Here is a 115,343-nt window from a genome sequence, read left to right on the forward strand (position 1 = left end):
TATATTCATATGTCCCTTTCAGCTTGGATTCGTGACGATACGTGTCCAGCTGGAGGGGGATTCGATTCCCTTTAGTATTGCCCTAGAATTCGCGGATCGTTTCCGTGCGCTAGAGAAAACCTTCATACAGGATGACTACACTTATATTCATTGCGGGGAACAGACCTATGAGATGGTAGAGGATTTTGTCTTCCGAAATTTGGTGGATGGACTGGAGCCATATCTGGATCAATCGGATATCAATGGGGCTTATTTTGAGACCCTTCCTTTTTTCGTAGATGAAAGAATGCAGGTGCAAGCTTTTTACGGCTTTCAGAATGAAGAAGGTTCTGATGAGATTAGTGTAAATCTACGCTATCGCGCCTCACAGCTTGATGGAATTGATCTGAACGGAAAGCCCTATGCCAGTGCAAGCGATCCAGCGTATATTGCAAACTATTGTCATGAGCATTCCTATAATCGCTGGGGCCCAGACACGTATTATATGATGAATGAGCAGACCTTTTGCTGCATGACCCGGGCTGAACAGGAGATTGCTGTTAGTCTAGCCAACCAGATGTACGGGCAATATTATTACGGATTTTTACTCAATATTTTCCACAAAATCGTTCTGCTGAAGCTCGCCAATATGCACTCCCGACTTCGGATTAATCATGATTATGAGGAAATAGACAATCTAATCTACTCCATCAATAAGTTCTCGGCAAAGTTCTACTTCTTGGAGTTGATTTCCCAGTCGCAGGGCCGGGAGATATTTCTTCAGCTGCGTAAAGTATACGGAAACGACGCTTTATTCGAGGAAGTGAAAGAAACCTTAAATGACCTGTTTCAGTATCAGGATAAGTTTCAGTCCAAGCGACGGGATAATCTGCTGATGATTCTCACTGTATTTACGGTAGTAAGCGGGATTTACGGCATGAATCAGGTCATTGACGATCTGGATGGAAAGATTCAATGGAGTAAAATGATTGGATATTCCCCCTTTGAATTTCTTGCCCTCTTCGTGATCATGAGCGGGATTCTGATCAGCGTTGTCCTCACGCTAGGGGCGCTGGTTAGTGAGCTTAAACGGCGTCACCGCAAGAAATATAAAGATCTAGACTAGCAAAAAAGAAACTACTGGATTGGAAAAATTCAGGAGTGCACTACTAGACATTCCGAGTACAGCCGTCTATAATACACCGTATGCGAGAAATATAAGATATAAAGTATGGGTACAAAACTTATACTTACTTATATTGCACATAGAAATACCCGTTAACTTCATAGAACCAGGGGTGCTGGAATTGGCCGGCTGAGATTGTATCCCACAAGATACTGACCCTTATACCTGATCTGGATAATGCCAGCGTAGGAATCGCCAATTGGTTCTGGTCCCTGTGACCTTGACTAACCTTGCGCCAAGCCAGCGTCCCGATCACTCGGGGCGCTTTTTTTGTAAGATCACTAAAAGATGTAGAAAAACGTACATACTACACTTTACGGTTCATGTTGTGAAGACGGATTTCTTGTAACCTTAAAGGAGAGAAGAAGACATGCACCTCAAAAAAGCACTTACGTTGTGCCTCACCTGTGTACTCATTCTTGCCATTGCCGGATGCGGCAGCAACAATGGGAATACAGCCGGAAACAAAGCAAATGCTACTGATCCAACTGCAGCGGCTGGGACGGATGCTCCAAAAGAGCTCACCAAAGTTAAAGTCGCGCTCGACTGGACACCGAACACGAATCATACCGGTCTATACGTAGCAAAGGATCTTGGTTACTACGCTGAAGAAGGTCTGGACGTCGAAATCGTTCAGCCAGGCGCAGCGGGTTCTGATACTATGGTTACTTCTGGCGAAGCCGCATTTGGCATCAGCGCCCAAGAAGGATTAACGCTAGCCCGTCTACAAGGCGTACCCCTTGTCTCGATAGCAGCTATTATTCAGCATAATACGTCGGGATTCGCCGCTCCAGTAGATCGCAATATTAAATCACCAAAGGATTTCGAAGGTAAAACCTACGGAGGCTGGGGCTCACCAGCCGAAGAAGCAGCCATGAAAGCTATCATGGATCCTGAAGGTGGCGATGTGAAAAAGGTGAAGCTGATCAGTATCGGTGAAGCTGATTATTTTACCGCCGTCAAACGTGACATTGATTTCGCCTGGATTTTCTACGCTTGGACTGGCGTTGAGGCTGAGTTGCGTGGCGAGCCATTGGATATGCTGTACTTAAAGGATTATGCGCCACAGCTCGATTATTACACGCCTGTGCTGACGACGAGTGAGAAGCAAATTGCAGATCATCCTGAGCTGGTGAAGGCCTTCATGAAAGCCACATCAAAAGGTTATCAATATGCTATTGATCATCCGGAAGAGGCTGCCGGTATGTTATCGAAGGCCGTTCCTGACCTGGACGCCGACCTTGTCCTAGCTAGCCAAAAATGGCTTAGCCCAAAATACAAGGACGATGCTGCCCGCTGGGGCGAGCAAAAAACCGAGGTCTGGCAAAATTACGGCGACTGGATGTATGATCTGAAGTTGCTGGATAAACCGCTGGATGCTGCTAGTGCATTCAGTAATGATTTTTTACCGGCGGAGTAGAGAGCGGACTTCAGAACCAAGAAGGTTGGACGTTACTTGAGGAAGGAGGAACGGAGCGTAGTGATGTGCTACGTGAGTACCGGACTTCCCAAGTTCGTTCAAGATTCGATGTCGAGTTTGCTTCCTGAGTTACTTCGTTATCAAAGTTGGCTTTTTGAACTTACCTTATAATTTAAGAGCTCAAAAAGTCGGCTTTCAGAACCAAGAAGGTTGGACGTTACTTGAGGAAGGAGGAACGGAGCGTAGTGATGTGCTACGTGAGTACCGGACTTCCCAAGTTCGTTCAAGATTCGATGTCGAGTTTGCTTCCTGAATTACTTCGTTATCAAAGTTGGCTTTTTGAACTTACCTTATAATTTAAGAGTTCAAAAAGACGGCTTTCAGAACCAAGAAGGTTGGACGTTACTTGAGGAAGGAGGAACGGAGCGTAGTGATGTGGTACGTGAGTACCGGACTTCCCAAGTTCGTTCAAGATTCGATGTCGAGTTTGCTTCCTGAATTACTTCGTTATCAAAGTTGGCTTTTTGAACTTACCATATAAAATGAGAGGATTGATTATTGTGGCTAACACCCTACTAAGCATTCAAGTAATTCCAAAAACTCCGAACAATGAGGATTCCATCCCATACGTAGATAAAGCGATTGAGGTCATTCAAAAATCCGGTGTTAAACATCAGGTGAATCCGCTGGAAACCACAATGGAAGGTGAGCTTAGCGAGCTGCTGGAGGTTGTGCGTCAGATGCAAGAGGCGTTGATCGAAGCAGGCAGTCCAAGCGTAATTTCGCAGATCAAAATCGCTCATAATCCTAACGGAATCAGCATGGATAAATTGACGGAGAAATATCGGCCGTGAGATCGACCTGGAAGCTAATATGGCCGCCCCTTGTGGCGGTCGTCTTCTTTTTAACCGTATGGCAGCTATCTGTATCTGTATTTCATATTGAATCCTGGATTCTGCCGAGTCCTGCTGATATTGCCCGTGAATCCACCAGTAACGCTTCTGGTCTTTGGGCTCATACGATGGCTACGCTGCGGCTCACTTTAATTGGTTTTCCCATCGGTACGGGGGTAGGTCTGATCGTCGCTTTGCTTTTGCATCTTTTGCCTTGGGCTAGACGGGCTTTTTATCCACTCATTATTCTGAGTCAAAATGTTCCCTCCATCGCGCTCGGCCCCCTGCTCATTATCTGGTTCGGCTTTGGTCTTTTGCCCAAAATCGTGCTGATTACACTAGTATGTTTCTTCCCTGTAGCTGTCGCTGCGATGGGCGGCCTGGCCCAAAGTGATCAGGTCATGATGAATTATATGAAAATGGCTGGCGCAAGCAAGTGGCAAATCTTCACCAAGCTGGAGCTGCCCTCTTCTATCCCGGCACTATTTTCCGGTGTAAAAATATCTGCTACTTATGCGGTTATGGGCGCCGTGGTCGCTGAATGGATTGGCGCGGATAAGGGTATTGGCTATTATATGCTTCTGCAGAAATCCGCTTATCGTACGGATCGGATGTTTGTCGCTATTGTTATTATTGTACTTTTAAGTCTTGTACTCTTTGCTATTATTGCATTGCTGGAAAAATGGCTGGTTCGCTGGAAGCCGCACCGTAACTCATAGAAAGGAAGATGCCTGTATGTCTCAAGCGATGCAAATGCAACACAGAACAACAGAAGTCATCAGCTCTCCTGAAGCTCATACCGCGGCACCCGCCCTTGAAGTGAGCGGCATCTCCAAATCTTTTTTCCATCGTCGCCGTGAGACAAAAGTTCTGAATAATGTCTCTCTCAAGGTAGAGCAACAAGAATTCGTTTCGATCGTTGGTCCTTCCGGCTGCGGAAAAAGCACCTTATTCCATATGATTGGCGGCCTTGTGAAACCCGATGCAGGCACGATCCGCATGAACGGTAAGGTCGTTACAGGTCAACGCGGTGAAATTAGTTATATGCCGCAGCAGCCTGCTCTTTTTCCTTGGCGTACGATTGAGGATAATGTGCTGCTTGCTGGGGAGATCAAGGGCGCACTGCGGGATGGAGCCCGCGAGGAAGCACGCCAGTGGCTTGCCAAGGTTGGGTTAAGCGGGTTCGAACATGCTTATCCGCATATGCTGTCTGGCGGGATGCAGCAGCGTGCAGCTTTTCTCAGAGCATTGCTCGCTCCGCAGGAGCTAATGTTGCTGGATGAACCTTTCAGCGCACTCGATGCACTAACTCGCAGTGAAATGCAGCGCTGGCTGCTTGAGCTGTGGGAAGAGAATCGCCGCTCTGTGCTGTTCATTACTCACAACATCGAAGAAGCGTTGCTGCTCTCTAATCGTATCTATGTATTTTCCGGCCGCCCCGGCTCCATCCTGCATACAGTCGATGTGCCGTTTCCGCGGCCACGCCGTGATGAGATTACGGACTCTCCCGAGTTCCTTAAGCTCAAACGCCAGTTGTCACAGTGGATGCGAGAGGAACAAGCTAAAAATAGGCAGCCGCTAGCTTAATCGCTAAGCACTGTAAACTGATATCGCTGGTATAGCGGTGTCAGTTTTTTATTTTGCAGCGATAAACTCCCTAACATATTTACAATTGGTGCGGATGTATCTGCTCATTTAACAAATTTCACTCATCATAGTAGGGATCACATTAAATGTGTGGCGAAAACGGCCTCCGTGTTGGTAATGGATAGTAACCGGGTTGGGCTGGGGGACATTTACGGGATTTATACCGTTGATTTGTTTCGTTGGGCCGGATTCGGCTCATTCTACGGGATTTATACCGTTGATTTGCTTCGTCGGACCGGATTCGGCTCATTCTGCGGGATTTATACCGTTGATTTGTTTCTTCGGACCGGATACGGCTCATTCTACGGGATTTATACCGTTGATTTGCTTCGTCGGACCGGACTCGGCTCATTCTACGGGATTTATACCGTTGATTTGTTTCGTCGGGCCGGATTCGGCTCATTCTGCGGGATTTATACCGTTGATTTGCTGCTTCGGGCTGGACTCGGCTCATTCTGCGGGATTTATACCGTTGATTTGCTGCTTCGGGCCGGATTCGGCTCATTCTGCGGGATTTATACCGTTAATTTGCTGCTTCGGGCCGGATTCGGCTCATTCTGCGGGATTTATACCGTTGATTTGCTGCTTCGGGCCGGATTCGGCTCATTCTACGGGATTTATACCGTTGATTTGCTGCTTCGGGCCGGACTCGGCTCATTCTACGGGATTTTTGCCTTTCTTTTGCCTCTTCGGGCGGAATTCCAGTGACTCAAGGGAATTTATCCCCTTATTGTACCCCTTTAGCTTTTAGCTTGAATTAAATACGAGGCTATGGCATCAACCAGAATCGGTGTTGTTTATTATTATTAATTTGTTTAAAGGTCACAACTATAGTCGCACTTACATTCTACTCGCTACTCTTACACTTACTCCCACTACTCACTTTTACTCCTACTCCTTACCTCAATCCCACTACTTGCTCTTGTTCATACTCCTCATCTTACTCCCACTAATCTCTCCTACTCTTCCCCCTACTCCTCACCTCACTCCCACTAACCACTATTACTCTTCCCCTTACTCCTTACTTCCTACTCTCACACCTGCCTCCTCTTCCTCTCACACCAACCGAACCAAAAAAGGCCCCCATAAACGAGGCCTTTTCTTCATTTCTTAATCATAGCTCGGAACACGAATTTGGGCAGCACTGCCTGTCTGCGCCATCGCGACTTTTGTCCCTTCGCAACTGGAGCGAACAAAAGTCGATGCAACCACTCCAGATTGAGTTTTTTCCATAGCGCTGGTGCAGGAGTAACTTTTCCCGCTATTACATCCAAGCTGCCCCCCACGCCAAAAACAACTTTTACCTGCGTAAGCTCCTGTTTGTGCTTATATACCCATTTGTCAGAGTATGGCGCCCCCATCGCAACGATCAGAAAATCCGGCTGTGCACGCTGAATCTCTGCTACAATGGCAGGCTCCTCTTCCTTGGTAAGAAAACCATTATGTCTTCCTGCAATCTTCACATTCGAATATAACTCCGTGATCTTTTCGACCGCTTTACAACTGGTAAGCTCATCTGTTCCCAAGAAATAAAAACTCCATCCCAAGCTATTTCCTTGCTCCAAAAGCTCAAGAAGCAGCTCATATCCAGTTACCCTCTCAGCAATAGGATCGCCTTTTCTTTTTGAAGCCATCACAATGCCAATCCCGTCAGGAGTGATTAAATCCGCTTCTTGAAGTATGGTTCGTAGCAGCTCGTCCGATTGACTTGTTATCGTAATTTCCGGGTTAGCCGTGATCAAATGGAAAAGTTTCGGTTCTCCGGATTGAATATGTTTTGTTAGATGAAGTGTTGTCTCATGTAGTGTTAGTTTTGAAAAGGGAACTCCTAATATTGAAACTGTCCCGTCCATATAATCACCTCTCACTAAAATTTCACTTCAATATACCTTACCATAATCAAGAGGAGGAAGGGGGGGCATTTAAGTTACTTAATCACTACAGCCACTTACCCAAACACTATAGCCACTTCAACCACCCGACCATTCCACCACCGTAGCCACCACAGCTACTACGCTACTACAGCCACTACAGTCCACCATAGCTTCACCTCATAATAACCATTTCACTCCCTCCGCCACCTCTCCAGCCACCACAGCTACTACGCTACTACAGCCACTACAGTCCACCGTAGCTTCACCTCACAATAACCACTTCACTCCCTCCGCCACCTCTCCAACCACCCCAACCACTCAACACTCACCCTACACTCAATCCTCCATAAACTTCCACCACTCTACTAACCAAGGTTCATTGATCCCCCGCATGCGGAATTCGTCTACAAGTATCTTCCGGAAACGTTTTTCCATTTTGACAAAGTTATTATCCTCCTGGTACATAGGGGCAAAGGATTCATCATCTCTAATAAAACTCCAAAAATCGCCCGCACACTCCGTAATCTTTCGTCCGACAGTCGTTTGTTTGGCTACAGGTACCAGCCATTTGTCGTAGGGGTAGGGATAACCTTCAATAGTAATGGCACAGCGTAATGCTTCTTTATAAAGAGAAACCGCTAAAAATAAAATAGGAAAGGCGTCGCCACGCACTACAGGATTATCTAAGCTTTTGGCATAACTTCTTAACTGTATGTATGAATTCTTACGAAATCTCATTAGGACTTCAGGTTGGAGGGGGACATAGGCATCAAAAAGTGACTTTACATCCAATCGGTCATAGTAGATATAAGAAATAGAAGCATTCCACAGCCATTCCATATTTCCGCTCATTAACGCCGCTTTAATTTCTGATATTTTATGCAGTGTGTAATGTCCGGACTTGCCGCTGGGAAGTCGTAAATCCATAAAAAAACTACTTTGCTCCGGGATCAACCCCGCTTGCTCGAACCGATGATTAATGCTGCTATAATACTCGTCCTGACAAATAATGATTACATCCACATCCGACTGCTCATCCACCACACCAAGTGCGGTCGATCCATCAAGGAGAATACTTACCCGCTGACTCTCCTCTTTCATTAACGGATGATTTAGAATTTCTTGCGTGATATACTGCCCAATTTCCTCTAACAATTCACTATGAAGCTGCGTCTTATCAGGTGTTAATAAAATATCCGACAACACTGATTTCACCATCTCAACCCCAACCTCCAATCAATCTCAATTTTTCAAAAAATAAAACGCTTACACCTAACCTAATATTTGGATAATGGAGTACCATTCTACACTCCTAATATATATCTTGCAAGGATAAATGAAGTACCCTTTTGCCTAAGCCTAAATATAATGAAGTATCTATTCACTTGGAAAGGGGTAAAAGCATGGCGCAGCCAAAAGTGATTGCTACAGTCCGCTCTGCCGGACCGATCGGAGATATAAAAGTAAATGTCGTTACGAATCGAGTATACTTTGTAAACCCAGACACCGAGGCTGGAACTATCGGGGTATTGGAGGGCAGAACTAATCGCATTATCGCTCGGATCCCTGTAGGAAGACTGCCGTCTCAGCTCGGAATCAACCCCCGAACCAACCGGATTTATGTACCTAACTTCCGTGACGAAAATGTCTCTGTCATAAACGGGCGGACAAACCAGGTAATCAAAACTGTCAAAGTAGGCCGATTCCCAGACAATATCGGAGTGAATGTTCGAACCAATCTGATTTATGTAACTAGCGCATTCGGAACCCTATTCGTCATAGACGGGAAAACAAATCAGGTCCGCAAAAAGATTGAAATCGGTGGACGCCCATCCAGAATCGTTATCAATGAGCTTACAAACCGTGTCTATGTGACCAATACAGCAAATGATAGCGTCACCGTCATTAACGGAACTACACAGGCTATCATTGCGACAATAAAAGTCGGAAGTAACCCCGTGATAGCGCCAGCACTTAATAAAATTACCAATCGTATTTATGTCGCTAATAACTTAAGCCGGTTTCTTTCTGTGATCAATGGCCGAACCAACAAATTGTTGCGTAATGTACAGCTGGGACGTCTGCAAAGCGAGGTCGTTATAAATCCCCTGACGAACCGTATTTTTGTTTCAAGTGCACAAGTTGAAGGTAAAGGAAAGCTATTCGTCATCAATGGAAATAACAACAAAATCATTACAACAAAGGTTCTTCCTACTTCCTCCAACATAACCATTAATCCGAATACAAATCATTTATTTGTTGGTAATTTCGATAAAAATCATATGTCCGTTTATAACGCCACCACGTTTAAACGGCTCGCAAGATTCCCCTCTGTATCAGGCAGTACTGTGCTAAACCCGCTCATAAATAGAATTTATGTAGGTGGAAACGACTCCATAACGGTCATTCAGGATGGACCAAGACTCACTCAGAGCTCTATTTTTAATTAAGACAAAAAAGACGCCCACCACAGGTGAGCGTCTTTCTGCATAGCAAATTACATCGATCTAGCGGATGAAACTTGTTTAACAGCCACTTTTTTTTCGACTGTTTCCGTATCCTTAGGCTGTATCCCTCTTTTTATGAAGAAAGCTAGGATAAAGGCAATGATGGCTACGCCTACTGACACTAAGAACGCATCGTTAATTCCTTCGATCGTTGCTTTTGCGATGACTTGGTTTTGAATACCAAGCAATTGCTCTGCAGAAGGTTTAGCCGTTAATTTACTCACAGCTTCTGCTACCATATCTTTGACATGTGAAGTGGTACTGTTAGACATAATCGTTACAAGCAGCGCCCCGCCAATCGCTCCGGAGACTTGCTGAATCGTACTGTTCATGGCTGTACCATGCGGTGTATATTTAGCCGGGATGGAGTTCAGACCATTGGTCATCACAGGCATCATAACCATTGAAATCCCGAACATTCTCACAGAATACAAAATCATAAGTGTCGAATATTTCGTTGTTTCAGTTAGATCACTAAAGAAATACGTACTGATCACTACGATAGCCAGACCCATTAACGCCAAGACTTTGCCGCCGAATTTATCGAACAATTTACCTGTGATTGGAGACATAACCCCCATAATCAACGCACCAGGCAACATTAGGAGTCCCGAATCCAGAGGTGAAATGCCTCTAATATTTTGCAGGTAAATCGGCATTAACATCATCGCTGAGAACATCGCCATATTCAGTGTAATCGAAATCGCTGAGGATAAAGCGAACATCGGATATTTGTACACTCTGAAGTTAAGCATAGGCTCCTTCATTCTCATCTGGCGCATTATGAATATCACTAAACCAATAACCCCGATAATAAGGGTGGAGTAGACCATTGGATCATCCCATCCTTTATTCCCAGCGGAACTGAAGCCGTATAGAAGACCCCCGAACCCAATCGCTGATAGAACTACAGATAGAATATCGATTTTAATAGCCACATCTTTTTTAGGATCATGCAGTTTGAAGAAGGCAAGAATGAACACCAATACGGCGATAGGTGCAATCATAAAGAACAGCACAGGCCATTCATAATGCTGAATAATCCATCCTGACAGTGTAGGACCAATGGCTGGTGCAAAAATCATAACCAAACCAAACATCCCCATGGCCGAGCCGCGTTTTTCAGGTGGAAATGTGGTAAACAATACATTCATTAATAATGGCATCATAATTGCGGCCCCTGAGGCTTGGACCATTCTCGCAATCAATAATACAGGGAAACTTGGAGCAAAGCCTCCAATAAAGGTCCCTATTGCAAATAATCCAATGGCGATTAAGAATAATCGTCTCGCTGTATACTTTTGAATTAAAAAGGCCGTTGAAGGAATCATGATCCCGTTCACTAGCATATAACCCGTCGATAGCCACTGTACCGTTGAGGCACTGACATCAAAATCCTTCATAATCGATGGTAAAGCTATATTGAGTAGTGTATTACTTAGTAAAGCAACAAATGCACCAATCATAAGGATTGCCAAAATCCCATAGGACGCTTTACTTTCTTTCGTTTTCATTTTGGAATCCTCCATTCTATAATCATACCGTCGGTTCAAATTTGAACTTATGTTACAATGTAGAATATATTACTCTTATATTTACTGCTTGGCAAGTCAGAATTCATTTAAAAACTAAATTGTATTAAGTGGAAATATAAGCTAGTCTATTCTACGTGAAGTGTTTTTTTCGCACAAAAGAGTCCAGCTTAAAGGGGCACCTAAGATGATAAATAAACGGAAAGAGCAAGTGATTCAAAAAGCACATGAATTATTTATTGAAAAAGGCTACCACGCCACATCCATACAGGACATTCTGAATCACAGCCGGATCTCCAAAGGATCTTTTTATAATTATTTCCCTTCCAAAGGGGATCTCTTTAAAGCTGTATTCACCTCTATTCATGACCAGCTGGAAGAAGGCAGAAATGGCCTGCTCATTGGCCAGGACCCCTCTGACATTGATATATTCGCTAAACAAGTTCAACTGGTTATGAAAATCAATAAGAAAAATAAATTGTTGCAGCTGGTTGAAGATGCCCTGGTCTCCAATGATCCGGACTTAATTACGTTCATCAAAAAAACTAAATTCACCTTATTAACCTGGGTGCATGAACGTTTCCTGCATATATTTTCTGAAGATAAGAAGCCCTATCTACTGGATGGAGCCATCATTTTCACAGGCATCTTGCAACATATGCTGCAAATTAACAGTGCCATGAATGAAGTCATTACCTCTCAACAAATCATTAATTATTGCACTACTCTTATCCAGACGATTGTTGAGGATGTAAGCGAAAAGGGAATCCAACTTATCTCCCCCGATCATGTAGGGAAACTATTGCCTGTTGCTGAATACACTGATTTTTTTAATAATGATTTATCGTTTGCGACCGTAAGCTTAAAAAAAATCATTGATAAATCATTCGCCGCCGATGATCCTAGCCTGTCCAATGCACTGAAGCTGTTATATTTTATCCAAGAAGAGATCATGAACAACAAGGAACCAAGAGAGTTCTTAATCGAAAGCGCCCTGCTCTCCTTGAAAATGTGCCCTCAGTTTAATGAAACGAAGGAATTTGCGCATTATCAGACAGTGTTATCTGCAATGCTCTAAGCACAATCAAAGTATGGCTTCAATCATTTAAGCGTATTCTAAATGCAAGGCACGAAACTAAAAGTGTGGTGACCGATTTGTTCAAGCTTTTATTAATCGAAGATGATACAACGCTGTTTAATGAGATCAAAGAACGGCTTACGCAGTGGTCTTATGATGTATATGGCATTCAAGATTTCAACAATGTTACGCAGGAATTCACGGAAATCAAACCTGATTTAGTGATAATTGATATCCAATTACCCAAATTCGATGGATTTCATTGGTGTAGAATGATTCGCTCTCACTCTAATCTGCCGATTATCTTCTTATCCTCCCGGGATCATCCGACAGATATGGTGATGTCCATGCAGCTGGGAGCCGATGATTATATCCAAAAGCCCTTCCATTTCGATGTACTCATTGCCAAGGTGCAAGCCATTCTCCGGCGGGTGTACAATTACAATACGGATAACATTGAACTCAAAACGTGGTGCGGAGCCACCGTCGATTATGAACGGAATTCAGTGACCAACGACACGGGAACGATTGAGCTTACCAAAAATGAGATTTTCATATTGAAATTGCTCATTGAGAAAAAGAATAAAATCGTCACCCGCGAGGAATTAATTAATAGCTTATGGGACGATAAGCGCTTTATTAGTGATAACACTCTTACCGTCAACGTAAATCGGCTGCGCAAAAAGCTCGACGAGCTTGAATTAGGGGCGTTTATTGAGACGAAGGTTGGACAAGGGTACGTAGCCATTGAAGAGGATTCTCTATGATTAAAAAGTACCTGCTCGAAAGACTCGGTTGGATTTTGCTTTTTCTCTTTGTACATCTATTTATGCTCTTTATCACCTTTATGGACCCGACCATCCCCCTGTCTTCAGTGCTCTATCTGGTCTCTTTATCGATGATTTTTTTCGTAATTTTTCTAGTCATTCGCTATCCTAAGGAAACCAGATTTTATAAAAGCTTAAATGAGCGGGACGATGATCTCGATCTGACAAGCATCGCTCTTGCCGAAAGTCCTTTTGAGAAAATCATCGAAGAGAGCATCACCAACCAAGTGAAATTGTTAAAGCGGACTGCTTCAGACAATTTAATGAATTTGGAGCAAGAGAAGGATGAGTTGTTATCCTGGATTCATGAAGTAAAGACTCCACTGACCGCAATGCATCTAATGATTGAGCGTATAGAAGATGATGTTATGAAGGGGCACTTGACCTATGAGTGGCTGCGTATTCACCTGCTGCTGGATCAGCAGCTCCATCAAAGACGGATACCCTTTATTGAAAACGACCTGTACATGGAGCAAATCGATATAGAAACGCTTATTTTTAGTGAGATTAAGACATTACAATCTTGGTGTATTCAGAAGGGAATCGGCTTTGAGTTGAACTTAGAAGCTGCTGAAGTGCTTAGTGATGCTAAATGGCTGGCTTTTATCCTCAGACAACTCCTAACCAACGCCGTAAAATATAGTGAAGCTTCTGATATTACAGTGAATAGCTACCAGCAAGCTGAACATATCGTTCTTGAGGTGAAGGATTGCGGGCGCGGGATAGATCCGAAGGACCTGCCGCGCATCTTCGACAGAGGGTTTACTTCCACTACTGTACATCGCGACAATGCCGCCACAGGCATGGGCTTATATTTAGCTCAGAAAGCAGCTCAATCATTACTCATCATCATCGGAGTTCAATCCAAGCTCGGAGCGGGATCAACATTTACGCTAACCTTCCCACTCAAAAATGAATTCGTTAAAATCTCAAGCATGTGACAACAATGTCACATGCTTTTATATTTTGTTCGGGCAATCGCAGGATAAGAACAATAAACTTTTTTATAATAAGGCTATACAAGAAGAAACGAAGGAGTGAATCATTATGGCAATTCTAGAAGCTACTAAAATTCATAAAAGCTATGGCAATAAATTAAACAAACAATCCGTGTTAAGCGGACTCGATATTCGTATAGAAGAAGGCGAATTCGTTGGCATCATGGGGCCTTCCGGTTCAGGTAAAACAACCCTACTCAACGTACTCTCGTCGATCGACAAAATCAGCAACGGATCTATTACCATTGAGGGCAATGAAATCTCCAATATGAAAGAGAAGCAGCTCGCGGAATTTCGCAAAAATCATTTAGGTTTTATTTTTCAAGAATATAATCTCTTGGACACACTGACGGTAAAGGAGAATATCCTGCTGCCACTATCCATTACCAATACACCCAAGAAAGCCGCCAATCAGAAATTCGAAAGTCTCGCAAAGGAATTGGGGATTTTGGAATTAAAAAATAAGTACCCCAATGAAATCTCTGGCGGTCAAAAACAACGTACCTCAGCAGCTCGTGCCTTCATTCATGATCCAAGTATTATTTTTGCTGATGAGCCTACCGGGGCGCTGGATTCTAAATCCGCTTCTGATTTATTAAATAAGCTAAGTGAACTCAATCAAAAACGAAAAGCAACCATCGTTATGGTTACACATGATCCAGTGGCTGCCAGTTATTGCAGTAGAGTTATTTTTATAAAAGATGGAAAAATCTATACGCAACTAAATAAAGGAGAACAATCAAGACAAGTTTTCTTCAACGACATTATAAAAACACAGGGTGTATTAGGCGGTGTGCAGAATGAGCATTAATGTATTAATGATTCGAAATCTGCGAAAAAACATTCGAAATTACTACCTATACGTGTTTGCGCTAGTTTTTAGTGTGGCCTTATATTTCGCCTTTGTCACCTTGCAATATGATCCCTCGATGGATGAGCTGGAAAGCTCTATCAAAGGGGGCGCAGCAATCATGGCTGCCTCGATTTTACTAGTCGTAATTGTCTCTATTTTCCTGTTATATGCTAATACGATCTTCATCAAACGACGCGGTAAAGAAATTGGCTTATTTCAGTTAATTGGAATGACCAAAAATAAAATCTTCCGCATTCTTTCGGCAGAGAACTTTATTCTGTATTTCGGTTCCTTGGTCCTGGGGATATTGGTTGGCTTTTCTATCTCAAAATTAATCCTCATGATCTTATTTAAGATAATGGGGGTCGATGCTATAGCCTCCCTTCATTTCTCTATCGAAGCTTTGATTCAGACGTTGATCGTATTCTGTGTGATTTATCTTTTGATCATGCTGATGAATTATGGATTTATTAAAAGACAAAGTATTTTATCCTTGTTCCGGGTGACCTCAACAACAGAAGGTACAGTGAAAAAGTTATCCTTCTTTGAAATGATCATAGGGATTGTCGGAATTGGCCTAATCCTACTGGGCTATGTGCTCTCCTCTAAATTACTTACCGAAGACGTAACCTCAATGAATCAATTGGCTATATCCATGATTACTATTTTGGGATCCGTCATTATTGGGACCTATCTATTTTATAAAGGCTCGGTAAGTTTTATTTTTCATATCATTCGTAAGCGGAAAAACGGCTATCTGAACATTAGAGAGGTTCTATCTCTTTCCTCCATTATGTTTCGCATGAAATCCAATGCCGTATTATTAACCATCATTACAACGGTATCGGCACTAGCGCTGGGTTTATTATCCCTTAGCTACATTTCCTTTTACTCTGCTGAGAAAACTTCCAAGCAATATGTCCCAACGGATTTTGTATTCACGAATGCCCAAGAGGCTGAACAATTTACAAAGATCCTAACGGCAAATGATTTAGTATTTACAGAAAGAAGGACCCAAGTCCTTCAGGTCGATGTAGATGTTGAAGAGATTCTTGTTAAAAAACCGGACGGAGACAATATGTTTTCAAATATTATGACCCTGGCGGTCATAAGTGAAAATGCACTTGAAGACGTTGATCTAACTCCAGATAAAGCTTATTTCACGAAATCAAGCAGTACATTGGATAATTTTGTTACTATGAAAGATAAAGGTGCGATTGAACTCAAAGGGTTACATGAGGTTTTTCCGCAGGATTATAAAAGATTAGATATCGAAAGTCCCATTTCAGGGTATTACACAGGTGGTGGCTTACCGGTTGCGGTTGTAGACGAATCGATCTTTAAGCGCTTAAAGAAGGATTTAGATCCTGCCCTTCAAAGAGGATCCTCCCTTAATATCGGGATTGATATGAAAGTCCGGGCCAGCGTTGAACAGGCAAATGAACTTTTCAAGACCTTAAAATTTGATGAGAATAACAAACAAGACTCTCAATTAGAGTCGATAAAAGGTCAAAAACAAAATATGGGACTCATTATGTTTATCGTTGCTTTTCTGGGGTTAACCTTCTTGATTACCTCCGGATGTATTCTATACTTTAAACAAATGGATGAAAGTGAAAATGAAAAACCTAACTACACCATTCTGAGAAAGCTTGGATTCACGCAAGGTGATCTGCTCAGAGGTATACAGATGAAACAATTGTTCAACTTCGGTATTCCATTAGTCATAGGTCTGCTTCACAGCTACTTCGCCGTTAAATCCGGCTGGTTCTTATTCGGCACAGAGCTTTGGACACCGATGATTCTGGTGATGCTGTTATACACTGCTTTGTATTCGATCTTTGCAATATTGTCCGTCTTCTATTACAAAAAGGTGATTAAAGAGGCGCTTTAAAATAACGAAGGTGTTCCTAAAGCCATCATGGCTTAGGGACACCTTTGTTTGATTTGATATCATTTACAGGTAGGAGGCACCGGCATCTATCGGACACAGATGAACCTCTTTCTAAGCAATAGCGTCACTGGGGTCCGTAACGCTCAGAGGACCTGTGAAATCCCTCAGCTATTCACAATCCCCAATACAAATCCATCATAACCTTTGCTTCCCACCGTCTGAATGGCAGTAGCTGAAATTCTAGGCTCTTCAGCCAAGAGATCATAAAATTCCCGTACGCCTACTACACGAGGGTCTTCGCTATTCTCATTAATGACCTCACCTTCACGAATCACATTATCTCCAATGATCACCGTTCCGGGCTGGGAGAATTGCAGAGCCCACTTTAAATAGTTAGGATTATTCGGTTTATCGGCATCTATAAAAATAAAGTCGAAGGGTTCAACGCCCTCTTGTTTCATCTGAGACAGTTGCTCTAATGCATCCCCTACACGAAGCTCTACCAGATGATCCACCTCGGCAAGCGAAAGATTAGCTTTAGCTACCTGCGCATGAATGGGATCCAGCTCCAAAGTAACTATCTGTCCGTCAGACGGCAGGGCTCTTGCCATCCAAATCGTACTGTACCCGCCCAAGGTGCCAATCTCCAAAATCCGGCGTGCACCTTTCATTTGCACCAGTAGATTCAGGAATTTCCCCTGACTAGGCGAAACATCAAAGGGCGGCAGCCCTGCCTGTTGATTGGTGACCAACACTTCTTCCAACACAGAGTCCTGTGGAATCAGGCGCTCTGTAATATACTGATCGACTTTATCCCAAGTAGTCGTTTGATTCATATTTATCACTTCTCCTTTAGTATTTGTTCATGGTTGAAATCCGGAGACAAAGGCGATCGCTACGCTCCTACAGTTCCAAACCTCCTCTCCATTACTCCTTTCCCTAATCTCATCTTTCCAAGTTCATCTTTATATCTGTATTGTAAATCAGTTATAATCATAAATATAATATATCTTTAAGTCTAATTTATATATTTAATATATAAATCGAAGAATGGGAGTTTAACCATGAACCTACATGCCTTACGCTTATTCCATGTAATCGCATCGACAGGCAGTGTGACACGCGCTTCAGAAATTTTAAATATAAGTCAGCCTGCCATCACTGCGCAGATTAAGAAGTTCGAAAAAGAACTGTCCTTTACCCTATTTAAACCTCAAGGCAGAGGAATCGCTTTAACGGATGCTGGGGAAGAGCTTACTCTACTCGCCAAGCGACTGTTCGCCGTAGAACAACAAATTGAACAATTCGCTCAAGATTATGTTAACGGCACTAACGGAAGTATCCGTCTAGCCGCAACGTATTTGCCTGCTCACTTTCTCATTCCTACCTGGATTGCAAAGTTTAAGCAACAATATGAACAAGTGGAGATGATGATCACCACTACCAACTCAAGTGATGCCCTCAAGCAGCTGTTAAATGTAGACGTGGATATAGCTATTTATGGAGGAATCGCCGAGGCTTATCCAGATACAATCCAGACAGAAGAGTTATTTCAGGACGAGTTATGGTTTGTAGTCGCACCCGATCATCGTTATGCCAATCAGCAAGTTTCTCTATCCGAAATGATGAAGGAACCCTTTGTTATGCGTGAAGAAGGAAGTTCAACGCGGGAGCGATTATTATCTTTATGCCGCACATACAACACACCCGCTCCTATCATCTCTTTGCAATTTAATGGACTACATGAAGCCATCAAAGCCGTTATCGCCGGATATGGCGCAAACTTCGTTTCTTCATTAGTCGTACGCAAATATGTAGAGCGTGGAGAATTGTGCCGAGTATATGTAGAAGGAATCCATCTGAAGAATACCATTGCGATCTGTACACGTAAAAATGAGCCCTTATCAGCAGCCGCAGTGAATTTAATTGAGATGATTCGTCACAATCCTTATACGATATAGCGGAATGATCGCTCATTCCCAACAAAAGAGGCCTTCCCTTTCGGGAAAGCCTCAAAGTTTCTTTTTTACACCGTCCGATCCAATTTAACTTCAAACGCACCTCCAGTTACATAATCCATGTACCTAGTATTTCCATCGAAATCCAAATAAGCTTGATAGCGGGTACGAATAGCCGCTGCAGAAATCAGATCCAGCACCTTCTCCTTGGCTACCCACATCACTTCAGATGTTTCCTCCGAAGTACTTAATTCTCCTCCCACGGGCTTGCAGATAAAGTCTAACATGACCTTGGTAGGAACATCCGTCTCACCGTCATACCATTTATGCATACCTGTATTCGAATACACGCCAATCAATTGAGAAACAACGACATCTATTCCACTTTCCTCTTTAATCTCGCGAATTAGTGCATCCATTAGGTTTTCTCCAACTTCCACTTGTCCTCCAGGAAATACCCACTCACCATGATGTGTTTTTACTAAAAGAATATCTCCCTCTTCATTTATTGCAATTCCACCCACCGCTACAATATGTGTTGGCCAAGCCATCGATAGCACCTCTTTTTTTTAGAAGAGTCTAGCAATTTATCGATAATCTGTAAACGATATTTTTCTATTCCATAACGCTTTAAAAGCTTCGCACTGTTCTATTAAATCATCAAACTTCCCTTCCCCAACAATTGACCCTTGATCCACTACCAGTATCTTATCAACGTCTTTTATAAAATTAAGCCTGTGGGCCACAATGATGATAGTTTTGTCCTTAAATTCATTCAAAATCGTCTCCATAAGACTCTGCTCAGTGATATTATCAAGCGCTGACACAGGCTCATCCAGAATTAGAATATTTCTTTTTTGGGCAATGATTCTGGCAAACGCTAATCGCTGTCTTTCGCCTCCTGATAATTTTAGACCTTTTTCGCCCACCAAAGTATCTAAGCGATCCGGCAAATGGCTTACTTTTTCCTGCAAATGAACTTTTTCCAAAATCTCATATAGCTCTTCATCGGACAGAGTATCCTCATCGAATACAATATTATCTCTTATCGTAGCATCGAAAATCGGCGTGTCTTGGGATAGATAGGAAATATGATCATAGTAGCTATTCAAACGAATCTCATCGATATCCTTACCGTCCAGTAAGAGTTCACCTTCGCCCTTTTTTAATAACCCCACAATCAATTTAATCAGCGTAGATTTCCCGCCTCCACTTAATCCGACAATAGCAACAGAAGTTCCTCGCGTAAGCGAAAATGACAGGTTATTCAGTATCTGCACATTCCCATAAGTAAAGGACACCTCCCTAAACTCAATATTGCCTTGGAGCTCAGTGATGGCTTCTCCGGATTCCAAGTTCTTATCTTCTGGGGCAGCAATAAATTCCTCGAATCTTCTGTAAGTCACTTTATTCAGTCTGTAATCTACAAATAAAACATTGAAGATGGCAATTGGGGTATAAATTTTATCGATGAACATAAACAATGCGACCACAATACCAAGTGAGGTCTCGCCTGCGACAATGCTTTTCACACCATAAATCAGGACAATAACTTTAATGATCGTGACAAATAACTCGAATATAGCGAAAAAAGCTTCATGAATCATTTTTAGCTGAGCATTTTTATGAATGATAGTGCGCGCGGTCTGGCTTAATTTATCGATCTCTTTCTCATATCTCTTGTTGGTTCTAAAGACGACCAATTCCATAAACCCGCGGATAGAGAATCTGGACATCTTTTCTTGCTCTTGGAGAATGGTTGCCTTCATGGCATACAGAAATTTCAACAGCAGATTTGTTATCAGAAAGACGACCACATAGCCAGCTGCAATCACTAACATGATCCTTAGGTCATAGAAGCTGATAAAGACTAGACTGAATAGAAGAGTAGGTAACAACTCATGTAGTGTTTTGAGAAAAAAAGAAAAAATAATGCTGTTTCCAGCCGCTGCCCCGTTCTCGATTACCTTAATCATTTGCCCTGTTCCCATATCCTGATACGCTTGATAATCCATTTTTGATATTTTGGACAGTGCAATAATCTTTAACCTCTCCGTGATGCTGTTCGATAAAAACACACTCGGGTATTCGTCTATATAATTCAGGATCGCCACCCCAGCTAGCAGAACCCCATACACTATAATTAATGTGGATATTTCACCAAAACTGTTGATTACCGTGGCCTTATCTAATATTTTTTGAAAGACAACAACACCTAAACTACTTAACAGCTGAATGGCAAAACCCAATAAAATATAACCACCTACCCAACACTTTAGGTGAGCTAGACTCTTTTTTAACATATCGTTTATCCCCTCTTTTAATTGAATGCAAAAAAGCCAGGCACCCCTATCTCACTGTAAAAAACCATCCACAAATAAACGGTTCTCTAAGTTAAATAGGTTAAGTGCCTGGCTCTACAAAAACAGCTGCCTATGGCACCGTACAAAGCTCTAGTTAGTTGTAATCAAAAGGGTAGACTCCCCCCTTGATAGCTGGTACGCGTTTCACCCAGCCCGATAACTAGTTCCTTGTAACGGTACGGAAAGACATCCATTTCACCTCAATTAAAAGAATTGACCCTATTATAATTCTGTAAGCCTTTTAATTCAAGAATTACGTTTAACGATACGAAGTCCGGCCACTTGGCCAACCTTATGTCCTTCATGAGAAGCAAACTTGATCGTAACCGCTGATTTGCCGCTCGTGATCGGTTGCGGGAGTTCATAGCGAATCGTCTCCAGCTTATTCATCTCCTCAGACTCAAGAGTGCCTACACCAAGTTGCTCCCCATCCGCCAAAATATCGAATGCCAGCGAAGTATCGTTCGACTTCAGATACGTGACCACCAGATCCACTTGCTCATCCGGCAAAACTTCCATCGTGAAGGAGAACCAGCCATTGATCCAGCTGTCCCGATACTTGCGATTGTGGATTTTGCCTAAGCCTACAAATTCACCTGTGAAATTATGATCGCGTTCAGGCTGCATTTCAGCAGGTTGTACGGAATCGACAGTTAACAGCTCAAGCAGCAAGTTATTCTCCACGGCTTCGCGATATTCAGCCTCTGCCAGTTTCCACTCTTCCGGTGTGAACAAATCCCAATACACGGAATAACGATGATCATGCATAGGGTAGAACGGACGAAGCTCATGATCCCCTGTATACCCTAAACCTTTCATCCGGAACACATTTTTGCTCACAGTAGATTGGATGAGGTTGTCCGTCAGTGTGTCCCGATCTCCGATTAATACGGAGGCAAGGGCGCGATCGCTATTGGCCTCTGCATTTATAGACCCAAAATCACCTGCGAGCACAAGTGGCCCGTAAAGGAAGGCAACTCGGTTGGGATTATCCGGCATCGTCTCGATTCTCACCGACATCGGAATATCGTATTCGACAACGTCTCCATCCTGCCACTCTCTATCCAAAGTAAAGTAGTTAGATTTGCCTACATTTACTTGAACATCTTCACCATTTACGCTAACACTCATCCCTTGCTCAGCCCAGTAAGGATGTCTTAGCTTTAATGTGAATTTCGTTGGCTGTGCTGCACTGATCCGCAGTACACCTTGTCCCTCTGCCGGGAACTTGGTCTCTTGCTGCAAGCTAATGCCTTGCTCTTTCCAAGCCACTGTAGAAGGTACGTACTGATTGACATAAAGCTCATCTGCACTATGGAAGTATATCGCCGAGCCATACATAGAATGGCTTTCCATTCCCGAGCCTACACAACACGTAAAGCTTTCGAACTGCGAATTAAATGATTTATGTCCACCCATCTCGAGAGATACAAAGTAACATACCCGGCCATCTACCGGCTCCTGAGAGGCTAAGATGTGGTTATACATCGCACGTTCGTAGTAATCCGCATACGCTGCATACGCATCCCATTGGAACATATGCTTGGTCAGCTTCAGCATGTTGTACGTGTTGCATGTCTCACAGGAGCCTTCGCCCAATCGGTCATTTAACTTATCCGGTTCACCAAAATGCTCATTATAGCTGTTGCCGCCGATCACATAAGAATGATGATTCACGACCCGATCCCAGAAGAAGCGGGAAATACCTGCATAATGCTCCTGCCCTGTTACCTCATATTGTCTAGCAGCTCCGATGATTTTTGGAATCTGTGTATTAGCATGTCTTCCAGCTAGGGTATCTTTTTCTATAGCAAGATCATTAAGCACTTCCCCATGATAAAAGCTTTCCGCTAACGCGAGGAAACGCTCTTCCCCGGAATCCTCTGCCAAATCCGTCAGCGCTTCATTCATGCCGCCAAACTCACAACGCAGCACCTCTTGGATCTGATCTTTACTCAGCCCTGCAAAAATATCCTCAAGCCACAGGCCCAGCTTCGTTTCAATAACGAGCGCCTTCTGATTGCCGGCCAGTCGATAAGCATCGCGAAGACCTGCAAACAGCTTATGCATCGTGTAAAGTGGCACCCAACCTCCGTTGAGGTCAAAGCCCTGTGAGCGAATGTCGCCTGCCTTCACTTCCTCAAATAACTCCTTGCCACGAGGAATGCCGGAAATAAAGCCATTGCCATGCGCATCCTGACATTGCTCTAATTCATCTACTACATAATTCACGCGTTGTAGCAGCTCTTCATTTCCCGTAGAGGCATACATTAACGCACATCCAGAAATATAATGGCCTAACGTATGGCCGCTAATGCCCTGAGATTCCCAGCCCTCGTAGTGAGCAGCCTTAGGCTCTAAGCCAGCATATTCGCGAAAACGCGACAGAAGCCGATCTGCCTCAAGCTTGAGTAAATAATCAGTATTTAACTCCATCGCATGGAGAAGTGGACCTGAATCAATTCGTACGTTCTGTAGATCAAAAGCTTGCGTCTTCAATGAAATCGCTCCCTCGCAATCTTGTCAGGGTTAGATGACAAGTGTATATTTGTATCCATAAGATAACACCGGAACGTTGATTTGTCGGTAGATCAGTCGTACAAATAGTGGACAAACCCGACTTATTGATTGCTAGGAGGACCGCATGAGCTATTTAAAAATAAATGCAGATGTACCTGTTCATTTTACAGCGGCAGGTGAATTTATCTCAGAAACACCATGGAAGCATGTGGAGCGTGTTATGGGGAACTACGAACTAATCATTGGCGTGAACGAAACAGTATATTTGAGTGAGGAAAACAAACAATTTGAAGTAGGCCCTGACGAAGCTCTTCTGCTCATGCCTAATCGCACACATGTCGGCTATAGAGAGTCACGACCCGGGGTTAAGTTTTATTGGTTTCATTTCGAACTGACAAACGAGGGGCTATTGCTGAGTGAGGAGGAAATGAAGCCTGAGGCAGAAGAAATCTTTTCGCGCACACAGCGCTTATGGTCCGTACATGATCTATATCTGCCCCAAATCATAAAAATCGAACATAGTGACCGGATTCATATTCTGGCGAATCAAATCCTTCATGTGGCCAATTCGGGGTATTTAACCTATTCCAGCGTTAATTATTTGCTGACCTCGCTTTTAATTGAGCTATCTGAGCATGCACTTCAGCCGTTCGCCAGTAAGCTGATCCGCGCACAGCAAGATGTCACCTTCGTCAAAATAGCTGAGTGGACAAGGATACATGCAAGCGAACCGCTTACCGTGGCCATCATCGCGGATAAATTCAATTACAACAAGGACTATTTAGCTCGGCTATTTAAACAGCATACCTCCATGGGGCCATTGGAATATATCCATTCAGCACGTGTGACTAAAGCGAAGGAGCTACTAACCAGAACCGCATTAAGCGTGAGGGAAATCGCGACAGAGACGGGGTTCACCGACGATAAATATTTCATGCGCCTCTTCCGAAAATACGAAAACATGACGCCCACCCAATATCGTAACGCTTATCATAAGACGTTTATGAATAATGACTGAAGTAAAGCCACCCCTAAATATGGAGTGGCTTCTTGTTTGGGTATTGTCTATTGGATAGAATGAACTTCACACCAATTACGTAGGAATTGCAGATTAGTATTGAAGTAATGATCGTTTTGCCACCCACAACTCCAAACCTGTGCGTTCCCTGTGTGCAGACCCATCAACCATATCTCCCGGATAGCAACAAATATAGGGATTGCCTTTAGATCGTTCTCAGATAATACTTTATGCTTTTGGTATGACTCCAGGAAAACAGTCCATTGTTCATTGTCAAAATGCTCTCGTTCTTTCCCTCTAACCCTTGACCACAAAAACACGGAAACATCATAGGCCCTCCAGCCAAAACCTCCGCAATCAAAGTCGAAATGAGTCAGGGTATCCTCGTAGAAATGTACGTTCGCTCCATGAAGATCACCATGACATGCCCCCCAATCCAGCTCTGATGAGATTTCTGCTATGCTATTTGCCAATACTTCCGACAAAGATTCTAGATAATCGATATCCTCTTGCCTGTGGGATAAAGGCTTGCGAATCGATTGAAGCGGTTCTTTAAGCAGATGATCCAGATTAAGCGTAAATCTTTGCTGCCCACATTCGAAATCATTCATAGCCAGATGCATCTTAGCCACTTGTTCACCGTATAATTCACAGCTAGTTTTTTCATCGGAATAATTGCCTTTTGCAAAAGTAAACAGTACTGCGTAACGTGTTCCTTCAGGAGCCTCCAGCTCAATTAGGTAACCACCATCCCTGCTGATTACCGGAGCCGATACAGGGATATTGTTCTTATTTAAGTGATTCAATAACTCCACTTCAAAATCAATCTCATGTTTATTTCGCCAATGAGCTTTATAGATCCTAAGAATGTATTTATCAATAGAGGTCTTTAGTAAATAGGTATCATTAAGTCCGTTCTCATAAAAACTACACTCCAAAACATCCCCGATTTCATAAAGATCATTAATTACGGGTACTAAGGCATTGGAAGAAATAACGGAATGATACACCGGTAGTTTCAGCATATAAATCACCCTTCAACGTTAATTGCTACTCACTATTTATTTTCACGTTTGGCCCGTATAAAGGCGAGGGATTTATTAAATATAGCTAAACTTTCCGCATCGTTAATTTAATTGCTCTATAATGCTCTGCTTCGATATTGTTCGTCTAACAAACTGAACCATACCAGTCTGGACAAGTAAAATAACCAAGAAATACAGGAAAATAGCACTCCAAGGGAATTGGTATTGAATGTAGGAAAGCCCCCCCATATTCCCCGCACTCTTACTTATCATGTATCCCATTAGATTGCCCGTAACAAGAGCCATCGTAAAGCTTCCGACAACTAAAAATCCTGTTTCATAGGTTAACATAGCCATTAATTGTTTTCGGCCCATTCCTATGGCTTGCATAAGGCCTAGCTCCCCTTTTCTTGCAGAAATAGTGGTGATTATGGTGTTCAAGAGATTGATCATACTGAATACTGCTATAAAAACCATAAAACTATACACTGAAATAGTGATAGTTCTAAAAGCAATTCTATTGGATTCCACAACTTCGGAAAAAGACAATAATTTGAGTGTATCCTCATTGAGAATCATACCCTCTAACTCACTCTTTATTAACTCTTCATTCGCTTTATCCATAGTAATAACTTCGTAGCTCTTATTGCTATTAAAAGGGGCTGTAGTTTGCATTACTTTGGGTGGAAGATAAAATGAAGTTCCTGAATTCTTATCCGGAATATCTCCAATGATCTCAAAATCATGTTTGGCCTTCTCCTGATCATTAGCAATTATGAATGAAATATGATCACCGACAGCGTAATGAGCCCCGTAATAATCTAAGTCACTACTGGCGCTGTTCAAAAGAATGTAGGATGCATCCGATGAATCAACATCCGGGATCTTCCCCTCAGCCAAATGACTACTCCCTCTTTCGTTGTTTAACGTAGGGATATTCTCAATACTGACTATCGCGGCCCCGTCATCCGTTTTTATTCCTTCGATAGCAGCTTCAATATACTGATGTTCGATTACGTCCTCAACTTCATTTATAGCTAGGATTTTATTTTTTAAAGAAGTAGATAGTTGCCCTTCCGTCTGAAGATCACTTAATGAGGTTGTTTCAGAATACAAATCATTATTAATTTGAATATCAAACTGACCATGATTTGGAAAATATTTCTCTGCTTTTGAGATTGGGTCGACCGAGTTTAACAATGTCCCCAAGGAAACAAATAGCGTTCCGCTTAAAAAAAGAGACAGCAAAGTTAACACCGTCTTTTTCCTGCTTCTTGATAAGTTCAATGCAGCTAAAGAAAATGGTGTTAGTCTTTTAGAGTTTCTTTTCTCCTTTTTTGTATTAACATCGGCATCTACATGTCTAATCGCTGTTATAGGGGAGATTCTTGATGCGAATTTAGATGGTGCGTTTAATGAAGCTCTAACTGTTACTTTGGTGAGCAAACCTGCTAAAAAAGCAAGTGAAAAACTTGGAGCTGCATTCCAGTGAAAGCCACTTAAAATCCAGCTCATTAAACATCCAAAGATAACTCCAATAGGGATATATTTTCTTGAAAGATTTTTCCCTTCATATAGAACAAGCTGTTTTATCTGCTTTTTTGTTGCACCGATTGCTCTAAGTTGTCCGTATTGTTTAATTCGCTTAGTAATTGAAATATAAAAGATATTGTAGATGACAAGCCAACAAGCCAGTACGATAATCAGCATGATAGACAGGATGGTTATCACAGTGCTTCCTGACAGATTATTACTATCCACATTCACATTATTGATCTGAATATTTCTCTCAGGGATACCCATTCGCTGCCCTATTTCTTTGATTTTTGACTTCAGTTCCTCGTTAGAATAACTGCTGCTATTGTTGATGCTAATTGCCGCGGAGTAATCCTCTTTGGAAAGAAACGGATCCGCCTCAACGAACGCGCTTGATACCAGAGCATTGTAACCGATTCGATTCTCGTTACCTGATGCGGTTGTTTGCAGAATTCCAGTAATCACAAATTGGCTGGTTTGAAATTCTTTGCTGGCGTTGTTTCTAAATTGCAAAGAAATAGAATCGCCAAGCCCCAGGCTTCGATCATCGGATAACTGAAAGTCTTTTTCTATTGCAATTTCATTTTCTTTTGTAGGAAATTTCCCCAGAACGATATTGGCATTTGATAAATCCATCATGGCTGGATCCGTGTAGAGAATGGACAATAAACGTTCTTCTTTTTTCTCTCTGCCTATTTCCTTATAGAGTCCGATTTTATTAATTTCCTCTATTTCTTTCAATCGTGAGATTTCATTGTTATTGAGGTTATAGAATAAAGCTTGGAAATTCGACTCATTTTGTAGGTTAGTAAAAGAATTATAACCAAAGGTCATTACAACAGTTAATAAAAATGCAGCTAAAGCTATTACACTGCCTATAAAGTAATTTTTGGTTTTTTCCGCTTTTAAATTCGCTTTTGCAATTCTTATCATTACTGTTTTATTCTGTATGGACATTGATACATCATCCTCCTATCGTGTAACAAATATTCCTCCCTTTACATCAACAAGTGAATACTTTCACTATTTATTCTATAGATAATATTCTCCAACAAAGATCAATCACCCTTTAAATAGATGATATATACTATATTTACTATTCATATAATATATGGATACAACACAAAAAGACTTCCCCCTCTGGAGCGTTTGAGTATCTCCAAGTTAGTGGAAGTCTTTTCATGCTCAATATGCCTTGTGTAGCAAACATTTAGATTAATAAATTACGCCTCGGCACTTCTATCCTGAAGCGCACCGACCAACGGATTCCACCGCCAGCGCGGAGTCAATCCTTGCAGATGTACACCTCCAAACCACTCATCGCTGCCATTCTTCTGTACCCAGTCTTCGTTTCCAGTTATTACACTCTTACCTAGCTCTGTTAATACAAGCTCACAGTCTTTAAATTGCATTACTGAATCGTTATAAACAGGGAACTCATTGCATCCATGGGTTTGTAGCAAAGGGTACGTGCCTTGTACCAGCTTTCTTAGGATATGCCAATATTGCAAGTCGCCCATTCCCAAGATATGAAGCTTATCACCCACATTTTTGAACAGCTCATAGGGTGATTTTATTCCCTCATAGATCATCTCCAGCGTGAGTTGTTCTACGATACCAAGTCCGTTTGTAGTAGAGGGAAAGCGCGATAAATGCGCCTGAAAAGCGTCATGTGCAAAGGGCAAAGCCGATGTATCGGTAGTTAATCGTTGTTGCAGCAATTCTGGATTCGGTGATACATAGGCTTCCCAGAGTGCTTGACCTGCTTCTAGTTCTTTGGCTCCGATTAGCTTCCATGTGCCTGATAATGTTTCCATCTGCTCTATAGAAAGTTGTCCAAGTCCTCGAAATAACTTTATTCCCGGATACTCTCCAATGCATAGTAAGCTTAGCTTGGTGGTTAACATTTTCTGCTTCGAGAACCAATGGAGTAAATAACTGAGCATCGTCTGATCGAAAAGATCATGCTCGAACCATAACACCACTTCTTCATATTTATGAAAATCAGCTAAAATCTTCTCTTGCCTCTCACTATTTTCAATAAATTCCCTCTGCGGAATTCCCATCGTTTGTTCCAAATATTGCGCTCGAACTGCACGGTTATCTCCATCGGCAGGATCCAAAAATACGGGCCCATGCGAATATACCTCTCTCCACACCAGTACATCACCTTTAACGATTCCTTGCCGCAGCTTCTCTCCCACTACATCTCCATTTACAATGTGAAGCACATCTTTTCCCCCTTCGTACAAATGGTTGAATACGGAAAGAACATCTGCCACAGGCAATGCACCTTTCAGTTTGCGGCGGGCATCAAAAAGTCGCTTCTTCAATATCGAAACCGAAGTCCCCAGAAAGTCAGCAATCTCTTGTAGTGAGTAGCCTTGAAAATAATATAATTGAACGGCAATCCGCATATTGGACGTTAATGCAGCTATAGACTCGTGAACCAGCCGCTGGGTTTCCTTTTTTTCAATAATATCTGCTATAGAAAATGAAGATTCTGTCGCTTGCGCAGCTTCATCGTAGGGTAATGCAGGACGCTGCTTTCTTCGCAAGATGCGATAACATTGCCGCACCACAATAGCTTTAAACCAGCCCGGGAATGCCTCTACTGCTCGTAATTTATTCAAATGCAAAAAGGCTTCTGTGAAAGCTTCCTGCACAGCATCTTCCGCTAACTGATAGTCACGCAGCTTTTCGGACGCAACTGCAATTGCCATCGGTGTAAAGTGCCTAACAATCTGTTCAAAGGCTTGTCGGTCTCCTTGTTTAGCCTCTTCGATATACTGAAGCATTTTCTCCCCCACCCCCTTCTTCCGTATTATATACAAGTGCCAATGAAGTTCCTAAAGGTTACGGATGGGATTAAAAAGTCAGACGTTATTTATTTTTTCCTATTACATCCTTTGCAACCTCTAGAGCTGAAGAGGCTCGCGGCCAACCTACATAAAAAGAAAGGTGGGTGATGGCCTCCACGATTTCTTCAAGTTGTAAGCCGTTCTCTAAAGCCAAGTGCAGATGATAGGGGAGTTGTTCCGTCATGCCCCCCATCACCAAGGCAGAAATCGTAATCATGCTACGATCCCGAAGTGATAATTGCTCACGTCTCCATAAGTCCCCAAATAACACATTTTCCGAGTAGTCGACGAATGCCGGAGCGAACTCCCCTAACGATTCCCGTACATTTGTGACGATTTTCTGATGCGCCATATTACACCTCCCTAACCGGAGGTTGTAGCATTTGAGCAACACCGTTACCAAACGACCAATCTTCGAATTCCGTATCGACGAGCACAATGAATATATCTTCTTTTCTGATGTTTAGCGTCATCGATAATTCCTCGGCTAGCCTCGCGTAAAAGCTTTTCTTCTGTTCCGTTGATCTTCCGGATTTTAGCGTAACTTGGATATATATCAGTCCGTCGCTTCGTTCAATATTTAAATAATCTTTACTATAAAAAAATTCCCCCGCTTTATGCGCATGAAAAACCTGAAACATATCATCCTCCGGTACATGGAAATGCTGAATTAACGCGCTCATAATCGCTCTGCATATTCCTTCTAGCTGATGAATGTCGTATTGTTGCTCCAGATAACTGACTCTAATGAATGGCATTTTAATTCACTCCTTCTTTGGAATTCTTTTATTGTACTCTCAGTATTTTGATTTATATAATTGAATAAGATAATAATCTTAATCAATTATACCGATAGAGGTGACAATCGATGGATCTAAAAGAACTGATGGCTTTTAAGACCATTCTTCAAGAAGGCACTTTCTCACGCGCTGCAGAGAAGTTGAATTATGCACAGTCTACTATTACCAACCAAATTCAACGACTTGAAAAAGAACTGGGCATACAACTCTTTCACAGAGGCTGGGAAGTAGAACTGACAAGTGCTGGACAAGTTTTTGCAGCGGAAATCGATAACCTTATTCAACATTGGAACTATGTATCAGAACTCACCAAAGCTTTACAGCATGACGAAATTGGCACACTTCATATCGGAGGCATTGAATCCATGATGGAATCCGTCCTACCGAACGCCTTGCGAAAGTTTCAGGAGCAAAAACCAAAGATGGCATGTAACTTCATTCAGGGTAACACTGATTCCCTCTCACAACTTGTTCTACAAAGTGAACTGGATTTTGCCATCTGCGGTGAGCCGTCCGACCTGTTTTTCTTTTATTTCGAACCGCTCTATCACGAAAAGATCGCTTTTATAGTAGATGAAAATCATCCTTTAAGCGGACGAGACGAGATTTCATTTCGAGAAATTCTTGAATATCCAATTATAGCTGGAGGACGCACTTGCTTATATCACCTTCGGTTAGCTAAGCAATTTTCGAGATTCGAATCAAAGCCCACTTTATCCACCATAAGCCAAATTTCTGCTATTCCTCATTTTGTAAGAAAGAACCCTGGGGTAGGGGTAGTGCTTGATTCGACAGCTTTAATGACAGATATCGTAAAAATAGATGTTGAACTAAGCGAGCCGTTCATTCAAGTGGGTATATTGCAGCGGCGCAACCGAGAATATCTAGCAACATCATCTAAAAAACTAATCCTAAAAATCATAAAAGAAGAAATTGAGAGGATTAGTAACGCTAATCCTACGCTCCACATTTGAACCTCAAGCTAGTTCCATATATGATAGCTTTATCATCGTTATCAGGGGAGGATTCATAGAAGTGGCAGTATTAATCAATGAACAAATCAGAGCATCCGAAGTAGTCCTTACAGGACTTAGGGGTGAGAAGCTGGGTATCGTCTCCCGGGAAGAGGCGCTGGCCATGGCCAGATCAGCAGGTGCTGATCTGGTATGCACCTCGCTAATGAGCAGCCCACCGCCCTGCAGCCTAACTGCAAAAGGCAAAGCAAAAGCGGCCGCGCAGAAAGAAGCAGCCTCAGCACGCAAGGCCAGTGGGGGTTCAGCTGCAAAGGGCGGCAGCAAGGAGAAGGTCAAAGAACTCCGCTTTACTGCTCATATTGAAGAGCACGACTACGATACTAAGCTCCGTCAGGCTGATAAGCATCTCCGCTCCGGCAAGCCGGTGCAATTAGTCGTGAAGGCATCCGGCGCCAAAGAAGCGGCTGCCTCCAAGGCCGTATTGGAGCGACTAGTGACTGACTTGAAGGAAGTTGGAACGAAGGAAACGGGCATACAGACAGGCGGCAAAGGTTCACAGGTGAAATTAAATCCACGGTGAAGAGTGGAATTTCAGATAGAGTAGGCTCAAAACTAAAATGAGTCGACCATTTCATGAAAAGCTGCTGCTATCTGCCAATGTAGCTTTATTGCGAGCAGAATTCAGAATTGCGTTCGGACACCACAGCCCTTATTCGTAACTATTTCGCTGTTCCGGGATGCTAACGGACTTCAGAGACTTTATATCACTAAAATAGCACGATATTCCCTCCATTTATGGAAAATAAGATCTCTCGAGTCCACAACTTCCTCCAAAAGGCTTAAAATGTACAAATAGCTGCATCTAAGTCCGTTAGTACAATAGCAAGTGGAAATCAGGAACTGGGCAAGGGGCACGATTCTTATATGCAAACAAAAATGCCTTCGATGTCCCTAAAGAACGGTAAGCGCTTATGCGAGAAATAGAAGGATAATGTATCGTGCTGAACTTATACGTTCTTGTTGTATTTAAAAAAAAGGCCATCCTCTGCGGGATGGCCTTTCACTTCATAGACAATATCCTAGCTCGCTCTTAATCAGTCACCTTAAACATGATTACCCATTAATCCCCTTGGGCGATAGTTCATACCCCAATGGTGAAGCATATAATTCATCCAGACCGCTAGATGCCATGCGTTTTCCCAATGCCGCTGCTTCCTGATGCCCGAATTCCGTTAGATTATCTATGGAATAGTCCGGATCACCATGACGAATCAGAAATATTTGCATAACAATACCCTTCTCCCCTCAAATCCAGCCTTTTTCTTCCGCCAGCCGTACCGCCTCAATCCGGCTTTTCACTTCCAGCTTGTTGAGTATTTCAGAGATGTAATTGCGGACAGTGCCGTAAGACAGATGCAGCGAAAAGGCTATCTCGCTCGCGGTTTGCCCTTCTCCAGCCAGTTTTAAAATCTCTCGCTCCCGTGCTGTTAATGGATTCTCCTCCCGCAGACTGCCAAAGACTAACTCCGGAGATACCTCCCGATGTCCAGCCATGACACGACGAATAGATTCAGCTAGCTTATCTACAGGCTCGTCCTTCAACAAATACCCTTGAATACCAGCCTTTACTCCACGCTCAAAATATCCCGGACGGGCAAAGGTAGTCAAAATAATAATACGGGTCGGACAACCCTTACTCCGCAATATTTCTGCAACCTCCAGCCCGCTCTTGAACGGCATTTCAATGTCCATGAGACAGACATCCGGCTGAAGCTTGTCGATTAAAGCTAACGCCTCCGCCCCATCACAAGCTTCTCCGACTACTTCGATATCGTCTTCAAGATCCAGCAAAGAAGCCATCGCTCCCCGAAGCAGACGTTGATCCTCCGCTATAACAATGCTTATCATGCAGTCTCACCCCCTTGTGCATCTTTTACGATTAGCGGGATGGCAACGATCAGCTTAGCTCCCTGACCCTCAGCTGAGCTTAGCGACAGGGAGCCATCAATCAGGGATAGGCGCTCCGCCATCCCCTTCATGCCATTTCCATCGCTAAGCCCGCCGTTCCCTTTCTCCCCGTGCTGTAGGCCAATGCCGTTATCTTTAACGGTAATTCGCACTTCTCCAGCCAGCTTTGCCACTCCTATGAAGCATTTATCCGCTCTGCTATGCTTCACGATATTAGTCACCGCTTCTTTGATACAGAGGCTGAGGATATTTTGCGTCAGGTCGGATACCCCCTCCAGAGAGATATCCCCTTCCACTTCTAAGGCGATCTCTGCCGTCCGCAGCATCTCTCCAGCTTCAGCCAGTTCCTCTGCTACTGAGACCGCACGCATTTCCGACACTAGCTCACGCACTTGACGGAGCGCAGCCCGTGAAGTGCGCTGGATTTCCCGCGCTTCCTCTTGGGCTCGCTCCGTATTTTTCGTCACCAGCTTCTCTACGAGTTGGCTCTTTAACGTAATCAAGGACAAGGTATGGCCAAGGGTATCATGCAGGTCACGGGCGATTCGCATTCGTTCCTCACGCTTCACCAGCTCTTTAATTACCTCATTCGCTTGATCCAGCTCTTTCTCCAGCTTCTGATTCCGATTCATGGACCTCACTCCGAACGGACTAATCAACATAATAACAATAAACGGAGCTAAAAATATCACACTTCCCCACTCCATCCCACGACCCACTAAGACCAGCACCGAAAGGATCATGATCACAAAAGAAGTAAATGCAATTTTGAAACCTTTATTCTCCGTATAATATGCGATAAAATTTGCGGTGAAAAAGCCCATGTACAGATTATAGGGGGTATAGAACACACTAAGCACCACGATGATCAACATTTGAATAATTAACCAAACATTAAACACTCCACCCCGCACCCAATACAGCTGGCGATAGCTGAGGGCAAATACCGCTATCATAATCCCGCCCAGAATGAGCTTCATTCCAGTCTCCCCGCGCAAATTCAGGATGGGCAAAACCAGATAAACAGCCCATACAAAAGGGAAAAACCCCTGTTTTTGTGGAAATAACCGGAACTTCGCACGCTCAGCCATTCATTCACACCGCTTCCTGTTTTTTTCGAATATAGACCGATAGTAACATAAAAACTACCAAATATCCGAGCAAAATCAAGACATTACTCCACGTCGGAGCTGATCCACGAACGATCTCCCAGGCTCCATTCCCATAGTTATAGGAAGGCAACCAATGACCAATCCGCTGCATTAATCGTGGCAGAATCTCAATCGGCATCCACATGCCCCCTGCTACAGCAAGAGCCATATAAATCACGTTGCTGACTCCACTGGCTGTATCCACCCGTTTCATAGCACCTACAAGCGTACCAATCGCTAAAAATGGTAGAGAACCGATCAGGATCCACAGCCCGCTAAGCACCCATTGACCCGCGGATAAAGAGACGCCATTGATTAAATAGCCTGCGATAAAAATACAAATGACCGAAAACAGATGCATCATCGTCTGTCCGAACATTTTTCCGAAAAAATAGATCGAACCCGGCAGCGGTGTAATCCGAATAAAGGTGGTCCAGCCCTGTGTTCGCTCTTGCACCAACCGGATGCCAAGCGTCATAATGGCTGAGCCCATTACACTGAAGGTCGCCATAGACATTAAATAATGAGCACGCCACGTTAGGTCATCGCTACCTGTATTGACCACCCGGGTGAAGATGAAATAGAACATGATGGGCATGAGCAAAGACCAGAACACATAATAGGGATTACGGATGATCCGCAGCATTTCTGCTTTACACTGTACAGTAATTAGTCTCATGGTTAGACAGCCTCCTCTTGGTTCATGGTCAATTGTTCAAAAGCCTCATCCAAACGTCCCTGATCAATTCGAACATCCTTCACGGGAAGTCCAGCCACAAAAATCGCTTTAAGCGCCTCATCTGTATCCTCTGTGGTCACATGAATGCGGCCATCTTTTTCATAACAATCCTCTATAGCAGCTAGGTCTAGCAGGTTGCTGCGCAATTGCGAGCGATCACCCACAGGCAGGAAGGACACGGAACGCTTCACAATCCGCGATTTAATCTCATCTGGACTTCCGTCCGCAACTAAGTGGCCTTTACTGAATAACAGAATACGATCCGCGATATCTTCTGCTTCCTGCAAATAATGGGTCGTGAACACAATCGTTTTTCCTTGCTCCGCAAGTCCACGAACCGTTTCCCAGAACCGCCGCCGGGAAGTAATATCAAGTCCGACTGTAGGTTCATCGAAAAAGATCAGCTCCGGATTACCCGCGAGGGCTAGCGCAAAACCCAAACTACGCTTTTGACCGCCCGAGAGCTTCTCGGCGTATCTATTCAAATCGGCTGGCGCAAGTCCAGTAGCCTTAATTAGAAACTCCATATCCATAGACTTTGGATAATAGCTGCGGATCAGATCAATGATCTCCCGCACCTTTAGCCGATCCATTACACTTACTTCCTGCAGCATCGCTCCTGTCTTTTCTCGTACTGCTTTATCCTTCGGATGACGCCCGAACAACTCCACTGTACCCTCGGTAGGCTCTATTAGCCCCAGCAGCATGCCTAATGCCGTTGTTTTACCCGCTCCGTTCGGTCCCAGAATAGCTGTAATCGAACCTTTAGCAATGTTAAAGGTGATATTATCTACGGCCTTTTTATCCTTATATATTTTGCTGACTCCGTGCATTTCTATAATATTATCCATAACGTAATCCCTCCGCTTCCGAATGCGTTTGATCTATTTCAATCATATGGAAAAAGGAGACATGACATTAGTATGGACTGTCATTTCTTTAAGATGACAACTGTCACCTTCCTGGCTCCGAATAAAAAAGAGAGGCTGCCCTATCAGTAGAATGAACTACTAATAAGGCAGCCTCTTTAGGTGAAGAAAGTTTAGTTATCTTCGAAGGAATCCTTTTTCCAGCAGGAACTCCTTCATATGCAGCCGTGCTGGCTGTGCCAATCGCTCCGCCATAATGGCCGACCAAGGGGTGTCTTTGGCACCGTGGGTCCGCTCACGCATATAGTCTGAAGAGACTTTATCGTAAGTTTTGACCTGCTCCACAGTGGTTTCCGCATTGTAGCGATTACGATGCAGAACAGCCTCTAGTGGAAGCCGCGGACGCAGGCCCGAAGCTCCGTCAGGATAACCCACACACATCCCAAATATCGGGTAGACCAATTCAGGCAGTCCCAGCAATTCCGATACCTCAGCGATCCGGTTACGGATTCCACCGATATATACAATTCCAAGTCCTAGTGATTCCGCAGCCACTGCAGCATTCTGTGCAGCAAGCGCAACATCAACGGTAGCTACAATCAGGTTCTCAGCAGAATCTTCATAAGAAGTCTCTCCCTGCAAATGAGGTTTCGTCACCTCGCGCAGCCGATACAGATCAGCGCACCAGACCAAAAACACTGGGCATTGTTCTATATAAGCCTGATTGCCCGCTAATCCCGCAAGCTCCGTCTTTAGTGCCGGGTCAGTAACTGCAATAACACTATAGGCCTGAACATTGCTTGAGGTTGAAGCCATCTGAGCTGCTCCAATAATAGCGCTAAGCTGATCTTCACTTACTGGCTTATCCTGAAACTTGCGGACAGAGGCATGTTTCATTAACAGAGAAATTGTATCGTTATTTACTTGCACTGTGGCCACTCCCTAAATAGTGATGGTGATATTACAGCTTTACCCGCTGTAGCCGAAGTGCATTCAAGACAACAGACACGGAGCTAAATGCCATCGCAGCTCCTGCCAGCCATGGGGCTAGAAACCCAAGTGCAGCAATCGGTATTCCTATTGTATTGTAAGCAAGCGCCCAGAACAAATTTTGTTTAATATTTCTCATCGTTTTGCGGCTCATCATAATCGCATCAGGAATACTCTTCAAATCCCCGCGCATCAGCGTAATATCTGCTGCTTCCATAGCTACATCCGTTCCTGTCCCAATCGCCATACCCGTATCGGCAGTAGCCAGTGCCGGAGCATCGTTGATCCCATCCCCAACCATGGCAACCTTAGTCCCATTTTGCTGGAGCTTGCGAACCTCTTCAGCTTTGCCCTCTGGCAGAACCTCTGCTAACACTTTTTCGATCCCTGCCTGCTTCGCAATAGCCTCAGCTGTAATTTTATTGTCACCAGTGATCATAACGACTTCAATACCCATATCATGAAGCGCGGCTACAGCCGCTTTTGAGGTCGGTTTAATCGTATCAGCAACGGCCACAATTCCAGCGATTTCTCCCTCTACCGCTACTAGCATAGCTGTCTTTCCCGACTCCTCCAGCTTCTTCATAATTGGAGTCCATTCTGTGATATCGAGCTGATGATCTTCCATCATCCGCCGTGTGCCTACCATAACCTGCTGATCAGAGATAACCGCCATAATTCCACGTCCGGGCACATTATCAAACTGCTCAGCAGTAGGCAAAGCCAAACCTCTATCAGCGGCGCCAGCAACAATAGCCTCCGCAAGTGGATGCTCTGATAGCTTTTCGGCGGCTGCAGTTAAAGCTAACAAACGGTTTTCCGCGTTTTCTTTTCCATAAGCTGCAATTCCAGTTGTTGTCACAACATCAGTAAGCACGGGTTTACCATTCGTCACTGTACCTGTTTTATCTAGCACAACGGTCTGGATCCCTTGCGCTCCCTCTAAATGCTCCCCACCCTTGAAGAGGATTCCAAGCTCTGCTGCCCGGCCCGATCCTGCCATAATGGAGGTTGGCGTTGCCAGACCTAGCGCACATGGACAAGCGATTACGAGCACTGCAATGGCTTTTTCGAGGGCATCAGCGAACTGGCCAGGGGCTGCCCAGAAATACCAGATCAGAAACGTTATCACAGCAATACCCACAACAATCGGCACAAAAATCCCTGAGATTACATCGGCAATCCGTTGAATCGGAGCTTTGGAGCCTTGAGCTTCCTCCACTACTCGGATAATTTGAGCCAGCGCAGTGTCGCGACCCACTTTATTTGCTTTGATTCTCAAGATACCATTCTTATTCATAGTGGCACCGATCACGGTATCCCCTGGTTTTTTCTCCACAGGAATACTTTCTCCGGTCAACATCGACTCATCCACAGAAGAAGATCCCTCGACAACTTCGCCATCCACAGGCACCTTAGTACCGGGCTTCACCAATACAATATCGCCAGGAATGACTTCATCTGTCGGGATATTCATTTCTTGCCCATCCCGAATTACGAGGGCGGTTTTTGCCTGAAGCCCCATTAAGCTTTTGATTGCGTCAGAGGAACGGCCTTTCGCCAGCGCCTCAAACCATTTACCGACGAGGATAAGGGTAATGAGTACAGCACTCGTCTCATAATACATTTCTACAGTATGATTCATTCCCTTCATGCTTAAGGAATCAATGGTCAGATAAAGACTGTAGAAATAAGCTGCCGACGTCCCTAATACGACCAACACATCCATATTGGCACTCCGGTTACGAAGGGCTTTATAGGCACCGACGTAGAACTGCCAACCGATGATAAATTGCACAGGGGTAGCCAGAACAAGCTGGAACCAAGGATTCATAAATATATCCGGTGTTGGAATCCAGCCGGTGAAGGAGAAATGACCCGCCATCGCCCATAACAATGGGAACGAAAGAATTGCAGAAATGATCCATTTCCACTTTTTATGCTGAATTTCTTTTCCACGACGATCCACATGATCTTTGCGGTCTTCTTTAAGAGAAGCTTTATAGCCGATACTGCTTACCTTCTCCATGATCTCCCTTGGACTGATATTACCGGGTGTATATTCTACATGTGCTGTTTCCAGCGCCAAATTCACATTAACTGCTGCTATGCCCGGTGTACGGCTCAACACTTTTTCAATCCGTGAGGAACAAGCAGCACAGGTCATCCCCGATATATCAAAATCCGCAGATTCTTTAATAGTGTCATAACCAAGAGAACGGATTTTATCTTCAATTTGTGGCAACCCTGATACTGTCGGATCAAATCCAACAGTAGCCTGTTCCAAGGCTAGATTCACATTCGCACGAGATACGCCGTCCATCCGGGACAAACCTTTCTCAATCCGGGTTGCACAAGCGGAACAAGTCATCCCTGTAATCTGTACAGTTGCCTGCTGTTCGTTTGGTGAAGCTGTTGTTTTGGTTTTATCCATGATTTCCACGCCTCCACATACCCCTATAGGGTATGATAATTTCTAAAAGAAAAGGCATTGGAGCTTCGGGTTGCTTCCCCATATCACTCCAAGCCTTATTACTGTGCTTCAAACTAAACTACGTCATACCCTTGATCTTCAATCGCTTCTTTAATCGCGCCAAGGCTTACTTTGTTCTCATCATACTCGACGGAAACTTTCTTAGCAGCAAGATCAACTTTAGCTGTTGCTCCAAGATTGCCTACGGCTTTCTCTACGGAGTTAACACAGTGACCACAAGACATTCCTTCAACGTTTAATGTAGCGTTTGACATTAATATAACCTCCAATAAATGTTGTGAAGCTATGCTCTAGAAGCATTAGCTTATTATTTCATTAATTTGTTAACCGTAATTAGGAGCTCGTCGATAACCTCATGTTCGCCAGCTTCGATTCGCTCAACAATGCAACTTTTCATATGCCCTTCTAGCAGCAACTTACCGACACCATTTAACGCCGCCTGTACCGCTGCGAGCTGGTTGAGCACATCATCACAATAGGTATCCCGCTCAATCATACCCTTTACCCCGCGGATCTGGCCTTCAATCCGGTTGAGGCGCGTATTCAAGTTATTCTTGAATTCTGCCGAATGATGACTTTTTCGTTCTCCTGATGATGAAGAATGACAATTTATGTCGCAGGATTCTGCAGCTTGCTCCTTCTTGGCAGTAGACATAAGAATCAGCCTCCTTGGTTATAATATAATATACCCCCGTAGGGTATGTCAAGAGGCATTCCTAATTCATCCACAGATGATCTCCACCGGTAGTTTGTCCCTTTATTACCGCCGTATTCTTCTATGGTTGGCTATACATCTCTATTTTTCAAAAAAACTATTGCCTCCCTATTCAAATTTGAATATAATAAATTTTGCTTCCAATTATGAACATTTTTCGAACAGAACTATCACTATTTAGAAGAAGGAGCTGCGAAGCATGCATACTAAAGAAAGTAATCTTAAACTCGTAGTAGTTGGCCTGCTGCTTGGTATTCTTATGTCCGCAATGGACAATACCATTGTAGCTTCAGCTATGGGAACGATAGTCTCAGATCTCGGCGGTCTGGATAAAATCGTATGGGTCACCTCGGCTTACATGGTAATGGTAATGGCCGGGACCCCTATCTTCGGCAAGCTCTCTGATATGTACGGACGTAAACGTTTTTTCATTTTCGGATTGATTGTATTCCTGATTGGCTCGGCTCTGTGCGGTACTGCCACCAGTATCACACAGCTCAGCATTTACCGTGCCATTCAAGGGATCGGCGGCGGTGCACTAATGCCAATCGCCTTCACCATCGTTTTCGACATTTACCCGCCTGAAAAAAGAGGGAAATTGACCGGTCTCTTTGGAGCCGTCTTCGGAATTTCCAGTGTACTTGGACCTTTACTCGGTGCCTATATTACCGACTATGTTGGTTGGCAGTGGGTATTCTACATTAACCTGCCGCTAGGAATTATTGCACTGTTCCTGATTGCAACTTCTTATAAGGAGTCGATCTCCCACGCTAAACAGCGCATTGACTGGGGCGGAGCCTTCACTCTGGTTGGCGCGATTATCTGCCTAATGTTCGCTCTGGAACTTGGTGGTAATCAATATGCTTGGGATTCCAGTGCCATCCTTGGCTTATTCGTAGGTTTTGCTGTTCTCTTGCTGGCGTTTATCCTTATTGAGAGAGTAGCTGCTGAACCTGTGATCTCGTTCGCTATGTTCCGCAAACGGTTGTTTGCAACAAGCAGCGTGACCAGCTTATTTTATGGTTCTGCTTTTATCGTAGCTACTATTTATATCCCTATCTTTGTGCAGGGTGTATTTGGCGGCTCAGCTACGAACTCAGGGCTGATCCTTATGCCGATGATGATCGGTACGGTCGTTGGCAGTCAGACCGGGGGGCTGCTTACAACAAAAACCAGCTTCCGCAACATTATGATCCTATCCGCAGTCTGCTTTGTCGCAGGGGTCTACAGCCTAAGCACTTTATCACCAGATACCTCCCGCCTCATGCTTAATGTATTTATGGCTCTGACTGGGTTCGGCGTAGGCTTTTCCTTCTCCGTGCTGAGCATGGCAGCTATCCATAATTTCGATATGCGTCAACGGGGGTCGGCAACATCAACCAGTACCTTCATGCGCTCCCTTGGAATGACGCTGGGAATTACGATCTTCGGGATTATTCAGCGGAATAGCTTTACTAACAGTCTAAGCGATGCTTTTGGCGGTAGTGAACAGTCAGCAGCTTTCGGAGATCCACGCGCTGCGTTAACACCTGAAGCAAGAGCGAAGATCCCTGCTGAAATATTAGAAAAAATATCAAGTGCGTTATCCACCTCTATTGCTCAAACCTTTATGTGGGCTTTGATTCCTGCAGTGCTCGGTCTAGTCTTTGTACTGCTCATGCCAAAAGACCGTCTTACCATTCCTGCTAAAGCTGTTCAGGCGTCAGAGGGCAAAAGGTAACCATTATGTCCATGAAATTAGCCATTCTAGGTTTACTGCTGGAGCGGAACATGCATCCCTATGAAATCACATTAGTGATGAAGGAACGTTCCATGGACCGGATCACGAAGCTGCAGATGGGATCACTCTATTATGCTGTGGATAAGCTTGCACAAGATGGTTATATAGAAGCTTTAGAGGTCATCCGCAGCAGTGATCGGCCGGACAAAACAATCTATGCCATAACGGAGCAAGGTAAAGCTTTATTCGAACAGCTTATCCTGCAACAAATTAAGAAAAACGAACCCTTCTATCATCCGATGTATATGGCCCTGGCTATGTCCCGTCATATCGATCAGAGCAAGGTTGAGAAGCTGCTCGAGGAACGCCTACGGGAAACAGAACATCAGGTTAATCTGGCTTATCAGGTATACGAGGAGCATATCTCCATCGTGCCTCGTTCTGCCCTGCATCTAATGTACGGTACATATGAGCACACCCTGACTGAGCTGATATGGCTGCAGCGCCTATACGATGATGTTGTAGCACGCAAGCTAAAAGACATAGGGACACCGTTGAATTTAGAGGCCTAATGGCCTCTTTTTCTGTTTAAGGGAGTCAAAATACGTTTATTAACGAGCGCAATATCCATTAAATCTCAAAGGAAGACGAGGCGGTAAAAATGACCCAAGAAAAACATCAGCTGAATAGTGATAAACGGGATCACCCGGAACAATATCCAACAGAGAAAGAAAGTCTATTCGATCTTCATGAAAGTGAGCAGAATGTAGACCCGATTCCGATGGAAGATTTGACACTGGAAAAGCAAGAGGAAAAGAATAAAGAGGAGACCAAACACCGCTCTTCCAGCGACAAAAAATACCATACGGGCTTCTGAGAGTGTACAATAACTACAAGTACGCAATCATATTTTCCAAGGAGGAATCACATTGTTGAAAGCGTTACCTTTAAACAAGCGCGGGATTCCCGCAAGCCGCATTGCTTTAGGCTGCATGGGACTAGGCGGTGACTGGGACCATGAGCCGATTACTGCGGAGAATGTTAAACAAGGGCATGAAGCGGTCGATGCCGCACTTTCCATCGGCATCAACATGTTTGATCATGCAGATATTTACACTCGTGGCAAGGCGGAGAAGGTATTCGGTCAGATTTTTAAGGATCGTCCAGGACTACGTGAAGAAATTATAATTCAATCTAAATGTGGAATTAAGCTAATGGAGCCTGGGGACAGCACTAATACGTTTGATTTCTCTGGCCAACATATTCTGAACAGTGTAGATGGAATATTGTCACGACTTGGGACCGAATACATTGATATTCTTCTATTGCATAGACCCGATCCCTTAATGGATCCTGAGGAAGTAGCCTCCGCATTACATCAACTGAAGGCCGCTGGTAAGGTTCGCCATTTCGGGGTTTCCAATATTAGCGCCGCTCAGATCAAGCTGCTGCAGACTTATTGCGATGAACCTTTTATCGTAAACCAGCTGCATATGAGCTTGGCTAAGATCAGCTGGGTGGATGCTGGAATCAGTGTAAATCGTGAACCCTGGAAGGATATTATCTTTCCTGAGGGAACCCTTGAACATTGTCGAATGGAGAACATTCAGCTTCAAGCCTGGGGGCCACTCGCCCAAGGTCTATTTAGCGGGCGTTCATTAGAGGATCAACCGGAGAATATCGTCCAAACAGCAGCTATGGTCCAACAGCTTGCAGATGAAAAAGGAACAACACCCGAAGCTATTGTATTGGCTTGGCTAATGACACATCCAGCTGCCATTCAGCCTGTTATTGGAACTGTGAATCCGAAGCGTATTACTGCCTGTGCCGATGCGGACAAGCTGGAGCTTAGCCGTAAGGAATGGTACGACCTGTATGTTAGTTCACGTGGTTCAAAACTTCCGTAACATATACATTTATATTCTCAACTTCATTACTCCACTTATACCCGGCTCGCGTTTTTACTGCGAGCCGGGTATTTTTATGCGAATCACCCTAATAGTTCGTTCTTTATTGCGAATATATTTAGTAATCGAGCGATAAATGGAGTTATTTAGAGATAAATTATCATTTTTGTTCTTTATAGAGTACAAATGCGCGTTATTGGCAGTTTTCTTTTTGTTTTATTCCATGTATGATTCATTACAGAAGTTGTTCTTAATAAAGAACGATAATAACGAACCAAAGAAACAGACATTGAGGGGAGGTATTCCTCTGAGACCCAGATCAGCAAGGAGAAGACCTAGAAGAAACAGGAAAATTGGTTTACGTATACTGCAATCAGGAATGGCTGTCTCCGTCTTATTTCTATATACCTCGCAGCAAGTTGGTGGTACCTATGGAGGCTTTGGAGCTGCTGCGCAAACCACTAGCACGATTAGCTTTTGCGAAGTATTTCCGAATTCGATCAAGGCACTGCTTACAGAGTTCAAAGAACATGTTAATCGAGCGCTCACTTTAAAAGAATCACTACAACCCTTTTCCTCATCAGCTAACTACTCGGACGTTTCGGGAATAGAAGGGATGTCGCTGGAAGAGCTTGATGTCGCTGCACAAGAGATTTCTTCGCAAATAGCGGCGCTTCAATCCCAAATAGATAGCGTTAACGAGCAACTAGCGGCTAACAGCCAAATTTGGAATCAAATCCACAATGAGCTAAGTGCAGCAGCAGCCTTACTCTTCCAGATAGGAGGATATATGACTTCTCTAGATTCAAACTGTCTAGAAATCAAGGATGAGCAATTTTTCAGAGATTTACAAAGCAGCCTGAATCAAAGCGGTGTGATCTCGGAATCCTTGAATGCTTCCTTAAATGGAGTTATTAGTTACCTAACCTCCATACACGATGTCGGTCTTCCATTCGCTTCGGTAGTTACCAGTGATGTTTATGGACAACTTGAATTACGCGAAGGAGAGTTCCCACAGCCACTGCCATTCCTGATTACCTTCACTCAACCAGATGGCGTGATCTCTAGCGACCTCACCTCCACTTATGAAGCTCTAAATACCGAATTGACTAACCTTAAAGAATCGGCAACCTCAGGTATCACTACCCTTCAAGATAAACTCCAAATGATCAGTCAGACTCGCGAGCAAAAACTAGAAGAGCTTGAAAAAGCTCGGCTAGAAGAAGAGCAAGCAAAGAAAGAAGAAGAAGCGAAGAAGGAAGAAGAACGTTTGGCTGAGGAGAAAAAGCAACAAGAAGCCGAGGATAAAGCGAAAGCTGAGGCAACCCCTCCAACGTCAGGTGAAGCTGCTCCGGAAGCCCCAAATAAAGAACAACCTGAAGCCCCAGCCACTGACCCGGTTAAGCCGGAAATTGGTGAAGAGCTCACAATTCCAAAAGATGTTCCTCAGCAAGAGGCTCCACAAGAGACGCCAAAGGCGGAAGACAGTACGACTACCCCGCCGGTAGCAACCCAAGCTCCTTCGGACCCTCAACCTGAGAAAGGTGGAGAATAAGATGCGAATTAAAAAAATTATCAATAATACCTTATCGAGCTTAATGCTTGTGATCTTTATTCTGCTGGTGGCAGCCGTAGTGTTATCCAAGGCCTCCGGTGGTGAACCTGCTTTCTTCGGATATGAGATCAAAACCGTACTCTCAGGATCGATGGAACCAGGAATTCAGACAGGCTCAATTGTCGCATTAAAACCCGGAGGGGATATGAATCGTTTCAAACCAGGCGATGTCATCACCTTTAGGAACGAAGATAATCTGCTCATTACTCACCGGATTGTAGAAGCGACCGTCAATAACGCTACTGGTGAAGCTGTTTATCGCACTAAAGGCGATAACAACGACGCACCCGACATGAACCCTACCAGTTCTGCGAATGTTGTAGCTCAGTATACCGGGGTCACTGTACCCTATGTCGGTTACGCTATGAATTTCGCGGTTTCCAAAGCTGGAAGTGTAGTCCTCATGATCGTGCCTGGCTTGATGCTTCTGCTCTATGCTCTGTATACCTCTTGGAAGGCTGTAGCTGCATTAGAAAAGAAAAATACTGCCCTACTGCCAGCCTCACCGTCCCCAACAGAAACACAGCCCTAAGTTGATTGTCCACTTCCGCTTACGAACCGGAAGATACAATATATAAATTTTATAAAAAATTCAAACACAAATTTGAGGAGGAATTTTATTATGGGTATCAAGAAAACATTGGGTCTTGGCGTAGCATCTGCAGCACTGGGTTTATCATTAATCGGCGGAGGAACCTTCGCATACTTTAGCGACACTGCGCAAAGCACAGCTACATTCGCAGCGGGTACACTCGATCTGAACTCCGACCCTTCTGTCATCGTTAATATTCCTAACCTGAAACCAGGTGATACTGTAACTAAATCCTTCAAATTGAAAAACGATGGTTCGCTCGATATCGGATCTATCATTCTGAATACATCGACTCAAATCACGGATGCTAAAGGAGATAACTACCTGGATTTAGCCGAGTTCATTAAAGTTAAATTCCTTAGAAATAATGATAAAGGGGTACCTATCGTCTCTCCTGAAAATGTAGTTTATGAGACTACACTTGCTGCTTTAAAAAGTCAGCATCCGGATCTCGTAAAAAATACAGGTTGGGATCAACTCTTTACCGAAGCATCCGGTATTAAAGCCGGTACCAATGACAGCTTCTCCGTCCAATTCGAATTTGTGGAAAATAACCAAGATCAAAATATTTTCCAAGGCGATAGCTTAACACTGACTTGGGATTTCGTAGCTAAACAAGGTGCGAAAAAAGACTACTAAGATCAATAAAGTAATTTAATAAAATACTCTAAGAGCAGCAGATCCTGAATCCGGCCACGGATAAGCAGATTGCTGCTCTTCTCTTTACAATAAACTTTGTCCGATTTATTGATATTTGCTATACTAATAACAAAAATTACGGAGGGGCGTCAGCATAGTGCCACAGAATATGGGCCAACGTATCCAGCAGCTCCGCCTAGACAAGGGTTTCTCCCTATCTGAGCTTGCGGACAGAGCAGATGTGGCTAAGTCGTATCTTAGCAACGTGGAGAGAAACATCCAATCCAATCCATCCATCCAGTTTATCGAAAAGATCGCTGACGCGCTTCAGGTATCCATTCATGCCCTACTCTATGGAGAACCAAATGATGCAGAGGAATCACATTTAGATTCGGAATGGTTCCGATTGGTGCAGGAAGCTATGGACTCAGGCATTAGCAAACGCGAATTCAAAGAATTTCTGGACTATCAGAAATGGAAGCTCGATCAAAAGGATTAATACTTCCTACTAATCTGGTACGATCCTCTCTTCTACTAAATCATATCGAAAAAGGACACAGCGAAGAACCGCTGTGCCCTTTTTCGATATGTAACCCCTCTAATGTATTACTGCACGATCTGCACAGTTTTCTCATGAAAGAACTGGCGGATTTCATCTGCCTTAATGCCAGCCTTCTTAGCTGCTAATAATAAATGTACCCACTCTTGATCCAGATCAATAAACTGCTGTTCTCTGTTGCTACCCTGGTTGGACTTTTCCAAAAAATCTCCCCCTAAGATTTTACGTCCCCAGGCAATCCGGCTGTCATAGTATCTCTACCTTAGACCCGCGACTTTGTGCCCCTGCCTTTCGGCAAGTTTACCTTTTACTGGACCCTTTTCACGAAAGGATCTGCTTAAAAAACTATAATATTACTATCTGCAATAACATTATACAAAAAGAAAGCGGAAAAGTGTGTCGATTCCTGGTTACTTTCTATTTTAAAAACGAAAAATAAAAGATTTTTTTTCAAAGATCTTGTCCGATTATCACGATACTCGTCCGTTACATAAAATAAATTGTACTAGCAAAATAAATATTTACTGACCTAATAGTTAAAAATAAGGATAATAGAATCATTTTAATAGGCCTTTAGAATGGGTAATGAGAAGAAACACCCTTCTTTTCGTTAGAACAAGCTAACCTATACCATTTTGCGAACGTATTGGACGAAAGAATGAATTGATTACAGTGGCTGAAAGTAGCACAATAAGATGAGAAATGAAACCGCAATCATCACAGCTCCAGTAAGCGTTGACACAAAATGTCACTTATGGAGTTCATCCGTTAAGGAGGATGTATTCATGGCAGCCAAAGAGCCCTATAACGAATCCATTTGGAGTAAGTATTACGGACCCAATTTAGGCTACATTCAAGAAAGATATGAACAGTTTGTGAAAGATCCCTCCACCGTAGAAAATAATTATCGCGAGCTTTTTACAAATTCGGGACCCCCTCCCCTAACTCCGGATAGCGAACCGGCTCCTCAGCCGCGCATCTCGGGAGACACCGAATGGCTTAGAAAAGCAGTAAGAGCTTCCAAGCTAATCGCCAATATTCGTATATATGGCCATATGGCCGCTGAAATTGATCCGCTGGTACGCGATCAGAATCCCATGGCAAAATATCTTGAGCCTGAAACCTATGGGCTGACCCGCGAAGACCTGATTGCACTGCCTGCCACGCTTATATGGGAAAATGCGCCGAATGATGTGCATACCGGGTGGGATGCCGTGCAACGTATGCGTCAGGCATACACCAAGACTATCGCCTATGAATTCGGGCATGTGCATGAAGAAAAAGAACTGCAATGGCTAAATAGACAGGCAGAATCCACCAGCTCACCAGCACCCCTGAATAATACAGAACGCAAAGAGCTCCTGAACCGCCTGATTCAGGTAGAGCAATTTGAAACCTTCCTCCACAAGACTTTTGTAGGTCAGAAGCGTTTCAGTCTTGAAGGCAATGATGCTCTTGTGCCGATGTTAGACGAAATCGTACGCGCTGCTGCACATGACGGTGCAGAGCATATTTTGATGGGCATGGCGCATCGCGGTCGCCTCAACGTTCTTGCACATATTTTGGGCAAACCATATGATATCATATTTTCAGAGTTTCATCATTCTCCGAACAAGGAGCTTTTCCCTTCCGAAGGCTCTACAGGCATTAACTATGGCTGGACAGGTGATGTGAAATACCATCTCGGTGCAGACCGTGCTGTCCGTGAAGGAGAAACCGTACGCACAAGAATAACACTAGCGAATAACCCAAGTCACTTGGAATTCGTCAATCCTGTCGTGGAAGGTTTCACTCGTGCCGCACAAGAAGACCGGAGCACTGCAGGACTGCCGAAGATTGATACCAGTAAAGCTATGGCGGTGCTGATGCATGGCGATGCTGCTTTTCCAGGTGAAGGAATTGTTGCAGAAACGCTTAATATCGGCAAACTTCAAGGTTATCAAAATGGTGGGACGATCCATATCATTGTTAATAACCGAATTGGTTTTACGACTGAAAGTGAAGATTCCCGTTCTACGCATTATGCGAGTGACATCGCCAAAGGGTATGAAATCCCGATAGTCCATGTCAACGCTGATGACCCAGAGGCCTGCGTAGCAGCCGTACGTTTAGCTAGCGCATACCGCCATCAATTCAAAAAAGATTTCGTAATTGATCTCATCGGCTACCGCCGTCATGGTCACAACGAAATGGATGATCCTGAAACCACACAACCTATTGTCTACGGCAAGGTTCGCAATCATCCAACCGTCTACAAGGTTTATGCAGAGAGACTGAAAAACGAAAAGGTTCTTACCGCCGAAGACGTACAAAAGATGAATGCTGAAGCAGAAAGCGTATTGCAGCGTGCGTACGATAATATGAAGGAAGGCAATCATAAGAAAAAAGAACCCAAAGCCTTCATTCCTCTACAAACGGACCGCGCAGCGGCAAACACTACAGCGGTATCCATCTCCAGCCTGCAGGAGATCAATCGTGAACTGTTGACGGTTCCAGCTGGATTCCAGGTTTATCCGAAGCTGGAGCGCATTTTACAACGTCGTAAAGATGCACTGAATGAGGGTGAAAAGGTCGACTGGGCACTGGCTGAAACGTTAGCCTTCGCTACCATTTTGAAAAATGGGACGCCCATCCGACTGAGCGGTCAAGATGCCCAACGCGGAACCTTCGCACATCGCCATCTGGTGCTGCACGACAGTAAAACAGGAGATTTATTCTCTCCGCTACATCAGCTAAGCGATTCCCGTGCCTCCTTTGGCGTATACAACAGTCCATTGTCAGAGGCATCAGTATTAGGCTTTGAATATGGTTATAATGTGTTCGCACCGGAAACCTTCGTAATCTGGGAAGCACAGTATGGTGATTTCGCCAATGCGGGTCAGGTTATTTTTGACCAGTTCATTGCGGCTGGACGCGCCAAATGGACACAGCGCAGCAATCTCGTCATCATGCTGCCGCATGGCTACGAAGGACAGGGACCTGAGCACTCCAGCGGTAGGCTGGAACGGTTCTTGCAGCTATCCGCTGAGGAGAACTGGACAGTCGCTAATCTGACTACCGCTTCGCAATATTTCCATCTGCTGCGGCGCCAAGCAGCGTTATGCGGGCAGGAAGATGCTAGACCGCTAGTCATTATGACGCCGAAAAGTCTCATTCGGAATACGCGCAGCACTTCTGCCGGAACCGAGCTGGCTTCAGGACAATTCAAGCCTGTATTAGCTGAATCTTTGCTTGGCCAGAAACCAAGTGAAGTTAAACGGCTCGTAGTCTGCAGCGGTAAAGTCGCTATCGACATCCAAACAGAACTGGAAGCAGCACCGGATAAGGATTGGTCATGGCTGCATGTTCTTCGCCTAGAGCAGCTTTATCCGTTCCCGGAACAAGAGTTAAGCGAACATTTAAACTCCTTCAGCTCCCTTCAGGAAATTGTCTGGGTGCAAGAAGAGCCGAAAAATATGGGCGGCTGGAGCTATAGTGAGCCTCGGTTACGCGCCATCGCACCAAAGAATGCCGGCGTAAGATATATCGGCCGTCCGGAACGTTCCAGCCCGGCCAGTGGTTATGCAGATGTGCATAGCTTCGAACAACGTAGAATTGTAACAGAAGCCCTAAAATCAAATTCGAACGTACAAGCGGCTGTACCGTCCTCTTAAGAGGACGGTATCACAATAGCGTAAACCATTATGTTTGGGGAGGAAACGGCCTGTGTCAGAAATCTTAGTACCCGATCTGGGAGAATCCATATCCGAAGGAACCATCTACAAATGGCTGGTTAAAGAAGGCGACACGGTAGGTCAAGGCGATGTGCTCGCTGAGCTGGAAACGGATAAAGTCAATCTGGAAATTAGTGCAGAGGTGGAGGGTGTCATCTCCACCATCCTGCGTCAAGCGGGCGAGAACGTAGCCGTTGGCGAAGCCATCGGCATCATTGGAGCCGCAAGCGGCAATACGCCGCAGGCCGCTGAAAGCGAAGCCGAAGCGCCTAAAGCGGCTCCGGCGGGCGGCAGCGCAGTAGCAGCCGCCGCGCCTGTAGCTGCGCCCGAAGTGCCTGCAGCAGGTGGCGACAGCCATGCTGCCTTGGCATCGCCGGGCGCACGCAAGCTGGCACGGGAGCGCGGCATCGACCTCGGCGAGGTTAGCGCCCGTGATCCTATCGGCCGGATTGGTCAGGCCGATGTGTCCGGTCATGGTGCGGCAGCGCCGCAGTCCGCTGCACCGGTAGCTCCGGCGCCGCAAGGCAAGCCGGAGCCAGCGAAGCCGGCAGCGAGCAAAGCCACGCCGGACGAGGGCAAAAACGTGGAGCGCAAGCGCATGTCGCGCAGACGGCTCACGATTGCCAGCCGCTTGGTCGAAGCGCAGCAGACCGCGGCCATGCTTACCACCTTCAACGAGGTGGATATGACAGCGATCCTCGACATCCGCAAGCGCCGCAAGGATGCTTTTAAAGAGAAACATGAAGTTGGACTGGGCTTCATGTCCTTCTTCACTAAAGCCGTGATCGGTGCGCTTAAAACCTATCCACTGCTGAACGCCGAAATCGACGGTGAAGATCTGGTCGTTAAGAAATTCTACGACATCGGTATTGCTGTTGCAGCGAAAGAAGGACTTGTAGTTCCAGTAGTCCGTGATGCGGATCGGCTCAGCTTCCCGGAAATCGAGCGCCAGATTGGCGAGCTCGCTTCCAAAGCACGCGCCAATACGCTCAGCCTCTCCGAGCTGCAAGGCGGAACATTCACCATCACCAACGGTGGCGTATTCGGCTCCTTGTTATCCACACCGATTCTGAATACACCACAGGTGGGTATTCTAGGGATGCATAAGATTCAACTGCGTCCGATCGCGCTGGACGAAGAAAGAACCGTAAACCGTCCAATGATGTACATTGCCCTTTCCTATGATCACCGGATCGTAGACGGCTCTGAAGCGGTAAGCTTCCTCGTCAAAGTGAAGGAATTGCTGGAAGATCCAGAAGCACTGTTGTTAGAAGGCTAACGCTCTTCGACTTTTCGACGACATAAGAATATAAAGAAGGTATCCCTGCAGCTCTCGCTTGGGGGATACCTTCTTTTATATCTGGATCGACTTGCTGCCTTCCCTGCATACGATTTAACTGTATTTTATACACTTATTTATTTCTAATCTGCTCATATCCTCTTCTCTAATTGCATTCTCTACAACTAAAATCCGTAAAAACGTCTATTTCCACTAATCTAACCAGTAATAACTGTATCAAATACAACTAAAGGACCTATATACAGAATATTAGTGAACTTTAATTGCACATAATACAACTAACTTAGCGCATGCATCTACTAACTACTAACTACTAACTACTAACTTCAAACCTCAAACCTCAAACTTCAAACTTCAAACTTCAAACTTCAAACTTCAAACTTCAAACTTCAAACTTCAAACTTCAAACTTCAAAACTCTACTTCAATAGCTCCTCAGCCAGCTGTAAAAATTGCTCCTTGGTCAAAATCTTATCTCCATAGCTGGTGAATGTATAATACGCATCCTGCTTCTCGTTATACCAATTCAGATAATCATAGCTGACTTCTAAAGAGTTCTTTATCAGCTCCTATTATTTATCACACCAATTTAAGTTAATTACCGGCTCCACGCTGACAGAATATATTCAGATGACCCGGGTCCGTAATGCCCAGCAATTGCTGATTTACACCCGCCTGAAGATTTCCGAGATCGCCGGGCAATGCGGATTCAACAGTTTCTCCCAGTTCAACCGCATATTCAATAAACTTAGCGGGGTCTCCCCATCCGAGTTCCGCAAGAACCAGGTCACATCCAACACTGCTTCGACCACACTGTCCTATTGATGTACTTGCTTACCTAGTTACAAAAAATCCGCTGTGCGTCCGACAAATCTATCCACCCTCTAAATAAACATATTGAGCAGTAACGGAGGCAATGTTTAGACGCAAAAGAGAGACGAAGGGAAAGGAATGGCAAAAGTGATGGTGCAGGAACAGACGTTGGTAGAGATGCTGGTACTGGTACTGGTGCTGGTACTGGTGCTGGTACTGGTGTAGGTACTGGTACTGGTGTAGGTACTGGTACTAGTGCTAGTGCTGGTACTGGTGCTGGTGCTGGTACTAGTGCTGGTGCAGGTGCTGGTGCTGGTGCTGGTACTAGTGCTGGTGCAGGTGCTGGTACTGGTGCTGGTGCTGGTGCTGGTGCTGGTGCTGGTGCTGGTGCTGGTGCTGGTGCTGGTGCTGGTGCTGGTGCTGGTGCTGGTGCTGGTGCTGGTGCTGGTGCTGGTGCTGGTGCTGGTGCTGGTGCTGGTGCTGGTGCTGGTGCTGGTACTGGTGCTGGTACTGGTGTAGGTACTGGTACTGGTGTAGGTACTGGTACTAGTGCTAGTGCTGGTACTGGTGCTGGTGCTGGTACTAGTGCTGGTGCAGGTGCTGGTGCTGGTGCTGGTACTAGTGCTGGTGCAGGTGCTGGTACTGGTGCTGGTGCTGGTGCTGGTGCTGGTGCTGGTGCTGGTGCTGGTGCTGGTGCTGGTGCTGGTGCTGGTGCTGGTGCTGGTGCTGGTGCTGGTGCTGGTGCTGGTGCTGGTGCTGGTGCTGGTGCTGGTGCTGGTGCTGGTGCTGGTGCTGGTGCTGGTGCTGGTGCTGGTGCTGGTGCTGGTGCTGGTGCTGGTGCTGGTGCTGGTGCTGGTGCTGGTGCTGGTGCTGGTGCTGGTGCTGGTGCTGGTGCTGGTGCTGGTGCTGGTGCTGGTGCTGGTGCTGGTGCTGGTGCTGGTGCTGGTGCTGGTGCTGGTGCTGGTGCTGGTGCTGGTGCTGGTGCTGGTGCTGGTGCTGGTGCTGGTGCTGGTGCTGGTGCTGGTGCTGGTGCTGGTGCTGGTGCTGGTGCTGGTGCTGGTGCTGGTGCTGGTGCTGGTGCTGGTGCTGGTGCTGGTGCTGGTGCTGGTGCTGGTGCTGGTGCTGGTGCTGGTGCTGGTGCTGGTGCTGGTGCTGGTGCTGGTGCTGGTGCTGGTGCTGGTGCTGGTGTAAGGGTAGTCACGTTTAGCTGTATTTCGTACACCTATTTTTTCATGCATCACGCCACCATTAGATATAGCTGTATTTGGTGCAACTATTTCCTTGGTTTTTTCGCCTATAAGCAAAATTTCGAGTTTTTAGTTGTACAGAATACAGCTAAAATCCGAAGATTCACTATTTCATACGGAATAGTTGTACAGAATGCAGTTACTTCTCAGATCCCAGCAAAACTCCTTCTCCCAATTGAAGATAATCCGCCCAAAAAAGTCTCAGCTCAGCAAGCCACCGCAAATCAAAAAAACAGGCAGCAATTCTCCACTAACCGGAGAATCGCTGCCTGGCTCTAACTTCAATTACATCTTAAGCTGTACGTTCCGTTGCTTTGAGACGCAGCGCTTTTTTCTCTTTCGACTTCGCCACTGGCGGTTTCAGAGAAATCGCGATGATGCAGGCCAGCAGGCACAAGAGGCCAAAGATAACAAAGGTTGGTTTGAACCCGCCTAGGAAGACGGCGATAAACGAACCGGAAAGGGCACCAATACCAAAACCTTGGTAGACGATTCCGTAGTTCTTACTGTGATTTTTCAGTCCGAAGAAGTCGCTGACAATGGCCGGGAACACCGTGATATTCCCGCCAAAGCAGAACGCAATGGCTGCTACACAAGTGAAGAAAAGTCCGAAATTCAGGGTCGCGTAGCTGAGGGTCAGCATAGCCGCCGCAGTTACAGCAAGTGATGCGCCTACCAGCTTCAAGCGACTCATTTTGTCAGATAAAGCACCCAGAATTAAACGTCCCGCTGTATTAAAGATCGCAATCATAGCCACCGCACTAGCTGCAGTCTGTACATCAAGTCCAGCCAGCTGCACGCCGATATCTTTTACAATACCGATCAAATACAGACCACACATACAGGCGGTGAAAAAGATGATAAATAGCAGATACGCTTCTTTTGTCCGCAGCATTTCTTTGACCGTATAGTCTTTCGGTGAGCTCATTACTGCAGCTGTCGTTGAACCCGCTGGTGCTGGGGCCGCTTGAACCGGAGCTTCTCTTACGAGCAAGGAACCGATTACAATCATGCCCATAACAATCAAACCCCAATACATAAATGTATTAGACACACCCACTGAGTCAATCAACCCGCCGTTAATATATTTAAAGATCAAACTCCCTGTTCCATAAGCACCAACGGATACGCCGGAGATTAAACCTTTATTATTCGGAAACCATTTAATTAAATTAGATAATGAAGTGATATAAGCTGTCCCATCCGCAAAACCAACGATCACCCCAACCAATAAATAGAACATGAAGAGTGAATTGGCCTGCGAGCTAAGGATCAATCCTAGTCCGAGCACAATCCCAGCAGTAGCAGTCAAACGGCGAAGCCCGAAACGATCCTGCAGCTTCCCTGCGAACAAGGTCGCGAAAGCGAGTGCAAAGCTCGTTATAGAAAAAGTAATCGAAACGGAGTTAAGCTCCCAGCCAAATTTTGTTACCAGATGCGCATTAAATAAACTCCATGTATAGATGGTACCTAGACCCATTTGCATAATTACTGTACCTAATACGATTAGCCACCGTTTGGTGCTTTTGCTGTCCATTGTCGTAGTCATGGTCTTTTCCTTCTTTCTCTCTCGTTGTCTGCTACAAGAGCTTCTATCGCCTCTTTATTGTAGCTAAACCAGCCGATGTTGAGAGAAATCCGGCATGAGATGACGGAAATGAAGAATGAATTGCATTTATAAGCGCATAATCTGCCTGAATTCTTTTACCTTACTACGACTTACCGGCACTTCAAAATCTAAATCATGCAGGCGCAGCAAATACGTATTGTTGAACCACGGGATGATTTCCTTGATCTTGGACAGGTTAACAATATAGGAACGATGGCAGCGAAAAAAACGATCCTGCGGCAGCCGCTGAAAGAAATCGCTAATACTAAGTGCCATGCTGTATTCCTCACCTTTAGTCATCACACTTGTACTTTTTTCCTGCGCGGAGGCGTAATAAATATCGTCGGCATTCACTACGATAATCTTTTCATTTTTCCACAGATTGACCTTGTCACTGACCGGATTACGCTCCTCTTCCCCCTGTCGTCCACGGTTGGCAAACGCATTTTCCAGCTTGTGCAGCATGGCTTTAATGCGAACCTCGCTATACGGCTTAAGAATATAGTCAAAAGCTTCAATCTCAAACGCCTCAGCGGCATGCTCCTTATACGCAGTGATGAACACTATGTAGGGTTTTACCGAGAATCTACTGATATTCTGTGCCAACAGCACCCCATCGATAGAGGGAATATTAATATCCAGAAAAATCACATCTACCGTATCACTCTGCAAAAATTTAAGTGCGTCCAGCCCATCTTCAAACTGTGCCGTTATATCGATCCCGCTGTGCGTCTCTATTAAATAAGCCAGCTCCTGTCTTGCCAGCTCTTCATCCTCTACGATGATCGCTCTCATTGGTCCTCCTTTTTAACATCAAAAAAGATGTTCGTCCCTTTATCCAATCTCTGAATGGTAAGTCCAGTCCCATAGATCAGCTTTACCCGTTGGTGTACATTAAACAGCCCGATTTTATTCTCCGGCATATCGCCAGTATAGACTTTCTCTATCGTTTCCTCGCTGATGCCAGCTCCGGTATCGCGAATGCCCACCCGTACGGTATCCCCGTGGTCTTTTACAGAAATCGTTACTGTTCCTGTCCCTCTTACCTTCAGTATGCCATGTATAATCGCATTTTCTACAAGCGGCTGAATGATCAGACTCGGAATCCGAACCTGAACCTCATCAATATCATAAAGCACGTTAAGCCGGCTTCCAAAACGCGCCTTTTCGATCTCTACGTATTGCTGGACCTGCTGTAGCTCTCGTTTGATATCAATGAATTCATCGGTAAGCTCCAGATTGTATCTCATATAACCGGACAGATTCACAATCAGCTCACGCGCCTTATCCGGATTAATTCGAATCGAGGACGCAATCGCATTCAGTGCATTGAATAAAAAATGCGGGTTAATGCTGGTCTGCAGTGCCTTCAGCTCCGCTTTGTTCGCCATTTCCTTAATGCCTTCCACCCGCGACACTTCCATCAAGGTAGAGATCATTTGCGACAGACCCACGGCCATAGCTTGAAGTGAGTAGGTAATCTTGTGGGCTTTGGTGTAATAGATTTTGAGCGCTCCCGTCACCTCACCCTTTTCCTTTAAAGGAATAATGATCAGCGACTTGATCTGCGGATTCACGTAATCACTATCATCATTACGGATGGTAATTTCACCACTGGACAACGTTACTTTAGTTTCCTCACTGATAATATCGTTAGTTGTCTCATAATCCTCCTCACCCACACCAACATAGGCACGAATAAACCGAGTATCAGTAATCGCTACAGCGTCTGCACCGATATCCTCTTTGATGATCTGGCAGATGGTGTGCAGCGACTCCTGGTTAATATTGCGAAAATACGGCAAGGTCTTATTGGCAATATCAAGCGCCAGCTTGGACTGCTTAGCCGCAATCCGTTCCTTCTCACCTTCCACGCTCTGCACTAACACGACAATCAGGCCGACACTAATCTGGCTCATAATCATCGGAAAAGCGATCTTGGACACGATATCCACACCCAGCGACATCGGCTGAGCCATCGCTAGAATGAGCAGCATCGTCAGTGCCTCACAGGCCATTCCCGCCAAAATGCCTGCTATCCAGCGACGCTCACCAGAGGTGCGGCGATAGATTATCCCAGACACTATGCCCGCGGTGATACTCGTAATCAGACAAGGAAGAGAGGTTACCCCTCCGATATCAATCAGAAAACGGTGAACCCCTGAGATGATGCCTGTTATAAGTCCAACCCATGGCCCGAACAAAATCCCGCCAGATACGATGGCGATAATTCGTACATTCACAAGCGAACCTTCCACATTAATTCCGCTATAAGTGCCAAAAATGGCAAATAAGCTGAAGATCATCGTTGCAATAGCAAGCTCTTGCGGAGCGTAACTCCCTTTTTGAAAAACCTCTTTAAACCGCGGCAGACGAGTCAATACAAATAGACACATCAGCAATAACGCAGCTCTTTCCAACAATTGCAGTAATATAGTAAACGTATATTGCACGGTCACCGCCTCCAAAGGTCTCGATGTCGATTCATTATAAAGATAGTTCATGCCTCTGTCCATTCAGCCTGTCCCTTTATACCTCTATTGAAACTCTTGTTGTATGATATTAACAGATTGGAAGCATGAATATTAGGAGGTGGCAGTTTGCGCAAGATAGAACACGAGGCAGATATCATTCAGCTTGTACATAATGATCCCTGGATGATGGATATTTTAGAAAATGCCAGATCGCTACAGTTACCTGACTGGTGGGTTTGTGCGGGGTTTGTACGTTCAAAAATCTGGGATACCTTACATGGATTTGAAGAACGGACCCCTTTGCCAGATATTGATGTTATTTATTATGACGGCAGCAATCTTCATGAGGAAGTGGTAAAGCAATGGGAGGCAAAACTAAGAGATTTAAATCCCCATGTGCCATGGTCCGTTAAGAATGAAGCAAGAATGCATACCATTAACAACCTTGCACCCTATACGTCATCTGTAGATGCCATCTCCAAGTTTCCGGAAACAGCTACAGCGCTTGGGCTTTCCTTAGATGAATACGGTAAGGTTATCCTAACCGCTCCGCATGGGATTGCGGATGTTATTAATGTAGTGTTGCGGGCTACCCCTCATTTCAACAATAATCCAAGCTTACTCCCTATTTATGAAAAACGAATTGCACAAAAAAACTGGCAGGCAACGTGGAAGCAATTGCAGGTCAGCGCTACCTAAAGCTAAGTTGTGTTAGCATCGGAATAAAAAAAACAGCAAGCCTCTGCTACAGAAGGGCTTGCTGCTGTTGCTTTATTACACCGCTAAATCAATACCCACCACGCCTACTACATCTCCCTGACGATTCCGGATTGCTCTAGATAATGTAATACAAGAACGTTTCGTAATCGCAGATACGTAAGGTTTAGAGACATATTCACCTTCATTCATGGCCCCATTCCACCAATCACGCCGCTTAGCATTCAACAAGCCAGCCGCTGGCTCGGAGTAGATAAAGGTTCCATCCGTCCGATTAGACCAAATGGCTTGTACATCTGGAATTTTCTTAATGTAAGCGTTCAAAACACCTTGATGAACTTCAGTATCTGGAGCGTAAAGTTCTTCCTTGGCGGAAATCGTCTCCAAGAGACTCTGCATTTCCTGAAGCCGGGCTGCATATTGGCTCATCTCAATTTCCGCTCTGCCCGCAATGCTAGTAACCGATTGCTGCAAGGATTGCGACTCCGCTAACAGATTGGCGCTGACTTCGTTCAGCTGCCCAATTTGATCCCGCTGCCGTGTCACCTGCTCCAGCGTAAGGTCTACATTGGCAATCGTCTCATTCACGATCGCCACCGCACCGCTCAGCTCCGTTGTCACTTCTACAATCAGCTTGCCCTGCTTCGCGGCAGCATCGATTGTTTCCGTCACGGCGCTGCCTACTTCATCTACTCTCGACGCGATATCATCGAGTCGAAGCTTCACCGTGCCGACCTCGTTCACCCCACGCTCCACTGAGACTTGCTCTTTCGTAACGGATTCCAGCACCTGCTGTACTCCATTATTAATGTCAAGCAAGATGCCTGAGGAGCGGTCTACCGAGCTCTTGCTTTGATCAGCCAGCTGCCGAATCCGGCTGGCCACTACTGCAAATCCGCGGCCCTGTTCACCGGCCCGGGCCGCTTCAATAGAAGCATTCAGCGCGAGCAATGAGGTCTCATTCACAATGGAGTTAATCAATGTATTGATCTCCTCTACCATCGCAATATGATTACTCAGGGTAGTAAACTTAGCTAACATGTCCCCACTCTGTGTTTGCAGATCCTTCATCACCCCATCTGCAATGCTCAGGGAATCTACCATTGCTGTCATTCCTTGCCGGGCATATTGCATATTCGAGCCTAGTTTTTCCGTCAATTCTTCGATATGTGCTGTAACTGAAGCTACACCGCCCATCGTCTGATAGGCCCCTTCAATATTGGCTTTAGCTTCGTTGCTGCGAATCCTTAAATCCGTTTCATACGCGTGTGAATAATCCGCTGTCTGCTGCAGCTGCTCTGTATGGCGGCTGATTTCTTCAAGTGCACCATGCAGCCGATCCGAGGTAACTACAATCTCATTGCCAAGAAGCTCCACTTTGTTCTGTGACTCCTTCAGCAGCGCTTCTTTGCGATAACCGTAGCGGGATGTATTCAGCGAGAACCATCCTAGAGAACCCATAAACAGAATAATCACCAGCTTATGAATCCAGAGCATGTCAATCAATAAGCTGTACACACTGACAAGAAGCAACAGGACGACTACAAAAATCTGGTTTGGACGGATCTGCATCTTCAATTCCACTCCACTCGATTGATGTTATGTATTCTAACATTATATCAGCAGAGTTAATTAAAGGAAATACTTTCTATAGTATTCCTTTTCGTTCAATCATTCCCCGGGCCAGGCAATCTCCCCTTATAAAGATGCTTGTTGAACTCCCGCTTCCAAGAAAGCCATCAAGAGGAAACCTGAGCTTATTGTCGAATATATAAGCATATTGCCACTGGAAAAGAGGATCACATTATGCGCGCCACACCTCAAACTCCTCGTCAGACCTATTGGAATCGTGTGCTTCTCAATTCATTCTGGATCATCCTGATTGTGTATTTAAGTATTCAGTTCATTGTTTCTCTATCCTTATGGAGCCAGCGTCCGGAAACCCCAACCAGGAACGATTATATTGAGCACTCGTTGATTTCTGATTCCATCATAGTGAGTTTGATCATTATTCTAGAAGTAATCTATAGATGGAGGCCTCTGTGGGCCCAACTCGCCATTACGGTTGCAAGCCATCTATTTGCGGTTTTGATTATCGTCAATCTCAGCGATGAGTTGCATGTTAAATCATTAATTATGCTGTTCCCGCTACTAGTCTCGATGATCTATCTGAAGAGCAGTTATATGATAGCCACTTCTGCTATTTCTCTACTGTACACGATCATTTTATTCATCAGGACACCCATTCACGAGTACTTACCGATCACCCAAACTATCATTATCGCTCTTATTTTTGCAGGCACTGCTTTGGCAGGTTTTGCAGTAATCGTTCGTGGACGTGATTTGATGCAATCCCTGCAGAACTCCGTTAAGTCAGAACAGGAATTACGCATTCAGAATATAATTATGGATCGTCTATCTAAGATAGACCCCCTGACTGATCTGTATAATCACAAGACTTTTCACGAATATTTAGGTTGGCTAATTGAGCATCAGCAGAGTAATCCATTCTCCATGCAGCTTGCCGTTATGGATATCGATAATTTCAAAAAAGTAAATGATTGCTATGGACACTCCGTTGGAGATATCGTATTACAAAAAGTCGCAGCGATTCTGCTCGAGTATATCGGTCCTGATGATTTCGCCGCGCGGTACGGTGGCGAGGAATTCATTGTCATTTTGACTACCAAAACCTTTGAGCGATCCTATGAAATCATGCAACAAATTCTAGCCAAAGTAGCCGATACCCCTTTTGCCGAAATGGAAGGTAAAAGCATAACCGTCAGTATCGGGATGCATGATTACACAGGCGCAGACTCCAAAAATTCCACTTTTCAGCAGGCTGATGATGCACTTTACGAAGCTAAAAACACCGGGAAGAATAAAATTGTCATCAGCTAGTGACAAGCTCCACAGACACTGTTTATCTGTCGGAGCTTGTTTTTTTGCAAAGACTTAATCTCAGAAGCATTACACACCAAAAACCCCCACCTTGTAGATGAGGGCTGTGTATCAACTGCTATATTCCGTAACGCTTCTGAGGTTCCAAAAGCTCCACCACTTCCTGCTTCGGAACAGGTCTGCTAACCAGATACCCCTGTACCTTATCGCAGCCCGATTTTCTGAGGAAATCCAGCTGGCTGATCTCTTCCACTCCCTCCGCAACGACCTCCAGCCCCATATTGTGTCCCAGCTGTATAATGGTCTGCACAAAAGACTGGCTGTAAGCTTTTTCCGAAAGCGAATCGATAAAGGTTTTATCCATTTTAAGCGTAGAAATCGGCAATTGCTGCAAATAACTAAGAGATGAGTACCCCGTTCCGAAATCATCCAGCGCAATACGAATGCCTTGGGATTTGAGGAATTGAAGCTTATTCACGATACTCTCAAACGATTCCATAAAGATAGACTCGGTGATTTCCAGTTCAAGACAACTAGGCTTTAGCCCGCTTTCAGCCAGACTTTCCTGCACCATCTCGACGAAATCATCCTGCAATAGTTGAATAATGGAAATGTTAACTGATATCTTGTAAGGAATGCCCATACGATCTTGAATGCCCTTCATAAAGATGCACGATTCCCTAAGCACCCATTCTCCAATATAAATAATCAGCCTGGAATCCTCGGCGATTTTGATAAAAGAAAGTGGAGATACAAAGCCCAGCGTTGGACTATTCCAGCGAATTAAAGCCTCAAAACCAGAGATTAATCCAGACTGGATATCCACCTGCGGTTGATAATATAGCTCAAACTCATTATTATTCATGGCACTGCGCAAATGCTTCTCTATATTCATCCGTTCATTAAACGCAGTATGCATGGATTTGTCATAGACCACATAAGTCCCCTTGCCATCCTCTTTTGCCCGGTACATAGCGACATCCGCATTTTTTAAGATTTGCTCGGTGGTCTCCCCATCTTCCGGATAAAAGGAAATTCCGATGCTTACGGAAACGTACAAATAACTCTCTCCGATTAAAAAGGACTGCCTGAATGCTCTCATGATACGCTCCGCCAGGTCTAACACATCCTCGTGGTTTTCTATATCCTTAATAAAAATCACGAATTCATCCCCACCGAGCCGAGAGAGCATATCCCCTTCACGCACCAACGACTGCAGCCTTTTGCTAGCCTTCTGAATGAGAACATCACCGGATTTATGCCCTAAGGTATCATTGATGTATTTAAAATTATCGGTATCTACGAACAACAGCGCCGCCTTGCCTCCTGAACATTGCAGATATTTCTCCATAGATTCCAGTAGACATACACGGTTGGGTAAATTACTAAGCTCATCCACATAAGCTAGACGATGCATGTGTTTTTGATTCTCCACCAGCATATCGTATTGCTCTACAAGCTCCTGCTGTGTGGCTGTTAGCTGTTCATAGGTTGCCTCAAGCTCCTGATAACTGTTGCTCAGCTTTAGCTCTACCTGCTTCCGCTTACTAATATCAATCAGCGAACCGATAAATAACACAACTTCATCCTTTGGATCAACGATAGCTTTACCACTTACCTCAAACCAGACGAATTGATTATCTTTGGTCCGCATGCGGTATTCCGTCTCGTAGATAGGTGTTAAACCTGCCAGATGATCATGTCTTGCCTTTTGGGATGATGGCTGGTCATCGGGATGAATAATACTAAGCACCCCATTTTCGAATGAATTAATTTCATCCTCCGTATAGCCCATGAGCTTGTACCAGCGATCCGATAGATTATACAGTCCTGTCTCCCAATCAAGCTCCCACATGTAAGCACCAGAACCCTCTGTCGCGAGACTGAACCGTCGTTCACCTACCTGCAGCTTAGCAAATTGCTCCTGTAGCTCGACCTCTGTCGCTGACAGCTCTTCGTAAGTAGCTTCCAGTTCCTCATAACTTTGCTGAAGCCTTAGCTCATTTTGTTTGCGCTCATCGATATCCACTCCTACAAGCACAAAAATATCAGCTGCCTGCTTATCCAATCCTTTTAACAAGGTGGTCCGAAATGAAAAATACCGCGCTGCTGGCGAATTGTCCGGAAGTTTATGCTCAATATTATCAACATAGTCAAGCTGAACTGCCCTTTCCAGCAGATTCCGAATAGCCGCCGTACTGCCTGCCAGACCCTCGATATCCTCAATGTTTTTGCCCACTACTTCATTCTCGCATAGGCCCGTCATTCGCTCAGCGTAATTGTTAAACCGAACTACCTTTTTATCCGCCTGCACAGCCCAAACCACCATACCGCTATGCTCTATTACATCCTCAAAAAATTGCTGTTCCGAATAAACCGCACGCCGTAAGTGATTAATATACATTTTTAGCAAAACCGCACTAATGATTAGAAGACCAAGCAGAATAATGGCTCCCACAATAAATCTATTGCGCATCATAACTTTATAATAATCTGAATGAACGAAGAAATAGTGCTGATACAGCTCTTCAAAAGCACCGGAACGATGCAGGCGATCCAATCTCTCGTTAACATAAGTTACTAGCTCCGGAGCGGATTTACTTATTGCAAAAGCAACATCCCTAGGGTAGAGATTGCTCATTTTTTTGATAATACTCCCCTTCAATTTCTGTTCAGCAATCAGATAATCGATCACTTCCTGATTCTCAAATAGAAGGTCGATTTCCCCTTTTTCAAGAGCCTTTAAAGCTTCAGGAGTCGTTGCATACTCTATGTAATTTGTAATCCCCACCTTGCTATTCAGCACGGTTGCAGAATACTGTCCATTCCCTAACCCAATCTTATAACTTCCCAACGTCTTTAAATCGATCTCATCCTCAAGCTCTCGCCTTGCATAGATGGAAATATAGTTTTTAATAACCGGATCTGAAAATAACACCTCTTGGTTACGCGACTCCGTAATTGCCATAAGACCTGCTATCTCAATATCTCCTTGAATCAGCCGACTGTAAACTTCATCCCATTGCCCAGTACTGTAGTGAATAAGATAATCCTGCTTCTCAAAAATCATCGTGCTCAAATTAATATCAAACCCGGTCAAATACCCATTTTCTACATATTTATAAGGTGGATATTCCAGTTCTACTTGGTACCTTATATCCTCTCTTTCGGCGTGAGCGGCTGTAGGAGGTACGAGCAAAAGCAGAAAAATAATCAGAAGCAACATTGTGCACCGCTTCATTGCCCAATTCCCCTTTTTGCTAAAATTTAGAATTTAAAGCATTATTCTAAAAAGTATTCGACAAAATATGGTAAGATTCCTGCTAATTCTTTCCTAAAACCACACATTATACGCAAATCCCCATCTTTCGATGGACTCTTTTATTTGTAAATGATAAAAGTTACGAAGTCTTGATTTTTATATTGCTTTTTACATAGAAAATGTGGATAATAGCAATAACGATAAACGTTGATAATGATTATCATTATTATAAGCGTTAATAATTTCAATTTACTATATTTAAGTTAAAAGGAGACTGATCACCCATGAACGTTACCTCTACCCGAACAACATTACAGGTTGACGATTATCTGGATCTGCTCAATCTTGCCGTTAAAGTTGGAGATTTGAAATGGCAAAAAGAAATTAAATCCAGATTGCAATACATTCTCTGTCTGCCGACAAGATAATGCTTCCGAGTATACGCCGTGTTCCCTTATTTGGGGGCATGGCTTTTTTTGTTGGTATGCAGACATAACTATATAATAATTGGAGTATCTCCAGGTCACCTGATGGTTAATGATATAGTATAATTATCAGCATAATATATTGAATAAAAAGTCCTTCAGATCGGAGCGTGTCAGCTTGAAAAAGTATATAGCTTTATTCTTAATGCTCAGCCTGTTATGGGTACCTGGTGCATACGCCGCTGGAATTCCTGCACAGCAGGGATTTGTTACCGATAACGCTGAAATGTTCAGTTCCGCAGAAGCCGCGTCTATTTCTGCTACCGCTACTGGAGAACTCATGACCATCCATGTACTCACTGTAGATTCCACAGACGGTACTCCAGCTGATAAGTATGCAGACAAGGTTTACGACTCGTGGAAACTGTCCACGCGGGATCTTCTACTGCTGATCTCCGCTGGTGACCAGTCCATTGAGCTAAATTTCTTAAATCCAGGCTTTCAAAGCTCGTTAAATACTTGGTCTAAGAATCAGGGAGGGTCCTCGGGAAGTTCAGCCATCCAAAAACTGCTCGACACCTATTTCATTCCTTATGCCAAAAAAGGGGACTTCGCTGGCGGGACAAAGGCTTTGATTAATGCCATCCATTCCATCGGAGATCGTGCCGGCAATACTGGAGGAACCGCAGGAAGCGGGAGCGCAGCCGGGGTCGGGAATGATGTAAACCGCTCCAGCAGCTCCATGTTTATAATTGCAGCGATTCTTATCGGAGCCCTTCTAATCCTCCTTCTACTCTTTGTAATGGTTACAGGTCTGCGTCGACGCAAGCAGCTTAGCGAGCAACAGAAACAGTTATCTAATTTAATGGTCCAGGCAAATCGGGCACTGGAATCGCTAAACCCTTTTCAAGGGATCGTTCAAGGGAAGACGGGAGAGCTAGTCGAAGGTATTTCCAAGCGGCTGTCCGCCAAGCTCGTTGAAATCTCCGCACTACAAAGCGAAGGTCAAGGCGTTCAGCCAGCATTTTATCGTTTGGCTGCCCTCAAGACAGCCGTGAAACAATTGCAGCAGACCGAAGCTGCCTTCCGCACAGCGCTTGAAGAGGAAGAGAAACACATTGCTGTCATTAGCGAAGCTGACCGCAATGTCAAACAGCGTATTACAGAGCTGAAAGAGGATACGCCAGAGCTTGAAGAACAGCTGCAAGGTGCAGTTAAAGAAACCGGATATGAGCTTCAAGAAATTGTAGAGGAACTTAAGGAGCTTGCGGAGGAAACTGCTAAGGCAGACCAATTGGAGCTTTTTGATCCCATTGCTGCACAAGAGGTTACCGAGGATGCACAGGAACGTCAGGAAAAAATCGAACAGGATCTGAAGGATGTTGATCTCTATGATGATAAGCTAAACAAATTTCCTACGGTATTAGCTGCGGCACGTGCCAAAATCACCGGGATCATTGAACAGAATTCACTGCACAATATGAAGGTTAAGCCATATGACCACCTGGAGCAGGCCCGCGTAGAATCGTTGACTCTTGAAGCACCGCTGCGTATAGGAGATATGGATGAGGTGCGCAGAATCGGCGCCAGTCTAGATCTGCTTCTGGATGAAGCTGTTGCTATGACAGAGCAGCAAGCACTGCTGCGGCAGAATAACCGCAGAGATCTAGAGACATTCCGCACCACATGGAGCCACTTGAAGCAGCGGCGAGACGAGCTGCAGGCCCGAATTACAGAAGCACGTGTACATTTCGAAGAACAGCATATAGTTAGCGTAGAGAACATTCTGACGGAGTGGAGCACACATCTTCGGGAAGGTGCAGGTGAAGTGGCGCAAATTGAGAACTGGACCAGTGATGAACGGGGCGAATATGACAAGGCCCACGATGCGCTGGAGCGCTTGCTGTCCTTGCAGGATGAAGCTGGCCGGCAATATGACGGCGTCTCTGAAAGTCTAAATGCATTAAATGAAAGACTGGATAAAGTACAACGTCTCTTCTCCGAAGGACAAAGCCGGGTAGAGACGACCCAGCGAATGCTGCACAGCAGAGGCTTATCTTCCAGAATCCGCTTTGAGTTATCCTTACTGCCGGAATATAGCCAGTTGGAGCAACGGTTGTCATCCCGGCCTTACAACCTGGAGGAACTGGAATCGATTGGCCGCGCTTATGACGCTCAGATCACTTCCTTTGTGAATGAAGCGAACCGAATCGTTCGCCAAAAAGAAGAGGAAGAACGGCTTGCCCAGCTAGCCATGATGAGAGAGCAACAGCGGCGTGCGCAAGCCCGTAAACGGATGTCCTCTGGTCCTCCTTCTTCAGGCGGATTCGGTGGGGGACGTTCCTCCGGCGGCTCTTCCTGGGGTGGTGGCGGCAGTGGCGGCAAATCCTCCGGCGGCTCTTCTTGGGGCGGTGGCGGCGGCAAATCCGGTGGAAATTCATCGGGTGGCTCTAAGTGGTAATTCCTCACCATTAGATGCAAATGGATATACAAAAAGACTCTTTCGCTTATATGAACTGTGACCCGTAAGATGGAAACTTTGAAAAAAGTGACCCTCTTACGGGTCATTTTGTGTTTTAATCGAAATATCGAAATAACGGAGGAAGCCTTCATGAATAACAAAACAAGAGGAAGCTCAAGGATATTCAACGAAAATGAGATCAAACAACTAGAGAACAATCCAAATGTAGAGAACGTGACGGAAAAGAGTATTACCTATTCACCAACGTTTAAGTTGGCTGCGGTTAAGGCCTATAAGGAAGGCCAAGCCCCAATGGAGATCTTCCTTAGCGCAGGATTTAACCTAGATATTATCGGTCGCAAGAAGCCTAAGCATTGCCTAACCCGTTGGCGTAATACATATAATGCTCTGGGAGAGGCTGGACTACTAGAGGAACAACGAGGAAAAGGATCCCCGGGCAGACGACCGACAGGGGAACTTTCTACCGAGGAAAAGTTAAAACGTGCAGAAGCACGAATCAAGCTTCTGGAGATGGAGAACGACTTCTTAAAAAAGCTGGAGGCGCTCGAAAAGCAGAAGATGCAGAGGAAACGTTGACCCCCTCCGAGCGCTACGAAATTATTAACCAAACGATACGTAAGCACGGTCTGCAGCGAATGACGCGTTATTTGTGTAAGCTAGCTTGTGTGAGCTTAAGCGGATATTACCGTTGGCAAGTCGCTGAGGAAGCAAGACAGTTGCGAGAGAAGGCAGACGAACGAGACGCTTTCCTTATCAAGAAACACTATGACGCTTTGAATGGTAAAGCTGGAGCATTGGTCGTGAAGATGTGGCTGGAACGGGAGAATGGTATCATCATGAATCATAAAAAGATTCGAAGATTAATGCGAAAATATAAGCTTGTTGCTACGATCCGGCAAGCAAATCCCTATCGCAAGATGGCAAAAGCCACACAAGAGCACCAAACATGTCCCAACCTACTCAAGCGCCAGTTTGACCAAGGAGAGCCTGAGAAAGTGCTGCTGACGGATATTACCTATATGCATTATGGTAATGGACAATGTGCTTATTTATCCGTGGTGAAAGACGGGGCTACGAGACAAATTTTAGCTCACTACCTCTCTTCTTCATTGGCTATGCCAATTGTAGAACGAACACTGGAGAAACTACTTGAACGACTGGATGGCAATATTCATCCAGAAGCCCTTTTGCATTCGGATCAAGGAATGCACTATACTCACCCTAGATTCCGCCTTCTCGTACGCGAAGCTGGGTTTACACAGTCCATGTCACGGAAAGGGAACTGCTGGGATAACGCCGCCATGGAGAGCTTTTTTGGCCATCTGAAGGATGATTTGGAGTACAAGACATGTATGACTCTCTTGGAATTACGAACAAAGGTTGATGACTATATCGCCTACTATAACTCCGAGCGATATCAATGGACATTAAAAAAGATGACTCCCGATGAATTCAGGAGTCACCTATTAATTGCTTCTTAAAGGTCTTCTTTTTTCAACTTTCCACAAATACGGTCACAGTTCAATATGGGCGGAAGAGTCTTTTTAATTATGAATTATTGCTGTTTCATTTGTGGTATGAATGTGCCATCGGAAGATAAATTGTAACGGCCGTGCCTACTCCCTCTTCACTAGCTATTGCCACATATCCTCTGTGGGCAGTCACGATTTTTTTGACAATCATGAAGCCAAGTCCATTTCCATCGCCTCTGGTCGTGTGAAAAGGCTCTCCTAATTTCTCCAGAACTTCCTTATTCATACCCTCTCCATTATCGGTGAAGGTAATCACCTGGAATTCATCCTTCACATCAAGAGTCACTGTAATGCTCCCGCCAAAAGGCAAAGCTTCCATTGAATTTCTTAGGATATTGAGGAAAATCTGCTTAATCTGATTGCGGTCACATTCGATCTCAGCATCATAATGGATCTTTGTATTTAACGCTATATTATTCATTTCCACCTGAATCGCGAAGATATTCAATACTTCCAGCAGGATCGTGCTACATTGTTCAGTCATATAATGCGCAGCCTGCGGTTTACCCAGAATAAGAAACTCGCTCACAATGAGATTCATTCTTTCCACTTCTGACATAATGAGATCATAATGCAGCAGACGTGAATCTTTATTAGCCAGTTGAAGCATCCCTTTCACCGTAGTCAGGGGATTGCGGATCTCATGTGCAATGCTCATGGCCAGTTGTCCTGCGACCACTAGCTTTTCTGTATTGCGCAGCACTTCTTCCGTTCTTTTCATCTCCGTGATGTTGCGCAAACTTCCAATCACACGCGCTAAGTAACCATTCGCATCGTAAACGGGTAGTACATCTAACATATAATGCTCGAACAACCCGTTTTTCTCCTGAATCACTTCTAACCCAGCACATGCGACATGATGTATGATGACATGTTGAAAGTATGCGCCCACATTCCTAATTTCAAAGACACTAGTTCCAACAACAGACTCTTGATGCTCACCACCCAAATGAAGCATGGCTAAACCGTTCTCATTTATATTCACGACTGTTCCGAATTGATCTGTTATGATTACCCCTAAGTAATTGGTCTCTAGCAAAATCCGATTTAATAATTGCAGCTGAGAATTCCCTCTCCGCAACAAAATCTCACGTTCAATCGAGTCAGCCATCGTACAGAGCAGAGGCAGCAAATGGGGATGGGCTACATCTATATCTGCCATAAATGAAATTGTACCTAAAATCTCTTGTCCATTTTCTTTATAAAATGGAGCTGTACAGCATACTAAATGATGCAAAATATGATGGAAATGGTCTCGTCCTGTCAGCTGGAATGGCCTCTGATATTCAAGGGCTAAAGCGATTGAATTGGTACCCACTTCTTTGTTCATCTGCACGCCTTCTTTGATGCCTACCTGTCCTACGAGATCAATAATCGTCGCATCTCCCTGGAACGCCAATAGATAACCTGCATCATCCGAAATCGTAATTAGGATCGGGTTCCCCTTTACTGAGGACAGAAATTTTTTGACAAAAAATTCGATAACCTCAATCACTTCACTATATACGCTAAGCTGCGCTCCCAATTCATCAGCAGAATATCCCTTTGCAAAGACAGGCGGTTGCTCAGGATCAATTCCTTGGTCTATACAATGCTGATTGGAAGCCTTAATAATGGTCTCATCCGTCAGTATCCCTGTTGTCTCATCCAAAGCCCTTACCCCATTCTGTATGAATCTTCAATTTTGCATTGCATAATTATGTATTCTACCTCTCTCCCTCTAATCCTTTTCAATCCTTAAAAATCAAATAATCCCAATGTTAAAAAATAACTTTCTGCACAAAAAAACTCCACCCCTGTAAAAGAGCGAAGTTTTGGAGGATTATTATTTTCTGTTTTTCTGTTAATGCTTAGTGTCATCCAAAAAAGGTTTATTCACATAATAATACATTACCCCCATCAGTACGCCACCGCCAATTAAATTGCCGATCGTAACGGGGACAAGGTTATGGAACACTCCATACCACGATACCGTTCCGGGATGATCAAGTACAAGCGCAATCGCAAAGGTACACATATTGGCAATACTATGCTCATAGCCGGAGATGAAAAAACAGAATACGAATAAGACCATTGCGAACATTTTGGCCCCATCGCCTTTCATATTCATGGGTATAAAAAAAGCCATACAAACGAGCCAGTTACAAAGAATGGCCCGAAAGAAAAGCTGACCTGCCGGGGCTTCCATCTTATGCTCCACTACATATAACAAAAATCCGTTTACATCTGAGCTATAGAACAGTCCTGTCAAAAAAATCAGCAAGGCAAAAACGGCAGCTCCAAGAATATTACCGATATAACTCATGATCCACATGCGGACAACCTCAGACCATTTCATTTTCCGTCTTAGTGCCGTGTATGTGTAATAAAAAGTATCTCCGGTGAATAAATCCCCACCACCAAAAGAAATTAGAATAATAGCCGCTCCGAAAGTTATCGCAGCCATTGGATATGCAAAGGGGGATTGCTCCATAAAGAAATAGTTGCCTGTCTTAAAGGCTACAATTACACCGAATCCGATAAACATACTGGCCAGCATGGCTCTGGCAATATAGCGCATTACGCTTTGCCGGAATATCTTCTGTTTCTTAAGTGCTAAATGTTCAACCTGAAGCAGCGCCTCGTTCTCCATGTGACCTCCTTAGGGATTTTGGTATTTCCAGCTGATTATGGGCTAATCGTACAGCCTTGCGTTATTATACCCAATAACCCGCTGGAAATTACTTGAACCAATTCACGCCAAAAAATCCCTGAATACTTACGGGGAAGCGAAGCTACCTCTTGCTAATTGTCTTCATTGATTTTAGCAATGGCTTCTGCTTTTTCACTGCTGGCGACGATGATAAGCACGAGTATCAAACAGCCTAAAACCATAGCCTATCCCCACTTCCTCCACATGTAGTCTTGTGACAACTTATGTATGTGGATAGGGCTTTATGTTTGGCTACAGCAAACTTCGTTTGATTAGATCGCGTTTACGCCTATACAGCAGGTGAAGCAAACTACCCCATAACCAAAAAAAACAGAGCAGCGAGCCCCCAGAAACGAAGGCTCACTGCTCTGCTATATTTTTACGGTCTTTTTTTAACTAATTAGTTCAAGAAACTGCTCAGTTGGCTCTCTGCTTCACCTTGTTTCAGCGCCTCAGGCTTGTCCGCTTCATTGAGACCTAGACGATTGCCCAATTGGGTATTGATCGTCGTCATTTTGGATGTATAATCCTGGCAGCTCTCGATAATACGACGGTTTGACTGTTCCGAAGTGTCTAATGCGCTAAGCAGATCGCCGATCGCTTGATTCACGGCTTCCATAGACATGGAAGGTTTGGATAGAAGCTCGGTCGTTTTTTCTGTAGTCGTACGCAGCAAGCGTGCATTTTCTTTAAACTGATCTTCAATCGTCTTATTTGTTGCTTCTACAGCATTGATAACATTCTCCTGATCGGCCAGCGACATCGCAATCATTGCCGACACTGTGATCAGATTAGAGGTCTTATCAATCGCATTATTCACGGAATCGATCAGTTTATCATTATTGTCATTGATGATATCTGTAGCAGCGATTGCTTGATTGTACAATAGAATCATCTCTGTCATGGACTGAATACGAACCATCACTTTACGTAGACCACGCTCCAGATAAGCTTTACGGAACTCATTCTCAGGCTTCGCAATCTCCACCTCGAACAGCTCTTTTAGCTTATTGCCGAAGGCAATTTTGGTCTGCAGGTTATAGATCTCCTCCATAGAGGTACGTTTCAGCTGGCGCATATTTACAATACTCTCTTCGAGGGTATCCCTGCCGTCGCGTAGACCGGTAACAATCGCATCAATATTCGTGCGGACAGACTGATATTTGTACACATAGTTCTTCATCGGACTCTTCCGCAGCATTTTGCCGAAAAAGCTAACATTCTTACTCTGTTGCAGATTTTCACACTCATTCCGCAGCTTCATAATCATGTTAGGCACTTCAACACGCTTACCGGACATCAGGTCATTTACCGGACGATCCAGCAGTTTGAGGGTTTGGCCTGCTTTTTCCTGCGTCTTCACCCCAAGCTTCCCGATATCATCCATTAAAGAATCCAGTGTGACTGTATCTGTTTGGGATACCTTCTCGATCAATTGTGCCGCTTCTTCGACTACCTTTTGTTCATCTTCTTTTTTTAATTGGATCAACTGCGTGGACATGGGTTTCCCTCCTATAATTCGGAACTGCTATACCGCTGATGAATCAGTTCCGCCTTCGTCTGAAGTTCCATCAGGTCTTTATGTTCGATCGTCGAAGCAATATCCGATATTTTGGAATCAACATCTCTTAGACCGTTCAGCAGCGTTCTCCGATTCTTCGTCTTTGCTTCACCACTTAGGCGCAAAAATGGGTTAATCACACCATTCAAATCCTTCAGAATCAATCTGCGGACCGTGTGATTAATATCGCCATTATTGAGCTCCTGCAGCAGCGGAATTACACGTTGAAGTCTCGCAAAAAGCGCCAGTGATTTCTCGACAATTTCATTGTCCAGTGTATCCTTCTGCCCTTCGGAGATAATCATATCTTCCAGAATGCTAAGGTACTCAACTACCGGAGCAAATTCCGGTCCAATCTTCGTCGGTTCTGCCTCAGTTCTACCACTATTGCCCGGATTAAATGGTGCAGCATTATTTGCCGCACTATTTAATTGCGGAGCATTTGCAGAGGGAGCTGGAGCAATAGGTACCGTCTCTGGACCTGCTGGCAGCACCTCAGCCGGAAGGTTGGTTCTCGGACTTCTCGTTGCAAGAACCCCTACAGCAGCACCTGCTACAGGCAACAGCAAGGAGAGTAACTCAGGCAGAAAAGAGCTCGTTAATACAGCGACAACATAGCCAATACCGGCATACAGCAATATTTTCGATTTAAATTTAATTTTTCTCACCTCTTGTGAGCGAGATTGCGAACGCTCAATTCACGGGATCCGAAATTACGGATTCGCCGTTTATTTTCATAATTAACGGCTGCTCTACATGGCTGGCAAGCACATTATCGCCGAACTCCGCAGGCTGTACCTCTCCGCCGAGTGCACTTTTGACAGCCAGGTATGGAAAGTTAATTCCAGACAGACAAGAAATATGAAGACCTCCAGACATCCGGGGGTTAATCTCCAGCAGTTTGGGAATTCCACCACTATACTTCATTTGAATATTGAAATTGAAAGGTATTTTATATACCTCTGCTACCCGAGAAGCGATCTCCTCCAGCTCCGGAATATGCTCCATCAGCCGCAGACGGCCGCCAGCTTTACGACGGGGCACAGCCGCTAACAGTCTGCCGTTCTCATCTGACAAGCAATCTATACTGTATTCATAACCTTCCAGCAATTCCATCACCATAAGTTCAGGGAATGTAGCTTCACTTCCCAGAATACGATAAGCCTCTTCGAAGGATATCAGCGGTGTTACATGACCAAACAGCTCCTGCAGAGGACTACGTGTGTTATCAATGATACGGAAGCCGAGGCCCCCCTCTGTCTCCGTAGGTTTAAAGCATACGCGATGCCCTTTGGCTACAAGATCATGATAAGCCTCTTTGAACTGCTCTGCTGTACTGACCACATGATAATCAGGAATTGTCATAATCCCGGTTTCCTTAACACTTTCGTAGAACTTACCCTTATCCATGATGGTCTCCAACAAGTCCAAATCTCTACAGACCAGAACCTTGGTACCAATCGCATCAAACATAGCAGCATGCAAAGCTATATCCAGCATATGTAACCGTGGAATAAAGATATCGATCTCATTGCGGCGACAGAAATCCACACAAAATTGAACATATTCTATTCCAGTCAGTGCCGGTTCAGTCCCAGCAACATCAGCCCCTTGAAGTGACATATGGTGAATATCTGGGTGCGTGGCGAAGATTTGTACAGGAACGCCATCCTCATTATTGCGGATGAGATTCATATAATGGTAAGCGACGGAAAACCAGCGATTGAAATAAATGTTTACCTTTTTCATAGTGGCCCAACTCCCAATACGGTTAAGTTATTATAGATCATGTTTACATACTGTAGAATTTCATCACCAGCAAAAACACCCGCTTGCTTCGTAAAGGGATACCTTGATTTTACAAGACCACTCTGCTGCTCTGCAAATATTTCTCCATGACAAGGAGCAATCGCATAGTCCGCACTTTCTAGTAAACTCTTATCCAACAAGGAATCTCCCGATGCTACCATCGGTTCTGACCGAACCGTCCGGCGTACATGAACAATCGCATCACTTTTATTTACAGCGGCAGGAACGACATATAGCTTGCGCCCTTGTAAGGATACCCGCCAGCCCAAATCGTATAATCGCTCTGCCAGATTCGTAATCTCATCCATAGGTAATAAATCACGCACTACCACAAAGGTATAGAATAAATCATCACAATACCGCTCACTAATGATCCATTCCTCGTGCACTACAGACCTAACGTGCATTCTAACTTCTTCTGCCGCAGCCGATTCGTTTTGAACAAGCCTGCCCACCGAAGCTCTCCAGCTCTTATCTACTTCGCCACCAATCAGAATATTTCCGCCATTACTAGTAATCGCGTAGTCTGGAATAATCGTGTCTTGAAACAGATTAATACGCTTATACTGCGCTATGGTACGTGTTGTAACGGGCATAAAGATAATACGGGAAGTAAGCTCCATCAGATCAGCCAATGCTTTTTGCGAAATGTATGAAACCGTCTTACCATCCACAACCTCCGCAGGAACCAGGCCCGGAGTATTCTCCGGGACACCGATTGCATTTAAGGAATAGATTAACGTTCGGTCCAAATCACTGGCATAGATCATTCCGTCTCACCTCTCAGCGGCTTAATAATCCCGCAACAGGAGTAGGTGAGTCCAGGGAATACTTCTACTGGAACCCCTCTATCCTCTGCTAAGAGAATAATATGACGAAGATTTGGATTATCCATAGTATCGACAAGAATCTTCCACGGTACTCTGCGCAGCAGCACTCGGGTAGTTTCTCCGACTCCGGGCTTGATCAAATTGATGTTATCTATGCCGAACACTTCTTGAATACTCTGAATATCACGCAGGCCCTGCCATGTAATTTCTGGCGGGGATTGCTGCATCTGTTCAGCAATCGCTTGTGCTTCTTCCGCAACGGAGGAGAAATACGGGCAGATCGCCGCAATGAATACATTAGATACATCCGTATCGAGCCATTCCTTGTAGAATTTAGCCCCATGGAATTCTTCCGGACCGATTAAATCATCGCGCAGCACTGTCCGGCTCATCAATCCTGACACCGTAGAATTGAGGCATGCACTAGGAATAAGATAATCCTCTCTAGTCCCGAACGTGCCTGAACAGTTCCCGGGATCAGCCAATACGGCCAGGTCATCATTTAGCCGAATGCCATATTTCTCATACAGGCTGTTGCACGCTTCAATCAATACCTGGCGAATAGCCCCTTTCCCCGTCCATCCGTCGACAAACTGCAAATCAGCGTCAAGCCCGTGCTTTTGCAGAATATAAAGGATTGCGTTCTCATCAATCCCCTTGCCCCGAATGATAGAGATACTATAATGCGGCAGATCAGCACCATATCGCTCTTGGATATAACGCTTAATCAGTACACCAATTGGTGTTCCCGCTCTTGCCAAAGAGACTAACACCGTATCAAGTCCCCGTTGAGCGACAATCATCTCAGAGACTACCGCTACTGCTAGAGCGACCTTCTCCGCAGATTGCTCCAGCGTCTCGTGAAATAACTCAATATACTGCTCAGTAGGCTGATATTCCACGGGCAGCATCTCAGAGTAATGTACACCTGATTGAATGGCGGCCTCTCTTTCGTCAGTCGCCCGCTCCAGTGAAACATCACTCAGATCCTTTAGCAAAAATATAACATCTGATGGAGAATAGCTGCCTAGCGGAACCGGTTCGGCTATACTTCTGTTTAGAATTTCTTCAGTTACTGTTCCCTTCATTGGTAGGGCCTCCACTTCTTCTTTCCGAGGTCAGTACAATAAGATGCACTTTATGGCGGGCCAGTTTCTTCAGTATATCAAGCATAGGTTTCATACGTTCATGCGGTACATCACGCTCAATCAGCACAAATATATCATCGTATTGATCAGGAGCTACATTATAGATAAAGTTTGTGATCTCCGGGTCGCCGGCTGAAGGATAGGCAGCAGCACTATGCACCCCATAATCCGGTCGACGCTCAGGGTGGATTGGACTTCTAGTGGAAGACTGATAAGCAATCCCTTCCCCCATTTCCGCCGCCACTCTCATCGGAAGATACATAAATTCCCCTACGCCCATTACCAAGGCTTTCTGTCCTCTACGCAATTGCCGCAGCTGTTCAGCTATTCGTTTCACACCCTGATCAAGCCCCGGATTATCCTGCGACACAATTCCGAAACGTCCACTATATTTCATATACGGCGCTGTGTTAATCTCACCATATGAATCGATAGAGGATACCTCCAGTCGTTCCATTCCATCTGGAGCATAAGTGGTTACAACCTCACACTCTAAAGCAGCCTCTCTATCCAGCTGCTCTGTATCCTTATTAAATACTGGTGAACCTATCACTTCAATATTCCCTTGCAGCAGACATAACGACTTAATGCGAATCCCCAGCTCCTGCTCAAGATCACTATAGCGTTGAAGATTGCTGCCGCTTCTCCAGTCCAAAAGGGAGACTACCACATATTCCTCCCGCGGGAACTTTGACTGAATATCCCGAATCGTATTGATCGCGGTTTTCCCAGTCGTTATCTCGTCATCTACCAATATAATAGGCTCTGTCCCAGATAAGAGTTCGGCATCCAAGGCATAACATAGATGATCAACCGCATGAGAATGTTCTTCTACAAAACTTACAACAGACTCCAAATCAGGAATATGCTCACGCGTAGTATGAATATATGATGCCTGCTCAGCAAAGATGTTGTACACACTGTGACCCAGTGCAGTTGCCGTTTCTGCGAATCCAATAAAAACCACAGGCTTGGGCAAAACCAGCTGGGCCGCTAGCAAATGTTGATAGGCTTCCTTAGCAAATTCAGGATGAATCAGCCCATGAACCGCCATATCCAATAACTCTGTCATACGATCACTGTCCACGGAATCACCGTTCATCTCCTGATATAACAGCAGCGCCAATGCTGCTCCGCTTAGAAGTGAAGTATACGGATCGACGGGGATATGCTTGCCAAGCACCTTACTGACAAACAGAAAAGTCCGCTTTTTATTAATTCGCGCCGCCATAGAGAATAAAGAATCCAGAGGCATATGAAAGGGGTTAAAGGTTTCGGTTACATTCACTTGCAGGTTCTCGACTATGTTATACGTGCGTAAATTCGTTTTCGGGTAATAATCCGACAAAATGCTGTTGTTCATGTAACACCCCGTATATTTGAGATCGTAGTAAAGTTCGTCTTGCCCAATTGAGATGGGGCTTAATTTCATTCATTTTATTAAAATATTGACTCTTAAACACGCCCAAACTGCCATCATTACTTTCTACAATGCTTAAAGCATCAACGTATTCCTCATGCATAACCGTATACATCGCCTGAACAGGTCTGAGGTGAGAAGGATGGATAATCGTCTTGCCTACAATTCCATTCTCTTTATCTAAAATAACCTCACGAATTAGCCCGTCTACACTGCTCGAAATATAGCTATTCCGCATATCACGGCCGTTTTTTCCGTAAGTATCCTCAAATGGCGTCTGCCGTAGCTGCGGCCGGAGAACTCGATGGCCTTTATTCGCAAAATACTCCCAGACGGGTCCTGAGATCACATATCCCTCTTCAACCCGCCCAAACACATTGATAATGTCCGAGATACAGTCACGAATAGGAGTAAGATCATAAATACTAACATCAGGACTGCGACGCAGTCCGAACAGACTGGAGAAATCCGTTGCCCCAATTCTAACGTTTAGGACAAGTTCACGGTAATTACGGAGTAAATCACGGATAGATAGCAGACTGTCCACTCGACTTTCCCGATAAATAATAGGTGCAGTTTCCAAGATTGGCATCCCGTAAAGCACAGGATCATTATAACCACGCGTATTGTTGTACTCAGCTAACGTTTCAAAATATTGAATTCCATTGTCCACAGAGAACTTAGGAAAAACAAACCCTGTTAACATCGTTACCAAGGATCCCAAGCGGAAAATCATTTGCCGGAGTTGGTCCGGGTTACGTACTCGTATAAAAAGAAGCGGGAGGCTGTTTGCTGAATCCAGCTCATTTTCTGCGTAAGCAGCTAGATAAATAAGATGCTGGATAATAGACTCCTCTGCATTGTCAACCTGGTCATCTCCGATTGCGTCCTCCAGATCTATAATAACCGTCACCAGACCTGCATTCTTGAGCTTAATGATGTCTTCTGCAACACTTGCACGGGTAGCCGGCATATAGAGGGCAGCGCCGACAGCGTAGGCTAGCAGTTCCTTGTTCGTGGTATGATCAAATGAGATAGGCGGAGTGTAAAACAAAGAGTTTTCTTGTTCTTTCGTCAGGTAATCGAAGTATCTCAAATCGGTTCCCCCTTATAGTTTTGCGAAGCCAAGCAAAACAAGCGTAGACCTCTCCTCATAGAGAGTGTCAGAACCGGCAATACTGTCCCTTGGGATGGCATCTTGGCTCTCTCAAATATAAGTGAAGGCCTACGCTATAACATATACGATTACCTGAAAGAAGCAGGCGTTTCTATTCTTGCATGATCGGCTCCGACTTCTCTATGGTGCAATTACTTTTTTAATCATGCACTTTTGTGGGCATCTTTTTTCTTACGTCTAGCACTGTAGAGGATCGTACCCACGAATACCGCTATAAGGATTGTAAAGAATACGACATGCGGCAATTCAAAGCCAAAAGCACCCGCTAGCATCTTACCCGCAATAATGGCGATAAGCAGGAACGCTGCCTGTTCCAATTCAGGGAATTTATCAATAAGCTTCAAGAATACCTGCGCCACTCCGCGCATCATCAGAACTCCTAATATACCACCCATAAAGAGAACCCAAACCTGATCGCTAAGTCCAAATGCAGCAATGACACTGTCAATACTGAAAGCAATATCCATTAATTCAACAAGGAGAACCGTCTTCCAAAAAGAAGTACCTTTATTCTCCGTATGCTCTTCGCCACTGCCCTTAAATAAACCTTTATATGCGATATAAAAGAGATACAGTGCACCAAGAACCTTAACCAAAGTAAACTTAATAAGAAATGTCCCTAGTCCAATGGCCAGGAATCTGAACAAATAAGCCCCTAAGATACCGTAGAAAAGTGCCTTTTTCTGCTGCTCCTTAGGTAGATGCTTAACCATAACGGCAAGCACAAGCGCATTATCTGCAGAGAGCAAACCTTCTAGTAGAATTAAGCTTCCGATAATCCCCCAGCTCACAGGATCAGAGAGCGTGCCTACTACATCACTCCATGAGAAAAAATGCCCGTAATTCTCACTAATATTTCTAAAAAAATCTGCGAACCAATCCATTACACTTTGCGCCTCCGGTAAAATCGATTATTTGCTGCCCGCAACCCAGCGCAGCCCCCATCCATAGGCTTCATCCATCTCACGATGACCACTGTAATATTGCACCAGCCGTTCAACACTAAATGTTTCATTGCTTACATTCCGGAATAACGCAATGGCACACATCCCTTTTCGGTTGTTATGCTCGTCCAAATTTACAATGATATCAGGTCCTCCGCCTTGTTTGATGGTGACAACCCCATCGGCCTCCGACCAGTTGGTTACCCCTTTATAAATAAAGGAAAACACTAGAATGCGTTCAATCTCGGAAATTTTGATACCATTTATACGCAAATTCTCACCAGTAGTTACGGAGCCTGTACGATCATCCCCATCAAGCATGACATAAGGAGGTTGATTTAAGGAGCCAAAGGCATTGCCTAACGCTTGTACCACTCCTTTACTGCCATTCTTCAGTTCATACAGACAAGCAAGATCTAGATCTACGCCATTTTTACGACTAAAGAGTCCGCCCTGTTTCTGGTTCCAGTTGAGATTAATCAACACTTCCCCTAGATCACCACTGGCTGATTTTTTCAAATTGATGGAATCGCCTTTTTTCTTCAGCTCGATTTTCTTCAAGTTGAGATTTATTGGCGAAGGCGGAGGTGTGGGTGGAGGGCTCTCTTCACGTTTCACTGGCTGCGCAGGCGGCGTTGCGAAGATTTGTGGTGGAATCTGCGGCTTAACCTCCGGCTGTGGAGCAGCAGGAGCAGGCTCCTCATTCGCTTCAATACCAAAGTTGCTGCATATCTCTTTCAAACCTCCGGCAAACCCCGCTGCAATGGCACTGAACTTCCATTCACTGTTATATCTATATAATTCCCCTACCACAATGGCCGTTTCCACGGAGAAAAGATTGTCGAGATCACATCGGAGCAGTTCCGCACCTGTTACTTGATTCAGAATCCGAAAATAGGCCTGACTTACTTGCCCAAAACTTTGACCCCTTTTCTCCCCATCATAGATGGTAAGTGTAAAGGCAATCTTCATCACATCGGAAGGAATCTTATCCAATTGAACTTCGAATTGCTTGCGGTCATTGAATCCTGGCACATCCTTATACCTAATATAAGAAGTGGCTGGATTATTATAAAATATTAAATCCTCGTCTTTACTTACCTTACCCTCTGATCCAAGCAGGAAAGCAGAACTATCAATCTCCAGAGCAGCCGGAGCATTCCAGCCGATTTCTACGATTATAGAATGAAGTCCAGCATTGCCTTTGGTCAGATCAGCTTTTTGCCCTTTGACTACGTTAACACTCATTCTTACGCCACCTTTATAAATGGAGTAAACCAACCCATAATTTTGTAAAAAAGAACCCCACAAAGTGGAGTCTGTACTGCTCTAAATATTTAGAAAAAGGGCAGGATCGGTAATGACCCCGCCCACTTGGATGCTATTGCGCGTCCAGTCCATAGTTTCTGCATAAAGCGCTTAGACCGCCGGCAAAGCCACTTCCAATCGCCTGGAACTTCCAATCCGCACCATTGCGGTAGAACTCACAGAATACAACAGCTGTTTCAGTTGAGAAGTCTTCACCCAGATCAAAGCGAAGCACTTCACGATCGTTAGAAGCATCTACCACACGTACAAAGGCATTGGAGACTTGTCCAAAGTTTTGTGCCCGAGTTTCGTAATCATAGATCGTTACCGTTATTCCGATGCGCTGAATATGAGCAGGGATTTTGCTGAAGTCAACAACAATCTGCTCATCATCTCCGTCCCCCTCACCCGTACGGTTATCCCCCGTATGAGTCAAAGAACCTGCGCCACCCGAGGGATTATTGTAGAATACAAAATCATCGGAGCCCTTGGCTTTACCATCTTCATGCAGTAGAAAGGCTGAAGCATCAAGGTCAAAATCTTGGCCGCCGCTATACTTATTAGTATCCCAGCCCAACCCTACTACTACCTTAGTCAAACCCGGATTAGTCTTGGTAAGATCAATCCGTTGTCCTTTAGAGAGACTGATCGTCACTGACAAAACCTTCCTTCATTATTCATTTGGTTCATCTTTGGCATATACAACGAAATTTATTGCAGGCCGTAGTCGCGAGTCAAACCGCTCAAGCCGTCTTTATAGCCGCTGCCGATGGCATTGAACTTCCACTCTGCACCATTACGATACAGTTCGCCTACAACAACACCAGTTTCAATAGAGAAATCCTCACCGAGGTCGAAACGAATCAGCTCTTCATTGTTCAGATCGTTTACGATACGTACATAAGAACGGGAAACTTGTCCGAAGTTTTGACTTCTTGCTTCAGCATCATAAATTGTAATAGTAAAAGCTACTTTGTCTACATCAGCAGGGATGTTCTGAAGATCCACTTGAACCTGCTCATCATCACCATCGCCTTCACCTGTACGGTTATCGCCGGTATGAACAACAGAAGCATTTTCATTTTGCTTGTTATTGAAGAAAATAAAGTTTGTTTCTTTATCAACTTTACCACTAGCATTGGTCAAAAAGACGGATACGTCCAAATCGAAATCTTTTCCGCCGTCATATTTATTAGTGTCCCAACCAAGACCTACTGTGATTTTGGATAGACCTGGGTTTGTTTTCGTTAAATCGATCTTTTGACCTTTGGATAGATTAATTGCCATGATTACATACCTCTTTTCTTATATTTGGATTATACGTAGCGTTCTGCAAGTTGATTGATATGAGCGGCGTGGCTGCCTTCACCAATTGCAGCGAATTTCCATTCCCCACCTTGGCGGTAAAGCTCTCCACAAATAAGTGCCGTAAAACCTGTGTAGTTGTCTGATAAGTTAAATTTAATCAACTCATTATTCCCGGCAGCATTCATTACCCGAATATACGCTGATTTGATCATTCCAAAATCCTGTTTGCGATTCACTGCATCGTAAATGTTAACGACAACCAGAACCTTGTGAACATCGGCAGGAATGGCTTTCAAATTAACCATGATTTGCTCGTCATCTCCGTCGCCTTCACCCGTCAGATTATCTCCGGAATGAATAACCGAGTTGCAAGGACTTTGCTTGTTGTGGAAGCAGATCAGGTTACCCTTCTTAGTTAGCTTACCATCCTCATTTAATAGCAGTGCTGAGGCATCACAGTCGACATTCGCCTGTTTCTTGACTCCAAAGAATCCCCGCGAGGCTTCAATCGGATCCCAGCCTAAGCCCACAATTACATTGGACAAGCCCGCATTACCTTTAGTCAAATCAATCTTTTGACCTTTTACCAGATTAATTCCAGCCAAATCAACGTACCTCCGTTTCCGATAAAAATCATTATCTGTTAGTCTAGCTTTTAGGTGTTATATCAGTGATACGATAAAGATTAAATTACGTTTCAACGAACTTTCATCTATGACTCCACCTAATTTATAAACTGAATTCGCTAGGGTTTAATCCCAAGACGCTACAAATATTCCGCACAACTGCTTTTTCATAGTCATCAAAATCGCCATCGGCCGATCCAATTGCTGAGCATACGCCCACGATTAAACGTCCTGCATCTGGTTTGCCGCTAAACTTTGCGATGGCCTTCAAAGCCTCTTGTTTCCCTATTTCCGGTGAGAATTCGAAGTTGCTTACATAATAGTTAAATTGAGCAATGACATCTCTCATGTCAAATACCTTCAATTCATTACTCATATTCATATAGCCGGCCATTTTATTTTTCTCTGCTTCTTCTATTTTACCGTCAGCCGCAGCCACCAAAGCGCAGCCCGCAACTACAGCATTCATAAAATCTTTATTTTTGAATTTTTTCACTTGATCTGTTAGTCCGCTTTTGGTTGTGTTTAACCAGTTTTTAAATGTGCTCATCGTATTCTCCCTCTATCACTGCAAGATTATGATAACAAAAGATATCCCCAGAGCCTCCTCTCCACGTTCCGACAGATTTTGCATATAAATCCCTGAAATAACCGTTACTCTTCTAATATACCTGATAAAATAACAAGATTCTACTTTCCACAAAATTACAGCACCTTTGATAGAAAGGAGCGTGTCCGTTCTTGCACAGGATTTCCGAACAGCTGCTCCGGACTTCCTTCCTCCACAATCTCACCTTGTTCCATAAACAGCACACGATCTCCCACCTCACGCGCAAAGCCCATTTCATGCGTCACCACGACCATCGTCATCCCCTCACGGGCCAGCTCCTTCATCACCGCCAGCACTTCCCCCACCATCTCCGGGTCAAGCGCCGAGGTTGGTTCGTCAAAGAGCATAATCTTGGGCTCCATAGCCAGCGCCCTCGCAATCGCTACCCTCTGAGCCTGACCCCCAGACAATGAGGCTGGGTACATCTCTGCTTTTTCACTTAGACCTACTTTTTGCAGCAGCTCCAGCGCTTTTTGCCGCGCTTTATCCGGAGACCATTTACGCACCTGAACCGGTGCCAGCATAATGTTCTCTATAACCTTCATATGAGGAAATAAATTAAACTGCTGAAACACCATCCCAAGCTCTGTACGGATATCGTTAATCTTCGTACTAGCCGCCATCAAAGAAGTGCCTTCAATTACAATCTCGCCACGCTGCGGCTGTTCCAGTAAATTAAGGCAACGCAAAAAGGTCGATTTACCCGATCCGGACGGACCGATAACCACCACTACCTCCTGACTGAAAATATCGATACTTATGTCAGCCAGCACCGTATTTGTTCCAAATGATTTATGTAAGTTCCGTACTGAAATCATAGGCTCCATCCTATTTCAGCCTCCGTTCAACGTAATTCAGCAGCTGGCTAAGAGAATAGGTAAGAATGAAATAAATAAGTGCCGCTGTCAAATAAGGCTCCCATATCCGCAAATATTGCCCTTTCATCGTGTTGGTCCAATACATTATTTCCGGTGCAGCCACCAAAGCCAGAAGAGAGGAGTCTTTCACAAGCACAATAAACTCGTTACCAAAAGCCGGAACCATCCGTTTGATCGCTTGCGGTAAAATAATAAATCTCATCGCTTGCCGATTAGTCATCCCCAGTGAAATAGCGGCTTCCCGTTGCCCACGATCAACCGACTGAATGCCCGCCCGAAAAATCTCAGCCGAATAAGCAGCCGAATTAAGCGACAGAGCGACAAACGCAGTGATTAGGGCATTGGTTTTGCCGTAAAGCGGGGGAATCACTCCAAAGTGAACAATCAGAATCTGCACATACAGCGGTGTTCCCCGAAAAAAGTTGATATATGAATGAAAAGGCCAGCGCAAATACCATTTTGGGGCCATTTTGCCGAATCCGATTCCCAGTCCCAAAATAGAGCCAAATAAAATAGAAACTACAGAAATGCCGATAGTCAGCAGTGTCCCTTTTAAAAGGACGGGCAAATAATGAATAATAATGTCCATTCTAAAATCCATAGGACTCTCCCCTTCTCTTCTTTATGTCATCTCTCTTTAAAAAAATAAGCATGCGCAATAGCTATCATTACGCATGCTTATTAGGTTCTTTCCTTATTTTGCGTTCAATAAGCTATCCAGGTTAGGTTCTTCGCCGAACCAAGTTTTGTAGATTTCCGCGTACTTTCCGTTTTCCAATACCTTCTTAATAGCCGGATCCAGTTTCGCTTTTAACTCACTGCCCTTAGGGTAAAGAATGCCATAATATTCCGCTCCGAAGTTCTCCGTGTCTACAATCCCCACCAGCTTCTGCTTAGGATTGTTTTTCATGTATTCACGTACAATGGCAATATCCGCTACGACCGCATCGGCTCCGCCGCCATTCAGTTCCATCAATGCCACCGCATTGCTGTCAAAACGTTTCAAGTTAGGGTTGTCGACGCCCATTATTCCGCTCATCAGGTCATCTGCAGTTGTGGCCCCTTGTATTGCAACTACTTTATCTTTAAGATCAAGTGCATTTTTGATGTCGCTGCCTTCTTTAACCATGATCATATTGGTAGATTCGAAATAAGGGATGGAATAGTCATAGGTTTCTTTACGTTCATCCGTAATGGATACTGAAGACAGCCCTGCTTGATACTCCGTTCCCTGCTTCACACTTTGAAGCATCGTTTCCCAGCCTATGTTCGTTACGTCATAGTCTATTCCCGCTTCTTCCATAACTGCCTTAATGAAATCGATGTCGAATCCTTTGATTTTATCCGTGTCCATGTACTCCATAGGAGCGTAGCTGGCATCACTGGCAAACTTAATTTTCTCTGCCGGGGATTCGTTACCAGCTTTACTGTTATTTGCTCCACAACCTACCAATCCAACCACCACCAATGCGATAAAAACTGACATTAAAGCGCGAATTTTTATTGTCATATCTCCATACCCCCTATTTTTGGAAATAACTTAAAGAGATTTTAACAGATTAAAGGATTCATGACAATTAACTTTTCTATTTTATGTAAGGTTATATAACATAATATTATTATTTTATAAGTTTTATACGTACATCACTCTCAAAAAATTACCATCAAACACAAAAAGGCACTGCCAGAGATTGTATTCTCCCTAGCAATGCCTTTAGATTTAACCTTAAACCTATTAAAGTGTGATATCTCCATCATAAGTACCGATCAATTTATACAGATCCGGCCGGCGGTCACGGAAGATTCCCCACTCGATCCGTCCAACTTCCAAAGCATCCAGATCGAATTCGCTTACCAGCACGGTTTGCTCATCACGTCCAGCCTCAACGATTTTATTGCCCTGAGGACCTGCAATGAACGATGAACCGTAGAAATTAATGCTCGAATCCTCATCAATTTCTTCACCAATACGGTTGGAAGCCACGACTGGAATAAGATTAGCAGCTGCATGTCCAAGCATACAGGTCTGCCAATGATCCTTGGAATCGATCGATCCATCCTGCGGTTCAGAACCAATAGCCGTTGGATAGAACAGAATTTCTGCTCCCATCAGGCTCATTACTCTAGCCGCTTCTGGATACCATTGATCCCAGCAGATACCTACGCCAATCTTGGCATAACGAGTGTTCCATACCTTAAAGCCAGTATCTCCCGGATTAAAGTAGAACTTCTCTTCATAACCTGGGCCATCTGGAATATGACTCTTGCGGTATTTACCAAGCACCGTTCCATCAGCATCGATTACAGCAAGTGAATTGTAACGCGCGTAATTCTTTTTCTCATAAAAACTAATTGGCAGCACCACTTGCAGCTCCTTGGCTACTGCTTTGAAATGATTAATCGCCTTGTTATGCTCAAGCTCTGTTGCATATGCGTAATAATCAGCTTTCTCTTTTTGACAGAAATACGGAGTCTCAAACAGCTCCTGCAGCAAAATAATTTGCGCACCCTGTGCTGCCGCTTCTCTGACCAATGCCTCGGCTTTGCTGATATTCTCCTCAATATTGCTGGAACAACTCATTTGTGTCGCAGCTACTTTTACATTTCTCAAGAATCTGTCCTCCTTGTATATAAATGTCCCTTTGGACGTTTAGTTTCCTTCAAATTATTGCTGTGCAGGCATTTGCTGCGTAGTGCAATGTACATTCCCGCCTTCGGTGATAACGGCCATTCCGTTAACTGTACGAATCTTGCGATCCGGGAACAAACCAGCGAGCACTTTCTCAGCAAGTGTATCCGTTTCTGTCGCGGTGCCGCCAAACACAGGCAAGATAATTCCGCCGTTCACGAAATAAAAGTTCAAATAACTGAGCGTCAGACGACTGCCGTCATGATCGACCCGTGGTGGCTGCTGAATCTTGATAATCTCCAGCTTACGCCCTTTGGCATCTGTAGCGTTCTCCAGAATACGCAGATTTTCTTGCGTAATCTCATAGTTCTCATCCTGCGGGTCCTCACAGACCTGGATAATAACTTTGCCTGGTGCAGCAAAACAAGCAATATTATCAACGTGACCATCGGTTTCATCGCCGCTAAGGCCACGTCTCAGCCAGATAATAGCTTCTGTACCTGTATAGTTCCGCACGTACTCTTCGATCTCTTCGCGCTTCAGCTCCGGGTTGCGGTTTAGGTTAAGCAGACACTCTTCTGTAGTAAGCAAAGTGCCTTCTCCATCCGTATGAATCGAGCCACCCTCCATCACAAGCGGTGCATCAAAACGGGTGATCTGTGCATGCTCCAGAATCTGCGGAGCCACTTCGTCATCCAGATCCCAAGGTGAATATTTACCGCCCCAAGCATTAAACTTCCAGTTCACACCTGCCATTTGTCCTTCTTTATTAACAATAAAGGTAGGTCCGTTATCACGCAGCCAAGCATCGCTATGCGCAATAGGCAGCAGCGTTACATTCGGTCCGCCGACCAGATGTTCTACCCGCTCCACGTCCTCCGGGTTCACAATGACCGTGATCGGTTCAAACTCGGCGATGGCTGTGATAATGTCAGCATAACCTTGACACACTGACTCGTGGTTGTCCGGGAAACACATAGATTCCTGCACCGGCCAGGAGATAAAAGTACGTTCATGCTTGCCCCATTCCGGTGGCATTGTATAGTTCAAATCTTTAGGATTCATGTGTTAACTACCTTTACTAATATATTTGGAGCCAGTCCTACCCTTAAAACTCCTTCCTCATCATACAATAATATGTTCTAGTGCTCAATTCCCTGGGACATTAATAATGTTGGAAGGAATTTTTTTGTTCGCAGCCCCCATTTTACAGTTAAAAAGTTTAAGTTTCATCCGTTACAACGAAGCTAACAGAACCCAATTCCCCAAAAAGCTCACTGAATTCATACACGGTAACGCTGTTGCTGACGTTGTCCAATCCCATGACAATTATTTTTTCCTTGGCGTATTCAGCGCATCTGGCGTCCTTCTGTCTCATAGCAGCTCCAATATGCCGTTTCTAGTTAGCGGCGTCTTTCTGGGTTCCGCATTATGGTGGATGGGTTTGACAGGGAGCACCGCTTTGTTCAGAAACAACATAATGTCAGGACGTTCGAAACAGCTCTTGTTCAACAAACTATCCGGATTGGTAATGTTGTCTTTCGGCATTGTCGCCCTTATTCAATCTCTCAATCTTCAGGAGTTCCTTTAAACGATCCCTCTCACTATACGGTAATCTTTTTTACCACATTGCCTTCAAAATCCTTAACGATAAATTCCCCGCCCTCTAGAACAGCATAGGAATTAGGATTATTCTCTTTAGGCAGCGATATGGAGCCGGGGTTCAGCACGTACACTCCCTCCTTTACATCGGCAACTGGTATATGGGTATGTCCCTGAATAAAAATATCCTTCTCGGAAAGCGCCGGCAAATGCTCAATGCTAAAGCCATGACCATGTGTAGCGTAAATCCGTCTGCCTTCGTGCAAAAGCATTACATAATCGCCCATCATCGGGAATTCCAGCAGCATTTGATCTACCTCGGCGTCACAGTTTCCACGCACTGCGGTTATCGGCTTGTTTTTGTTATATACGTTAAGCTTATTAGCAACCTCTTGTGGGTTATAGTCCTTCGGCAGCGGATTTCTTGGACCATGATATAGGAAGTCTCCTAGAATAATAAGACTGTCCGGCTGCTCTTCTTCTACCTTTTCCAAAGCCCGTTCCAGCCAAAATAAAGATCCGTGAATGTCGGAAATAAACATTAACTTCATCATGTATTCTCCTTTTCAACTTAACTTAAGTAAATATGCGCTTAGACAATAATCTTAACCTTGAACATACCACAACGCAAAGCAGACGTTCCCAAAGGAACGCCCTGCTCGCTATATCTTAACACTCACGGCAAATTCGAGGATCCCATCAAAAAGCGGTCTACTTCGCGCGCAGTCTGACGCCCTTCGTCAATAGCCCATACTACAAGGCTTTGCCCGCGCCGCATATCACCTGCTGTGAACACACCTTCTACATTGGTTGCTTGTGCTCCGAACTCTGCTTTGGCGTTCCCCCGCTCATCGCGTTCCACCCCAAGCTCGCCCAGTACAGTTTCTTCAGGCCCTGTGAATCCCAAAGCCAGCAATACCAGCTGCGCTTGCAGGGTCTCCTCACTGCCCGGTACTTCGACCGGTACCATTCGTCCCTGTTCATTACGGGTCCATTCAATGCGCACTGTACGCAGCTCCTGCACTTGCCCGCCCTCATCGCCGACAAACCGTTTCGTCGAAACCAGATAACGGCGTGGATCTTCTTTATACAGTGAAGCGGCCTCATGCTGACCATAGTCCACTTTAAGCACCTTTGGCCATTCCGGCCAAGGATTGTTAGGCTGACGAGTCAGCGGCGCCTGTGGCATAATCTCGAGCTGAGTTACACTGCGGCAGCCGTGGCGGATTGAGGTGGCCACACAGTCTGTTCCAGTATCCCCACCGCCGATTACAACTACATCCTTACCTGCTGCAGATAAATACTCGCCATCTGCAAGCCCTGAATCCAGTAGGCTCTTTGTATTCAGCGTTAAAAACTCCATAGCTTGATGAATCCCACGCAGATCACGTCCTTCTATCGGAAGATCACGTGCCTGTGTAGATCCACCACACAGTACCACAGCATCATGCTCTGCCTTGAGCTGTGAAGCTGGGAGATCTCGGCCGATCTCTGTTCGAGTTACGAAGGTAATACCCTCAGCCGCAAGCAGATCCACCCGGCGCTGCACAGTCTTTTTATCCAGCTTCATGTTGGGAATACCATAGGTAAGCAGACCGCCAATCCGGTCCGCCCGTTCATACACAGTCACCGTATGTCCAGCCTTATTAAGCTGTGCCGCACAGGCAAGGCCTGCCGGACCTGAACCCACTACAGCAACCTTCTTACCCGTGCGATGAAGTGGCGGCTCAGGCACAATCCAGCCTTCTGCAAAACCTCTATCTACAATTGACTTCTCAATAGATTTAATGGTGACAGGTTTGCCGTTCATCCCTACCGTACAAGAGCCTTCACAAGGAGCGGGACAGACACGGCCTGTAAATTCAGGAAAGTTGTTTGTCTTATGCAGACGTTTCAGCGCTATCTCCCAATTTCCACGATAGACCATATCGTTCCATTCAGGAATCAAGTTGTGCAAAGGGCAGCCGGAAGCCATACCAGACAACAGACGTCCTACATGACAAAATGGCGTACCGCAATCCATACAACGTGCCCCTTGCTCGCGCAGCTTTTCTTCATCCATAGGAATCGAAAATTCATTCCAATTCTTAATTCGCTCCAATGCCTCACACTCGGAGGGTGTCTGTCGTTCAAACTCTAAAAATCCGGTTGCTTTCCCCATCTCTTTCATCCTCTCTACCAAAGAAAAGTACTCTCTGTCACTTTCTGCTGTTATGCCACTCTAAAGCGCCAAAGTAAATGCCTTAATATTAGCATCCTAGATCTTTAACGAAAATGAGTAATGTCACCTTTTTATGTAAAATAAAAGCATCCTTTCAAAAGAAAGTTCCGCGCAAAAAAGCACACAGCGCACTGTACTCATTGAGCACAATACTCCGTATGCTTTTGACGAATTATCTATAACAAACCATCTAGTTCACCGTCAGCACTACCATTCCAATCCCACTTACATTTAGCTTATTACCCGTCAGATTCTGCACAAGATCGGCTCCAAAAACCGTTTTCCATGCCCCGAGCTGTGGCAGAACCAAAGTCGTCTGTTCAACATTAGCATTAAAAAGCACATAGATATGCTTCGCCGCATCTCCTCCAGCATGGCCACGCAGCGTATAAGCTACCGAACTTACCGGTGCTTTTTCAAATACTAGATGATTCCGAATGTCATCTGCCGTTCGCATACGGAAAGCCGGATGCGCTTTTCGCAAGGCAATTAGCTGCTTCAGATAAACCACATCGTCTTGATGAGCAGCGCACAGTTCCCAATCCAATTGGTTGATCTTCACCGAGGATTTATAGCTGTTCTCCACCCCGTTTTTCGTGCGCATAAATTCCTGACCCGCATGGACAAAGGGGATTCCCTGACTCATGAACACTATCGCAGAAGCTAATCTATGCATAGATTGGCGCTGTTTGTCCGTCTCCCCTTGTGTGGACAGTAATATTTTATCCCATAACGTATGATTATCATGACATTCCACATAATTGACGGTTTGCTGAGGCTCCACGGCAAATTGTCCAATGCCTGGGGCAAAAGCAATGCCTCCCGCGACTCCTGCCTTTATCGCAAGCTCCAGACCCATCATTCCGCTGATGAAGCCCGGTTGATCATGAAGAAAAATATTCCCTTTAATTGCATCCCGGAAATCATCATTAAAATGTCCGATTCCCGGCAAAAGCGCTGCATTCTTCTGATGGGCAAGCCGCTCCATCGGCAACTCTGTCCCCATCATCCAACCTTCACCAATCGTCATGATGGACGGGTCAATCCCATCCAGACGACGCCGGATTTCCTCCATCGTGTAGAGATCAATCAAGCCCATCAGATCAAAACGAAAACCATCGATATGGTATTCTTTGGCCCAATAAACTACGGATTCCACAATGAAGCTGGACATCATCAATCGTTCCGAAGCCACGTCATTCCCGCAGCCAGAGCCATCCGACAGGCTTCCGTCTTGCTTATAACGCAAATAATAGCCGGGAACCAGCTTGGTAAAATTCACGCGGTAGCCATCGTACACATGGTTGTAAACCACATCCATAATGACGCGGAGGCCCCGATCATGAAGTGCTTGAATCATTGTTTTTAGTTCACGGATACGCACTCCAGGCACATAAGGATCTGTAGCATAGGAACCTTCTGGCACATTATAATTCTTCGGATCATAACCCCAGTTATAATGCGGTTCATCCAGCCTCGTCTCATCTACACTCTCTGTAGAATAATCATAAACAGGCAATAGCTGCACATGGGTTACACCGAGGTTCGCGATATGATCGAGTCCAGTGAGAATACCCTCCGGTCCGCGGGTCCCTTCTTCCGCCAAAGCAAGATATTGTCCTTTATGGGTCATACCACTTGCTGGATGGATAGATAAGTCACGCAAATGAAGCTCATAAATGATGGCATCTACAGGATCATCCAGGGGTGGTTTATCTTCCGTCCACCGCTCAGGATCTGTTTTGCGTAAATCTAAAATAGCTCCCCTATCACCGTTCACTCCTACAGCACGTGCATAAGGATCAACCGCCTCATTCCACTGTTCTCCAAGACGTACTCGGTAGGTATAGAACTTGCCATCTAAATCACCGTCAACTGTAATTCTCCACGTGCCCCGGATATCACGGATCATAGAATACTTACACTCGGCTGCTCCCTGCCATGAATTATAAAGTACCAGCTCCGCTTCTTGAGCGGTGGGCGCCCACAAACAAAAAGCTGAACTACCCGGTGAGTACGTTAGGCCAAGATCGTCCCCATCATAGCTGAATAACTGATCAAACTCCTGAGCAAACACGGAAATCCCTCTAGTAGCCGCAGGGTCCCCATAATAAATGGGTTCCTTCATTTCCCTTTGTACGGACAAAGCACCTATCCCCTTTTCCAGTTATTAACTGGATTATAGTATGATCGTCTAAGTAGTGCAAACGTTTGGACTCAAATTTTTCAAGCTATTTTGTCAGGACAACCCCTCTACCTCAATGCATCTGCAATATCTAACCCGACCATCGTAATAATGTCTTTATTTGCAAAATACGGAATACGCCGTTCTTTCCCTAGAGTGACTCTACCATCCTTGTACCGCACACCATTATCGTGAACAATCAGGGTAGGACGCTCTCCGTCATCAAATACCTCATATCCTATACCTAGTACCCAATGGTAATCGTAAGTAAACTTGCCTCTCCACCGCAGACGAAACCACTTATCAAATTTAACAGCCACAGGCCGGCCGGCATCAATTTCTGTTTTATATACTTCAAAATCATTAAACGTAGTAATGAGTAACTTTTGCTGATCCTTAGGTAAAGTCGATGAATGGATATAGTTCTTCAGTTCTTTGGTAAAACAGCGCACACTCATCCCCCAAGGTCTTCCGCCGTGATGGCTGTATATGTAATTAATATGAGCGGCTTTGGAAGGAAAATGACCTTTCCCCCGAATAAAGTCCGCTCCGAAATGGGTGTTCCAATACTCCGTTAACGCTGCCATCGTAGCTGGGCCACACGCAGAGGACGGGGATTCGACCCCAACCTCCCACTGTGTATATGGCTCCGCAGGCAGTTTGTTGCTAATCCGAGGCTGTCTATGCTTCATTCAGATAGATCCCCTCTTAAAGGGCTAGACTTAGGAGTAATATGTGGAGTCGCCTCCGGAAGTAAAATCACATTTGTACCGGCATCCAATTCTCCTTCTACAGCTGCTGCCCCTTCCATTGTTGTCTCCCGTTCTTCTGTCTGCACTGTATCTTCCACATCTATCTCAGCTTTACTATCAGGATTGATCTGCAGCGTGAAATAGAAATTAGAGCCCTCTCCTTCACTGCTCTCTACAGCAATGGCTCCGCCCATCAGCTCAACGAGCTTTTTACAAATCGCCAGCCCCAATCCGGTCCCGCCATATTTGCGGTTAAACGAGGAATGCAGCTGATAAAAAGACTGAAACAACCGATGCTGCTTCTCTAGAGGAATGCCGATTCCCGTATCCCTAACATTAAATTTCAAAGTTAATTTCTTTTGATCTGCGGACAGCTTCTGCTCTACGTAAATACTGATACTGCCCCGATCTGTAAACTTGATTGCATTGCTGACCAGATTGACCAATACCTGACGCAACCGCCCGGCATCGCCCATAATCAGTGGCGGCACTCCAGGTGCCATGCTGCATGATAACTGAATATTTTTCTCCAAAGCCTTCGCTGTAAATAGATCGATTACGCTGTCCAATACGGCTTGAAGCTGCACGGGCTCATTTACAATCATCATTTTTCCGGCTTCAATTTTGCTGTAATCCAGTATTTCATTCAAAATAGATAGGAGCGAGCTGCTGCTCTCCTTAATAATGTCAGTATATCCAAGCTGTTCTTCATCAAGCTCCGTCTCCGCCAGGAGATCCGTCATCCCTACAATTCCGTTCATCGGAGTACGGATTTCATGGCTCATAATAGCTAAGAACTCAGACTTAGCCTGGTCTGCTTTTTCCGCAGATTCCTTCGCCCGAATGATTTCCTTCTCATCCGTGATGTCCCGGAACACTACAACAACACCCTTCGGATCCCCCTTATCAAACAGAGGGGTTACCTGATATTCCGCAAGAAAGCTAGAACCGTCCTTACGCCACAAGACCGCATCATTACTCTGATAAGATACACCTGACTTAATAGCCTTCATTAGTGGAGATTCCTGCGGCCGATAATGGCTCCCATCGAGTGCTATCTGCTGAATTTGATCCAAATAAGGATGGCCCATAATTTCATCATGTTCATAGTCCAGCATTTGCAAACCTGCAGGGTTAATGAACGTCACCTTCTCCTCCATGTCGAGTCCAAAGATGCCTTCCGAAACTGCATTTAAAATAAGAGTGTACTCATTGCTAAGCTTCTCAATTTGTTCTGTATAACGGATGCGCTCTGTAATATCACGGGAAATCCCATACACACCTACTACTTGATCATCTACAATAATCGGAATATTGGTAGTATTAATCTCTACAAAGTGTCCGTCTTTATGAATAAGCGTTAGATCATAGCTTTGAGGATAACCCTGGGCGGCTAAGTTAAAATGATACAACGTCTTCTCTATGTCCTTCTCATGGACAATGGGGCCAAAGTACATTCCGATCAGTTCATCCAGCGAATACCCGGTCAACTTCTCCAAATTCGCATTGGCGGTCAAATAATCTCCATGCAAATTCATAGAGTACACGGCAGATGGATTATATTCGAACAAAGATTTATACCGTTGCTCGCTCTCCTTAAGCTTGAACTCGAACTGCTTGCGCTCCGTAATTTCACGTCCAATCGCTATAATCTCCATGACATTCCCCTCATCATCATAGGTATAACGACTGCTCGACTCGAACCAGACATAGGTGCCATTCTTATGGCGGTAGCGGTAAGCTACAGCCGGAATAACGCCAGAGCTGCGGCTCTGCTCCATTAAACCTTGCATCATAACTAGATCATCCGGATGGAGATAATTATAGGCGCTTGTCCCAACCATCTCTTCAGGTTCATAACCAAGCAGGGTACGACTAGCCGAAGAACAATATAAGAAAATACTGTCTTTGACCGCATGACGCGAGATTAAATCCAGTGAATTCTCGGACATTAATCTATAATTGCGTTCACTTTGACGAATTTGTTCTTCCATTTGCTGCTGCTGATCCAGATGATCCACCGTTTCCTGAGCTGCGATCTTTAGTTCCGTAATATCCTCGGCATATACTATAATATACGAAGGCGCTTGTCCTTCTTCTGCTCCTAACCCAGAGAACATGAGAGACAGGCAGACGGGTTGACCTTCTTTGTTTAAAAAACAATGCTCCTTCTTCCAGCTGCCCGCTGGCGATTTCTGAAGCTCATCCATTACCACTCTATAGGAGAGCTCTTTTGAATGTGCCTCTCTATTTTCCGATTCTGTAAAAAGAGCCCCGGCAAGAAACTCGGCTTCCGTAAAGCCAAGTAGATTGCAAAAAGCCGGATTGACTTTTATCCAGTTGAAATTGCCGTTATTCGAAAACAGTACGGCCATTCCTTCTGGAGACCTCATAAATGCATGATCCAGAATTGCGTTAAATTCTACCGAGCTGCCCATTTAAGCCAGACCTCCTTTGTTGCTAGCGCTAAAGCTCTCATACCTTCTTATGTCAGTATACGATAAGAGAACTGGGGAAAGAAATGTCTAGCGCATTATTTTAAATTGGAAATATTTAAATTTAAATTATTGACGCAAGCAAATAAACAACTTATATTTAACAATAAATATATCGTTCGTGACCTATTACGATGGAAGCACCCGTAATAAAGGCTTTTGCCTTTGCTACGGGTGCTTTTTTGTTGTCTTCAGGAATACGGACAAAAGGAGGAGCGAATCAATGAACGCACTAAAGTCATTCCCCTTACTACTACTGGTGATCCTGCTATCGTTAAGCACATCAACAGGAGCTTTTGCTGCAGCAACGACTGAATTAACACCTTCTATTCAAGCGGCTTTTGATCTAACAGCTGCCACTGCCGAGGCTCCTGCAAGGATGAAGATGACTAATCTGTACAATGAATTATCTACTTTAAAGATGCAATACAATAACCGTGAGGAGCAGATCCGAACCCTTCACTATAACAATGAGCAAACACTGATTGCGGTACGTAAGCAAATTAAAGAGATTGATTTAGAAGCCGTAGCTCAGCTGGAGGTCACCGTTAAGAGCTGTAAACAGCACTATCAGCCCTTATTCGACCAATACAATGCGCTTCATAAACGTATCAAGATCGCCAAGGGTCTTAAAAATAAGACTTTGAATACCGTACTACAAGCCCAAGGCGATGCTATGAAGGTCCTGGTTCAGTTGGCTCGCAAAGAGATTAGCGACAAACAGAATCAGTTGAATGCAGCCAAACAGACACGTACCCGAAAGATAACCTATGCCCGCAAAACCTTGTCTGGCATTGATAGCCCACAAGTCTCAATTAAATCTAACAAAAGCGTAGTCACCTCATTGAATAAACGGATTTCCGCAGATTGGAGTGACTTCAAAGCAGCAATTCGCAAGCAAAACCTTACATTAACCACTCAGTCTCTGTCCTCACTCGTCTCGGGTTACCGCCAAATCGCAACGCACAAGCAAAAAATCATAGAATTAGAACAAAAGATTTCTGTTGTCATTGCTAATACGAGGAAACAGATCATTTAGTATTTTTTTTCTTCTCATTCGCTCTGCGGTAAGCCATTACTTTGCGGTACATGCTTTTATCAGAAAGATGTTTAAAAATATATGGGTCCGGACTAGTATTCACTTCAATAATCCAAGGCGTCATGGATCTATCCAATCCTACATCGACACCAATCTGTCTAAACCCAGGATATTTCTTATGGTAGAAACGTCCGGTATCTTCTCCTAGCTTTCTCAGTATCCTAAGCATTTGCGCTTGCTGAGCTTCGTTCAGATAAGGAGACAGAAGCTTTTCCATAGCAGTTAGTTTGCCGCCGCTATGATAGTTGGTAACAATCTTACCTTTCTCAGCTACCCGACCAATCAGACCGGTAGTTTCCCATTTGCCCTGCGGGCTGAGCTGGACCATCACACGGATATCAAAGCGGTGTTTCCCGTGCTTTAGCAATACTATTCCTCTCTGGATCAGGTAACTACGTCCACGCGTCGCTTTCTTTAAGGATAAATGGAAGGCGTCGAAGGTTCTAAAAGTCTTAAGTCTTGTTCCACTTTGGTACTTGTATTCTGTTCCATAAGTCTCTCTACTCTGTTCAACCTTCATCACACCATTGCCATAGGTACCGTATTCTGGTTTGACATAAACCATTCCATATTTCAGCAGCATAGCTTTCAGATTGACTTTACTGAATTTTACTGTTTCGGGAATCAACGGTGAAATTTCAGTGCTTCGCATGAGCACCTTGGTTTTAATCCATTTGCTGGTCAATGCAGACTTTAACTTCTTTCCCAACTGTCCTCTCCCCTGTCCCTCAGAAAATAATCACGGCCTTAGTAAGCCTTAGTATTTTATGCTGCAACTGTACAAATGGCATGAGTGAAACGCCCTCTCCGCTTTCGGATGTATCTACTGTTTACTGTGTTGCATATGGTGGAAGAGGATATCCATTAGCGGATAAAAGGAGGCGTGAACCATGCACATTTGTATCATTGCACCGGAGCAGTTCCCAGTTCCGGGAGACGGTTCAGTAGAAATCTGCATTTGGGCCATTGCCAGAAGGCTCGCGGAGAGACATAAGGTAACCATTGTAAGTCGGAAGTTACCTGGACTACCTGCTGCCACTATATTGGAGCAGGTCAGAATTATCCGGTTGCCCGCAAGCACCCCAGCCCATTATCTTACTTCGGTATTAGAATACATTCAGAAAGAATCCTTTGATATCATTCAGGTTGATAATCGCCCCCATCTTATGTCTGCTGTAAAGAAACAGCTTCCTCATATCCCGGTATTTCTGTTCCTGCACTCTCTTACCTTCACACCGGGTACAGATAAAGTGGCAAATGCCTTGGCAAAAGCAGATCTGATCATTGCCAACAGCCACTCCTTACAGCGAAGATTGGATCGCCGCTTCCCTCAACTGACCACAGGGATTCACATTGTCTTATTGGGAGCCGATCTTGATCGGTTTACCCCTGTGCAGACATCTGAAAAACAACAGCTTCGTAGTTTTTACAGACTTCCGCAGACCTTTACCGTTTTGTTCGTTGGTCGGGTTATACCCCGCAAAGGAGTGCCTATATTAATACGTGCTATGTCGCATTTAAACAAACACCTCCCCGCTCATCTCGTCATCGCAGGCAAGGGCAAACCGTCGTACATACGGCAGTTGAAGCTACTTGCACGGCGGCTGAGAGTGTCAGTTACTTTTCTAGGAAATGTAGCTCATGAGAATATTCACACCCTTTATCAGGCAGCAGACTGCTTTGTATGCCCTTCCCAGAATCATGAATCCTTCGGGCTTGTTAATGTAGAAGCTATGGCCTCCGGTCTACCTGTTATCGCTTCTAATAATGGGGGAATCCGAGAGATTGTCGCCTCTGGCCATAACGGTTATCTGGTAGAACGATATCGCGAGGCTTTACCCTTTGCCCGACATTTGCTGCGGATAGCCCGCAATCCACAATTGGCAGTTACCATCGGATCACAAGGGAGAACAGATGCGCTTGAAGCCTTCAATTGGTTGCGTACAGCGAACCATTTAGAACAGCTGTACCAAGCTTCTACATCACCACAGCAGGGGTACAGAACTCTTGCAGGCGGAATGCAATTGTAGACTCAAGAAAAGTAGGGGGGCCCATAAGCCATCAACTGGCTGCTGGGTTCCCTTCTTTTTGGTGTTTGCTTGAGCTAAACAAACACCAATCTCCGATTGAATTAGGTCATATATGCGTATAAAAGGTAGCTATCGGACACAGCTGACCCCAAACGCAGCTTTATCCCACATTTGCAATGCTAAAGGACCCTATAACCACTATTGGCATGAAAAATGCCCAATATGAACGCATCCATAGGAATAACGTCGGTGGAGTCCGCAAACATGTTCCAAAGGCCAAAAACTAACAAATAACGTCATATGGGTCCGTAAGCCTCAGAGAAGGATTATTACTCCACGATGCAGACAGGCCATAAGCAACAACAAAAAGCAGCGATCCTCCAACACGGGAGAATCGCTGCTCTGCTTTTTTTGTCAATTTTACATTAAATAGGTAATTCCCTTCAATTCAAATCAATTGAATAACTGTAAGCACAAGCCCTACGACAAACCCGCATAAGGCTCCGTTCACACGAATCCATTGCAGATCTTTACCCACTTTATCTTCCAGCATATTCACTAGACTAGCGTCATCCATGCTGTCCAGATTCTCTTTTACCAAAAGACCTATTCTGTAGTGGTTAGCCTCTACAAAGGCAATTAGCGAAGCGCGAATCCGCTCTTCCCAGCTACTGATCCATTCTTGTTCCTTACCAATACGACGTACAAGCAGGGTATATAACGTGAACAGCTTGCGTCCGCCAGCCGCCCGATCTTCTTCCAGTAGGGAAATTGCTTTGCTGCGAATGTTCTCCAATTGCGTATGCAGAAATGCGGTTGCTGCTTCGCCTTCAAGCTCATTCAGTGCCCATTCTTTTAATGAAGCCAGTCTAGCCTCATCATTAACAATCTGGAACAGGGCCACTCGAATCTCACGGATAATCTCTTCACGGTATGGGCTATCCTCTTCCCGAAAATCGCGGATACCGGACTGCAACATACCTTGCAGCATTTCACCAAGCATATCTGCATCCATAAACCCGACAAAAGCCTGAAAGGCCATGCCTTTAAGTCCGCCAAGCTTCACTTCAGCCAATTTCTCGCTGGCGATCTTGCCCAGCATAGCTTTCGTTTCAGGACGTCCGCTCCAATTAGATACCCCTTCCAGCGCATAGTCTAGAGCAGCTACATCTTTACCGTCATTCATTAACTTAGTAACTATTTTATCAGCCGCAACGCCAAGCTCAGCTTCACGAACATATTCGGAGGCTGCCTTTTGCAGAAACGGTACGGCCTTCTCTACCGGAAGACGAGACACGAATTCGCCAAGCTGCTCCAATATTTGTACTCTTGCCTTCTTTTTACTAAAGAACTTTGTCAGCAGCTTGGAGCCCATTGATATAAAGCCAAACTTACGCAGCTTGTTCTCAATGCTTTCCTTGTTAAGAAGCTCAGTCTCCATCGCGGTGATTAGTGATTGGATGATCTTATCGCGATTCTTGAGCAGTAGTGAGGTATGTGGAATACGCAGCCCCATCGGATGGCGGAACAGCGCCGTTACCGCGAACCAGTCGGCAATCCCCCCCACCAAACCGGCCTCGAAACCACCTCTCAGTAGAATCACGGCTAGGTTTTCAGGTAGAAACAGTGTAATCAGAAACCCACATGCCATAAAGGCGAGTGACATGGTGGCTAAGTTTTTGGATCTCATAAATAGTCCCCTTTACATAAGCAGCTGCCGATGTCCTTACGCAGGAAAAATACCGTCGGTCACGTTCCTCGAACATAAGCTGACGATAGATTCGGCTAGTCGGTTAGTTTGACAACTATTGTACCACGACTGAACTATTTTCTAAAAATATACTGTAAAAACTCTTATCTCTTGTTAGACGTTCATTATTGTGCATTTGCATGAAAATGGTTTTTGGTTTTCAGAATATTAATGATAAGATACAAGTAACGTTTCAAATCCCCTTAAAAAGTACTACTTTACCTGGAAAAGGAGCTCATACAATATGCTGATTGCTTTAGATATGGATGGAACATTACTGAACGAAGAAGGAAACATCAGTCCAAAAAACCGCGAAGCTATTATAAAAGCTCAGAAACTAGGTCACATTGTTATCATTGCTACAGGGCGCTCCTTTATGGATGCAGAACGTCAGCTTCGGCTGGCGGATCTGGAATGTCCTGTAGTCAGTCTAAATGGCGCAGTCGTCACATTATCTGATCGCACCCTCGCGGCAAGCACGCCGCTGAATAAAGCAGACATCATTCCTGCTCTACGCTGGATGAACGAAATTCCGGACTTGTATTACGAGGTATACACTGAGGATAACGTTTATGTAGAGCTGAACAAACGTGTACGGTTAGAGAAATTATCTGCACTAAGCGATGATGAAGTTCCTGAAGAAGTCAGCTGGCTGCTAAAAGCAATGATCGATCAACAGTTTCAACAAGCAGCGGTAACCTATGTGGAGAGTATGGAAGAGGTGTGGAGCAAGGAGGAAAATGTTATTTATAAAACATTGGCTTTTTCTCTAAACCGAGAGCTGCTCAAGGAAGCTTCCACCCGCTTCGCAGCTATTCCGGGCTTAATTATTACCGCCTCCCATGTAAATAATATCGAGATTAACCATGAAGAGGCCAACAAAGGCTCCGGTGTAACCATGCTTGCTGACCATTATGGTATCCCGCTAGCGGATGTAGCTGTCATGGGCGACAGTTATAACGATCAGCCGATGTTCGAGAAGGCCGGCTACCGGATTGCTATGGCTAACGCTGCGCCAATTCTTAAGGAAATGGCGGAATTCATCACCACCAGTAATGACGAAGACGGAGTCGCGGCAGGAATTGAGCATCTTTTGAATAGAAATTCTAAAGAATAATTTCTGTATACAGCAGTGAATGCACAAATAGCATCGTGGGCAGTTCTGCTCACGGTGCTATTTGTGGGTTTATTTTTGTTAGGCAGGGGTCTCTCATTTACACTTTAGGCTTAGGTTTAGCTCGTGGCTTGCCTATTGCATCCCCCGTCCCTCTCAAAGATTAGTTGTACTTCGTACAGTTAAATGCTCTCTTTTAAGAGCTAATTCGGATTTAATTGCACTCTGTACATTTATATTCAGCAAATTTATTCAAAACGCAAAAATTCGCTATTTTTAACTGTACAAACTACATCTATATCGCAAGGCATTCGCTACTCCACGAAATAGTTGCACTGGATACATCTATTTCACTTCAGCCGCGCAATCTATCCATATCTATAACAGCCTCCGGGTTAAAGCGAACTACCTTTCCATTCATCCCAAATCATCAAGGAAGCTGTCCTCCCCCTCCCATTCGGCAGACACTCGTACATAGTCATCCACCTCAGGAAATTCCAACAGTTCAATGATAATCAATTCGAGCGCTGTAATTGCCCGCAGCCCATGCTTCGTACCAGCAGGAACCGTGACCGTGTCCCCGGCGGCAACCGTATGAAGATGACCATTCATCCGGTATTCTCCATTTCCAGAAAGAAAAGACCAAACTTCTTTAGTATGTTGATGAAAATGGTAACTGGTGTGCTCACCTGCCAGAATGGTTATTTTGGAGGTCGTAACCTCAATACCTGCTGCCGTGCGAGAGAAGTCCAAAATGCGTGAGGTGCCCCAGCGTTTTTCTTCAATCATCGGCTTCGTCGCATGGCCCTCCAGCTTCTGCTTAATTCGTTTTGCCTGCTCTATCCCAGCTACCAATATACCATCTGGCCCTGCCGCCACGATTAAACCCGGGGCTCCGATAATATGCACAGGGCAAGAGAGTTCGTTGATCAAATGGGTACCTTTTGAATCCTCTGAGATACTCCCCTCGCCAATCACCGTTCCTTGCAAATGGGGAACAAGTGCATCCCAGCTGCCAATATCCGCCCATACCCCAATATAGGGGATTACTACCGCACGCCGTGTGTGTTCCAGCACCTCATAGTCAAAGCTTCGTTCTGGCAATTGATCATAATGCCCCAAAAACTCCATGTAATCTACGGGAAGATCCCGTTCCACCATACTTGAGAGCAAGTACCCTAATGAGCAGGAAAACACGCCGCAATTCCACAGTCCTCCCTGAGAAATGAACTCAGCCGCTGTCGATTCGTTCGGTTTCTCTGCAAACTGCTCAACATTTAAAAAAGACGTCCCTCCTACCCCTGACCCTTCACCAGGTAGAATATAACCGAACTGTGTTGAAGGAAATTCAGGTAAAACACCAATCAAAGCAATATCTGCTTGTGATTCGGCAAGTACACTAGGAAATTGATGAAGCTGCTTAAAAAAAGAAGTCTCCACATACGAATCCACCGGAATGACCACTACGATCTCTTTTGAGTCCATACCCTTCACAGAATGCAGATAACTCGCCGCCAGAGCTACTGCAGTAAAAGTCCCCCGTTTCTGCGGCTCCGCTAATAAAGGGACTTGAGCACCAACGGATTTGCGAGTAATCTCCACCTGACTGCGATGAGTCACAATGCAGCTTGAATCCAACAAGCCTACTTCTTCCAGCCCTCTGCATACCCGCTCGATCATCGACTCCACACCGCCAGCTTCTGTTGGAAGCAGCCTTAAAAAAGCTTTAGACCTGATCTCATTTGATAGCGGCCATAACCGCTTCCCCGATCCCCCTGAAAGGAGTACGATCTGCAACCCTATCGCCCCCCTGCGCTGGATTTAGCCCCCGGTGTTCTCACATACCCCTTTCGTTTATGAAAAGACAATGATCTATACTTCTCAGCCAGCTGATTCACTCTCTGCTTGGATAGCTGTCCTGCATTCATATGGAGACCTTTATTACGCGCTTTTTGAATCTTCATTCCCTCGCGATTCTTCGAATACAGGTAATTGGCATAAGTTTCGAATTCAGAAAAGGCAAATTGCTTGGAACGGTTCATACTGTGTAAAATAGCTCGATACCAAGGCATTTGGTGTCTTGCTTCTATCTCTCTTTTCATTTGAGTCAATTGACTGCGTTCAAACAGCATATAATGGGTCACAAATGACGATTTTGCGGTCACCTTGCGGCCCATGAGTTTCCTATAGGTTACAAAATACTGTGGTTGGCTCCAGTTCCGGCTGTAAAAGAGTGTCTTGCCGTCCGCCCGAAAACGGTGGGGGGTGATCAGAACGGTATCGGCATCAATAACCAGAAAATAATCCGCCGTGCAGAGCTTGTCGCCATTCAGTTTCAGCAGCTGTTGGAATAGCCAGCCGGAACGTTCCCAGGTGCGTGAGCGGTAATGAATATCTTTTTTCGTAATCGGCAGCACCGTATTCTCATCAATAAAGGTACAGCCTTTTGTGCGACAGAACTCAATCATCCGTTTCTTTTTGGGAGCAACAATTAATATCCGGCCGATGGGATGCTTAACATGCTTTCTAACAGCGTCAATCACATGGGGAAGGGTCTGTAAATCTTTTTCAATCGCGGGAATCAGTACGTCTATAGTAACGGCATGTCTGATGCGGACCTTACTGGGCGAGGGCATAGGGTCATCTCCATATCATGTTTTTGCTTTAGGATATGAGCATGATAGGAAAAGGGAATGGGCATCACAGAATTGTTCAGGGGAGTGGCAAACGTGCGCTGAACAATTCTGTGATGCGCGGGGCGGAAATTTTTATATTATAAAAATAGAAACAGACCTGCACCCAGCGCCCTTTAGTAGGGCGAATATGCCTCTCATTTCGCCGACACTGCCACATTCCAGCCAATCTACGGGATTTACACCGTACATTTCGCCCACGCAGCCACGATCCAGCTAATCTACGGGATTTATACCGTACATTCCGTCCACGTAGCCACATTCCTGCCTATCTGCGGGATTTATACCGCACATTCCGTCCACGCAGCCACGATCCAGCTAATCTACGGGATTTATACCGCACATTCCGTCTACGCAGCCACGATCCAGCTAATCTGCGGGATTTATACCGCACATTCCGCCCACGCAGCCACAATCCTACCTATCTACGGGATTTATACCGCACATTCCGTCCACGCAGCCACATTCCAGCCTATCTACGGGATTTATACCGTACATTTCGCCCACGCAGCCACGATCCAGCTAATCTGCGGGATTTATACTGTACATTTCGCCTGCGCAGCCACGATCCAGCTAATCTGCGGGATTTATACCGCACATTCCGTCCACGCAGCCACGATCCAGCTAATCTGCGGGATTTATACCGTACATTTCGCCCGCGCAGCCACATTCCAGCCTATCTACGGGATTTATACCGTACATTCCGCCCACGCAGCCACAATCCTACCTATCTACGGGATTTATACCGTACATTTCGCCCGCGCAGCCACAATCCAGCTAATCTGCGGGATTTATACCGTACATTTCGCCCGCGCAGCCACAATCCAGCTAATCTGCGGGATTTATACCGTACATTCCGTCCGCGCAGCCACATTCCAGCTAATCTACGGGATTTTTACCGTACATTCCGCCCGCGCAGCCACATTCCACCCAATCTACGGGATTTATACTGTACATTTCGCCCACGCAGCCACATTCCAGCTAATCTACGGGATTTATACCGTACATTCCGCCCGCACAGCCACGGTCCAGATAATCTGCGGGATTTATACCGTAGATTCCCCCACGCAGCCACATTCCAGCTAATCTGCGGGATTTATACCGTACATTCCGTCCGCGCAGCCACAACCCTACCTATCTACGGGATTTATACCACCGTTGTGTCCCACTCCCACACCAATCCCCAGATTTTTACTGGCTCAATATCCAACACTTTTCCTGTGCAGCAAAAAGCTTGGGATGGTATATTGTAGATTGGCTAAATTTTCGGCACATTTTAAGATGAACTCAAACATCATAGAACTAGGTTTGTTGAGATCACTACTCTATACAGAAATAATGAAGGTGAATCTATTGAATAAGCTTTTATTTCATACTATCCCGCTGGGAGCTACTGGTGAGCGGATCCCGCAAGCGGCTGTGGCCTCAGCGCAGACAAGCCAAGAACTGGTGAAGCGGGAGGATGAGGACTCCGCTTATTTCCGCAGGCTGGAAGAAGGCGGCATCCTGCTCAACCGTCCGCAGATTTCTGCGGTACGGCATCATAAAGGGCCGCTTCTAACACTGGCCGGCGCAGGCTCCGGCAAAACCTCGGTTCTGATCTGCAGAACCGGTTATTTGTTGTCCGTGCGCGGCGTCTCGCCAAGTCAGCTGCTATTGCTGACTTTTTCGAGTAAAGCTGCGGCGGAAATGCGCGAGCGGATCGCCCTATTACCGGGAGTAGGCCCAGCGGACGTCGCGCGGCTGCAAGCCCGTACTTTTCATTCCTTTTTCTTATTTTTCTTGCGCAGACAAGGATTGCAGCAAGAAATTTTCAGTGAGACGCGGCGCCAGCACATCCTGTTGAAACAGATCATGCGTGAGCTAGGGCTACCTAAAGATGCCTATCCACCGGAAACGCTACTCTCCCTGCTCTCTTCCTGCAAGATGAACATGGGTACCGTAGAAGGCTTGCCTGAAGGAACCACCGCTGAAAAAGAAATGAAATCCATTCTGGAAATCTACGAACAATGGAAACTAGACAATTTCAAAATCGACTTCGATGATGTCCTCTTAATCGCCTATCGGATGCTGAAGGAGCGTCCAACGCTTTTGCAGGAATTGCAGATGAGATATCTATACGTGATGGTGGATGAGTTCCAGGATACAAATGCCTTGCAGTACGAGTTAGTCAAAATGATTGCTCACCCGCAGCATAATCTGATGGTAGTTGGCGACGATGACCAGACGATTTATTCCTTCAACGGGGCACGCAGTGAATTCATTCTGGAATTCGAGAAGCTGTACCCGGGAGCAAGGGTTATTACACTTGATATTAATTACCGCTCTGGTCCAGCTATAGTCGGACTCGGCAACGGTATTATCCGGCACAATACGCGCCGGCGTTCCAAAACCCTGCAAGCTGCCAAAGGCAGCGGGAGTCAGCCCCGGTATATGCGTCCGCAGACAGCAGACGAGGAAGCTGAGCAGATGGTTGAGCATATTTTAAACGAGGTTTCGAGCGGCAAAAGAGAATATAGCGACTTCGCCATGTTATATAGAGCGTCCAGCAGCAACCGGGCCGTTCTGGAATTACTTCTTTTACGCGATATTCCCTATATTGATTATGGAGAAGGCCAATTACTGTACGAACACTGGCTAATTTCCCCGGTCGTGGATCATATGCGTCTCTCCGTGAATCGGCGGAATTTTGCGGCTATGGAGAACATCCTGCCTACTCTATATATGAACCGTGAAAAAGGTATGAATCACATCCGGCAAATGGAAGCTAGACAACCAAAGCAAGGCCCACTAATCCATCTGTTGTCCATGCCCGGCATGGAGGATTTCAAGGGCACTAAGCTTAGAGAGCGGCTGGATCTAATTCGCAATATGCGCGAGTTAACCCCAGTCCAAGCGATCCGCCAGATCCGCACGCAATTCTATGATTATTTCATCGAAGCGAATGAGCGGCATCAAGCAACCTTGCATCGCGAAACGTTAAAAGAAATGCTAGATGAACTAGAATCGTCTGCAGAGCGATTTGATAGTATCCCTGCCTTTCTAGATTTCATAGATAATGTTACGGAACGTAATGAACATAATCGTCAGCCAAGCACCAAAGAACAAGGGAATCGGATCGCGCTTATGACCATTCACAAATCCAAGGGCTTAGAGTTTCCTGTGGTCTTTTTGATTGGAGCCTCTGAAGGAATTCTTCCGCATAGCTCCGCACTGGAGGGCGACCGGCTCAAGGACCGCAAGCTGGCCGCTGCAAATAGTGGTAGTTCAAGCTTGGCTGCACTGGAAGAGGAGCGAAGACTGGCTTACGTAGCTGTTACTAGAGCCCGGGAAGAGCTATTTATCAGTTCACCTGCGAGGCATCGAGGCAAAAAAGCAGAGGTCTCCCGCTTCATGTTATCAGCCTTCCGCTCTGCCGTTTCCTCCACAGCAACGACTACGGTGAGCAGAACAGTGACAACAAGATCCTTACCTACCAGTCGCACAACTGCGACAAGAACTCATGTCGTTCCGGTATGGAATTGTACCAGCAATACCTGTCCTGGCTGGACACGCATGAAAGCGGGCGGAGCTGAGGATCATTTAACCTCAAAGCCCTGCCCGTTATGTAGTTCCCCTATGGCAAAGGACCAACGAGAAGTTCCTGTATGATTCAACGCAAAAAAAGCAAGTTTCCTCTTCCCTGGAAACTTGCTTTTTTAATAAAAATATAGGTTTAGGCTGGAGTTACTACCGCTTCTTCTTCCTCTTCTTCATGCACGGTCTTGATCTGGATCATTACGGTTGACGGTTCGGTCAACACTTCAATCCCGTCCTTAAAGATCAGGTCAGAGACAAGCAATTGGTCGCCAATATCCAATCCGCTAATATCCACTTCCATGGAGGTAGGAAGATCTTCAGGCATACAGCGAACTTCCACTTCATAAATTTCAACCTGAAGCGTACCGCCTGCTTTAATACCTACGGCTTCACCTGCAAAATGAATAGTCACCTTGCTGTCCATGCTCTTTTTCATATTTACATGTTGAAAATCAATATGCAGAATTTTGCCGGACAGGGTATCCTTCTGAATGTTCTGAACCACGACCGGAACCTCTAGATCTTCCGATACCTTACCTTGCAGAATTGCGCGCGGATTCTTTTTGAGAATGTCCAGAAGTTCTTTTTCATTCACTTCCAACGTCAGAGTCTCTTTACCAATACCATATAATACAGCCGGAATACGTCCTTGCTTACGCGCCTGATTGATGTTGGACTTGGTGTCAGTCTTACGTGTGTTGAATTGAATAAACTTATTCATTGGGTTTCCCGCTCTCTTTGACCATAAATTCTTGTCACACTAAGTGTAACATGACCATATAATCTAGTCAAACCAACTGAAAGAACGCTAGGATTCATATTCGTCAAACGGGTCCGCGATCTCAATCTGATACGCTTCTGCGTCACTCACCCCTACAGACAATACCGCCCGGCCTCCTCCAAGACGTTTCAAGCCACCGCTGAAGATGACATCCTCCAGTTCTTTGCGCTTGCCCGGGCCCGCCGGAAAATCACTGCGGACTGCTATTATTTTGACCGGAGTTGCCTTATAAGTCTCAGGATTCAGCGAAAAAGCCATGGCATAATAGTGTTTGTTTCCGGCGCTATCGAAGCAAGCAATGTGGCCCAACACGCCCACCTTCCCACCCCGCAGCAGATGAGCTTCATTGGCTCCACCCCACTCTTCGGGCACGAATTGATCCTGTAGCACCTCGGCATCAATGAAGGTCTGCTCATTCAGTTCGTCCAGCGAAGGAATCACTGTGAACCCAATCTGCCCTCGCCCACCCCGTTCGCCCTGCGGCCGGGTAAATACGCCTACACTGCCATTATCAAGCTCGATAAGCCGGATATCCTTCATCGTGCCGGGGCCTGAAGAAAAGTGGGTCAAAGAATCGATGTGATAACCCCGGTAGAACTGGGTCACCCAGGAGATAATCCGATGCGGATCATCCGCTGCCGTAATCACTTCCACCCCGCCCACAATAAGTTCCCCCCTGATCCGGGTCCAGCACGGGTCCTGTAAATTGTACGTATGCGTATGCGCACGAGGTCTCCAAACCCCATCATGGCATGTAAAAAAGAAGACTTGAGAGAACTCACTGTCCCGTTCCTCAACTCTTCCCATTAGTACCTCTTCCCCGTTATACATAAACGGGGCGGTTATATTATAGACATCCCGGTGCCCAACACCGGTGAACGTCAATTTATTTACAGTGGTTGTACCGCGTCCGGCATGATATGTATCCAGAAGCTGCTTACAGGTGGCTGTCTGTGCCGGGTTCCTTGTCATCGCCGTCCTCCTCATAATCATTTGAACGATCGATCACCCAATCGTTGTCTTCCGCATCCATGGCAATCAGCTCGCCGGGCTGGACATTAAAGTATACACATAATTTTAGCAACAGATCCCTTGGATACTGCACCATCTCATTCTTATACATTCGGCGTACCGAATCAAAATGGTAATTGATCTCTTTAGCAAGCTTGCGGATCGATAATTTCGGATCATGCCTCTCCATGACCTCACTCAGTTTACTGCGTATGACTGGCATTCATACACCTCCTCCAATAATATATCCGTACTAACCCCAAGGCGTCAATCGAATTGACAAGATAAAACGGTCATGTTACAGTTGGATTAGGAAATAATTTGCAACATTTCTAATTTTAGAAAACCAAATACCTTTCCCTATTCAGAAAATAGAGTCTTCTTTATTTTCTTTTTTTGTATCCAGACCAATCGCAAGACCATTAGGGAGGCTCTTTGAATGAAAAATACAGTCCGTAATCACAACATCGTGTTCCTGGGAACCAGTCTGCCGCGAGAGTGCGGTATCGCCACGTTCACACAGGATCTGCTAGATGAACTTATCCACCTTCCCGGCTTTAACCCGCCCCGGATTATTGCCATAAACAACAATGAAACCTACGCTTACGATCAGCAGGTAATACGGCAGATCGACCAGCATAATTACGCAGATTATATAGATACGGCCGATTTCCTCAACAATTCTGATACCGATTTGTTGGTCATCCAACATGAATTTGGCATCTACGGCGGAGAAAGCGGTGAATACCTGCTCCCCTTTGTCGAACGTTTGAACATTCCGTATGTTGTTGTTTTTCACACAGTGTTGACCAAGCCCTCCCCTAAGCAGCATCAGATCATCCGATGTCTGGCCGAGCGTAGCGTGCAGGTCGTGACGATGGCAGAATCAACCCTTACCGATTTATCTACTATTTATGAGATCCCAGTTTCCAAAATCACATTCATCCATCACGGTGTCCCTCAAGTTAGCACAGCCTCACGCACCAGCCTTAAAGCACAATACGGTTATCCAGACCGCAAGATCCTCTCCACCTTCGGCTTCCTCAGTCCCGGCAAAGGGATTGAATACAGCATCGAAGCCATGCGCGGCGTGGTCAAGCGCCATCCCGAAGCACTTTACATTGTCTGGGGCAAGACCCATCCGGTCGTCAAGCTGGAATCCGGGGAAGTTTACCGCCAGAAACTGACGGACCTCGTAGAAATGTTTGACTTGCAGGACAATGTCCAATTCGTCGATAAGTTGCTGACCCAAGAAGAAGTAATAGAGTCCTTGGTCATGTCAGATATCTATGTGACTCCTTATCTGGGTAAGGATCAGGCCGTCAGCGGCACCCTGGCCTACGGAGTCGGTTATGGCCGGGTCATCGTGTCGACCCCTTACCGCTACGCCCAGGAAATGCTGGCAGAAGGCCGCGGTCTACTGGCTGATTTTCATGATTCTGCTTCCTTGGAAGCCTGCATTTTGCGCTTGCTGAACAGCCCTGCTCTGGTGCAAACGATGGAAGACCGCACGTTGAAGCTCGGGCTCACTATGCGCTGGAACGAAATCGCCAAAATCTATGCCGCCTTGTTCCACAGCCATATCCAGAGCTCGGCGTCAGCTGATCGGAGCGTGATTTAATGGAAACCTCCACCACAGTACAGTCTAAACCAGGCTATATGCGCAGAATCACGGACGATACAGGAATCTTTCAGCATACCAAGTTTGGGGTTCCGGACCGTTCAAAGGGCTACACTACCGATGATAATGCCCGCGCCCTGATTGCTGCGGTCTTAATGTACGAGAATTCCCGGGATGCCGTGGCACTCGATCTCATTCATACGTATATCTCTTTTATCTATCATTCCCAGACAGCGGACGGCAATTTTCGCAATTTCATGGATTATAACCGCTCCTTTATAGAGGATAAAGGTTCTGAAGATTGCCAGGGACGTACCTTGTGGGCACTAGGGTTCGCCTTGTCGCATGCAGCTTCCCTGCCTGACAACCTGATGAATACCTGCCGGTATTTGATCAATCAGGCACTGCCGCATCTGGAAGCCTTGGGCTCACCTCGGGCCGGAGCCTATGCCATCATCGGCTTAAGTTATCTTACCGAAGCACCCGGCCCATTAGGTTATGCTTTTCCATACCCGCATACTGAAAACACGACCGAAGAAGCCGCCTTTCTGCCAAGGGCAACCATTGAGAGTCTGATCGAAAATATTGCGGTTCGGCTGCATAATCAATATACCCGCTATAAGGGGCACGGCTGGAATTGGTTCGAGGACAGCATCACTTATGGCAATTCCATGCTGCCCTGGGCTCTGCTTCGGGCCTACCTAATCTCCGGGAATAAAAACCTGCGGGAGACCGCCAAGGAAAGCCTGGATTTCCTAGCTTCAACCACCTTCTCCAGCAAAGGCTACTATAAACCGATCGGCAGCCATGGCTGGCTGCTGCGTGATGGGCTGGCTGCACCCTATGATGAACAGCCCATTGAAGCCTGCGAGATGCTGCTGGCCTGCCGGGAAGCAGCTGTTGTTCTTGAGGACCCCGCCTATCTTACGCAAGCAGAATTATGCTACAACTGGTATCTAGGGCATAATTCCTTGGGAATCCCTCTGATCGATCCGCAGACTGGTGCTTGTTATGACGGCATCCATGCCGCGGGGCTCAACCTGAACCAAGGCTCGGAGAGCATTATATCCTTCACAATTGCCCGGTTGGTGATGCATCATGAATAAATATGCTACGATCCTAGCCGGCGGGGGCGGAACACGGTTTTGGCCCCTGTCCAGACAAGAAATCCCAAAGCAGCTGCTGAATATTAGTGGCAACGACATTATGCTAAACGATACGATTGAACGCTTCAAAGGGATTATTCCTCAGGAGAATACAGTTATCGTTACTAATCGTACCCAAGCAGTATTGTT

At 45.0% G+C, this 115,343-nt stretch carries 101 protein-coding genes and 2 riboswitches (2 of these 103 only partly in view); of the genes, 41 read left to right on the forward strand and 60 right to left on the reverse strand.

Annotated elements, in window-relative coordinates:
- The 6 genes from NST45_RS25060 to NST45_RS25085 all read left to right on the forward strand — a co-directional run.
- Positions 1-1,105 carry the 3' portion of a hypothetical protein gene (locus NST45_RS25060; protein WP_051491254.1) on the forward strand. It extends 359 nt beyond the left edge of the window, so only the last 1,105 of its 1,464 coding nucleotides appear in the window; its start codon lies beyond the left edge, outside the window; it ends in the stop codon at positions 1,103-1,105.
- Between the two features lie 158 nt (positions 1,106-1,263).
- Positions 1,264-1,374, forward strand: a riboswitch (TPP riboswitch).
- 161 nt (positions 1,375-1,535) lie between these two features.
- Positions 1,536-2,585, forward strand: coding sequence for an ABC transporter substrate-binding protein (locus NST45_RS25065; RefSeq protein ID WP_076273109.1), 1,050 nt, complete (start codon positions 1,536-1,538; stop codon positions 2,583-2,585).
- Positions 2,586-3,145: 560 nt separating this feature from the next.
- The gene (locus NST45_RS25070; RefSeq protein ID WP_036682688.1) at positions 3,146-3,439 is read left to right on the forward strand and encodes an MTH1187 family thiamine-binding protein; all 294 of its coding nucleotides are present in this window, start codon (positions 3,146-3,148) and stop codon (positions 3,437-3,439) included.
- Entirely contained in the window at positions 3,436-4,197 is a 762-nt protein-coding gene (locus NST45_RS25075; RefSeq protein WP_339824106.1) for an ABC transporter permease, read from the forward strand. The genes NST45_RS25070 and NST45_RS25075 overlap by 4 nt, the downstream gene beginning before the upstream one ends.
- 34 nt (positions 4,198-4,231) lie before the next feature.
- Complete coding sequence (locus tag NST45_RS25080) at positions 4,232-5,065, forward strand: ABC transporter ATP-binding protein (protein ID WP_076107449.1); 834 nt, start codon at positions 4,232-4,234, stop codon at positions 5,063-5,065.
- A 150-nt stretch (positions 5,066-5,215) separates the two neighbouring features.
- A complete protein-coding gene (locus NST45_RS25085; RefSeq protein ID WP_339824108.1) occupies positions 5,216-5,833 on the forward strand; it encodes a hypothetical protein in 618 nt (205 codons plus the stop codon).
- 395 nt (positions 5,834-6,228) lie between these two features.
- Here the strand turns inward: NST45_RS25085 and NST45_RS25090 are convergent, their stop codons facing one another.
- Together NST45_RS25090 and NST45_RS25095 are read right to left on the reverse strand one after the other, a co-directional pair.
- A complete protein-coding gene (locus NST45_RS25090) occupies positions 6,229-6,978 on the reverse strand; it encodes a WecB/TagA/CpsF family glycosyltransferase (RefSeq protein ID WP_038568435.1) in 750 nt (249 codons plus the stop codon).
- 357 nt (positions 6,979-7,335) lie between these two features.
- On the reverse strand, positions 7,336-8,217 hold the full coding sequence (locus NST45_RS25095) for a nucleotidyltransferase domain-containing protein (protein WP_339824110.1): 882 nt from the start codon (positions 8,215-8,217) through the stop codon (positions 7,336-7,338).
- Between the two features lie 185 nt (positions 8,218-8,402).
- Here NST45_RS25095 and NST45_RS25100 point away from each other — a divergent pair, with 185 nt between their 5' ends.
- Positions 8,403-9,449 carry a YncE family protein gene (locus NST45_RS25100; protein WP_339824112.1) on the forward strand — a complete coding sequence of 349 codons (1,047 nt, stop codon included), beginning with the start codon at positions 8,403-8,405 and terminating at the stop codon, positions 9,447-9,449.
- A 47-nt stretch (positions 9,450-9,496) separates the two neighbouring features.
- Here the strand turns inward: NST45_RS25100 and NST45_RS25105 are convergent, their stop codons facing one another.
- On the reverse strand, positions 9,497-11,020 hold the full coding sequence (locus NST45_RS25105; protein ID WP_339824114.1) for a DHA2 family efflux MFS transporter permease subunit: 1,524 nt from the start codon (positions 11,018-11,020) through the stop codon (positions 9,497-9,499).
- 205 nt (positions 11,021-11,225) lie between these two features.
- Here NST45_RS25105 and NST45_RS25110 point away from each other — a divergent pair, with 205 nt between their 5' ends.
- The 5 genes from NST45_RS25110 (at position 11,226) to NST45_RS25130 (ending at position 16,688) form a co-directional block, all read left to right on the forward strand.
- On the forward strand, positions 11,226-12,116 hold the full coding sequence (locus tag NST45_RS25110; protein ID WP_249267784.1) for a TetR/AcrR family transcriptional regulator: 891 nt from the start codon (positions 11,226-11,228) through the stop codon (positions 12,114-12,116).
- A 77-nt stretch (positions 12,117-12,193) separates the two neighbouring features.
- The gene (locus NST45_RS25115; protein WP_076124606.1) at positions 12,194-12,883 is read left to right on the forward strand and encodes a response regulator transcription factor; all 690 of its coding nucleotides are present in this window, start codon (positions 12,194-12,196) and stop codon (positions 12,881-12,883) included.
- The gene (locus NST45_RS25120) at positions 12,880-13,884 is read left to right on the forward strand and encodes a sensor histidine kinase (RefSeq protein WP_076185674.1); all 1,005 of its coding nucleotides are present in this window, start codon (positions 12,880-12,882) and stop codon (positions 13,882-13,884) included. The genes NST45_RS25115 and NST45_RS25120 overlap by 4 nt, the downstream gene beginning before the upstream one ends.
- Positions 13,885-13,990: 106 nt before the next feature.
- A complete protein-coding gene (locus tag NST45_RS25125; RefSeq protein ID WP_038568421.1) occupies positions 13,991-14,752 on the forward strand; it encodes an ABC transporter ATP-binding protein in 762 nt (253 codons plus the stop codon).
- Complete coding sequence (locus NST45_RS25130) at positions 14,742-16,688, forward strand: ABC transporter permease (RefSeq protein ID WP_038568418.1); 1,947 nt, start codon at positions 14,742-14,744, stop codon at positions 16,686-16,688. Before NST45_RS25125 ends, NST45_RS25130 begins: the two co-directional genes overlap by 11 nt.
- 164 nt (positions 16,689-16,852) lie before the next feature.
- On the opposite strand, the gene NST45_RS25135 is transcribed toward NST45_RS25130, so the two are convergent.
- A complete protein-coding gene (locus NST45_RS25135) occupies positions 16,853-17,524 on the reverse strand; it encodes an O-methyltransferase (protein ID WP_076101242.1) in 672 nt (223 codons plus the stop codon).
- A gap of 228 nt (positions 17,525-17,752) precedes the next feature.
- On the opposite strand from NST45_RS25135, the gene NST45_RS25140 reads away from it, so the two are divergent.
- Positions 17,753-18,649 (forward strand): LysR family transcriptional regulator, encoded by an 897-nt coding sequence (locus NST45_RS25140; protein ID WP_076101240.1) that lies wholly within the window; start codon positions 17,753-17,755, stop codon positions 18,647-18,649.
- Positions 18,650-18,714: 65 nt separating this feature from the next.
- Here NST45_RS25140 and NST45_RS25145 read toward each other — a convergent pair whose 3' ends face one another.
- From NST45_RS25145 to NST45_RS25155, 3 genes are all read right to left on the reverse strand, one after another.
- Positions 18,715-19,197, reverse strand: a complete 483-nt coding sequence (locus NST45_RS25145) for an NUDIX domain-containing protein (protein WP_339824116.1) — start codon at positions 19,195-19,197, stop codon at positions 18,715-18,717.
- A 36-nt stretch (positions 19,198-19,233) separates the two neighbouring features.
- Entirely contained in the window at positions 19,234-20,949 is a 1,716-nt protein-coding gene (locus tag NST45_RS25150; RefSeq protein ID WP_339824118.1) for an ABC transporter ATP-binding protein, read from the reverse strand.
- A 306-nt stretch (positions 20,950-21,255) separates the two neighbouring features.
- On the reverse strand, positions 21,256-23,508 hold the full coding sequence (locus NST45_RS25155; RefSeq protein WP_076142323.1) for a glycoside hydrolase family 127 protein: 2,253 nt from the start codon (positions 23,506-23,508) through the stop codon (positions 21,256-21,258).
- Positions 23,509-23,653: 145 nt separating this feature from the next.
- Between NST45_RS25155 and NST45_RS25160 the strand changes: the two genes are divergently transcribed.
- Positions 23,654-24,547, forward strand: a complete 894-nt coding sequence (locus NST45_RS25160) for a helix-turn-helix transcriptional regulator (RefSeq protein ID WP_036682739.1) — start codon at positions 23,654-23,656, stop codon at positions 24,545-24,547.
- A 47-nt stretch (positions 24,548-24,594) separates the two neighbouring features.
- Here the strand turns inward: NST45_RS25160 and NST45_RS25165 are convergent, their stop codons facing one another.
- From NST45_RS25165 to NST45_RS25185, 5 genes are all read right to left on the reverse strand, one after another.
- Positions 24,595-25,572: a phosphotransferase gene (locus tag NST45_RS25165; protein ID WP_339824120.1), complete on the reverse strand. Its 978-nt coding sequence runs from the start codon at positions 25,570-25,572 to the stop codon at positions 24,595-24,597.
- A 102-nt stretch (positions 25,573-25,674) separates the two neighbouring features.
- A complete protein-coding gene (locus NST45_RS25170; RefSeq protein WP_339824122.1) occupies positions 25,675-28,065 on the reverse strand; it encodes an ABC transporter permease in 2,391 nt (796 codons plus the stop codon).
- Between the two features lie 266 nt (positions 28,066-28,331).
- A complete protein-coding gene (locus NST45_RS25175; protein ID WP_326046915.1) occupies positions 28,332-29,906 on the reverse strand; it encodes a sigma-70 family RNA polymerase sigma factor in 1,575 nt (524 codons plus the stop codon).
- Positions 29,907-29,991: 85 nt separating this feature from the next.
- A complete protein-coding gene (locus NST45_RS25180; RefSeq protein ID WP_076124622.1) occupies positions 29,992-30,321 on the reverse strand; it encodes a carboxymuconolactone decarboxylase family protein in 330 nt (109 codons plus the stop codon).
- 1 nt (position 30,322) lies between these two features.
- Positions 30,323-30,727, reverse strand: coding sequence for a tautomerase family protein (locus tag NST45_RS25185; protein ID WP_076185657.1), 405 nt, complete (start codon positions 30,725-30,727; stop codon positions 30,323-30,325).
- Positions 30,728-30,837: 110 nt separating this feature from the next.
- Between NST45_RS25185 and NST45_RS25190 the strand changes: the two genes are divergently transcribed.
- Both NST45_RS25190 and infC read left to right on the forward strand, forming a co-directional pair.
- Entirely contained in the window at positions 30,838-31,743 is a 906-nt protein-coding gene (locus NST45_RS25190; RefSeq protein WP_339824126.1) for a LysR family transcriptional regulator, read from the forward strand.
- Between the two features lie 61 nt (positions 31,744-31,804).
- Positions 31,805-32,323, forward strand: a complete 519-nt coding sequence (gene infC / locus NST45_RS25195) for a translation initiation factor IF-3 (RefSeq protein WP_076101229.1) — start codon at positions 31,805-31,807, stop codon at positions 32,321-32,323.
- Positions 32,324-32,856: 533 nt separating this feature from the next.
- Here infC and NST45_RS25200 read toward each other — a convergent pair.
- The 9 genes from NST45_RS25200 to NST45_RS25240 all read right to left on the reverse strand — a co-directional run bounded on the left by NST45_RS25200 (position 32,857) and on the right by NST45_RS25240 (position 40,609).
- Positions 32,857-33,030, reverse strand: coding sequence for a histidine phosphatase family protein (locus NST45_RS25200; RefSeq protein ID WP_081386973.1), 174 nt, complete (start codon positions 33,028-33,030; stop codon positions 32,857-32,859).
- Between the two features lie 18 nt (positions 33,031-33,048).
- Positions 33,049-33,651, reverse strand: coding sequence for a response regulator transcription factor (locus tag NST45_RS25205; protein ID WP_036682756.1), 603 nt, complete (start codon positions 33,649-33,651; stop codon positions 33,049-33,051).
- Positions 33,648-34,802, reverse strand: a complete 1,155-nt coding sequence (locus NST45_RS25210; protein WP_038568385.1) for a sensor histidine kinase — start codon at positions 34,800-34,802, stop codon at positions 33,648-33,650. The genes NST45_RS25205 and NST45_RS25210 overlap by 4 nt, the downstream gene beginning before the upstream one ends.
- 4 nt (positions 34,803-34,806) lie before the next feature.
- Positions 34,807-35,541, reverse strand: coding sequence for an ABC transporter permease (locus tag NST45_RS25215; RefSeq protein WP_036682760.1), 735 nt, complete (start codon positions 35,539-35,541; stop codon positions 34,807-34,809).
- Between the two features lie 2 nt (positions 35,542-35,543).
- A complete protein-coding gene (locus NST45_RS25220; protein ID WP_339824129.1) occupies positions 35,544-36,452 on the reverse strand; it encodes an ABC transporter ATP-binding protein in 909 nt (302 codons plus the stop codon).
- Positions 36,453-36,647: 195 nt separating this feature from the next.
- On the reverse strand, positions 36,648-37,400 hold the full coding sequence (gene nfsA / locus NST45_RS25225) for an oxygen-insensitive NADPH nitroreductase (protein ID WP_076101226.1): 753 nt from the start codon (positions 37,398-37,400) through the stop codon (positions 36,648-36,650).
- A 31-nt stretch (positions 37,401-37,431) separates the two neighbouring features.
- Entirely contained in the window at positions 37,432-39,894 is a 2,463-nt protein-coding gene (locus NST45_RS25230; protein ID WP_036682766.1) for a heavy metal translocating P-type ATPase, read from the reverse strand.
- A 113-nt stretch (positions 39,895-40,007) separates the two neighbouring features.
- The gene (gene copZ, locus NST45_RS25235; RefSeq protein ID WP_036682768.1) at positions 40,008-40,208 is read right to left on the reverse strand and encodes a copper chaperone CopZ; all 201 of its coding nucleotides are present in this window, start codon (positions 40,206-40,208) and stop codon (positions 40,008-40,010) included.
- Positions 40,209-40,261: 53 nt separating this feature from the next.
- Positions 40,262-40,609 carry a metal-sensitive transcriptional regulator gene (locus tag NST45_RS25240; protein WP_051491259.1) on the reverse strand — a complete coding sequence of 116 codons (348 nt, stop codon included), beginning with the start codon at positions 40,607-40,609 and terminating at the stop codon, positions 40,262-40,264.
- 259 nt (positions 40,610-40,868) lie between these two features.
- On the opposite strand from NST45_RS25240, the gene NST45_RS25245 reads away from it, so the two are divergent.
- The 8 genes from NST45_RS25245 (at position 40,869) to NST45_RS25280 (ending at position 47,641) form a co-directional block, all read left to right on the forward strand.
- Complete coding sequence (locus NST45_RS25245) at positions 40,869-42,389, forward strand: MDR family MFS transporter (RefSeq protein ID WP_036682771.1); 1,521 nt, start codon at positions 40,869-40,871, stop codon at positions 42,387-42,389.
- A 5-nt stretch (positions 42,390-42,394) separates the two neighbouring features.
- Positions 42,395-42,961, forward strand: a complete 567-nt coding sequence (locus NST45_RS25250; protein ID WP_339824131.1) for a PadR family transcriptional regulator — start codon at positions 42,395-42,397, stop codon at positions 42,959-42,961.
- A gap of 89 nt (positions 42,962-43,050) precedes the next feature.
- A complete protein-coding gene (locus NST45_RS25255) occupies positions 43,051-43,266 on the forward strand; it encodes a hypothetical protein (RefSeq protein WP_051491260.1) in 216 nt (71 codons plus the stop codon).
- 52 nt (positions 43,267-43,318) lie between these two features.
- A complete protein-coding gene (locus tag NST45_RS25260) occupies positions 43,319-44,296 on the forward strand; it encodes an aldo/keto reductase (RefSeq protein ID WP_339824133.1) in 978 nt (325 codons plus the stop codon).
- Positions 44,297-44,675: 379 nt separating this feature from the next.
- The gene (locus NST45_RS25265; protein ID WP_038568378.1) at positions 44,676-45,851 is read left to right on the forward strand and encodes a hypothetical protein; all 1,176 of its coding nucleotides are present in this window, start codon (positions 44,676-44,678) and stop codon (positions 45,849-45,851) included.
- 1 nt (position 45,852) lies between these two features.
- Positions 45,853-46,443 (forward strand): signal peptidase I, encoded by a 591-nt coding sequence (locus NST45_RS25270; RefSeq protein WP_038568375.1) that lies wholly within the window; start codon positions 45,853-45,855, stop codon positions 46,441-46,443.
- Positions 46,444-46,533: 90 nt separating this feature from the next.
- The gene (locus NST45_RS25275) at positions 46,534-47,142 is read left to right on the forward strand and encodes a TasA family protein (protein ID WP_036682781.1); all 609 of its coding nucleotides are present in this window, start codon (positions 46,534-46,536) and stop codon (positions 47,140-47,142) included.
- A 169-nt stretch (positions 47,143-47,311) separates the two neighbouring features.
- Entirely contained in the window at positions 47,312-47,641 is a 330-nt protein-coding gene (locus tag NST45_RS25280; protein WP_036682795.1) for a helix-turn-helix domain-containing protein, read from the forward strand.
- 107 nt (positions 47,642-47,748) lie between these two features.
- Here the strand turns inward: NST45_RS25280 and NST45_RS25285 are convergent, their stop codons facing one another.
- Positions 47,749-47,904 (reverse strand): anti-repressor SinI family protein, encoded by a 156-nt coding sequence (locus NST45_RS25285; protein WP_232061118.1) that lies wholly within the window; start codon positions 47,902-47,904, stop codon positions 47,749-47,751.
- 27 nt (positions 47,905-47,931) lie between these two features.
- A riboswitch (cyclic di-GMP riboswitch) is annotated at positions 47,932-48,016 on the reverse strand.
- Between the two features lie 470 nt (positions 48,017-48,486).
- On the opposite strand from NST45_RS25285, the gene NST45_RS25290 reads away from it, so the two are divergent.
- The 5 genes from NST45_RS25290 to NST45_RS25310 all read left to right on the forward strand — a co-directional run bounded on the left by NST45_RS25290 (position 48,487) and on the right by NST45_RS25310 (position 54,717).
- Positions 48,487-51,354 (forward strand): 2-oxoglutarate dehydrogenase E1 component, encoded by a 2,868-nt coding sequence (locus tag NST45_RS25290; RefSeq protein ID WP_076142329.1) that lies wholly within the window; start codon positions 48,487-48,489, stop codon positions 51,352-51,354.
- Between the two features lie 52 nt (positions 51,355-51,406).
- Entirely contained in the window at positions 51,407-52,693 is a 1,287-nt protein-coding gene (gene odhB, locus NST45_RS25295; RefSeq protein ID WP_076142330.1) for a 2-oxoglutarate dehydrogenase complex dihydrolipoyllysine-residue succinyltransferase, read from the forward strand.
- 581 nt (positions 52,694-53,274) lie between these two features.
- Positions 53,275-53,538, forward strand: a complete 264-nt coding sequence (locus NST45_RS25300; RefSeq protein WP_256715970.1) for a helix-turn-helix transcriptional regulator — start codon at positions 53,275-53,277, stop codon at positions 53,536-53,538.
- 249 nt (positions 53,539-53,787) lie between these two features.
- A complete protein-coding gene (locus NST45_RS25305; protein ID WP_339824136.1) occupies positions 53,788-54,045 on the forward strand; it encodes a hypothetical protein in 258 nt (85 codons plus the stop codon).
- A gap of 36 nt (positions 54,046-54,081) precedes the next feature.
- Positions 54,082-54,717: a hypothetical protein gene (locus tag NST45_RS25310; RefSeq protein ID WP_339824138.1), complete on the forward strand. Its 636-nt coding sequence runs from the start codon at positions 54,082-54,084 to the stop codon at positions 54,715-54,717.
- A 348-nt stretch (positions 54,718-55,065) separates the two neighbouring features.
- On the opposite strand, the gene NST45_RS25315 is transcribed toward NST45_RS25310, so the two are convergent.
- The 3 genes from NST45_RS25315 to NST45_RS25325 form a co-directional block, all read right to left on the reverse strand.
- Positions 55,066-56,322 carry an OFA family MFS transporter gene (locus NST45_RS25315; RefSeq protein ID WP_143760543.1) on the reverse strand — a complete coding sequence of 419 codons (1,257 nt, stop codon included), beginning with the start codon at positions 56,320-56,322 and terminating at the stop codon, positions 55,066-55,068.
- Between the two features lie 126 nt (positions 56,323-56,448).
- Positions 56,449-57,177, reverse strand: a complete 729-nt coding sequence (locus NST45_RS25320) for a LytTR family DNA-binding domain-containing protein (protein ID WP_036687441.1) — start codon at positions 57,175-57,177, stop codon at positions 56,449-56,451.
- Positions 57,174-58,778, reverse strand: a complete 1,605-nt coding sequence (locus NST45_RS25325) for a sensor histidine kinase (RefSeq protein WP_280513476.1) — start codon at positions 58,776-58,778, stop codon at positions 57,174-57,176. The genes NST45_RS25320 and NST45_RS25325 overlap by 4 nt, the downstream gene beginning before the upstream one ends.
- A gap of 261 nt (positions 58,779-59,039) precedes the next feature.
- Here NST45_RS25325 and NST45_RS25330 point away from each other — a divergent pair, with 261 nt between their 5' ends.
- Entirely contained in the window at positions 59,040-59,555 is a 516-nt protein-coding gene (locus NST45_RS25330) for a nucleotidyltransferase family protein (RefSeq protein WP_076224903.1), read from the forward strand.
- Between the two features lie 75 nt (positions 59,556-59,630).
- Here the strand turns inward: NST45_RS25330 and NST45_RS25335 are convergent, their stop codons facing one another.
- The gene (locus tag NST45_RS25335) at positions 59,631-61,145 is read right to left on the reverse strand and encodes a methyl-accepting chemotaxis protein (protein WP_051491509.1); all 1,515 of its coding nucleotides are present in this window, start codon (positions 61,143-61,145) and stop codon (positions 59,631-59,633) included.
- Positions 61,146-61,379: 234 nt separating this feature from the next.
- Between NST45_RS25335 and NST45_RS25340 the strand changes: the two genes are divergently transcribed.
- The gene (locus NST45_RS25340; protein WP_038568323.1) at positions 61,380-62,474 is read left to right on the forward strand and encodes a GGDEF domain-containing protein; all 1,095 of its coding nucleotides are present in this window, start codon (positions 61,380-61,382) and stop codon (positions 62,472-62,474) included.
- A gap of 118 nt (positions 62,475-62,592) precedes the next feature.
- On the opposite strand, the gene NST45_RS25345 is transcribed toward NST45_RS25340, so the two are convergent.
- Positions 62,593-65,715 carry an EAL domain-containing protein gene (locus NST45_RS25345; RefSeq protein WP_076141399.1) on the reverse strand — a complete coding sequence of 1,041 codons (3,123 nt, stop codon included), beginning with the start codon at positions 65,713-65,715 and terminating at the stop codon, positions 62,593-62,595.
- A gap of 305 nt (positions 65,716-66,020) precedes the next feature.
- On the opposite strand from NST45_RS25345, the gene NST45_RS25350 reads away from it, so the two are divergent.
- The 3 genes from NST45_RS25350 (at position 66,021) to NST45_RS25360 (ending at position 70,124) form a co-directional block, all read left to right on the forward strand.
- A complete protein-coding gene (locus NST45_RS25350; protein WP_167348483.1) occupies positions 66,021-66,164 on the forward strand; it encodes a hypothetical protein in 144 nt (47 codons plus the stop codon).
- Between the two features lie 175 nt (positions 66,165-66,339).
- Positions 66,340-68,622 (forward strand): TPM domain-containing protein, encoded by a 2,283-nt coding sequence (locus NST45_RS25355; protein ID WP_339824141.1) that lies wholly within the window; start codon positions 66,340-66,342, stop codon positions 68,620-68,622.
- A 150-nt stretch (positions 68,623-68,772) separates the two neighbouring features.
- A protein-coding gene (locus tag NST45_RS25360) for an IS3 family transposase (RefSeq protein WP_141118633.1) occupies positions 68,773-70,124 on the forward strand; the annotation gives its coding sequence in 2 pieces (ribosomal slippage) (positions 68,773-69,160 and positions 69,160-70,124; 1,353 coding nt in all).
- An 85-nt stretch (positions 70,125-70,209) separates the two neighbouring features.
- Here NST45_RS25360 and NST45_RS25365 read toward each other — a convergent pair.
- The 26 genes from NST45_RS25365 to NST45_RS25490 form a co-directional block, all read right to left on the reverse strand.
- Positions 70,210-71,826: an ATP-binding protein gene (locus tag NST45_RS25365; protein ID WP_339824143.1), complete on the reverse strand. Its 1,617-nt coding sequence runs from the start codon at positions 71,824-71,826 to the stop codon at positions 70,210-70,212.
- A 192-nt stretch (positions 71,827-72,018) separates the two neighbouring features.
- Complete coding sequence (locus NST45_RS25370) at positions 72,019-72,807, reverse strand: formate/nitrite transporter family protein (protein ID WP_038568317.1); 789 nt, start codon at positions 72,805-72,807, stop codon at positions 72,019-72,021.
- 460 nt (positions 72,808-73,267) lie between these two features.
- Positions 73,268-74,368: a toxic anion resistance protein gene (locus NST45_RS25375; RefSeq protein WP_036687432.1), complete on the reverse strand. Its 1,101-nt coding sequence runs from the start codon at positions 74,366-74,368 to the stop codon at positions 73,268-73,270.
- A gap of 11 nt (positions 74,369-74,379) precedes the next feature.
- Complete coding sequence (locus tag NST45_RS25380; RefSeq protein WP_036687454.1) at positions 74,380-75,087, reverse strand: hypothetical protein; 708 nt, start codon at positions 75,085-75,087, stop codon at positions 74,380-74,382.
- A gap of 34 nt (positions 75,088-75,121) precedes the next feature.
- A complete protein-coding gene (locus tag NST45_RS25385; protein ID WP_036687430.1) occupies positions 75,122-76,177 on the reverse strand; it encodes an ATP-grasp domain-containing protein in 1,056 nt (351 codons plus the stop codon).
- Positions 76,174-77,007 (reverse strand): HAD family hydrolase, encoded by an 834-nt coding sequence (locus NST45_RS25390; protein WP_036687429.1) that lies wholly within the window; start codon positions 77,005-77,007, stop codon positions 76,174-76,176. Before NST45_RS25390 ends, NST45_RS25385 begins: the two co-directional genes overlap by 4 nt.
- Positions 77,004-78,155, reverse strand: a complete 1,152-nt coding sequence (locus NST45_RS25395; protein WP_339824145.1) for a cysteine protease StiP family protein — start codon at positions 78,153-78,155, stop codon at positions 77,004-77,006. Before NST45_RS25395 ends, NST45_RS25390 begins: the two co-directional genes overlap by 4 nt.
- Complete coding sequence (locus NST45_RS25400) at positions 78,136-79,446, reverse strand: phosphoribosyltransferase family protein (RefSeq protein ID WP_076275639.1); 1,311 nt, start codon at positions 79,444-79,446, stop codon at positions 78,136-78,138. Before NST45_RS25400 ends, NST45_RS25395 begins: the two co-directional genes overlap by 20 nt.
- Positions 79,447-79,522: 76 nt before the next feature.
- Positions 79,523-80,731 (reverse strand): HpcH/HpaI aldolase/citrate lyase family protein, encoded by a 1,209-nt coding sequence (locus tag NST45_RS25405; protein WP_235219550.1) that lies wholly within the window; start codon positions 80,729-80,731, stop codon positions 79,523-79,525.
- A gap of 224 nt (positions 80,732-80,955) precedes the next feature.
- Complete coding sequence (locus tag NST45_RS25410) at positions 80,956-81,696, reverse strand: TerC family protein (RefSeq protein ID WP_036687425.1); 741 nt, start codon at positions 81,694-81,696, stop codon at positions 80,956-80,958.
- 27 nt (positions 81,697-81,723) lie between these two features.
- Entirely contained in the window at positions 81,724-83,004 is a 1,281-nt protein-coding gene (locus tag NST45_RS25415; RefSeq protein WP_038568304.1) for a TerD family protein, read from the reverse strand.
- Between the two features lie 133 nt (positions 83,005-83,137).
- Positions 83,138-83,719, reverse strand: a complete 582-nt coding sequence (locus NST45_RS25420) for a TerD family protein (RefSeq protein ID WP_036687422.1) — start codon at positions 83,717-83,719, stop codon at positions 83,138-83,140.
- A 56-nt stretch (positions 83,720-83,775) separates the two neighbouring features.
- On the reverse strand, positions 83,776-84,351 hold the full coding sequence (locus NST45_RS25425) for a TerD family protein (protein WP_036687420.1): 576 nt from the start codon (positions 84,349-84,351) through the stop codon (positions 83,776-83,778).
- A 29-nt stretch (positions 84,352-84,380) separates the two neighbouring features.
- The gene (locus NST45_RS25430; protein WP_076107382.1) at positions 84,381-84,977 is read right to left on the reverse strand and encodes a TerD family protein; all 597 of its coding nucleotides are present in this window, start codon (positions 84,975-84,977) and stop codon (positions 84,381-84,383) included.
- 124 nt (positions 84,978-85,101) lie between these two features.
- A complete protein-coding gene (locus NST45_RS25435) occupies positions 85,102-85,548 on the reverse strand; it encodes a tellurite resistance TerB family protein (RefSeq protein WP_036687417.1) in 447 nt (148 codons plus the stop codon).
- Positions 85,549-85,703: 155 nt separating this feature from the next.
- The gene (locus NST45_RS25440; RefSeq protein ID WP_076107444.1) at positions 85,704-86,426 is read right to left on the reverse strand and encodes an amino acid ABC transporter ATP-binding protein; all 723 of its coding nucleotides are present in this window, start codon (positions 86,424-86,426) and stop codon (positions 85,704-85,706) included.
- Positions 86,427-86,436: 10 nt separating this feature from the next.
- Complete coding sequence (locus tag NST45_RS25445; RefSeq protein WP_076275609.1) at positions 86,437-87,087, reverse strand: amino acid ABC transporter permease; 651 nt, start codon at positions 87,085-87,087, stop codon at positions 86,437-86,439.
- Positions 87,088-87,180: 93 nt separating this feature from the next.
- On the reverse strand, positions 87,181-87,996 hold the full coding sequence (locus NST45_RS25450; RefSeq protein WP_076275608.1) for a transporter substrate-binding domain-containing protein: 816 nt from the start codon (positions 87,994-87,996) through the stop codon (positions 87,181-87,183).
- A 225-nt stretch (positions 87,997-88,221) separates the two neighbouring features.
- Positions 88,222-89,097: an N-carbamoylputrescine amidase gene (gene aguB / locus NST45_RS25455; RefSeq protein WP_076316590.1), complete on the reverse strand. Its 876-nt coding sequence runs from the start codon at positions 89,095-89,097 to the stop codon at positions 88,222-88,224.
- A 54-nt stretch (positions 89,098-89,151) separates the two neighbouring features.
- Positions 89,152-90,180 carry an agmatine deiminase family protein gene (locus NST45_RS25460; protein WP_038568299.1) on the reverse strand — a complete coding sequence of 343 codons (1,029 nt, stop codon included), beginning with the start codon at positions 90,178-90,180 and terminating at the stop codon, positions 89,152-89,154.
- Positions 90,181-90,337: 157 nt separating this feature from the next.
- On the reverse strand, positions 90,338-90,493 hold the full coding sequence (locus tag NST45_RS25465; protein WP_155288068.1) for a hypothetical protein: 156 nt from the start codon (positions 90,491-90,493) through the stop codon (positions 90,338-90,340).
- A 226-nt stretch (positions 90,494-90,719) separates the two neighbouring features.
- Complete coding sequence (gene yfcE / locus NST45_RS25470) at positions 90,720-91,268, reverse strand: phosphodiesterase (protein WP_076316588.1); 549 nt, start codon at positions 91,266-91,268, stop codon at positions 90,720-90,722.
- Positions 91,269-91,393: 125 nt separating this feature from the next.
- Positions 91,394-92,878 (reverse strand): glutamate synthase subunit beta, encoded by a 1,485-nt coding sequence (locus NST45_RS25475; RefSeq protein ID WP_339824148.1) that lies wholly within the window; start codon positions 92,876-92,878, stop codon positions 91,394-91,396.
- Positions 92,879-93,128: 250 nt separating this feature from the next.
- Complete coding sequence (gene pulA, locus NST45_RS25480; RefSeq protein ID WP_076107376.1) at positions 93,129-95,084, reverse strand: type I pullulanase; 1,956 nt, start codon at positions 95,082-95,084, stop codon at positions 93,129-93,131.
- 107 nt (positions 95,085-95,191) lie between these two features.
- Positions 95,192-95,815 (reverse strand): C39 family peptidase, encoded by a 624-nt coding sequence (locus NST45_RS25485; protein ID WP_094902550.1) that lies wholly within the window; start codon positions 95,813-95,815, stop codon positions 95,192-95,194.
- The gene (locus NST45_RS25490; protein WP_094902549.1) at positions 95,812-98,313 is read right to left on the reverse strand and encodes a PAS domain-containing hybrid sensor histidine kinase/response regulator; all 2,502 of its coding nucleotides are present in this window, start codon (positions 98,311-98,313) and stop codon (positions 95,812-95,814) included. The genes NST45_RS25485 and NST45_RS25490 overlap by 4 nt, the downstream gene beginning before the upstream one ends.
- 280 nt (positions 98,314-98,593) lie before the next feature.
- Here NST45_RS25490 and NST45_RS25495 point away from each other — a divergent pair, with 280 nt between their 5' ends.
- The gene (locus NST45_RS25495; RefSeq protein WP_051491505.1) at positions 98,594-99,409 is read left to right on the forward strand and encodes a hypothetical protein; all 816 of its coding nucleotides are present in this window, start codon (positions 98,594-98,596) and stop codon (positions 99,407-99,409) included.
- On the opposite strand, the gene NST45_RS25500 is transcribed toward NST45_RS25495, so the two are convergent.
- Positions 99,402-100,178 (reverse strand): YheC/YheD family protein, encoded by a 777-nt coding sequence (locus tag NST45_RS25500; RefSeq protein ID WP_036687402.1) that lies wholly within the window; start codon positions 100,176-100,178, stop codon positions 99,402-99,404. The two genes, NST45_RS25495 and NST45_RS25500, sit on opposite strands and share 8 nt — an antisense overlap.
- Before the next feature lie 181 nt (positions 100,179-100,359).
- On the opposite strand from NST45_RS25500, the gene NST45_RS25505 reads away from it, so the two are divergent.
- Entirely contained in the window at positions 100,360-101,499 is a 1,140-nt protein-coding gene (locus NST45_RS25505; RefSeq protein WP_052096721.1) for a glycosyltransferase family 4 protein, read from the forward strand.
- Between the two features lie 448 nt (positions 101,500-101,947).
- On the opposite strand, the gene NST45_RS25510 is transcribed toward NST45_RS25505, so the two are convergent.
- Positions 101,948-103,189 (reverse strand): DUF445 domain-containing protein, encoded by a 1,242-nt coding sequence (locus NST45_RS25510; RefSeq protein ID WP_076134791.1) that lies wholly within the window; start codon positions 103,187-103,189, stop codon positions 101,948-101,950.
- A 304-nt stretch (positions 103,190-103,493) separates the two neighbouring features.
- Here NST45_RS25510 and NST45_RS25515 point away from each other — a divergent pair, with 304 nt between their 5' ends.
- Positions 103,494-104,366, forward strand: coding sequence for a Cof-type HAD-IIB family hydrolase (locus NST45_RS25515; RefSeq protein WP_076275603.1), 873 nt, complete (start codon positions 103,494-103,496; stop codon positions 104,364-104,366).
- Positions 104,367-104,780: 414 nt separating this feature from the next.
- On the opposite strand, the gene NST45_RS25520 is transcribed toward NST45_RS25515, so the two are convergent.
- On the reverse strand, positions 104,781-106,160 hold the full coding sequence (locus NST45_RS25520; RefSeq protein WP_339824151.1) for a sugar phosphate nucleotidyltransferase: 1,380 nt from the start codon (positions 106,158-106,160) through the stop codon (positions 104,781-104,783).
- A gap of 2 nt (positions 106,161-106,162) precedes the next feature.
- Positions 106,163-106,999, reverse strand: coding sequence for a DUF6492 family protein (locus tag NST45_RS25525; protein WP_076275601.1), 837 nt, complete (start codon positions 106,997-106,999; stop codon positions 106,163-106,165).
- A 1,410-nt stretch (positions 107,000-108,409) separates the two neighbouring features.
- On the opposite strand from NST45_RS25525, the gene NST45_RS25530 reads away from it, so the two are divergent.
- Positions 108,410-110,707 (forward strand): UvrD-helicase domain-containing protein, encoded by a 2,298-nt coding sequence (locus NST45_RS25530; RefSeq protein WP_036687345.1) that lies wholly within the window; start codon positions 108,410-108,412, stop codon positions 110,705-110,707.
- Between the two features lie 64 nt (positions 110,708-110,771).
- Here NST45_RS25530 and NST45_RS25535 read toward each other — a convergent pair whose 3' ends face one another.
- The 3 genes from NST45_RS25535 to NST45_RS25545 form a co-directional block, all read right to left on the reverse strand.
- Positions 110,772-111,356 (reverse strand): 50S ribosomal protein L25, encoded by a 585-nt coding sequence (locus NST45_RS25535; protein ID WP_052096720.1) that lies wholly within the window; start codon positions 111,354-111,356, stop codon positions 110,772-110,774.
- 87 nt (positions 111,357-111,443) lie between these two features.
- Positions 111,444-112,388 carry a DUF1861 family protein gene (locus NST45_RS25540; protein WP_038568279.1) on the reverse strand — a complete coding sequence of 315 codons (945 nt, stop codon included), beginning with the start codon at positions 112,386-112,388 and terminating at the stop codon, positions 111,444-111,446.
- Positions 112,354-112,650, reverse strand: a complete 297-nt coding sequence (locus NST45_RS25545; RefSeq protein WP_051491502.1) for a helix-turn-helix transcriptional regulator — start codon at positions 112,648-112,650, stop codon at positions 112,354-112,356. The genes NST45_RS25540 and NST45_RS25545 overlap by 35 nt, the downstream gene beginning before the upstream one ends.
- A 216-nt stretch (positions 112,651-112,866) precedes the next feature.
- Between NST45_RS25545 and NST45_RS25550 the strand changes: the two genes are divergently transcribed.
- The 3 genes in view from NST45_RS25550 to NST45_RS25560 are tightly spaced (each overlapping or abutting the next) and all read left to right on the forward strand, a layout consistent with a single transcriptional unit that may run on beyond the window.
- Positions 112,867-114,048: a glycosyltransferase family 4 protein gene (locus NST45_RS25550; protein ID WP_036687342.1), complete on the forward strand. Its 1,182-nt coding sequence runs from the start codon at positions 112,867-112,869 to the stop codon at positions 114,046-114,048.
- Positions 114,048-115,154: a glycosyl transferase gene (locus NST45_RS25555; RefSeq protein WP_052096719.1), complete on the forward strand. Its 1,107-nt coding sequence runs from the start codon at positions 114,048-114,050 to the stop codon at positions 115,152-115,154. Before NST45_RS25550 ends, NST45_RS25555 begins: the two co-directional genes overlap by 1 nt.
- A protein-coding gene (locus NST45_RS25560) for a mannose-1-phosphate guanylyltransferase (RefSeq protein WP_036687341.1) crosses the window boundary here: on the forward strand, positions 115,147-115,343 show its start. It continues 883 nt past the right edge of the window; only the first 197 of its 1,080 coding nucleotides appear in the window; its start codon is at positions 115,147-115,149; the stop codon falls past the right edge of the window. The genes NST45_RS25555 and NST45_RS25560 overlap by 8 nt, the downstream gene beginning before the upstream one ends.

Source organism: Paenibacillus sp. FSL R7-0163 (assembly GCF_037969975.1).
Taxonomy (GTDB): domain Bacteria; phylum Bacillota; class Bacilli; order Paenibacillales; family Paenibacillaceae; genus Paenibacillus_AQ; species Paenibacillus_AQ odorifer.

Bases quoted from the DNA above. Each gene is read 5' to 3' on its own strand.
- NST45_RS25065 (WP_076273109.1), top strand. From the start codon at position 1,536: ATGCACCTCAAAAAAGCACTTACGTTGTGCCTCACCTGTGTACTCATT.
- NST45_RS25080 (WP_076107449.1), top strand. From the start codon at position 4,232: ATGCAACACAGAACAACAGAAGTCATCAGCTCTCCTGAAGCTCATACC.
- NST45_RS25090 (WP_038568435.1), bottom strand. From the start codon at position 6,978: ATGGACGGGACAGTTTCAATATTAGGAGTTCCCTTTTCAAAACTAACA.
- NST45_RS25095 (WP_339824110.1), bottom strand. From the start codon at position 8,217: ATGGTGAAATCAGTGTTGTCGGATATTTTATTAACACCTGATAAGACG.
- NST45_RS25100 (WP_339824112.1), top strand. From the start codon at position 8,403: ATGGCGCAGCCAAAAGTGATTGCTACAGTCCGCTCTGCCGGACCGATC.
- NST45_RS25105 (WP_339824114.1), bottom strand. From the start codon at position 11,020: ATGAAAACGAAAGAAAGTAAAGCGTCCTATGGGATTTTGGCAATCCTT.
- NST45_RS25110 (WP_249267784.1), top strand. From the start codon at position 11,226: ATGATAAATAAACGGAAAGAGCAAGTGATTCAAAAAGCACATGAATTA.
- NST45_RS25120 (WP_076185674.1), top strand. From the start codon at position 12,880: ATGATTAAAAAGTACCTGCTCGAAAGACTCGGTTGGATTTTGCTTTTT.
- NST45_RS25125 (WP_038568421.1), top strand. From the start codon at position 13,991: ATGGCAATTCTAGAAGCTACTAAAATTCATAAAAGCTATGGCAATAAA.
- NST45_RS25130 (WP_038568418.1), top strand. From the start codon at position 14,742: ATGAGCATTAATGTATTAATGATTCGAAATCTGCGAAAAAACATTCGA.
- NST45_RS25135 (WP_076101242.1), bottom strand. From the start codon at position 17,524: ATGAATCAAACGACTACTTGGGATAAAGTCGATCAGTATATTACAGAG.
- NST45_RS25140 (WP_076101240.1), top strand. From the start codon at position 17,753: ATGAACCTACATGCCTTACGCTTATTCCATGTAATCGCATCGACAGGC.
- NST45_RS25145 (WP_339824116.1), bottom strand. From the start codon at position 19,197: ATGGCTTGGCCAACACATATTGTAGCGGTGGGTGGAATTGCAATAAAT.
- NST45_RS25150 (WP_339824118.1), bottom strand. From the start codon at position 20,949: ATGTTAAAAAAGAGTCTAGCTCACCTAAAGTGTTGGGTAGGTGGTTAT.
- NST45_RS25160 (WP_036682739.1), top strand. From the start codon at position 23,654: ATGAGCTATTTAAAAATAAATGCAGATGTACCTGTTCATTTTACAGCG.
- NST45_RS25165 (WP_339824120.1), bottom strand. From the start codon at position 25,572: ATGCTGAAACTACCGGTGTATCATTCCGTTATTTCTTCCAATGCCTTA.
- NST45_RS25170 (WP_339824122.1), bottom strand. From the start codon at position 28,065: ATGTCCATACAGAATAAAACAGTAATGATAAGAATTGCAAAAGCGAAT.
- NST45_RS25175 (WP_326046915.1), bottom strand. From the start codon at position 29,906: ATGCTTCAGTATATCGAAGAGGCTAAACAAGGAGACCGACAAGCCTTT.
- NST45_RS25180 (WP_076124622.1), bottom strand. From the start codon at position 30,321: ATGGCGCATCAGAAAATCGTCACAAATGTACGGGAATCGTTAGGGGAG.
- NST45_RS25185 (WP_076185657.1), bottom strand. From the start codon at position 30,727: ATGCCATTCATTAGAGTCAGTTATCTGGAGCAACAATACGACATTCAT.
- NST45_RS25190 (WP_339824126.1), top strand. From the start codon at position 30,838: ATGGATCTAAAAGAACTGATGGCTTTTAAGACCATTCTTCAAGAAGGC.
- NST45_RS25200 (WP_081386973.1), bottom strand. From the start codon at position 33,030: ATGCAAATATTTCTGATTCGTCATGGTGATCCGGACTATTCCATAGAT.
- NST45_RS25205 (WP_036682756.1), bottom strand. From the start codon at position 33,651: ATGATAAGCATTGTTATAGCGGAGGATCAACGTCTGCTTCGGGGAGCG.
- NST45_RS25210 (WP_038568385.1), bottom strand. From the start codon at position 34,802: ATGGCTGAGCGTGCGAAGTTCCGGTTATTTCCACAAAAACAGGGGTTT.
- NST45_RS25215 (WP_036682760.1), bottom strand. From the start codon at position 35,541: ATGAGACTAATTACTGTACAGTGTAAAGCAGAAATGCTGCGGATCATC.
- NST45_RS25220 (WP_339824129.1), bottom strand. From the start codon at position 36,452: ATGGATAATATTATAGAAATGCACGGAGTCAGCAAAATATATAAGGAT.
- NST45_RS25230 (WP_036682766.1), bottom strand. From the start codon at position 39,894: ATGGATAAAACCAAAACAACAGCTTCACCAAACGAACAGCAGGCAACT.
- copZ (WP_036682768.1), bottom strand. From the start codon at position 40,208: ATGTCAAACGCTACATTAAACGTTGAAGGAATGTCTTGTGGTCACTGT.
- NST45_RS25240 (WP_051491259.1), bottom strand. From the start codon at position 40,609: ATGTCTACTGCCAAGAAGGAGCAAGCTGCAGAATCCTGCGACATAAAT.
- NST45_RS25245 (WP_036682771.1), top strand. From the start codon at position 40,869: ATGCATACTAAAGAAAGTAATCTTAAACTCGTAGTAGTTGGCCTGCTG.
- NST45_RS25250 (WP_339824131.1), top strand. From the start codon at position 42,395: ATGTCCATGAAATTAGCCATTCTAGGTTTACTGCTGGAGCGGAACATG.
- NST45_RS25255 (WP_051491260.1), top strand. From the start codon at position 43,051: ATGACCCAAGAAAAACATCAGCTGAATAGTGATAAACGGGATCACCCG.
- NST45_RS25265 (WP_038568378.1), top strand. From the start codon at position 44,676: ATGGCTGTCTCCGTCTTATTTCTATATACCTCGCAGCAAGTTGGTGGT.
- NST45_RS25270 (WP_038568375.1), top strand. From the start codon at position 45,853: ATGCGAATTAAAAAAATTATCAATAATACCTTATCGAGCTTAATGCTT.
- NST45_RS25275 (WP_036682781.1), top strand. From the start codon at position 46,534: ATGGGTATCAAGAAAACATTGGGTCTTGGCGTAGCATCTGCAGCACTG.
- NST45_RS25280 (WP_036682795.1), top strand. From the start codon at position 47,312: ATGGGCCAACGTATCCAGCAGCTCCGCCTAGACAAGGGTTTCTCCCTA.
- NST45_RS25290 (WP_076142329.1), top strand. From the start codon at position 48,487: ATGGCAGCCAAAGAGCCCTATAACGAATCCATTTGGAGTAAGTATTAC.
- NST45_RS25315 (WP_143760543.1), bottom strand. From the start codon at position 56,322: ATGACTACGACAATGGACAGCAAAAGCACCAAACGGTGGCTAATCGTA.
- NST45_RS25320 (WP_036687441.1), bottom strand. From the start codon at position 57,177: ATGAGAGCGATCATCGTAGAGGATGAAGAGCTGGCAAGACAGGAGCTG.
- NST45_RS25325 (WP_280513476.1), bottom strand. From the start codon at position 58,778: ATGTGTCTATTTGTATTGACTCGTCTGCCGCGGTTTAAAGAGGTTTTT.
- NST45_RS25330 (WP_076224903.1), top strand. From the start codon at position 59,040: ATGATGGATATTTTAGAAAATGCCAGATCGCTACAGTTACCTGACTGG.
- NST45_RS25335 (WP_051491509.1), bottom strand. From the start codon at position 61,145: ATGCAGATCCGTCCAAACCAGATTTTTGTAGTCGTCCTGTTGCTTCTT.
- NST45_RS25340 (WP_038568323.1), top strand. From the start codon at position 61,380: ATGCGCGCCACACCTCAAACTCCTCGTCAGACCTATTGGAATCGTGTG.
- NST45_RS25345 (WP_076141399.1), bottom strand. From the start codon at position 65,715: ATGAAGCGGTGCACAATGTTGCTTCTGATTATTTTTCTGCTTTTGCTC.
- NST45_RS25350 (WP_167348483.1), top strand. From the start codon at position 66,021: ATGAACGTTACCTCTACCCGAACAACATTACAGGTTGACGATTATCTG.
- NST45_RS25370 (WP_038568317.1), bottom strand. From the start codon at position 72,807: ATGGAGAACGAGGCGCTGCTTCAGGTTGAACATTTAGCACTTAAGAAA.
- NST45_RS25375 (WP_036687432.1), bottom strand. From the start codon at position 74,368: ATGTCCACGCAGTTGATCCAATTAAAAAAAGAAGATGAACAAAAGGTA.
- NST45_RS25385 (WP_036687430.1), bottom strand. From the start codon at position 76,177: ATGAAAAAGGTAAACATTTATTTCAATCGCTGGTTTTCCGTCGCTTAC.
- NST45_RS25390 (WP_036687429.1), bottom strand. From the start codon at position 77,007: ATGATCTATGCCAGTGATTTGGACCGAACGTTAATCTATTCCTTAAAT.
- NST45_RS25395 (WP_339824145.1), bottom strand. From the start codon at position 78,155: ATGAAGGGAACAGTAACTGAAGAAATTCTAAACAGAAGTATAGCCGAA.
- NST45_RS25400 (WP_076275639.1), bottom strand. From the start codon at position 79,446: ATGGCGGCGCGAATTAATAAAAAGCGGACTTTTCTGTTTGTCAGTAAG.
- NST45_RS25410 (WP_036687425.1), bottom strand. From the start codon at position 81,696: ATGGATTGGTTCGCAGATTTTTTTAGAAATATTAGTGAGAATTACGGG.
- NST45_RS25415 (WP_038568304.1), bottom strand. From the start codon at position 83,004: ATGAGTGTTAACGTAGTCAAAGGGCAAAAAGCTGATCTGACCAAAGGC.
- NST45_RS25425 (WP_036687420.1), bottom strand. From the start codon at position 84,351: ATGGCAATTAATCTATCCAAAGGTCAAAAGATCGATTTAACGAAAACA.
- NST45_RS25435 (WP_036687417.1), bottom strand. From the start codon at position 85,548: ATGAGCACATTTAAAAACTGGTTAAACACAACCAAAAGCGGACTAACA.
- NST45_RS25440 (WP_076107444.1), bottom strand. From the start codon at position 86,426: ATGATTTCAGTACGGAACTTACATAAATCATTTGGAACAAATACGGTG.
- NST45_RS25445 (WP_076275609.1), bottom strand. From the start codon at position 87,087: ATGGATTTTAGAATGGACATTATTATTCATTATTTGCCCGTCCTTTTA.
- NST45_RS25450 (WP_076275608.1), bottom strand. From the start codon at position 87,996: ATGACAATAAAAATTCGCGCTTTAATGTCAGTTTTTATCGCATTGGTG.
- NST45_RS25460 (WP_038568299.1), bottom strand. From the start codon at position 90,180: ATGAATCCTAAAGATTTGAACTATACAATGCCACCGGAATGGGGCAAG.
- NST45_RS25465 (WP_155288068.1), bottom strand. From the start codon at position 90,493: ATGAGACAGAAGGACGCCAGATGCGCTGAATACGCCAAGGAAAAAATA.
- yfcE (WP_076316588.1), bottom strand. From the start codon at position 91,268: ATGAAGTTAATGTTTATTTCCGACATTCACGGATCTTTATTTTGGCTG.
- NST45_RS25475 (WP_339824148.1), bottom strand. From the start codon at position 92,878: ATGGGGAAAGCAACCGGATTTTTAGAGTTTGAACGACAGACACCCTCC.
- NST45_RS25485 (WP_094902550.1), bottom strand. From the start codon at position 95,815: ATGAAGCATAGACAGCCTCGGATTAGCAACAAACTGCCTGCGGAGCCA.
- NST45_RS25490 (WP_094902549.1), bottom strand. From the start codon at position 98,313: ATGGGCAGCTCGGTAGAATTTAACGCAATTCTGGATCATGCATTTATG.
- NST45_RS25495 (WP_051491505.1), top strand. From the start codon at position 98,594: ATGAACGCACTAAAGTCATTCCCCTTACTACTACTGGTGATCCTGCTA.
- NST45_RS25505 (WP_052096721.1), top strand. From the start codon at position 100,360: ATGCACATTTGTATCATTGCACCGGAGCAGTTCCCAGTTCCGGGAGAC.
- NST45_RS25510 (WP_076134791.1), bottom strand. From the start codon at position 103,189: ATGAGATCCAAAAACTTAGCCACCATGTCACTCGCCTTTATGGCATGT.
- NST45_RS25515 (WP_076275603.1), top strand. From the start codon at position 103,494: ATGCTGATTGCTTTAGATATGGATGGAACATTACTGAACGAAGAAGGA.
- NST45_RS25525 (WP_076275601.1), bottom strand. From the start codon at position 106,999: ATGCCCTCGCCCAGTAAGGTCCGCATCAGACATGCCGTTACTATAGAC.
- NST45_RS25535 (WP_052096720.1), bottom strand. From the start codon at position 111,356: ATGAATAAGTTTATTCAATTCAACACACGTAAGACTGACACCAAGTCC.
- NST45_RS25540 (WP_038568279.1), bottom strand. From the start codon at position 112,388: ATGACAAGGAACCCGGCACAGACAGCCACCTGTAAGCAGCTTCTGGAT.
- NST45_RS25545 (WP_051491502.1), bottom strand. From the start codon at position 112,650: ATGCCAGTCATACGCAGTAAACTGAGTGAGGTCATGGAGAGGCATGAT.
- NST45_RS25550 (WP_036687342.1), top strand. From the start codon at position 112,867: ATGAAAAATACAGTCCGTAATCACAACATCGTGTTCCTGGGAACCAGT.
- NST45_RS25555 (WP_052096719.1), top strand. From the start codon at position 114,048: ATGGAAACCTCCACCACAGTACAGTCTAAACCAGGCTATATGCGCAGA.